Below are 112,885 nucleotides of genomic sequence, written 5' to 3'. Positions count from 1 at the left end.
CCGTCGGTCGGGCGCAGGCGCTGGGCGGTTTCGGGATCTTCCTGCCGCAGGATGCGGTGCAGCCGGTCGGGTCCGTCCTCGAGCAGGCGATAGCGCCACCGGTCGCGGATCGCCGGCGGGATTTCCGGCATCTCGGAAATGCCTTCCGCCAGCGCCCGAAAATAGAGCCCGGTGCCGCCGACGAAAATCGGCGTCCTGCCCTCGAACACTCCTTCGCCCATAAGTTTCATCACGTCGCGCAGCCAGGCGCCGGTGGAATAGGCGGTTCTCGGCGAAACGTGGCCGTAGAGATGATGCGGCGCGCGCGCCAGGTCTTCCGCGCCGGGCCGCGCCGTCAGCACGTTCAGCACGGCATAGCCTTGCATGGAATCCGTATTGACGATCACGCCGTTTTTCTTCTCGGCAAGGTCGAGCGCGAGCGCCGACTTGCCGCTGGCGGTCGGCCCGGCTATCAGGATCGCGTTCCTGATGCTTCCGCCACCCTCAGCCTCGCCGGATTTCTCCATGTCGCTTGTCGCCACGCTCATTTCCCATCCGGCCCAGGGCCGACTTTCGCAATCGCTGGCGAATATGGCCTCGCAGGCGGTCGGCGCAAGCTCTGTTCGTTGGCTTTCCGAGAAAATCGCCTGCGATATCGCCTTGCCGAATTCCATTTCGGTGGACGAGGCCCTGTCGGCATTGCGTGCAGCGCTTGATGGCGAGCCGATCGACGTCGTTGTCCAGGAAAGCGACACACGCCGGAAAAAAATCCTGATCGCCGACATGGATTCAACCATGATCGACCAGGAGTGCATCGACGAACTGGCCGACGAGATTGGCGTCAAGGCGCATGTCGCGGCCATCACCGCGCGCTCGATGAATGGCGAGATCGCCTTCGAACCGGCGCTGCGCGAACGCGTGGCACTCTTGAAAGGGCTCGACGCCGCCGTCATCGACCGCATCATCGCCAATCGCCTGACACTGGCTTCCGGCGGACTGCAGCTGGTCGCCACGATGCGCGCCAACGGCGCCTATTCGGCACTTGTGTCGGGCGGTTTTGACGTTTTCACCTCGCGCATTGCCGCGATGCTCGGCTTCGACGAGAACCGCGCCAACCGCCTTATCGAGAAGGACGGCCATCTCACCGGCGAGGTTGCCGAGCCGATCCTCGGCCGCGCCGCCAAGGCTGACGCGCTGAACGAAATCTCCGCACGCCTCGGGCTCTCGCCGGCGGACGCGATCGCCGTCGGCGACGGCGCCAACGATCTCGACATGATCCATCTTGCCGGCACTGGCGTCGCGCTCCACGCCAAGCCATCGGTCGCAGCCGAGGCAAAGGTGCGCATCGACCATGGTGATCTCACCGCCCTGCTCTACCTTCAGGGCTACAGCGAGAAGGAGTTTGTTGCATGAAGCCTATTCGCACAGAACGCCTTATCCTGCGCAACTGGGAAGAGCGCGACCGCGACCTGTTCTTCCGCATCAACTCCGACGAAACGGTGATGGAGTTTTTTCCTTTCCGCCGCGACCGCGCTCAGGCGGACGCCAAGATGGACGAGATACGCGCCGAAAACACCGAAAACGGCTATGGCTGGATGGCGGCAGAAATAGCCGCGACGGGTCAATGCATAGGCTTCATTGGCCTCCACGACGCCGAGATCGAGCCGGCTGCGCCCTCCGGCACGATCGAGATCGGCTGGCGCCTGGCACCGGAATTCTGGGGCAAGGGCTACGTTACGGAAGGTGCCGCAGCACTGCTCGATTTCGGTTTCGACACCCTCGGCAAGCTGGAAATCATCTCCTTCGCCGTCGAGAAGAATCACCGCTCGACAGCCGTCATGGAACGCCTCGGCATGCGCCGCGAGCCATCGGGGGATTTCGATCATCCCGAAGTGCCTGACACGCATCCGCAATTGAAGCGGCATGTGCTGTATCGGCTTTCGCGGGAAGACTGGCGGGCGAAGAAGTAAGTTCGGGCGCCGGCGCGCACTCGCCTTCCCTTCTCCCCCTGTGGGAGAAGGAGAGGCGCGCTTCATCATCGCCACGCCCGGTTTTCACCGTCTGGCCATTGTCAAAGAGCCGGGAAAGACGGACGGCCGAAATCTCGCTCATCTTTTGTATTTTCTGCGATCTCTCGACCGCCCGTCTCGGTATCTGTCCCGAAGTTGGCCGGTCACAACGCCCGCTCCATGTACATTCCATGGACAAGACGCCGCGGGTTCTCCGCATGGTTTTGGGCAGAGGCATTTGCGCCGTGCTCGTTCCACGCCGACCTGTGTCAGGCCCTCGGAGCCCTGGCTACCACACCAGGGCGGGAGGTCACCGCCACTCCCCCTTGATCCCGGTTCCAGACCCGGTCCCGCAGGAGCGATGGGGGGATTATGCCGGAGGTGTTTTGGGGTGGGGATAAATCGGGCGTGAAAAAATGTGCTGGGTGAATGGAAACAATGGGTTGAGTGGAAATTGGGTGAATCTATTTCCCCCAGTTTCCGCTGGTTTCAGCTTCGGCAGTTCTGCACCGCTGTAGCCGTCATAGATGTTCCGGCATGGATCCCCGGGTTCTTCGCATTCGCTTCGCTCATGCTGCGACCCGAGGATGACGAGCTTGTTATTCACGCGTCTGCTAATCGCCAACGCTTGGGACTCGCGGCAAGCCCAAATGCAGTTCGTCATTCTCGACCTCGTGAGCGAGGAACGAGCGGAGAGTGTCGGGAATCCATGCCGGAACGGAGAAGAGCCTCAGCGGTGCAGAAGGATCACCGTCAAGATCGGGCAGCCCTGCAAACAGATACCGCGTAGGCTGCGCCACCTTGAAGCCCGCAAAAGCCAACTTGCAGCCCATCAAAAAAGGGCGGTCACTCGACCGCCCTTCCCAAAAAAAATCAACAGTTTGCGTCCGTTTTCGGACTCAATCCATCCGCACGGTCACGAAGCGCAATTCGCCGCTTTTCGACGCCAGCATCAGCAGCGCGTTCTTGCGGCCCTGTTCCTTCAGCGCGCCGATACGGTCCATCACGTCCTTGGGTGACGACACCGATTCCTGGGCGATCTCGGTGATCACCTCGCCGGCAAGAATACCACGCTCGGAAGCAGCCGAGTTCGGTGCGACCTCGGTGACGACGACGCCAGAAACCTCGGCGCCGATCTCGAACTTCTTGCGCGTCTCGTCGTTCAGTTCGCCGATGGTCATGCCGAGAACGGAAGCGGTCGCGACTGCGCCGCTGTCGCCTTCCCCTTGTGCCGGCTTGTCTTCCTCGTCCTGGCTGAGCTTTTCGCCATCTTCCAGGCGGCCGAGCGTGACCTTGACGGTCTGCTCGACGCCCTTGCGCACGATCAGCACGTCGACGGCCTTGCCGACCGGGCTTTCAGCCACGACACGCGGCAGGTCGCGCATTTCATGAACGTCCTTGCCGTCGAACTTGGTAATCACATCGCCGGGCTGGATTGTTCCATTGTCGACCGGTCCACCCTTGATGACGCCGGCGACCAGCGCGCCCTTGGCGCCCTTCATGCCGAGGCTTTCGGCGATCTCGTCGGTGACCGGCTGGATGCGCACGCCGAGCCAGCCGCGGCGTGTCTCGCCGAACTCGGAAAGCTGGGCCACCACACCTGCTGCAAGCTCGGAGGGTATAGAGAAGCCAATGCCGATCGAGCCGCCCGAGGGCGAGATGATGGCGGTGTTGATGCCGACGACTTCGCCTTCCATGTTGAACAGCGGGCCGCCGGAATTGCCCCGGTTGATCGCCGCATCCGTCTGGATGAAGTCGTCATAGGGGCCGGAATTGATGTCGCGGTTGCGTGCCGAGATGATGCCGACGGTGACGGTGCCGCCGAGGCCGAACGGGTTGCCGACGGCCATGACCCAGTCGCCGATGCGCATCTTGTTGGAATCGCCGAAATTCACCGCCGTCAGCTTCTTGCCCTTGGGATCGACCTGCAGCACGGCGATGTCGGTCTTGGTGTCGGTGCCCTTGAGCGTCGCCTTGAGCTTGGAGCCGTCGGAGAAGTTCACTTCGATCTCGTCGGCATCGGCAATGACGTGGTTGTTGGTGACGATGATGCCCTTTTCGGCATCGACCACGAAACCTGAACCGAGCGACTGGACCTTCTGCGATCCGCCGCCACCACCGCCGCCGCCTTCACCATCCTTGTTGCCCTGGCGATTCTTGAAGAAATCGTCGAAGAAATCCTGGAATGGCGAGCCTTCCGGTAGCTGCGGCATCGGCACGGCACCGGGGCCTTCGCCGCCCTTCACCGTCTGCGAGGTCGAAATGTTGACGACAGCACCTAGCAACCCCTCAGCCAGATCGGCAACCGAGGCCGGGCCCTGCGGCGCGAGTCTTGGTTGCTGAGCCGGCACCTGGGCTTGCGGTGCAATCTTCGGCTTGTCCTGCGCCAGCGCCGGGGCGACGACATAGGGCGCAGCGACCGCGCCGGCCAGCAGCGCCATCGTCGCGGCCACGAAGGTTCTTCTTACCGCAGGCGGTACGAGTGTGAACGTCATAAGCAGGTGGCCTCCGGTTCAGATAAAGAAATAGCGTGGCAGCCCTAGGGGCGCATTACCATGTGGCAGGTAAAATACGGCGTGTTTGCGGCCTTGCATACTGCCCGGGGCAGGATGGCCGACAATCTTGTGTGAATTACCCGCGGGCAATCCAGACGATGGCGACACCAATGGCGATCGCCGCAAGCCCGGCAACACGCAGGGCGTTTTCAGGCACAAGAAGCACTTCGGAAGCCAGTTTCTTGGCGAGAGATGGAAAACCGCCATAGATCAGGCCCTCGATGACGAGGACCAGACCCATGGCGGCGATAAAGTCGGACACCGGCGATTACTGGCCGGTGGCTGGCTGCGCTGCCCCTGTCGCCGGGGCAGCAGGGGCTGCTTTCGATGCCGTTCCGCTCGGATTGCGGAAGAAGCGGAAGAACTCCGAATCCGGCGACAGAACCATCGTCGTGCCGGAATTATCCAGAGCCGAGCTGTAGGCGCTCATCGAGCGGTAGAACTCGAAGAACTCCGGATCGCGCTGGAACGCGCCGGCGAAGGCGGCGTTACGAGCGGCTTCACCCTCACCGCGCAGGATTTCCGATTCCTTGCGCGCTTCGGCAACCGTCTCGATGACCTCGCGGTCGGCACGGGCGCGGATGCGCTGTGCCGCTTCACGGCCGCGTGCCCTGAGCCTCTCGGCCTCGGCCAGACGCTCGGCCTTCATGCGCTCAAACGTCTGCGCCGAAACGTCCTGCGTCAGGTCGGTGCGGCGGATGCGGACATCCTCGATCTCCAGGCCGAGCGAGGTTGCGTCGGGACGGAGCTGGTCGCGCACCTCACGCATCATCGAGGCACGTTCCTCCGATAGCGCCGATTCGAAGCCACGCAGACCGTAGACCCGGCGTAGAGCCGCGTCGAAACGCGTCTTGAGACGCGCTTCGGCCAGCGAGATGTTACCCGAGACGGCCTGACGGAAACGACGCGGGTCCGAGATGCGATAGGCCATGAAAGCATCGACATCGTAGAACTTGCCGCCCGAAACCTGCACGCGGATGTCGTCGAGGTCGAAGCGCAGGACGCGGTTCTCGACCATCTGGACATTGTCTGCTTCGAAGATGCCGAACGGTGCCTTGAAGTAGATGCCGGGCTGCGTCTTGACGTCGACGATTTCACCGAAGCGCAGGATGATCGCCTGCTGCTTGGCGTTCACCACGAACACCGACGAATAGAGGATGAAGAGAAGGACGACGGCGATGAGGCCGATGATTGGAAGTCGGTTGCTCATCAGTTGCCTCCTTCGGCGGGAGCGGCAGGTGCGCGCTTCTGGAGTTCAGGCAACGGCAGATAGGGCACGACGCCCTGGCCGCTACCTTGTTCGACGATGACCTTGTTGGAGCCCTTGAGCACCTTTTCCATCGTTTCGATGAACAGGCGCTGGCGCGTCACGTCGGGTGCCTTGGCATATTCGTCGTAGACGGAGATGAAGCGCTGCGCCTCACCTTCGGCTTCCTGCACGACACGGTTCTTGTAACCGGCCGCTTCTTCGCGAACCTGAGCCGCCTCACCGCGAGCCTGACCGAGCTTCTGGTTGGAGTACTGGTTGGATTCCTCGACGAAACGGTCCTCGTCCTGCTCGGCGCGCTGCACCTCACTGAACGCATCCGCCACTTCGCGCGGCGGCGAAGCGTCCTCGATCGAGATGGCGTTGACCGCGAGGCCTGAGCCATATTCCTCGAGCGAGGTCTGGATGATGCCACGCACCGCATCAGCAATGCCCTGGCGATCGTCGCGGAAAATGTCCTGCGCCGGGCGGCGGCCGACGGCCTCGCGCATGGCGCTCTCGGCGACCTGCCGCAGCATGTCGTCCGGGTTGGACACGTTGAAGAGATAATCGCGCGGATTGTTGACCTGATAGGCAACCGAGAACTGCACGTTGACGATGTTCTGGTCGCCCGACAGCATCAGGCCCGAGCTGGCGCGGTCCGAACCGCCGCCGATATTGATCAGCTTTTCAGCCGTGTTGGCCTTCTCGACCGTTTCGATCGGCCACCAATGGAAATGCAGGCCCGGCTCCGAGAGCTGGTCCTTCGGCTTGCCGAAGCGCAGTTCAACCGCCACTTCGTCCGGCTGCACGGTGTAGACGGCCTGGAAGGCCCAGAACACCAGAAGCGCGATGGCGATGAGGCCGAAAAGGGCCGGGTTGCCGGCGCCGCCGCCGGGAAGAACATTCTTCAGCCTGTCCTGGCCGCGACGGATGATGTCTTCAAGATCGGGGGGTGAACCCTGCGGTCCACTCGGGCGAGGGCCCTGCCCCCATGGTCCGCCGCTATTGCCGCCGCCGCCGCCCCATGGGCCACCGCCGCCGCCTCCTCCACTCTGATTGTTCCAGGGCATGAATGTCCTTTCGCCTCAAAAACTTCCAGACCTGCTGCGACAGGCCCAAATTCCTTATCTTCCTTCTATAGGGACGCCATCACGCGCTTTCAACGCAACCGCCGTCTGCGCCGCACCTTTTCAGATGCGACACGTTCCCCAAGCACGCCTTCAATGCACGTCCGGGTGGCGTTCGTAAACCGTATAGCGTGTCGCATGGCTGTCCTTTTCGCCGGCAGGCAGCTCCTCCGCGCGGACAATACGCCAAATCTGAGGGTCAATCGCCGGAAAACGCGTGTCGCCGTCGATTTCGCCCAGCACATGCGTCACGTGAAGGCGATCTGCCATCGGCAACGCCTGCCGGTAGATCTCGCCGCCGCCGATGATGCAGATTTCGTCCGCACCCTCCATGCAGCGACCGCGCACGGTGGCAAGCGTGAGCGCATCCTCCAGCGAGCCGACGACCTCGGCACCCTCGGCTCGAAAACTTCGGTCACGCGTCACCACGATGTTCAGCCGCCCCGGCAGCGGGCGTTTGGGAAAACTCTCCCACGTCTTGCGGCCCATGACGATCGGCTTGCCCATCGTCCCGGCCTTGAAACGCTTGAGGTCGCTCGAAAGCCGCCATGGCAGACCGCCCTCGCGGCCGATCACGCCGTTTTCGGCTATGGCGACATAGATCGCGATATGCATCAGTTGCCGCTCCCGCTCTGGCTTGGGCTGAGGACCAGTATGTTGAGATCGCGCTCCGGATAAAAATCCTCCGCCGTCATGCGGAAGGTCGTCGGCCCGATTTTCTCGACACCTTTGCCGCAAAAGGAAACGAGGTTCTTCGGATCGCCCTTGTCGATGGTCAGCGTGAACTTACCGATGGTACCGGTGGCCCAGTTACCGCCGGTGGTCAGCACATAGGCGATGCGGCTCTCGCTGAGCGAGGGATAGCCGTCGGCATTTTCCTTCGCCGATTTGGCAACGGCGCGTTCGAAAGCGGCATCCATGCAATAGCGCTGCTTGTAGTCGGCATAGCCGTCGCCCTGGAATTTTCCGTCATTGAAGAAGTTCAGCCCCACCGAGGCGCCAACACTGGGCTGATAGCTGTGGGCGACGTTCACCGTCCTTCCCGCCGGAAATTTCGCACGCCACCAATAGGTCGAGCGCAACTGCCAATAGGGCGTGCGCACGCTCTTCATGCCCGAGCCATCATCAAACTCGTCGATGACGATGATGCCGCGATCAAGCCAGTCGTCGGCGACATCCTGCGGCAGCGCCTCCAACGCCTTCACCGCAGTGTCACCGAACGGGTAGAACGGCACATTGTGCGCCTTCAGATCGTCGGAAATGTCGATGCCGACCGCGAACGCCTTGTGTTCCAGTTCCGGCTTGATCGCCTGCCCGTCGACGGAAACCTCGAAGCCGAGAAAATTGTCGACATCGTTTTTGGGTATCGCCGGCATCTCATAAGGGCTGCCGGCAATGTCCGGCATCGGAAAGGCGACGATGGTATCGACATCCTTGTCCGTCTGGTTGCGGAAGACATAGTCGACCGTGACCTTCTCCTGCGAGATGAACAGATCCTCGCTTTCCATGGCGATCGCGTCGGTACGCGACAGAATCAGCCCGCCGGTGCCGAGTTCGGCCACAGAGTCATTGGCCAGCGCCGGCGCGGACACGGTGACGAGGCTGGCGAGCAGGATGTGTCGAAGCATGAAAAAATCCCCCGGCGTTGCGCTGATCGGCATGGTTTTTTGCCGAGTCAGTCAGGCATGGGCATCTAACCTGCCAAGGGAGGGTGATCAAAGCAAATCGGACAGGCCCAGCCGCCCCTCACCCTTACCCTCTCCCCGTGAAAAACGGGGAGAGGGAGGCGTCAGCGTTGGAGCTTCCTCCTTCTCCCCATTTACGAAAGGGCAATCACATCTGGCATGGCCTACCCCCACTCCGTCGCGCTTCGCGCGCCACCTCTCCCCCTCAAAAGGGGAGAGGAAGGGAGCCTAGCCTCGCGGCCGGCGTTTCCTCTCTCCCGTCGAGCGGGGGAGAGGTGGCTCGGCGAAGCCGAGACGGAGTGGGGGTCGAACTCCATATGCGATTGCCCTCGCCGAAGCTGCCCTTCCTCAGGTTGGATAAAACCTGCGTCAGATGGTCGTCAGTGCGGAATTGCCCGCGGTCTCAAGCCTTCAGCAGCCACTCATGCTCGCTGGCATTATGAAATCTCCACGTCCGCTTCGGCCCGGCCATGACATTGAGATACCATAGGTCATAACCATGACACGCCGCGCAGGGGTGATAACCCTTGGGCACCATCACCACGTCGCCGTCTTCCACCGCCATCGTTTCATCCAGCGAACGATCGTCGGTGTAGACGCGTTGGAAGGCAAAACCCTGCGGCGGGTTGAGGCGGTGGTAATAGGTTTCTTCGAGATAGGATTCGGCCGGCAGATTGTCCTGGTCGTGCTTGTGCGGCGGGTAGCTCGAGGTGTGGCCGCCGGGTGTGATCACTTCGACCACCAGCAGCGAATCCGCCGGCTCGCCTTCGGGCAATATGTTGGTGACGTAGCGGGTGTTGGTGCCCTTGCCGCGCAGTTCCTCGTGAAGGTCCTTCGGCGCAATCACCCGCACCGGTAGCCCGCCGCCGAGCCCCGGCGCAGAACAGACGGCGAGTTCGAGATCAGTCCCGGCTTCCACCGACCATTCGGTGTCCTGCGGCACATAGACCGACCATGGCTTGCCCTCGAAGGGCGACATGCGCTCGCCGAGAACGCCGAGATCCTGCCCGCCGGCATGGACCCTGCCCTTGCCCGAAACGAAAACGAGGCAGACCTCGCGCGAACCACTGCTCTCCGCCACCGTCTCGCCGGGCGTCAGGCGATGCAGGTCGAAACCGACGTAACCCCAGCCGGCACTTTGCGGCGTCACATGGGCGACGCGGCCGCCGCCATCCTTGGCCTTCACCAGAAGCTTCGACATGGCTTTAATCCTTCTTGTCGGCATCCACAGGCGGCGGCGCATAGCTGAAGAGATACTGCCACGCCGCATAGGCCGAAAAACCCAGCATGATCATTCCCCATGTCGGCGAATCCATCGCGAACTCGATGCCCGCCCAGACAAGGCAGAATGCTACCAACGCGATACGCCGCCACAGCGGGCGGAAGAAGGGATGTTCGGAATCCTTGGTCAAATGAAACGGCTCCAATCGGAAATCAGGTCAGCTCTTGCGCCCAAGCTTGGCACAGTCCGGCAGGGATGTGCCAGCACGATCAGACATTGGGAAAGCCCTGCGTCTCGACCGTGTAGCCGGCAACATTCATCACCCGCATCAATTCCTTGTGGCCAAGCTGAGCCATTTTCAGCGGCGGGTTCTTCTTCGGGTCCTGCTCGGCCTCGACCACGAACCAGCCTTCATAACCATGATCCGCGAAGCGCTGGACGATCGCGCCGAAATCGAGCGAGCCGTCTCCCGGCACAGTGAAGGCGCCCAGCGCCACCGCGTCGAGGAACGACTGCTTCTTCCAGTCCAGGCCGTCGATCACGCCACGGCGGATATCCTTCACGTGCACATGGCTGATGCGCTTGTGGTGATTGTCGATGGCGCGCAACACGTCACCGCCAGCGAAAGCGAGGTGACCGGCATCGAGCAGCAGCGGAATGCCCTCGCCGGAATGGTTCATGAAGGCATCCAGCTCATGCTCGAACTGCACGACGGCGGCCATGTGATGATGATAGGAAAGCGGCATGCCCTGCCCGGCGCACCATTCGCCGAATTCGGTGACCTTCCTCGCATAGGCCTTCATCTCATCGTCGGAGAGTTTCGGCTTGGTCGCCAGCGGCTTCGAGCGATCGCCCTGGATTGAGCGGCCGACCTCGCCATAGACGATGCAGGGCGCGTTGACCGCCTTGAACAGGTCGATCATCGGTTGGATGCGATCCTTGTTGGCCGACAGGTCCTCATCGACCAGCGTGCCGGAAAACCAGCCGCCGCAAAGGGTGACGTCGGCCGCCTTCAGGATCGGCAGCATGACCTCCGGATCGTCGGGAAAACGCCGGCCCTTCTCCATGCCGGTGAAACCCGCCGAGCGCGACTGGCGAAGACATTCCTCCAGCGAGACGTCATCGCTCAGTTCCACAAGATCGTCGTTCCACCACGCGATGGGTGACATGCCCAGTTTGGCTTTCAAGTCGTTGCTCCGGTTTCAGATCGTTATTGTCATAATCTTGGAGATTGGCGCTGCCCCTCACCCTTACCCTCTCCCCGTAAACGGGGAGAGGGGGCGCCAGCGTTGGAGCTTCCACCTCTCCCCGTCACTATACGGGGAGAGGTGCCGGCAGGCGGATGAGGGGCAGCGCCGACCTCAATCCCCTACCCGCTGCAATTTCACCGCTTCCTCATATTCCTTGCGCTTGGCGACGACCTCCTTGCGCGCACTCACCGCCGGCACTGCCACATCCCACCAATGCCCGCCGGCATCGGTCGAAATCAGCGGATCGGTATCAATGACCACCACGGTCGTGCGCGGATTCTGCTTGGCTTTGCCGAGCGCCGTTTCAAGTTCCGCCACCGACGACACCTTTTCCGAAATCGCGCCGAGGCTCGCCGCGTGGGCGGCGAAGTCGATATCCGGAAGGGTCTGGTGGCGCGAGTCCTTCAGCAGATTGTTGAAGTTGGCACCGCCGGTGCCCATCTGCAACCGGTTGATGCAGCCATAGCCGCGATTGTCGAGAAGCACGATGGTCAGCCGCAGCCCGAGCATCACCGAGGTTGCGATCTCCGAATTCAGCATCAGATAGGAGCCGTCGCCGACCATGACGACGACTTCCTCGTCGGGCTTCGCCATCTTGACGCCGAGCCCGCCGGCAATCTCGTAGCCCATGCAGGAATAGCCATATTCGGCATGGTAAGAGCCCGGCGCTCCGGCCTGCCACAGCTTGTGCAATTCGCCGGGCAAACCGCCCGCCGCATGCAAAACCGTCACGCCCGAGCCCATCGCCCGCTGCACTGCGCCGATCACCTGCGCATCCGAAGGCAGCGCGGCATTGGTCGAAGCTGTGACCTTGGCAGCCGCCGCCTGCCATTCGGCCTTGCCCGCCTTGGCGTTTTGCGTCCAGCTTGCCGGCGCCTTGTAGCCTTTCAACCCTGCGCCCAGCTCTGCCAGCCCTTCCGCCGCATCCGCCACCAGCGGCAGCGCACGATGTTTTCCCGCATCGAACGCCTGCACATTCAGTCCGACAAAGGTCTTTGCCGAATTGCGGAACAGCGCCCACGAGCCGGTGGTGAAGTCCTGCAAACGCGTGCCGACGGCAAGAATGACATCAGCCTCTTCCGCGAGACGGTTTGAAGCCGACGTTCCGGTGACGCCGACCGCCGCCATGTTGAGCGGATGATCGTCCGGCAGCGAGGATTTGCCGCCTTGCGTCTCGCAGACCGGAATGCCGGTCGCCTCGACCAGCCGCGCGAGATCAGCTGAAGCCTGCGAATAAAGCACGCCGCCGCCGGCGATGATCAGCGGCTTCTTCGCGTCTTTCAGCGCGGCCACCGCCGCCGCCAGTTCGGTGCGATCCGGGCGCAGCCGGCGCTGCGTCCATAGCCGTTCCTCGAAAAAACTCTCGGGATAATCGTAAGCCTCGGCCTGCACATCCTGGCACAGCGCGAGCGTCACCGGCCCGCATTCGGCCGGGTCGGTGAGCACTTGCATGGCCCGCGCCAGCGCCGGGATGATCTGCTCGGGCCGGGTGATGCGGTCGAAATAGCGCGATACCGGGCGGAAGCAGTCATTGGCCGAAACGGTGCCGTCGCCGAAATTCTCGACCTGCTGCAAAACCGGGTCGGGAATGCGGTTAGCGAAGACATCGCCCGGCAGAAGCAGCAGCGGCAGCCGGTTGACATGGGCCAGCGCGCAGGCCGTGACCAGATTGGTGGCACCGGGGCCGATCGAGGAGGTCACCGCCATGATGCGGCGGCGGAAATGCGCCTTGCCATAGGCGATCGCCGCGTGCGCCATCGCCTGCTCATTGTGCGCGCGGAAGGTCGGCAGGTCTTCCCTGATCTGATACAGCGCCTCGCCCATGCCGGCGACATTGCCGTGGCCGAAGATCGCCCATACGCCACCGAACAACGGCAGTTTTTCGCCGTCGATCTCGGTCATCTGGCGGGCGAGAAAGCGCGTAAGCGCCTGTGCCATGGTCAGGCGGATTGTCTTGCTCATGCTCTATTTTCCTCCCGGCCTTGTTATGCCGCCTTGCGTCCGCGCGCGGCAAGCCACGCTTCGGTGAGCTTTTCGAAACGCGACGCCATGTCGGCAATCGCTTCCTCGTCCGAGATTTTCCCGGCCAGCCATTTTTTTGCGGCATCGACGAATATTGTGCGGCCGACGGCAAAGCCCTTTACCACCGGCGCATCGGCGGTCGCGGCGAAAGCGGCCTCCAGTTCCGCCTGCGGCGCTTCCAGCCCGAGCAGCACGACGCCGCGGCACCACGGATCGTTCTTCGAAATCACCGCCTCGACCTTGCGCCACGCCTCCGCCGAGGCCTGCGGTTCCAGCTTCCACCAGTCCGGTTTGATGCCGAGATCGTAGAGCTCCTGCAGCGCGCGCGGGATCGTCTCGTCGTCGAGCTTGCCATGCTTGCCGGCGATGATCTCGATCAAAAGCTCGCGCCCCACTCGCCGCGACGCCTCGAACAGAGCGCGCAGCTTCTGCTGCTGTTCTTCCTTGAGAACTGCCGGATCGTCGGGATGATAAAAACTCAGGCATTTGATGCAGTGGTCGACCGGCCAGTCGACCAGCTGCGAGCCGATATCCTGTGAGAACTCGAAGCGCAGCGGCCGCGAGCCGGGAAGCTCCACCGGCCGCCCCAGCCACGCGAACGGGTGACGGGCGAATTCGAACATGGCGTCGCGGCCATGCTTTTCGTCCAGCAGCATGCCATAGCCTTCGCGGCCGGCGGCCACTCTCGCTGCAGCCTTCACCGCCAGCACCTTGAAATCGCCGATCCGCGCCAGATCGACGCCGAGCCTTGCCGCAACATCCTCGAGTTGCGAGCGATGGTCGATCGCCAACGCCATCAGCGAAGGGATTTCGCGCCGGCGGTTGGTCGCCCAATGGATGTGGTTGATCGCCTCGTCCTTGCGCAGCGCGTGCTGCTTGCTGCCGTTCTTCAGGAAGAACTGCAGCTCTTCCCAGGTCGGATATTCCGGCGCGCAGAGCAGGCGCGAGACGGCGAATGCGCCGCAGGCATTGGCCCAGGTGGCAGTGGTCTGCCAATCCTCAGCCCCGAGCCAGCCGCGCAGCAGGCCCGACATGAAGGCATCGCCTGCGCCGAGCACATTGTAGACCTCGATGGGGAAACCCTTGCCGACAATGCCGTCTTCGAGATCGTCGCTGATCTCGCCATCATAGACGATGCAGCCCATCGCGCCGCGCTTGAGCACGATCGTAGCGCTTGAGACCGCGCGGATCGCCTTGAGCGCGCCGAGCACGTCATCGGCGCCGGACGCGATCATGATCTCTTCCTCGGTACCGACGATCAGGTCGCAATCCGGCAGCACGGCCTTCAACTGCGCCGAGACGCGGTCGGATTTCACATAACGACCAAAGCCCTCGGCGTGGCCGGCAAGGCCCCAGAGGTTTGGGCGATAGTCGATGTCGAACGCGACCTTGCCGCCATTCTGCTTGGCAATGCGCATTGCCTTGCGCTGCGCGGCGGCGCTGTTTTCGCGCGAAAAATGCGTGCCGGTGACCACGATGGCGCTTGCCGAAGCGATGAAAGCTTCATCGATGTTTTCCTCAGAAAGCGCCATGTCGGCGCAGTCGGAGCGATAGAAGATCATCGGCGAAACGCCCTCTTCCTCCACCGCCAGCAGCACCAGCGCCGTCAGCCGCTCGGGATCGGTGGCGATGCCGTCTATGGCAACGCCCTCGCGCTGCAACTGTTCGCGAATGAAGCGGCCCATCTGCTCGTCGCCGACGCGGGTGACCAGCGCCGACTTCAGGCCAAGCCGCGCCGTGCCGACGGCGATGTTGGTCGGGCAGCCGCCCACCGATTTGGCCAAGGAGGCGATATCCTCCAGCCGCGAACCGATCTGCTGGCCATAGAGATCGACCGATGCGCGGCCGATGGTGATGACGTCGAGCAGCACTTTTTCGGCGCCACGAGACCCTGCCATGGCTTCCTCCCGAAACCGGAGCATCGGATAGAAAACCGGAATCCGGCTTTCGGACCATTTCGATGCTCATTCAAAAATGTCAGATCAACCTTTGCGCACGCAAGCGCGACGCATGGCGATCCAGGGATTGCTTGTTCAGCGCATTCTGGTCAACAGCCGCTGATAAAAATACGAAATATTAATTCCACACTCTAGTCAATATGGAATGTATATTCTTCTGCTGGAATAGCCATATCTGCCCGGGATGTATTGAGATTCAGGTCAGGGCGAGTCGAGAATGACGGTTTTCGAGAACCGGAACGCAGCGTACGTCTGGTACGCGAGTACCGGAAGCGCAGAAAACCGTTATTCGCAGGCCGCCATCACCTGAATATCGATACATCCCTAGTCGCGGCGCTTTTCGGCCACCGCCACCGTCAGCGTCATGGCCAGCGCCATGGTCGCAGACATGGAGCGGAAGCCGGCGCAATCCGATTCGGCGACCTCGAACCACTCAGCAGCCGACTGCGCCAGCGGCGAGAACGCGCTGTCGGTGATGGCCACCACCGGCACACCCTGCTCGAAAAGCAGCCTGGCCTGATCTACGGTCGCAGACGCGTAGGGCGAGAAACTGACCGCCAGAACGGCGTCCTTCGGGCCGGCAAAGGAAATGATTTCCGGATCGAGCCCGGCAGCGGATTCGATCAACTGGCTGCGGATTTTCAGCTTGCCGAAGGCATAGGCCATGTAGCTGGCGATCGGATAGGACCGTCGCCGCGCCAGCAGGTAGATTGTCTCGGCCCTCGCAAGAATGGTCACGGCTCGCTCAAGCACGCCATCGTCGAGCGAGCGCGATATCTGATCCAGCGAACTGCTGGCCGCAGCAACGAAACCGTCGAAAATCGCGCGATTGCGGGTGCCGTCGGGTCCAGTGCCGCGCAATGCCGTCAGCCGGTCTTCATAAGAGGTCGTACGCTCGCGCAGCCGCTCGCGAAATACCGATTGCAGGCTGGTGAAACCGTCGAAACCAAGATGCTGGGAAAAACGGATCAGCGTCGAGGGCTGCACGCCGGCGGAAGCCGCGATGCTGGCCGCAGTGCCGAAGGCAATTTCGTCGGGATTGTCGAGCGAATAGGCGGCAACCTGCGCGATGCGCTTGGGCAGCGATTGCCTCTGTTCGAGGATTTTTGCCCTCAGTGTTTCATAGTCGCGCGGCAGGTCTGGTTCGATGTTCATGCGTTTCACACTGCTTGGTCCCCGTCCCTCTCGCAAGAGCATAATGGAGCCGGCGAAGAAAGTCATAAAAAATGGATCATCCATTCCACTGCGGGAAAATTTAGATTAATCCATACGCCACAAGCACAAAGGGAGGAAAGCGCGATCATGACAGGCGTCGGTCTTATCGGAACGGGCTTCATGGGCAAATGCCACGCGATCGCCTGGAACGCGGTGCGCACTGTTTTCGGCGATGTCGCACCTGTGCGGCTCGTCCATCTCGGCGAAGCCAATGCCGAACTCGCTATACGCCGCGCCGATGAATTCGGTTTCGAAAAAGGCTCGGGCGATTGGCGCGCCGTTGTCGCCGACCCTGAGGTGGAGGTCGTCTCATTGACCACGCCCAACCAGTTCCACCCCGAAATGGCGATTGCCACGCTCGAAGCCGGCAAGCACCTGTGGTGCGAAAAGCCGATGGCGCCATCCTTCGCGGAAGCCGAAGCGATGCTTGCCGCCGCGCGCAAATCCGGCAAGGTTGCAGTGCTCGGCTACAACTACATCCAGAGCCCAGCGATACGCCAGATCCGCACGCTGCTCTCCGAAAACGCCATCGGCGATGTCAACCATCTGCGCATCGAGATGGACGAGGATTTCATGGCCGACGCCGACACGGCCTTCGGCTGGAAGCACGCCGCGACCTCCGGCTATGGCGCGCTCGACGATTTCGCCGTCCACCCGCTGTCGCTGATCCAGACCCTGTTCGGGCGCGTAAGCCGGGTCATGTGCGACATGGCAAAACCCTATGCCGACCGGCGCGTCGAAGGCGGTGGCCGGCGCGCGGTCGAGACCTACGACATCGCCAGCGTTCTGATGCATCTCGAAAACGGTGTGTCGGGCACGCTGCTGGTCAACCGCTCGGCCTGGGGCCGCAAGGGTCGCATCGCCGTGCAGATTTTCGGCTCGAAAGGCTCGATCCTGTTCGACCAGGAGCGGTTCAACGAATTCCAGCTCTATGTCACCTCGGATCGCCCAACCGAACAGGGCTACCGCACCATCCTCGCGGCGCCCGTTCACTCACCCTACGACCGCTTCGTGCCCGCCCCCGGCCATGGATTGGGCTTCAACGATCTGAAAACCATCGAATGCCATGAATTGCTCGCCCGCATTGGCGGCAAGCCGGCCAATGTCATCGAGTTCGATGAGGGGCTGGAGATCGAGCGCACCGTGCACGCCATGGCGCGGTCGTTTGAGGAGGGTCGATGGGTGGCTGTGCGGTAGTTAGGTAGTTGGGAGTAGAGCCCCTCTCCGTCTCGGCTTCGCCGAGCCACCTCTCCCCATTTCATGGGGAGAGGAACCTAAATCCTGAAATGCGGCAGCCTGGCAAAACTTGGGTTCCTCGCCCCCGCAAAGCGGGGGAGAGGTGGCGCGCCCCCGGGTCTTGCCGAAGGCAAGCCCGAGGACAGGCTCCGCGCGACGGAGAGGGGGAACCTCGCGTGTGCTCCCCTGCCCCGATCAAGCAGCTCCCGCCCGCTGCGCAACCATCTCGCCCCGAACCTGCCGACGCTGTTCAACCGCATCCGCCAGACCGCGCAGAACCGTTTCCGTCGTCTCCCAGTCGATGCAGCCGTCGGTGATGCTCTGCCCATAGACAAGCGGCTTGCCCGGCACGACATCCTGCCGTCCTGCCACCAGATTGCTCTCTATCATCAGCCCGATGATGCGCTCGTCGCCGGCGGCGACCTGGGCCGCCACGTCGGCTGCGACCTTCGGCTGGTTTTCCGGCTTCTTGCCGCTGTTGGCGTGGCTGACATCGATCATCAGCTTCGGCGCAATGCCGATGCGCGAGAGTTCCACGCTGGCAGCCTCGACGCTCGCCGCATCAAAGTTGGGCGCAAGCCCGCCGCGCAGGATGACGTGGCAGTCCTCGTTGCCGGTGGTCGCGGCGATGGCGCTGCGCCCGCCCTTGGTCACCGCCATGAAATGATGCGGCTGGGCTGCGGACTTCACCGCTTCGGCGGCGATCCGCAGATTGCCGTCGGTGCCGTTCTTGAAGCCGACGGGGCAGGACAGGCCGGACGCCAGTTCGCGATGGATCTGGCTCTCCGTCGTGCGCGCGCCGATCGCGCCCCAGGAGACGAGGTCGGCGATGTATTGCGGCGTCGTCATGTCGAGGAATTCGGTCGCCGCCGGAAGGCCGAGATTGTTAACCGCCGCCAGCACGTTGCGCGCCAGTCTCAGCCCCTTGTCGATCTTGAAACTGCCGTCGAGGTCGGGATCGTTGATCAGGCCCTTCCAGCCGACCGTCGTGCGCGGCTTCTCGAAATAGACGCGCATCACGATCTCGAGCCGGTCGGACAATTCCTCGCGCAGCTCCACTAGGCGGCTAGCATAATCGACCGCGGCAATCGGGTCGTGGATAGAGCATGGACCGACGACGACGACGAGCCGGTCGTCGGTGCCCGTCAGCGCGGCATGGATGGCATTGCGCGACGCGGTGACGGTCTTCGTCGCCGTCAGCGTGCGCGGTATCTCCTGCATCACCTCGTCTGGTGTGCTCAGTTCCTTGATTTCCTTGACCCGGAGGTCGTCTGTGGTGGTCAACACGGCTTTCTGCTCCTGATTTTAGGAGACCTGCCGGCAAAAACAAAAAAACCGCCAGGTCTGGCGGCTGTTCGGATTTTGGTGCTGCAATCTTAGATCGAGCGCAATCCTCCCGCCGCCAGCGAGCTGCAGTAGCTAAAGTACCAAAACGAGGCGGTCAGGTGGATCATGCGCGCTATTTAGCCGAAGCCGCGGGATTTGTCACGCACGATGATTACTCGCCGATAATGCCGGGCACGTTCTGGTCGTAGTCGACCAAAGCGCCGGTCATGACGCCCGATTGAGGCGACAGCATATAAGTGATCAGGCCTGCCATCTCATGCGTCTTGACGAGCTGGCCCATGGGAGCGGCTGCTTCGGCCTTCGCCAGCCAGTCCGGCGCCGCATCGTGAAACTTTGCCTGCGTTGCAGCCTCGCCCGGCGTGTCCATCCAGCCCGGCATCACCGCGTTGCAGCGGATGCGGTTGCGGCGATAGGCGTTGGCGACATTCTTGGTAAGCGTCGCCAACGCGCCCTTGCTGGCGGAGTAGGAAGATAAAAACGACTGGCCGCCATGCACATTGACGGACAGGACATTGACCATCGATCCAGGCTGCCCGGTTTCCAGGAGATGCCTGACCAGACCCTGCATCAGGAAGAACGGGCCGCGCACGTTGATGGCGAACATTTCGTCGAACATTGCCGGCGAGGTCTCGATCAGCGAGCCGCGCGCCGCCGATGCTGCTGCATTGACCATCGCATTGAGACTGCCGAAGCGCTTCACGCCGGTCTCGACAGCGGCCAGGCAGGCCGCCGGATCGGCAAGATCGGCGCTGACGAAGATCGCTTCCGCGCCGCGCTTTTCAAGTTCGGCTACGGCCACCCTGCCCTTGTCTTCGGAGCGGCCAAGCAGCACGAGCGCCTTGCAGCCCTCATCCACCAGTTGCCGCGCCACCGCCAGCCCAACGCCCTGCGCGCCGCCGGTGATCAAGGCGTTCGTGCTGGCATTGCGCGTTGTCAGGTCGGACATGATGGTTTCCTTCAATCCTTGCTTTTCAGGCGGATCGTCTTGCCTTCCTTGGCCGACTTAAGCGCCGCATCGGCCAGCGCCAGTGCGATCAGCCCGTCGCGGCCGCTGGGCGAGGCCTTCTTGCCCCTGCTCATCGCCTCGATGAACGCCGCGATCTCGTTGGCATAGGCTTCAGTGTAGCGGGTCATGAAGAAGTCATGCAGCGGCGGGCGCGTATAGCCCTTGCCATTGGCGATCTCGATGGAAACCGGCCGCTGGTTTTCCGCAGCCACCATGCCTTTTGAGCCATGCACCTCGATGCGCTGGTCGTAGCCATAGGTAGCGCGGCGCGAATTGGAGATCACCGCCTGCTTGCCCGATGCGGTTTCCAAGATGACGCTGACGCTGTCGAAATCGCCGGCCTCGCCGATCTTCTTGTCGACTAGCACCGAGGCGTGGGCGCTGACCGAGACTGGATCCTCGCCCAGCAGAAAACGCGCCATGTCGAAGTCATGAATGGTCATGTCGCGAAAGATGCCGCCGGAGCGCTTGATGTAGTCGACCGGCGGCGCGCCGGGATCGCGCGAGGTGATCGTCACCATCTCGACATCGCCGATGGCGCCATCGTCGATCGCCTTGCGCACGGCGGCGAAATGTGGATCGAAGCGGCGGTTGAAACCGACCATGAGGGTAGCACCGGTCTTTTCGACCACGGCCAGACATTTCTCCACGCGCTTGACGTCAAGATCGATCGGCTTTTCGCAGAAGATCGCCTTGCCGGCCTTGGCGAAGCGCTCGATCAGGTCGGCATGGGTGTCAGTCGGCGTGCAGATGATGACGGCGTCGATATCGCCGGATTTCTCGATCTCGTCGATCGTACGGATGGCGCAGCCATAGGCGCCGGCGAGTTCCTTCGCGGCCTTTTCGAAGGCATCGGCAACGGCGACCAGCTGCGCTTGCGGGTTGGAGGCCACGGCCTTGGCGTGAACCTTGCCGATACGGCCCGCACCGAGCAGGCCAAAGCGAACTGTCATGATAACGCCTCATCTTGAAGTGCGGCCCGGATCATCCGGGCCGTAGGAAATGGAAAGAGCCGCATGGTTCCTCACATGGCATCACGCGGTCAATGATCAGGATGGTCGCGCCCTATGCTTCTCCCTGGCGGCAAGCTTACGCTCCGAAACGCAAGGCGGAACGTAAAGACCATTCACGATCATCATTGAAATTTTTATTCCATGTTCGTCGGTTTCCGTCAAGCGGCTCCCGTTCGGCGGGCAAGCCCGGTTCGATCCTGCGGCTTCGCGACGTCCAAAGTGCAGTTGAAAGTATTTCCGGCGGCTTTGACGAAATAAAAGCGACATCCTTCAACATGATTTTGCAATCATATTTTCCTGAATTTACCGGTTCTTGCTGGATGGCTGCACTTGCACTACTCTGATCTTTTCGCGCGGCTCGCCAACCGACTGCGCGACGGAAGATCAGCAGAAAATCCTGGAATTCCTGGCATTTCCACTAGCCGAAAAATCACCTCAGTTCTTGAAGGAGTGACGGCATTGTTTCGTGTTCTTTTCGCAGTTCCTGTTTTGCTGGCATTGGCTTGTTCGGCCCGCGCCGAGATTCAGCCCTTCCCGGCCGGCTTCAAGATCGAGGAGATCGCAACGAACGGCACGACCATTCATGTGCGTGTCGGCGGAAGCGGCCCTGCGGTCGTGCTGCTGCATGGCTACGGCGAGACTGGCGACATGTGGGCTCCGCTGGCTGCCGTTCTCGCGCGCGACCACACTGTCGTCGTGCCCGACCTGAGGGGGCTCGGCCTGTCTTCGAAGCCCGCCGGAGGATATGACAAGAAGACCCAAGGCGGCGATGTAGCCGGCGTGCTCGATGCCCTGCACATCGACAAGGCCGATGTGGTCACGCACGACATCGGCAATATGGTCGGTTACGCCTTCGCCGCCGAGAACCCGCAGCGGGTGACGCGGTTCGTGCTGATCGACGCGCCCCTGCCCGGCATCGGCCCGTGGGAGGAGATTCTCAAGAACCCGCTGCTGTGGCATTTCCGCTTTGGCGGCCCGGACATGGAACGGCTCGTCGCCGGGCGCGAGCGCATCTATCTCGACCGGTTCTGGAACGAATTCTCCGCCGATCCCGCCAAGTTCGATGAGACGTCGCGCGTGCACTATGCCGAGCTTTACGCGCTGCCGGGTGCGATGCATGCCGGCTTCTCGCAATTCGCCGCCTTCGATCAGGACGCTATCGACGACAAGGCGTTTCTTGAAAAGGGCGGCAAGCTGACCATGCCCGTCCTGGCGATCGGCGGCGAGAAATCCTTCGGCCCGATGATGGCGACGATCATGCGTTTCGCCGCGAGCGACGTCACCGAGGGGATCATCCCGAACTCGGGGCACTGGATCATGGAAGAAAACCCGGACGCCACCGTGGCGATGGTGACGGCCTTCCTGTCGAAAAAATAGTGGCCCGAGGTCCCTCAGCTCACACCGCGATCGGCGCGCGAATGCTTGCGTCGGCGGCGTAATTCTCCAGCCGGAAATCCTCGAAGCGGAAAGCAAACAGGTCGGTCACGTCAGGATTGATCCACATCGTCGGCAGCGCCTTGGGCGTGCGCGCCAACTGCTCGCGCGCCTGCTCGAAATGGTTGGAATAGAGATGCGCGTCGCCCAGCGTGTGGACGAAATCACCCGGCTTCAGCCCGGTCACCTGTGCCACCATCAGCGTCAGCAGCGCGTACGAGGCGATGTTGAACGGCACGCCGAGGAAAATGTCGGCCGAGCGCTGGTAGAGCTGGCAGGAGAGCTTGCCGTCCGAGACGTAGAACTGGAACAGGCAGTGACACGGCGGCAGCGCCATGGCGTCCACCTCGGCCGGGTTCCAGGCCGAAACGATCAGCCGCCGCGAATTGGGATTCTTGCGTATCTGGGTCAGGAGATTGGCGATCTGGTCGATATGCTCGCCATTCGGCGCTGGCCATGACCGCCACTGCGCACCATAGACCGGACCAAGATCGCCGTTCTCATCGGCCCATTCGTCCCAGATCGAGACGCCGTTATCGGTCAGATACTTGGTGTTCGTGTCGCCGGCCAGGAACCACAGAAGCTCGTGGATGATCGACTTCAGATGCAGCTTCTTCGTCGTGGTGACGGGAAAGCCCTTCGCCAGGTCGAACCGCATCTGGTAGCCGAACACCGAACGCGTGCCGGTGCCGGTGCGGTCGCCACGGTCGACGCCGGTTTCGAGAACATGTTTCAGGAGATCGAGATACTGGCGCATCGCTTCCGCATCGATTCGGGAGTTTTGCCGATCATACCGCAAGCCCGGTTATGCGAAAACGCAAAAGCACTAGGCATTTTCGCTTATGCAGCAAAAACGCATCGAAAGAAAAAACAACGCCGTTTCGATGGGATATCGCGAGCTTCGCAACTAGGCGCTGCCCCTCATCTGCCTGCCGGCATCTTCTCCCCGTAAACGGGGAGAAGAAAGAAGCTTCGGCCTTAAAGAGAGCCGAGCTTTCCGAGATCCTTGGCGGCGAGGTAGTAAAAGGTCACGCGGCTCTTGGTGTTGTCCGCGGACATCGCCTTGCAGACCTTTTCCACGGCAGCGCTTGCCTTGGCATCGTCGGTTACACCGAGCTTCTTGGCGATCCAGTTCGCCTTGACGCGGTCCAGTTCCTTGGGGTCGGTGCACGACACCAGCGACGAATCGCGGTTGCGAAGTGCAATGCCCAGATGCTTCACGATCTTTTCGACCACGGCGGCATCGGCGCCGGCATCATACTTCTTCACGTCTGCAAGGTAATCGGCCATGAAATATTCCCCTCGTCGAACAACAGGACTTCGCTCGATGAGGCCGCAGAATCACAACCTTGCGTTTCCGGCACTTTCCTCACCGTTGAAAAGCTTCGGTTCAACACGCCGTCCTGTCAAGCACTTTGCCTCCCCTGTCATGCACTTTGAATGTAAGTGGATTCCGGCGAATGCGGCCTTCCCTTTGCCGCGATCCCTCCCTATATTCGGTCCGTCAGCTTGACTGACTATGGTGATAAACAGGCGATGCAATAAGCCGTTCGGACCCGGGGGCGGTACCCGGCGCCTCCACCAAAAGCCGCTGCTTCCAAAAGGAGCGGTTTTTGCTGGGGGCGAAATAGGATCGACGAAGGTGTAAAGATCGTACTTTTGCCCGGCATTGTACCACCGTTATCGGGCTAAACTTGTAGTTGCAAACGACAACTATGCGGAAGCACGTCTCGCTGCGTAAGCAGTGCGATAGCTTCAAATTAAGCCCTAGAGGTTCGCACTTCTAGGCGGGGTCCGGAGGCACCTGGCAACAGAAGCCTCCACTTCTCCCCCTTTTTCAAACATCCCTCGCCTGCCCGGCTCGTCGTCGCATGCGCTCGCGCTTTGCATCGCCACGCTGCGCGGGCATTCTCCTTTGCAAAAGAGAGTTTTCGACCATGCAGACAGACAGCGACCGCTTTTTCATCCTCACCGGCGGACCCGGCTCAGGCAAGACGACGCTCATCGAATCGCTGCGCGCAGCCGGTTATCGATCCTCCGTCGAGGCCGGCCGCGGCATAATTCAGGATCAGGTGGCGATTTCCGGTCCTGCGTTGCCGTGGAACGACCCGGCACTTTTCGCGGAACTGATGCTGTCGTGGGAAATGCGTTCCCACGACATCGCCATGCAGGAAACCGGCCCGGTCTTCTTCGACCGCGGCGTACCGGACGTCATCGGCTATCTCCGGCTCACCGGACTGCCGGTGCCGGCCCATATCGAAAAGGCGGCGGAAGCCTTCCGCTACAACCGCAAGGTTTTTGTTCTCCCGCCCTGGCCGGAGATTTTCCATCCGGATGCGGAGCGCAAGCAGGACCTGGATGAGGCGCGGCGCACCTATGAAGCGATGGTCGAGACCTATGCCGAGTACGGCTATGAACTGATCACCGTACCGCCGGCGCCGGTTCAGGAGCGGCTAAGCTTCGTGCTCGCTAAAGCTGGATTTTGACCAGCAACGGCTCGCCGGGCGATCGCAGGCCCAAAGCCTCAGCTCCTTTGCAGAGCGAGATGCGCGCCAAGTCCGACGAGCAATGCACCGCCTGCGCGCTGCATGAGGCGCTGCGCACGGCTCGAGCGCCTTAGCCGCGTTATCGCCGCGCCCGCCAGAAGCACGCACATGACATCCGCCGACGAAAACATCACATTGACGATCGTGCCGAGAAGAATGAACTGCACCCAGATGGGGAACGCGGCTGAAGCATCGATGAACTGCGGCAGGAACGCCAGGAAGAAGAGCGCTGTCTTGGGATTGAGAACCTCGACGGCAATGCTCTCCATAAAGGCGCGCCGCGCGGATTTCGGTCCGATGCCGGGCATAGTGGCCTCGTCTTGCGACTTGGCGCGGAACAGCGATATGCCGAGCCAGACCAGATAGGCGGCGCCGGCGAATTTGACCGCCAAATAAAGCACCGGGACGGCGTGGAAGAGAACGGACAGTCCGGCGGCGGCGGCAATGACATGAATGTAACCGCCAAGGTGGATGCCGAACGCCGCCATCAGGCCCGCCCATCGGCCGCGCGCCAAAGTCTGCGCCGCCGCATAAAGCATGGCCGGACCCGGTATGTAGGCGAAAATCGCCGTGGTCACAAAGAAGGCGATCAGCAGTTCGGTCGATGGCATTTTCCTGCTCCCGCTGCCAATTCATGACGGTTGGCGCTGACTATGAGCATGCGTTTGACGCATACTGCGGTAAAAGTCGATGGTCACGGACATCGGCTCTCGTCAGCGACATGAAAAAGGCCAGGAACAACCCGGCCTTTTTCTCGCTCGTATGCTATCGAATTATTCCGCCGGCGCTTCCGCCACCGCCCGGCCCCGGCCAAGCGTCAGCTGGGTCAGGCCGAGCGCTATCACCGCACAGATGGCGATGCCGAAAACCATCGGCAAAGGCGTGCCGTCGAAGAACAGGCCGGCCACGCCCATGGCGGCAGCACCAATGGCGAAATGAAGCGTGCCCATCAGCGCTGAGGCGGTGCCGGCGATCGTGCCATGCTCTTCCATGGCCAGCACCGAGGTACTCGGGATGACCAGGCCGACAAAACCGTAACCAATGAACAGCAGCGCTGCCATCACGTCGAGACGGTCGACACCGGTCGACATGATCGCCAGCAGCACGACCATGGTCGTGGCATAGCCGGTCACCGCGACACGCACCACGCGCCGCAGCCCGAACCGCTCGGACAGTATTCCCGTCAGCTGCGACATGCCGATGAAAGCGACCGCGTTGATCGAGAAGAACAGGCTGTAGACCGACGGCGACAGGCCGTAGTGGTCGATCAGGATGAAAGACGAGCTCGACAGATAGACGAAGAAGCTCGATATCGCGAAACCGGCAATCGCCGTCAGCCCGAGGAAATTGCGCTCACCCATCAGGAACCGATAGGCCGAAAGCGCCGTGCCGAAGGAACTGCCGGCGCGCTCTTCTGCCGGCCGGGTCTCCGTGAGCGAGGTTGCCAGAAGCACCATTGCCAGCACTGCGGCACCTGTCACCGTCCAGAACACGGCGCGCCAGCCAAGGCTTTCTATCACGAGGCTGCCGGTCAGCGGCGCCAGGATCGGCGACACCGAAAACACCAGCATCAACAGCGACATCAGCTTGGCGGCTTCGGTGCCGGTATACAGATCGCGCACGATGGCGCGTGGTACCGCCATGCCGGCGCTGGCGCCGAGGCCCTGGAGGAAACGGAAGGCGATCAGCCATTCGATGCTGGGCGCAAGCGCCGAGCCGACGCCGCCGATTATGAACAGCACGAGGCCGCCATAGAGCGGCAGCTTGCGGCCGACCATGTCGGATATCGGGCCGACGATGAGCTGGCCGAAGCCCATGGAGAGAAAGAAGATCAGCAGGCTCATCTGCACCGCACTGGTGCCGGCGTTCAGATCCGCGCCGATGGAGGGCAGAGCGGGAAGATACATGTCGATCGCGAAGGGGCCGATCGCTGACAAAAGTCCGAGCACGACCGCGAGGCGGAGGAATTTGGGTGTCATCTGCTTGCTGCTTTCGGAGTGTAGGCATCGGATGATCCGGCGCCGTCTCGTCCCGCCAATCACGCCGCCACTCCTCCCATGGAACGGCGTTGACGGTATCTGTCCAGAAATTTAGACACACTTGTCTAATTCGTCAACCACACCTATATTCTTTTTTCAATGAAAGAGAGCCCGTTTCCCCATTTCCCCGCCGCGCGCGGCCACTCCGCCAAGCGGACATCAATCCTGCAGGCCGCAGCCAACGTCTTTTGCCGAGAGGGTTTTACGGGTGCCAATATCGACCTGATCGCGGCGGAAGCCGGCGTATCGCGCCAGACGGTCTATAATCATCACGGCGACAAGGAAAATTTGCTGCTCGCCGTCATCAAGGACATCACCGACCGGTCCAATGCCGGGCTTTTCGCGACACTGGCAACCTTTCCCGACCAGCCCAAGGACCTCGAAGCCGAGCTGATCGCCTTTGCCGTGCGGCTGAACCAGAACTGCATCTGCAGCAAGGACGGAAAATTCCTGCGCAAGCTGATCGAGAGCGAGGGCGAGCGCAATCCCGAACTGTTCACCGGCTGGCGCGACGAAGGCCCGCTGAAAACCTGGTCGGCCCTTGCCGCCCGCTTTGCCCGGCTGGCTTACTCCGGCCATCTCGAGATCGACGATCCCGATGTCGCCGCCCGCCAGTTTCTCGCCCTCATCAACGCCGACCTGCAGCTGCAGGCCATGTTCGGCGAGATCGCAACCGACGAGCAGATACGCAGCGCAGCTACGAATGCGGTGCGGACTTTCCTGCGTGCCTATCGCCCACGGGTAGAAACGCCAGCGCCGATACACGCGTCCGTTTAGATTGCACAGGTGCAACATCCGCCGGTCCAGATAGATCATCGCGCTATATGCGGTTTACGACAGCCCCAAGCTTGATTACAGCTATGCAGTCGATTCACCGGAACTGCATTTGCACATGGCCGAAGACCACATCCGCTATGATATTCTCGCCCAGGAGGCATTGCGCGGCGTCATGCGCAAGGTTCTGGCGGAAGTCGCGCGCACCGGTCTGCCGGGCAGCCACCACTTTTTCATCACTTTCCTGACCGGCGCGCCGGGCGTTCGCATTTCGAGCCGCCTGCGCGAACGCTATCCCGAACAGATGACGATCGTGGTGCAGTTCCAGTATTGGGACCTTAAAGTCACCGACACCGGTTTTGAGATCGGCCTCTCCTTCTCCGACGTGCCGGAAAAGCTGGAGATTCCCTTCTCCGCCGTGCGCGGCTTCTATGACCCGTCCGTCAATTTCGAGCTTGAATTCGACGTCAAGACCGACGGCCTCGCCGAAATCGCCGAAGAAGAGCCTGCTCCGGTCGAGAAAAAGGCCCCTGCCCGGCTTCAGCCTGCCGCTTCCGCAAAAAGCGAAGGCAAGAAGAAGGATAAGGAAAAGGAAGTCACGGAGCCCGCCGACGCCGATTCCGCGCCCGGCAAGGGTGCCGAGGTCGTTTCGCTCGACGCCTTCCGCAAGAAGTAACGCCGCGGGTTTTAAATGGCGGAAATCGTTAATCTTCGCCAGGTCCGCAAGCAGAAGACGCGTACCGAGAAGGAACGCGTGGCTGAACAGAACCGCGTGCTGCATGGCCGCACCAAGGCCGAGAAGGCCGAGGCAAAGCAGTCGTCCGAAAAGGCGGTACGCTTCATTGATGGCCACAAGCGCCAGCGCCCCGACGGGAACAGCGGCAAGTGAGTCTTGTCGAGAAGCGCTCCGTGACCATACGCGGTCACCGCACCAGCTATTCGCTCGAAAAACCGTTCTACGACGACCTGCTGACGATCGCCACGGAGCGCGGCATCGCGCTTGCCGCCCTTGTTGCGGAAGTAGACGAAAGCCGTCCACGCGAAGCAAATTTGTCATCGGCGCTCAGGCTTCATGTGCTGGAATGGGCCAAGCAGCGGACGAAAAGCCGAGGAGGACAAGCCATGTACGGATTGATCGGCCGGATGACCGCGCAGCCCGGAAAACGCGACGAACTGCTATCCATCCTGACGGAAAGCAGCGATGCAATGCCCGGCTGCCTCAGCTACATCATCGCCCTCGACCCCGCCAATGACGATGCGATCTGGATCACCGAGGTGTGGGACAGCGAGGCCAGCCACAAGGCGTCGCTGTCCCTGCCCGCCGTCCAGGCCGCGATTGGCAAGGCACGCCCGCTCATCGCCGGCTTCGACAACCGGATGGAGACGAAGCCGGTTTCGGGATACGGCCTCGCCGGCAAGCGCTGATTGAAGGCGCACATGCGCGAACGCTCGCTTGGCCATTTCTATCCCTGATTGACAGATATCATCCCGGCAGGCACCCTTCTCCAGGGCAATCTGGGGGCTAAGCGTGTTTTCCGAGCAGCAAGAGCGGGCGATAGACGCGTGTTATGCCGCCGTCGCCACGCCTGAGCTTTGGCCTGAGGCGCTGGACGAGCTGGCCTCGTCGCTGGGTGCGACCGCCAGCATGTTTTATCCGAAGGACTTCGATCAGGATCCGGTCCGAATTCCATCGTCGACCCGGAACAACCGGCTACTCGAAGAATACATTGTCGGTCAGTGGTACGAAAATGACTACCGGGCCATGAGAGGCTGGCCGCTGCTGTCGAAACAAAAGGTAATTATCGAGCACGATCTTGCGACTGACGATGAGCGCAGGAAACTTCCAGACTATAACGACCTGTATCTTAAATGGGGTTTCCCGGGATATGCGGCGATCGGCTTCTCTGTCGATGGCGCCTCATGGTGTCTGCCGCTCCTGAGGGCCAAAAAGGAAGGGTTTTTCACGAGGGAGGAAGCCGTGTCCCTCTCCGCATTGAGCCCCCACCTGAGACGCATGGTGAAGCTATCGTCCCAGTTCGGCCTTTCGCGCGGCCGCTCCAGCCTGGAAGCTTTCGACCGAACCGGCCAGGCTGCCGTCCTCATCAGTCCCAACAGGCAGGTCGGCCAGATGAATGCGAAGGCGGAAGCGCTGCTGGAGCGAAACACCGAGGCTCTCTTCGTGCGAAAAGGCTATCTGTGCGCCCATCACCCGCGCAGCAACAACGCACTGCAGGTGCTGATCGCATCGGCGACCAGCCGCAGGCTTTCAAACGCCGAAAGCGTGGAAGCGTTGCCGGTCTATGTCGCAAGGCTGGATCGGCACCCGATCGTCGTTGAAGCAGCTTCCCTGCCCAGTCTCGTAAGAACGATGTCATCGACGGCGCAGGCCGTTCTTCTTCTCACCGACCCGGAAGACCGGGGCAAACCGAAACTCGACCATCTGGCCGCCGGCTTCGGCCTCACCCCGGCGGAAGTCAAACTCTGCAAGGAGCTTGAAAGCGGTGCTTCGCTCTTCGAGGCAGCCGATGCACTGGGCATCGTGCGCGAGACAGCCCGTCATCGCCTGAAGTCGATCTTCGCCAAGACCGACACGCATCGCCAAAGCGAATTGATGCTTCTGCTGTCCAGATTATCGTAGATTTTTAGCCATCCCGGATGGTTCGGGATGGCCTCGGTATTCCGTGCGTCACGATTAAATCGGGTCGCAACGTACCCTTGCGGGTCAGATTTTCTTCACCAGCGCCTCGAGCTGGTCGGCGCACTGCCCCCAGCCCTCGTGAAAACCCATCTTCTCGTGGGCGTCGCGGTCTTCCTTCGTCCAGTGGCGGGCGCGGGCCGTGTAGCGCGTCTTGCCGCCCTCGTCCTCGAAGGTCAGGACGCCGGTGAAAAACGGCTTTTCCGAAGGCAGCCAGGCCTCGGTGAAAGCGTCGGTGAACACCAGCTTCTCGTTCTCGACGACTTCGAGATAGACGCCCTTGTTCGGATAATCATTGCCGTCCGGGTCGCGCATGACGAACATGCTGGAGCCGCCCGGCCGGACATCGACCTCGACGACTGGCGTCGTCCAGGGCAGTGGCGCGAACCATTGCTTGAGCAGTTCGGCGTCGGTCCAGGCCTTGAACACCTTCTCGCGTGGCGCATCGATCAGGCGCGTCAGCACCAGTTCGCGGTCGTTGGCCGGGGTGGCGTCGGTTTTGGCGGTCATTGGTTCTCTCCGTTGATGTCAGGTTCAATCCAAGGACGAACGGACTTTTGCGATGCCGACATGGTCAGCAGCTTTTTTGATCGATGAGCGCGAAAACGAAACCTACTCGGGTTTATTATCCAGCGAGTTCAGGAAATCGCGGATCGACTGCTCGAAATTCTGGGTCGAACCCGTCGAGCCTTCAGATGGAGCCGGCGGCAGCGGCGCGCGCTGGATCTCCGGCGCCGGTGGCTGCGCCTTCTTCTCGGCCTCCTGCCGTGCCCTTTCAGCCTCGGCAGCCTGTTCAGCTTCGCGCGCCGATTGCCTTGCCGCTTCCTGCAATCTGAGTGCGGCTTCGTCGGCCGCCTGCTTGGCTTGCTCGTTGGCCTTGGCCTGCGCGGCGGCCTCTTCCAGCGCCTTTGCCGCGGCGGCCGCTTCCTCGCGCGCCTTGGCTTCCGCTGCCAGCCGTGCTTCTTCCTCGGCCTTGGCCCGCTCCTCTTCTTCCTGCTTGCGCCGAAGCTCCTCGGCGGCGCGCTCGCGCTCCTGCTGCAGGGCGGCGTAGTAGCGGACCTCGCGGCGCAGGCGCTGCTTTTCCAGCACCGCCGCCTGCATCGCCTCCACCCGAGCCTGCTCGCGCTCCAGCGCGCGCTGCGTCAGGAACTGCGCCAGCGGATCGCTGTCGAGCGTCCGCTCGGGTGCTGCAGGCGAGCCGGACAGGCTGAAGCGCAGGCTCGGCTCGGAGCCGACAAGCGCCTCGTCGCCCGGCGCGTAGGCGATCGTGCCGTCGGCGGCGATGGTATCGGCATTGAGGTCGGCGCGCAGGTCGCTTGTGACCGTCACGGCAGGCGTCGCAAAACTCACCGGTGGGGCGCGCAGCACGCCGCCGGCAACGGTGAAGGCGATATCGGCATTGCCGGCTGACAACACGCCGGCATTGACGATATCAGGTGCGAACTGGCCCGTCCGCGCCGCGTCGATGTCGCGCCCGACTGCATCGGCCTTGGCCAGAAGCGGCCCGAGCGCATCCGGATTGATCCCTGGGATGACGACGCCGTTCAGCGTCGCGGTACCGGACCCGGAAAGTGCTGCAACAAGGCCACCGACCGACTTGCCGCTGGCCGTAAGCGCGGTCGAAAAATCGCTTTTGCCGGTCAAGCCGGCCCCCGGAAGAGCGGTGGCGAGATCTGCTCCCTCAAGCTTTGCCTGGCCTGAGACCAAACCGCTTCCGCCGTCGTTCTTAAGCTCCAGCAGGCCGGAAAAGGCGCCGCCGTAAAGCTTTGCCTTGATGTCGGAAAGGCGCATTCCCTCCCCGTCGAGTTTGAGCGCCATCGTCGCATCATAGGCGCTGGTCGCCGAGCCGATCGAAACCGTCGCCGCCGAAATATCGAGATCGGCCGCAAAGGGTGCCGTCACCTTTGGCTGGAACGGCACCGACGACCAGCCGCTTTCCGCGGGTGCTGCGGCCTGTTCGCCGAGAACCATCGCAACCGCCGGATCGAGGCTCATCTCGTCGAGCGACAATGCGCCAGTCAGGTAAGGAAGGCCATCCTTGATCTCGACATTGATGCCGCCGGAAACCGCGCCTTCGTTGATCGTGCCGTCGAGATTGTCGAGCACAAGCAGGCCGTTTTCGTAGTCGCCATCGGCGGCAAGGGCCAGCGGCGTGCCCATGCCCAATCCGGGCAGGTGCACGGCTGTGGTCATCAGCCAGGGCTCGATATCCGCGGCCTCCAGGCTGATCTTGCCCTTTGCGGTCGGCCCCTGTTCGCCAAGACCCGTCGTGCCGTCGAACTTCGCCGCGAAACCCTCGCCGGTCAAAGCGAAAGCCGTCTCCAGCCCGCTGGCGACCGCGCCCTTGGCCGAAAGCGCCAGTTCTCCGCCTCCGGTGACGCCGAGCGGCAGCGCCGGCAAACCGGTTAGCGCCAAAAGTGTGGTGGCATCGTCGTTGCGTGCTGAAAACGACAGTTCCAGCGGGGCGTCACTCAGGGCGTCGAGCTTGCCCTTGCCCGAAAGGCTTGCCGAAACCGCCGATCCGCCGGCCTCCCCCTTCGCGCTCAACGAGAGGTCGGTCGTGCCGTCGTCATTGGCGGCGGCATTCGCCAGGAAGTCGATCTGCGCGTCCTGCAGCAGGTTCGGATAGTCCATCGCCCGCTCGTTCAGCCCTTTGAGGAAAGCGCTGTTCGGGTAGCGCGCGGCCGCGAGCTTCACCAGAGGCGCGAGATCGACGGCAACGACCGACGCATCGAGCTTGCCGGTCGGGCTCTGCGGAAAGTCCTTGATGGTGCCGGTCGCGCTCAGCGAAGCACCCTCCAGCCCGCCTATCGACAGCCTGTCGATCTCCAGCAGCCCATTGCGCAGGCGAAGTGCGGTGTCGATCGTCTCGGCAGTCAGACCGGCCGCCGAAACCGGCCCGGCCTTGATCTGGAAATCGAGATCGCGATCGGCGAAGCGATTGGCGCCCTTGTCGCTGACGAACAGCGAGGCAAAGGCCGCAAGCCCGTCGACATCCAGCGCTTCGCCGTTGAGCTTAAGCAACATCGACGGGCGAACATCAGCCGGTTGCTGGCTGTCGATTTCGCCCGAAAACTTCGCGTTGCCCAGTATGAGTTCGAGGTTCTTGAACGTCTGGCGCTGCTCGGTCATGTCGATGCTGGCTTTGAAGCCGGCCGCCGGCAACCGCCTGATCGCTTCGTCGACATCCGACGACACCCAGGCTGCAAAGCCGGAAGGTTGCGCCACTGCCAGCAACAACGATCCCGTAAACCCGAAATCATTGTCTGTGCGCAGGAACCCATCCGCTTCCAGCGTGGTGCGGCCGGGAAGCGTCGCGGCAAGCGATTTCACCGTCCAACCGCCTTCCGCCGGTTCGGCCGAAAGCCGCACGTCGCGCACCGTCGTGTCGCCAGCCACCACCGCCGGCAGGTCGACCTCGACGCTGCCAGGAATGGTCGGCTTGGGCAGGCCGGCAAGCGCCTTTTCCAGTGCCGAGATGCGGTTGGCGAGCGTCAGCCCGGTGCTCGTTTCGCTGCCGGCGATCGCCTCGTCGAACCGAACCTGCGCGCCCTTGGCCTCGATGGAAAACCGCGGCGCTTCGCCCAGTTCGATGAAGGCAGTGCCGTCTGCCGTATAAGGATTGTCCAGCGGCCCGGTCTCGAAGCGGAAATTGTCGATGGAAAGTTTTTTGTGGTTGAGGGAGAACTCGCCGTTCACGCGGTTGCCCGGTTCAGCTTTCTGCGCCTCGGCCTTGACCGTTTCACCATCGCCCCCGCGCAGTTTCTCGGCCGGCTTTTCATTGCCGATGATCTTGAACTGTCCGGCGTAAAGTGCGGCGCCATTTTCGATGCGGGCATTGCCGTCCGCCTCGATCATCAGCGGATAGGCTTCCGGGTCGACCCTCACCCTCAGCCGCATCTGGCCGTTTTCGTCGGCGGTGCCGGTTGATGCGCTAAGCGTCGTCTTGATGCCGTCGACACTCAGCGTGCCATTCGCCCGCCATGGCCCGGCCAGCGACTTGGCCGAAATTTCGGTGTTGATATCCGACAGCACATGGTCGCGACCGCCCGCCGCATGACGGATGGTGATCTGGCCATCGGTAACGGTAAGCTTCTCAAGCGCAATGCGACGCGGGTCGAAGGGCGACGATGGCCGCACTGCCCAGTCCACCGTGCCGTCTTCCGCCACGTCGATGGTCGCCTTCGGACGCACGATGCGCATGTCGTAGATCAGCACTTCACCGCTCATGAAGGGCGCAAGCTCGGCATCCATGGAGAAATTCTCCACCGTCATCGCCGGCTGGCCGCCATTGCCGCCACCTACGGCAACGTCGGAGAACGTCACGGAAGGGAACGGCAGCAGCCGCGCCGTCGCCGACCCCTGCACCGTGACCTTGCGTCCGAGGATTGCGCTTGCCTCGCGCTCGAAATCGGCGCGGTAGCCTGTCCAGTCGATAAAATAGGGAACCACCAGCGCCGCGGTCAGCGCCAGTACGATCATTCCACCGATGATTACAAAAAGCCGCGCCAGCATCTCACTTCAGCAAACCGCCCCAGACGAGACTCACTGTACCCGCATCGGCGTGTTGATAAAATGGCAATTGGAATTAACCGCCTGATTGCGCTTCGATAGATGCCGATCCCGGCCTGCTTGCACGCAGCCACCTCCATACGGACTAGGCCAACTCCTCTCATATGTAATTTTGAGGAGCGGCGCGTCGTGGTAGAATGCTTGATCCTGCCTGCTGCAGACTTTGCGGCACTCCGGACAATCCATGGAGGAAACTATGGCATTGGCTGATTGGAGACTGGAAGGCGAGTGGATCAAGAACTGCAGTTGCGCCTTCGGCTGCCCCTGCGACTTCAACGCAAGGCCGACCCAGGGCTACTGCGAAGGCCTCGTGGCGATGCACATCACCAAGGGTCACTACAAGGACGTGAAACTCGACGGCCTAAGTTTCTGCGTGACCGTTCATTTCCCCGGCGCGCTTCACGAGGGCAACGGACAGGCCCAGCCTATCCTCGACGAGCGGGCAAGCCCTGAGCAGCGCGACGCATTGGGAGCCATCCTGTCGGGCCAGGACTCGGCGGAGGGAACGCTGTTTCACATCGTGAGCCTGATCGTCACCACTTTCCACGACCCGATACTTGCGTCGTTCGAATTCAGCTTCGACCGCGACGCCCGCACCGCGCGGATGGTCATTCCAGGTGTACTGGAGACAGAGGTGGAGCCGATCAAAAACCCGGTGACCGGCGAGCCGCACCGGGTTCAAGTCGTCATGCCCGAAGGCTTCGAACACCGGATGGCAGAGATCGCCTCATCCAACATTCGCAGCCTGGCCGCGATAAAATTCGAAACGAAGGGCATGCACAGCTCACTTGCGCATGTGGTGCATACCCCCATGGGCGTCGCCGCCTGACGCCGACACGACGAACCGCGCGCCTGTGTGCGGTTCGGACCTGGCTGACCAAACCGGTGATGAACCATGACGCTGTTGGTGAATCTCCACCGGCATGACCGGGAAGCCGTCATAGCCATTGTCCTCGGGGTCGTCCTGATCTCCTGGGGCTACCTTCTGTTCGGCGTGGAAATGCCGATGCCGGCAATGGAAGGCATGGCGATGCCCATGGCGGCTCCCGACTGGACGGTCGGCTATGCCGCGCTCACCATCGCCATGTGGTCGGCCATGATGGCAGCGATGATGCTGCCCAGCGCAGTCCCCATGCTTCTCTTCTACGACTCGATCGCCAGGAAGCGCAGTTCCAGCAATGCGGCCGTTGGCTCGACGAACCTTTTCGGGCTCGGCTATCTGGTGGTCTGGGTCGGCTTCAGCGTTGCGGCAGTGGCGCTCCAGTTTGCGTTGGATCGGGCCAGCCTGCTGTCACCGATGCTGGAAACGACCAGCATCGCGCTCGCCGGCGCGCTTCTGGTCGCCGCCGGCATCTATCAATGGACACCGCTCAAACAGGCCTGCCTGCGCAATTGCCGCTCGCCCTTGTCCTTCGTGCTGGCCTATTGGCGCGATGGCAAGCGCGGCGCCTTCGCCATGGGGCTTCGCCACGGCGTCTTCTGCGTCGGCTGCTGCTGGATGCTGATGCTGCTCCTGTTCGTCGGCGGCGTGATGAATTTCGCCTGGATCGCAGCACTTGCCGTGTTCGTATTGGTCGAGAAACTGGCGCCCGCCGGTCATTGGGTTGGCAAGGTTGTCGGCATTGCCCTCATGGCATGGGGCGGCTTCGTGCTGACGTCGCTTGCTGCCGCTTCATAGCAGCGCCTTAGAGCTACCCGCGATAAGCGCGGGTGACCCTAAAAATCAGCGTGCGTCGCGTTTTGCCTGCGCCACCTTTGCCGCCTGCCGTTGCCGGCCAAGCTCCATCGGCCGCACCAGATTTTGCGCGCGCTGGTTTGCCACCGCGCGCATGCCCTTGTGGGCATGGCGTGTGTTGAAATCCGCGCCCTTGGCCTTGGCCGCCTGCTTCATCTCCAAAGCTCTGTGGGCATTCGCGACCTGCGACAGATCGACCGCCAGCCGCCGGCGGCGCTCGACCTCGCCATTGAGCCGCCGCATAGTCATTGCCAGCACGGCGAGTTTCAGTTGCGAGCCGGCATCGGCCTTTGAGGGCACCGCCCCTTTGGGCGCACCCTTGCCGCGAATTTCACGGCGACGGCGATGCGCCTCGGTCTGCGCCTTGTCGCGCCGTTCGCGCAAGAGTTTGACCAGACCGGCGAGCTCGGTGTCGGACAGCTCCTGCACGACAGGATGGTGAGACTTTTCCACCAGCTCATGCTCGTCAGCGCTGAGTGCGCGAGCTTCTTCCTTGCGCGAAATCGCCATGTTTTCTCTCCTCCGGCTGCGATAGATCGGAAGTGTCCGGGCAAAGGGTGGCAGGGTTAAGGCGGGAAGGATTACACGGCAATTCAATGCGCCGCGGGCAGCACCTTCCCCGGATTGAGGATGTTCTGCGGGTCGAGCGCAGTCTTGATCGTGCGCATGAAGTCCACCGCATCGCCCAGTTCGCGCTCGAGAAAACCCATCTTGCCCTGGCCGATGCCATGCTCGCCGGTACAGGTGCCGTCCATGCCGATTGCCCGCATGTTGAGACGGCCGACGAACTTTTCCGCTCGCTCGATTTCAGCTGGATCGTTCACGTCCATCAGCACCAGAACATGGAAATTGCCGTCGCCGACATGGCCGACGATGGGCGCGATCAGCCCGGATTGCGCGATATCGGCCTCGGTTTCGGCAATGCATTCGGCAAGCCGCGAGATCGGCACGCAGACATCGGTCGAAAGCGCCTTGGCGCCCGGCCGCAAGGTCAGCGAGGCCCAATAGGCGTCGTGCCGCGCCTTCCACAGCTTGGCGCGCTCTTCGGCGACGGCTGTCCATAGGAACGGCCCGCCGCCATATTCGGTGGCGATCTCGCCAAAAGTCTCGGCCTGCTCGGCCACTCCTGCATCGCTGCCGTGGAATTCAACAAACAGGCACGGGGTCTCGGCATAGTCGAGATTGGAATAGTTCTTCAGCGCCCGCATCTGCAGCGCGTTGACCAGTTCGATCCGCGCCACCGGAATGCCCATCTGGATCGTCGCGATCGTTGCCTGGCAGGCCGCTTCGACGCTCGGAAACGGGCATACGCCGCCCGAAATCGCCTGCGGAATGCCTTGCAGCTTCAGGGTCAGTGAGGTGATGATGCCGAGCGTCCCTTCCGAACCGATCAGAAGCCGCGTCAGGTCGTAGCCGGCAGAGCTTTTCTTGGCGCGCTTTGCCGTGGTGATCGCGCGGCCGTCGGCCATCACCGCCGTCAGCGCCAGAACATTTTCGCGCATCGTGCCGTAGCGCACGGCATTGGTGCCGGAAGCGCGCGTCGCCGCCATGCCACCAAGGCTGGCATTGGCGCCGGGATCGATCGGGAAGAACAGGCCGGTGTCGCGCAGATAGGCGTTCAGGTCTTCGCGCGTGATGCCGGGCTCGATGGTGACGTCGAGATCCTCGGCATTGACTGCAAGCACGCGGTTCATCCGCGACGTATCCAGCGAAATGCCGCCGCCCGGCGCATTGACATGACCTTCAAGCGACGTGCCCGTGCCAAAGGCGATGACCGGGACGCGATGCTCGGCGCATGCGCGCACGATTTCCTGCACTTCGGCCGTCGATTCGGGGAAGACGACGCCGTCCGGCGCCTGATTCGGGATGTAGGTGGTGGTGTGCCCATGCTGCTCGCGAAGCGACTGGCCGGTCTGGAACCGCTCGCCGAAACGCTGCTTCAGTATGCCCAGCACCGTCGCGATGCCCGTCTCGTTGCGTTCGACCTTTGCGACGTCGCTAAGAGCCATGAAATCCTCCGCAATTGGACCATGAGCGGCCCTCGTGTAGCATTTAAGAGTGGTACCCGTGCAAACCGCCAAATGAGGACGCTGTCAATGACCATTCCGGCCCCCTTCGTCTCGCGCATCATGGAGGTCGAGAAAGACTGGATCGACTACAACGGCCATCTCAACATGGCCTATTACAATGTCATCTTCGACCGCTGCTCCGACGAAGCCTTTGAAATCATGGGCATGGGGGCGGATTATGTGCGCGACCGGAAGCTGACGATCTATACGGCCGAGGTTCACCTCTGCTACGTCCGCGAGCTCCACCTTGCCGACAAGGTCAAAGTCACCTTCCAGCTCATCGATCATGACGATAAGCGCATCCGCGCCTATCAGGAAATCCACCATGTCGAAGGCTGGCTTGCCGCCACTTCGGAAACGCTGTCGCTGCATATCGACATGTCCGGGCCGAAGGTCTCAGCCTTCCCCGAGGATATCATGGCAAAGGTGGATGCCATGCGTGCCGCCCATGGCGGATTGCCGATGCCGGAGCGCGCCGGACGGTCTATCGGCATCAAACGAAAGGCCGTGTGACCTCTCCCGAAGGCCGAATTGAAACTTACCTCCCCCGGTCGAATGATGGGGGCGTGGTGAGACCCATGCTTATAAAGCGTCGCACGGCGATCGCCAGGCGAGGGTTTTGCGGAAGTCGTTAAAATTTTAATGGTGAATGAAGCATTAACCTTAAGGGTTTTTGCACAGTTTGATCTGTTGCGGCGGGTTGATCCAGCCCGCCACTGGGTGAAAATCGATGCTGGAGCGACTCACGATCGGAATGGTGACGGGCGGCGCCGTTCGGGAGACTGGCATGAAGATAGATGTTGCGCAGATGTCGAGCCGCCTCGCATCCGATAACACGATAAGTGATTATGACTTCTGGCGCGCGCTGAAGACAATAAACAACGAGCTTTACCGTATCGAACGTCTTCATTTACCTATCCCGATGAAGATGATCTACGCTCGCGAGATCCTGAAGACTGCAAGGCGAAAGCGACGACCCGGAAGAGCTTGATTTTTTACTTGGAGCATACACGCAGTAGCGGCCCTGAAAGGGCGCTTGACGCCGATCTTGACGGCTTGCGAACCCACTCTCGCACAAGTCTGAAACGGCTTCCGGAAGCCGGCGTAGATGCTTGAATTTTAACCGCTTTCGTTAACCAGCTTTAACCCGAAAATGCCACGGTGTGCTCAACGCTCACGCCTTCCCGGGCGCGGCCGGAGGCGTGAGAACACTCCGGCCGCGACTGATTCCCCGCAGGACGGGTTGCCGCTAGGACAGCTTCTGCTTGAAGAAGGCGATGGTCCTGCCCCAGGCAAGATCCGCCGCTTCCTTGTTGTAGCGGGCTTCGGACGTGTCGTTGTTGAAGGCGTGCTGGACGCCGTCATAGACATAGACGGTGTATTCCTTGCCGTCCGCCTTGAGCGCCTTTTCATAGGCTTCGATGCCGGCATTGATGCGCTCGTCCTGCCCCGCATATTGAAGCAGCAGCGGCGCCTTTATCTTGGCGACGTCTTCCGCCTTCGGCTGGCGCCCGTAATAGGCGACGCCGGCATCGAGGTCGGGCGCATTGACCGCCAGATCGTTGACCGCGCCACCGCCCCAGCAGAAGCCGACAGCACCGGTCTTGCCGTTGCTCTCTTCATGCTTTTTCAGGAACGCCACCGTCGCCACACCGTCGCTGATGGTCTGTTCGGGCGAAAGCTGTCCGAACATTTCTCGCGCCTTTTCCTCGTCGGTCGGCGTGCCGCCCAGCGGAGACAGGAAATCCGGCGCCAGCGCAACGAAGCCTTCGAGTGCAACGCGGCGTGCGACATCCTGGATATGCGCGTTGAGGCCACGGTTCTCATGGATGACGATGACCGTGCCAAGCTTGCCACTTTGAGCGGCCGGGCGAACGAGATAGCCCCTCATGTCGCCTTTCGAGCCGGGATAGGTGATGTCCTCGGCTTTCAGCCGCTCGTCGTTTTCGGGAATCACGGCGGCCTGCGCTGAGTTGGCGGCAAGCATGGGCGCTATTGCTGCCGCTGCCGCCCCCGAGCCGGCAAGTTTGGTCAGCTTCTCCATGAAGCTGCGCCGATCCAATGTCAGATGCGTGTATTCGTCATAGGCGTCGATCATCGCCTGCGTGATGGCCGGCTTGGTCATGACTCTCTCCCTGCATCGATTGAAGTGATGAAAAGCAAGATAGGCGGCAAGCGAAGCCGGTCCAGTAACGCATCGGTGAAGCGGGCGTGAACGGCGTAATGAGGGCCGACGGTCTGCGTCGCTTCCGTCGATCCGTCGAGGTCACGCCGCAGCTTGCATTAAACAGCATACCATGCAATATTACATAGCTTGCTATGTTAATGGAGAACTATCATGCCTCTTCACCGACTGCATGCCGCCGCAGGCGCCCTCGCCTTCGTCCTGATCGCCAGCTTCTGGCTGTCTACCGCAATCAGCGAACTTTTCGGCACGCCGGCCGCAATCGCTTCCGTCAAGCAGGCGATCGTCTGGGCCATGCTCGTGCTTGTACCGGCGCTCGCCGCAACCGGCACCACCGGCTTTCGCCTCGGCAAGGGCATGAAGCTGCCGATGGTTGCAGCCAAGAAGAAGCGCATGCCCTTCATTGCACTCAACGGCCTGCTGGTGCTCCTGCCCTCGGCGCTGTTCCTCAACGCCGAGGCAGCAGCCGGCGACTTCGGCACCGCCTTCATGACGGTACAGGCAATCGAACTCGCAGCGGGATTGATCAACCTTACCATGATGGGCTTCAACATCCGCGACGGTCTTGCCTTATCGGCAAGACGGCAAACGCTTCCTGCCGTCCAGTAAGCCGTTCGAACGCGCCGCCCAAATCAAGCGGTGCTCTGCGCTTCCATGAAGCGGATGCGGTTGTTGAACGGATCGATCACCTGCATCTCCAGGCCCCACTCCTCGTTCTCCAGCCCCGGCCGCAGATAACGGTAGTTCTTGGCGATCAGTTCCTTGTGAAAGGCTTCGATGCCCTTCGTGTAAACGACCATATTGCCGCCGGGCGTCGCATCACCCGCATGTTCCGAGAGATGCAGCCGCAAACCGGCCCGCGAGACCTGCTCGTAGAGCGGAGAGTTCTCGCCGAAGCGATGTTCCCAATCGACCTTGAAGCCAAGGAAATCGAGATAGAATTCGTGCGCCTTGGCTATGTCGAAGATACGCACGATCGGCACGGCCTGCTCGAAGGCGATGGCGTTTGCCGACGGCTCGCGGCCAGCTTCACCTGCCTCTATCTTTGCTGACAGGATATTCCAGTTGTCGAGGCCGAACTGGCGGGCAACGATCTCCAGCGCCTCGCTGTGGGAAATCGTCAGGCCCTTGGCAGCAAGGGTTTCGCGCATGGCTTTCGCCATCGCCTTTGCATCGTGAAAACTTCGCATGGTCTTCCGATCCTTCCAAAACGGTGAGGAAGCTCATCAGTGCCCGCATTGCTGACGCTCTCACCGTCCGTGGGATCAGGTGACAGATATCTCGGGATGCGTTCGCCATGCTCGTTGCGGAGCGCGGGCTGCCGGCCGCATCCGGCCGACAGGAAAGCTATTCAAGCCCTCGGCGCGCGTCAAGAACCGCTCGGCCCGGCAGGGTTACACAAAAAGCCCAGTGGCCACGTAGCAGAGCGCGGAAATCGCAGCCGTGATCGGGATCGTGATGATCCACGCGACAACGATATTGCCGGCAATGCCCCACCGCACCGCAGACACACGGCGCGCAGCCCCTACGCCGATGATCGCGCCGGTGATGGTATGCGTGGTCGAAACCGGAATGCCGAGCCAAGTCGCGGCGAACAGCGTGATCGCGCCGCCGGTTTCGGCACAGAAGCCCTGCATCGGGTTAAGCCGCGTGATCTTCGACCCCATCGTGTGCACGATGCGCCAGCCGCCGAACAGCGTGCCCAGCGCCAGCACGAGCTGACAGGAAATCACCACCCAGAACGGCACGTAAAAGTCCGGCCCGAGCATGCCCTGCGAATAAAGCAGCACCGCGATGATGCCCATCGTCTTTTGCGCATCGTTGCCGCCATGGCCGAGCGAATAAAGCGAGGCGGAAATGAACTGCATGATGCGGAACGTCTTGTCGACCGCGAACGGCGTGCTGCGAACGAAAATCCAGGACACCGCAAGAATGAGCATCAAGGCCAGGATGAAACCGGTAGCCGGCGAAAGAACGATTGCCGCCGATGTCTTGGCCAGGCCCGACCAGACGATCGCGCCGCCGCCGGCCTTCGCCACCCCTGCCCCGACCAGCCCGCCGACAAGCGCGTGCGAGCTGCTGGACGGGATGCCGAAGGCCCAGGTCAGCAGGTTCCAGGCGATCGCGCCCATCAGGGCCGAGAACACCACGCGCGGATCGACGACATCGGCGCTGATGATGCCGGTTCCCAGCGTCTCAGCGACATGCAGCCCGAAGAACAGGAAGGCGATGAAGTTGAAGAACGCTGCCCACAGCACCGCATATTGCGGGCGCAGCACGCGCGTCGAAACGATGGTCGCGATGGAGTTTGCGGCATCGTGAAGACCGTTGAGGAAGTCAAAAAACAGGGCGACGCCGATCAGACCGACCAGCAGCGGAAACGCGAGTGTGGCGTCCATCGATTTTCCTAGACGTTCTCGATGACGATGCCGCTGATCTCATTGGCGACATCCTCGAAGCGGTCGACCACCTTTTCCAGCTCGGAATAGATCTCGCTGCCGATCATGTAGGCCATCGGGTCGGTGCGGCCGTATCTCTTGAAAAGCTCCTTCAGCCCGCGATCGTGCAGCTCGTCCGACTGTTCCTCGACACGTACCACCTGTTCGGTCAGCTCGTTGAGACGGGCGGCGTTGGCGTTGACGCGGTCGAGCAGCGGAACGGCCTGCGCGATGAGATTTGCCGCTTCCACGCAGAGCGTGCCCATCTGCTGCATCAGCGGATCGAACTCGCGCTGTTCGAACAGCGTCACGGTCTTTACCGTCTTGCGCATCATGTCGATGGCGTCGTCCATGGACTGGATGAGATCCTTGATGTCGCCGCGGTCGAACGGCGTGATGAAGCTCTTCCGCACGGCCAGAAGCACCTCGCCGGTGATGGCGTCGGCGCGGTCTTCCAGCGCGATGATTTCCTTGCCACGCGCCTCGATGTCGTCGCCGGCCAAAAGCCGCTCAAGCGCCTTCGCGCCGAGAACCAGCGTTTCCGAATGCCTTGCGAACAGATCAAAGAAACGATCCTCGCGCGGGAGAAGCTTGCGGAACCATCCCATCATCGCGTGCCGTGCTCCGGTTTTCTTTCCGTGATTGCGCCAGGCCTTAAAATGCCGCGGCGCGGTACAGGCAGGAAACCCTGCCCTTCGAGAAGGCACCCTTATCAGCGGGAAAGCTGTGGCGCTACCCGTTTAGCCGGCTTGAAAATACGCTTTCCACTGCAACTGGACAGGCGCAGCTCCATGAAAGGCGGGATAAGGAGCCCGGCCGGCGCCTATGGCCTCCTCGCAGACTGTTCGCCTGGGAGGTCACGCTGATCATCCAGCATAATGCCGACGACATCGCCAAGCTGCCGGTATTTCCAAGGAGTGCCGCCTGAAGAAATAGATTATCTCGGAAGGGATGAGGGTTGCTGCCGGATGCGAGCAACCCTCGCATCCGCTATCCTAGTCGCCTGATCGCAAGACCTCGTGCCCCGACATCCGGTATTCCCGTGTATGGGAATCCAGAACGGCGTTGAAAACCGCTTCGGGGTTCTTTCTCCAGACCTTGATGGCTCGCTGATCAACGCGCACCCTGTGCCCGTCGATCATGACAAGCCTTGCCGTTTTCGTGCGCCTGACGTCGTCGTAAGAGACTTTCATCGTGCTGTCCCCTGTCTTTGAAGCGCTTGTTATTCCGCGCCTTGATTTCCGCAATTGACCGCGCCGAGTGCGGCTTTTTTGCGTGTAGGAAGGAACAATAGGACAGAAAGCCGACCGCGATTGCGAGGCCTCGGTATAGCTGAGAGCGGGAGAAGCTTTCCTCTCCCGCTCTCTTCAAGCTTTTCTGCGCTCTATTTCGGCAGCGTGTAGGCCATCACGTAATCGCCCGGCTTGGTACCGACCGAACCATGCCCGCCGGCGACGATCACCACGAACTGCCGTCCATCGGCAACCGTGTAGGTCATCGGCGTCGACTGGCCGCCTGCCGGGAGCCGCGTCTCCCAAAGCTGCCGGCCCGTCGTCACATCATAGGCGCGCAGATAGTCGTCGACCGCAGCACCCAGGAAGGCGACGCCGCCGGCAGTGATCATCGGCCCGCCGATGCCCGGCACGCCGACCTTGAAGGGCAGCGGCAGCGGCGTCATGTCGTAGACCGTGCCATTCCTGTGCTTGTAGGCGATCTTGCCGGTTCTGAGATCGGCGCCGGCAACATAACCCCAGGGCGGCGACTGGCAGGGAATGCCGAGCGGCGACAGGAACGGCCCCATCACCACCGCATAGGGCGCGCCCTCGTTGCGGTTCAGGCCCTGCTCGCTGCCCCTGCCGCCATCCGGCGGCGGCACCTGGTCGCGCGGCACCAGCGTCGACTTGAAGGCGAGATAGGTCGGCATGCCGAACATCACCTGCCGCACGGGGTCGACAGCGACACCGCCCCAGTTGAACGTGCCGAAGTTGCCCGGATAGATGAGCGATCCCTGCAGGGAAGGTGGCGTATAACGGCCCTCGTAGCGCAGGTTCTGGAACTCGATGCGGCAGGCAAGCTGGTCGAACATGGTGATGCCCCACATGCTCTTGCCGGTCAGAGGCGGCGGCATGAAGGTCAGCCCCGAGACCGGCTGAGTCGGCGATGTGTGATCACCTTCGATCGCCCCACCCGGAGCCGGAACCTCAGTGACCGGGATGATCGGCTCGCCGGTGCGGCGGTCGAGCACATAGATGTCGCCCTGCTTGGTCGGACCGACCAGTCCCGGCACCACGCCCTTATCGGTGGTTATGTCGACGAGGCTCGGCTGTGCCGGCACGTCCATGTCCCACAAATCGTGATGCACCGTCTGGCGCACCCAGCGCATCTGCCCGGTATTGAGGTCCAGCGCGGTTATCGACGACGAGAACTTTTCGACATTCTCGCTGCGGCCTGCGCCAAGCTGGTCGGGCGTCTGGTTGCCGAGCGGCACATAGACGAGTCCGAGCTTCTCGTCGGCACTGGCCGTCGACCACATGTTGGGTGAGTTGTGCGTGTATTCTTCACCCGGCCCGATCGGCGTCGTGGAATCGGGATTACCGGAATCCCAGTTCCAGACCAGCGCACCGGTGTCGGCATCATAGGCCCGGATGACGCCGGACGGCTCCTCGGTCGAGTAATTGTCGTTGACAGCGCCACCGACGATGATCTTGCCGCCGGCGATCAGGGGCGCCGAGGTCGAATAATAGTAGCCGGATTTCGGGTAAGGCATATTGGTCATCAGGTTCAGCGTGCCGCCTTCGGCAAAACCGGGGCAGACCTGACCATTGGCCGCGTCGAGCGCGATCAGCCGCGCATCGGACGTCGGCAGGTAGACGCGCTGCGCGCAGGGCTGCCCCGCCGTCACCTTGGTATCATTGTAGAAGGACACGCCGCGGCAGGTCTGGTGCTGGCGGTTGTTGTCTTCCGCGATCTTGGGATCGAAGCGCCACTTTTCCTTGCCGGTCGCCGCGTCGATGGCGATCGCCCAATTGTGCGGCGTGCAGATGTAAAGCGTGTCGCCAATCTTCAGCGGCGTCACCTGATAGGTCGTCTCCGGCACGTCCGCCGATGTGCGCACGTCGCCGGTCTGGAAGGTCCATGCCGGTGTGAGCTTCGCGACATTCTCAGGCGTTATCTGGTCAAGCGGCGAATAGCGCTGGCCATATTGCGTGCGGCCATAGAAATGCCATTCGCCCGCCGGCACGTCGCCGCCGCCGAGATCCGGTGTAGCGGCAACCTTGTCGGTGGGCAGCTCGCCGGCGATGTCCAGCGGATCGATCGTCATCGACGCGCCCGCCGCAATCAGCGCCGCAAGAACACCGGCTGCCAGTGGAATCACGCCGCCCGAAGCGCTCAGGCGCCGCCGCACCCAAGGCGTCAGCAGCCACAGCGCCAAGAGCACGACAACACCACCGCGCGGGCCGAGCTGCCACCAGTCGAGCCCGACCTCCCAGATCGCCCAGGCCAGCGTTCCGATCAGAACCAGCGCGAAAACCCAGAGTGCTGCGCCTGAGCGCCTGAACAGCAGCCATGCAGTCAGCAGGAAGCCGAGGCCTACAATGACGTAGTAGAAACTGCCGCCGATCGCCGCGAGCCATATGCCGCCGCCAGCGAGGAAAAGTCCGAGAATGAGAAAGACGAGCGCCGTGAGAACCGTTGCCAAGATCGTTGCCCCTGTGATTTCGGGGACCGTTCGAGGCGAACTGAGCCTCGACAGCCGAGCGTTGAGTCGTCAGGCGCCAAGTTTTCCGCCGAACCGCAAACACTGTCAAATGACGGATATGGGAGCATCGCAGATCGCAAGGACTTCCGGTCCACAACCGCCGCAAGCTGCCGAAACACACGCCTTACGCGCCGAATGCAGGGGATAAGGGCTGTTCGCGCTTTGTTTTAGCGCTTCTTCTGGCCTTTCTGGTCCGAATCACTACATTCGGTGCAAATGTCAGACTTTCCAGACGACATGCCCTTCTTCGACGAGGCCCCCTCGCCTCGCGCCACCCCTGCGCGCGCGCCGGCGCAAGGCGGCGGCATTGCCGCGCGCGCCATGGCGGCCCGCCAGGGTTCGGCCCCGGATTACCTGAAGGGCCTCAACGAAGAGCAGCGGCTGGCGGTGGAAACCATCGACGGCCCGGTGCTTGTGCTGGCCGGCGCCGGCACCGGCAAGACGCGCGTGCTGACCACCCGCATCGCCCACATTCTCAGCCTCGGCCGCGCCTTCCCCTCGCAGATTCTCGCCGTGACCTTCACCAACAAGGCCGCGCGCGAAATGAAGCAGCGCGTCGGCCTGCTGGTCGGCGAAGCCGTCGAAGGCATGCCGTGGCTCGGCACCTTCCACTCCATCGGCGTAAAAATGCTGCGCCGCCATGCCGAGCTTGCCGGCCTGCGCTCCGACTTCACCATTTTGGACACCGACGACGTCATCCGCCTGATCAAGCAGCTCATCCAGGCCGAGGGGCTGGACGACAAGCGCTGGCCGGCGCGCCAGTTCGCCATGATGATCGACGGCTGGAAGAACAAGGGCCTCGGCCCCTCCGAAATTCCCGAAGGCGACGCCCGCGCCTTTGCCAACGGCAAGGGCCGCCAGCTCTATCAGGCCTATCAGGACCGGCTGAAGACGCTGAACGCCTGCGACTTCGGCGACCTGCTCTGCCATCCGATCCGCATTTTTCGCGGCAACCCGGATGTGCTGAAGGAATACCACAAGCGCTTCAAATACATCCTCGTCGACGAGTATCAGGACACCAACACCGCCCAATATATGTGGCTGCGGCTGCTGGCACAGGAAACCGGCGCGCCCGGCCAGAAGAATGTCTGCTGCGTCGGCGACGACGACCAGTCGATCTATGGCTGGCGCGGCGCCGAGGTCGACAACATCCTGCGCTTCGACAAGGATTTTCCCGGCGCCGTAGTGATACGGCTGGAGCGCAACTACCGCTCGACCGCCCATATCCTCGGTGCTGCCTCCCATCTCATCGCCCACAATGAGGGACGGCTGGGCAAGACGCTGTTCACCGAAAAGGTCGAGGATGACGACTCCAGGGTCAATGTCCACGCCGCCTGGGATTCGGAAGAAGAAGCCCGCGCCGTTGGCGAAGAGATCGAGACAGCCCAGCGCAAAGGCCACAAACTCAACGACATGGCGATCCTCGTGCGCGCCTCCTTCCAAATGCGCGAATTCGAAGACCGCTTCGTCACGCTTGGCCTGAACTACCGCGTCATCGGCGGCCCGCGCTTTTATGAGCGCCAGGAAATCCGCGACGCCATGGCCTATTTCCGCGTCGTTGCCCAGCCCGCCGACGACCTCGCCTTCGAGCGCATCGTCAACGTGCCCAAGCGCGGGCTTGGCGAAGCGGCCGTAAGGCAGGTCCACGACACGGCGCGCGCGCTGCGCATCCCGATGCTGGAAGCCGCTGGCAATCTTGCCGAAAGCGACGAGCTGAAGCCCAAGCCGCGCGCCGCCCTGCGCGAGGTCGCGGCCAATTTCGAGCGCTGGCAGAAGGCGCTCGACAACACGCCCCACACCGAGCTTGCCGAGACGATCCTCGAAGAATCCGGCTACACCGACATGTGGAAGAACGACCGCTCGGCCGAAGCGCCGGGCCGGCTCGAAAACCTCAAGGAGCTCATCCGCTCCATGGAGGAATACGAGTCGCTGCGCTCCTTCCTCGAACATGTCGCACTGGTCATGGACAGCGAGAAGAACGAAGACCTCGACGCCGTCAACATCATGACGCTGCATTCGGCCAAGGGGCTGGAATTCGAAACTGTTTTTCTCCCCGGTTGGGAGGAAGGCCTTTTCCCGCACCAGCGCTCGCTCGACGAAGGCGGCCGCTCCGGGCTCGAGGAAGAGCGCCGGCTTGCCTATGTCGGCGTCACCCGCGCCAAGAAGAACCTGCACATCTGGTTCGTTTCCAACCGGCGCATCCACGGCCTGTGGCAATCGACCATCCCGTCGCGCTTTCTCGATGAACTGCCCGAGGCCCATGTCGAAGTGGCCGAGGCCGGCAACAGCTATGGCGGCTATGGCGGCGGCTCCTTCGCCGGCGGCCGTGGCGGGCGGCAGAACCCCTATGGCGCATCGCGCTTCGACAATGTCGGCCAGGACTCCGGCTCGTTCTCCAACACCTATGCGACGCCGGGCTGGCAGCGCGCGCAGGCGAACCGCAACGAGGCAACCGACCGCAACTGGGGCTCGCGCAGCGGCCACGCGGTAGAACGCATCGGCTATGGCGAGACCGATTCAGGCTATGGCGCCGGCCGCGGCTCGGTCAAAAGCCGCACGATAGAAGGCGAACTCGTCGCCAAATCCGTCTCCGACACCCCCTCGCCCTTCAAGGTCGGCGACCGCGTGTTCCACCAGAAATTCGGCAACGGCAATGTCTCGGTCGTCGATGGCAACAAGCTGACGATCGATTTCGACAAGGCCGGGCAGAAGCGGGTGCTGGACGGGTTTGTGACGGGGATTTGAGGAGCGCCATTCCTTCTCCCCTTGTGGGAGAAGGTGGATTGGCGCGCAGCGCCAAGACGGATGAGGGGTGCTGGAAGAAACTCCAGCGTCTGCATCCCGTCCAACACCCCTCATCCGACCTCCCCTTCGGGTCGGCCACCTTCTCCCACAAGGGGAGAAGGAAAAGGTGCACTACCCCCGCATCGCCCTCAGCTTCTCCGCCGCTTCGGCGGCGAGGTCGACGTAGCGCTCCTCCAGCGTTTCGGCGGCTTTGATGATATCGAAATCGTAGCCGTATTTTTCGAGGATCTTGGTCAGTTTCTCGACGAACTGGGCCTGCTCCTCCAGCGCATGGAACAGTGAACCGACCTGTTCGGCGCTGATTTCGGGGTCGGAGAGCATTTTCGGCACTTCCTTGCCCATACGGGCGCCCGCCTCGGTCTGCTCTTTCAGGATCTCAAGCCAGTCAGTCAAATCATCTCTCCGTTCGCGCGCACCATGCCCGCCCGCTTCCCGCGCCGTCAACTCGCAAGGGCGGTCGGGCAAACCACAACCCGCCACAACCACAGGATACATACAACCATAACGCGAAGTTTGCCGAATGCATGCAAATGTTTCGGGGCGGGCAAGAGCCCGTACCCTCCGCTTCCCGGCGGGGTACTCCAGCCCCTTCCGCCTCGACACCCCCGCAGGCGGAAGGGGTTTTTCGAAGCCGAACCCGGAGCGCGCCGTGCGGGTCAAACGTGCCTCTCTCATGCTGGCCCTTCTGGCAACGCCATCGGCGGCAGCCGATCTCGTGCCTGATCCAGCCGCCCCGCCAGCACCAAATATCGTCACCAGCGTAGAGCGCCACTGGACCAGCAATGCGCTCGACAGCGAATTCGCCATACCAGACTGGTATTCGCTGATCCGCGGCTCGCTGCAGCACGAATGGCAGATCGACAATGGGACGGTGAAATTCGGTGCCGAAATCCAGGCGACCCGCCATGATACGGTGAAGATAGAGGACGACCGCGCCGGCGCGCTATTGCTTGACGTGACGAAGCGCGTAAGCCCGGCGCTGGAACTGCGCGGCACCCTCACCTACCGGCTTTCGACGGAAGGCGACGATTTTACCATTGGCCCCTTCATCATAGGCACGCGCGCGCCCAAGCAGGTGTTCGGCGCACAGGGCCAGGCCGGCATCGATCTCGGCGGCGGCACAGCACTTATCCTCGAACTGGCCAACGCTTATGAACTGCTCGGCGAATCCCGCTTCCAGGACGACGTGCTGCCGCGCACCAAACTCGACCCCGACAAGAACCGCACGCAGGTCGGCGCAAAACTCATGCGCACTGTCGGTCAGGCAGCCTATGGCGTTTCGTCCTCGGCGCAATTCGTCTCCGTGGAAAAGCTGGGCTCGCCACCCGTCGGCCTGTCGCTCGCCGAGTATACGCTGCAGGCGGAGGCCGGCTACAAGCGCCAGACGGGAGCCAGCATCACCGGCGCGCTCGGCGTCCAGATGCTGCGCGGCGCACAGGACATCTATCAGAGCGTGCGCCCGACATGGCGGGTGGCCGTCGCGCAGCCCCTGCCGCATGGCTTCGAATTGCGCGGCGCCTATTTCGGCCGCTTCGAGACCATCGACAGCGACGACCCGCTGGCCTCATGGCTGCAGCGCGGCGAGATCGAGGCACGGTTCCTGCTCAACGAACGCCTGGCGCTCGCCTCGGGCGCTTTCGCAGAGCTGAAGAAAAACCTGCTCTATGAAAACAGGGAGCGCGCCCATGGCCTCTATGGCGAAGCCAGCTTCCAGGCGACCAAGGCTGTCTCGCTGGTCGTCCGCGTTGATTACACGCAGCGTTTCCTGACGGTGATCGATGTCGAGAAGAAGACCGTCGGTGCCTTCATCGGCATCCGGACGAAGATCTGAAGCTGCCGGTCCAAAACCTGTTCAGAAACTCGCTCCGGCGAGTCAGATGGTGGCGGTTTCGAGAACCGGAACGGAGCGTACGTTTGGGTACGTGAGTACCGGAAGCGCAGAAAACGCCGGCAGATGGCCGCCGGAGTAGAGTTTATGAATAGGTTTTCAGGCAGGAGGGACGCAACTCCCTCCTGCCCTGCATGCATGCTCATGATTGCTGGCCGGGAATTACTTCTTCAGCTTGTAGCTGTTGCCGCCCAGGAGGTTGATGCCAACGCCATTAAGGACGCCGTTCAGCACGCCGACGGTGTTCCCGTTCAGGATGCCGGTGCTGTTGCCGCTGAGGATGTTGTTGCCGCTGAGGATCGGCGAGCCGTTCAGCAGGTTGACGCCAAGGCCGATATTGCCGAGGCCGATCGACGGCGACACATTGATGAGGCCGCTCGACTGGCTGAAGTTGCCAGTGTTGGAGCCCCAACCGCCGGCATGTGCCGAAACAGCCGAGAAGGAAACAACAGTAGCAGTAAGTGCATAGATGATCGTCTTCATGATGTACTCTCCTTTGTTGCTTACAGTGTTTCCCTCTGCTTCCCGTCTTGTTCTCCGAGTTTGATTATTCACACGCAATCAAATCATGCAATCTTGAATTGCAGTATTTAATTAATACAACCTGTTTTCCATTTTTTAACTTTAATCTTTTACCTTAAGGAAAATGGTTACCGTCGCAGCCTGAAAGCCGCATCAGATCATCTTGGAGCGGATGATAACCCTGGAAAACTCAGGGTTTGCGCGCTTCCCAGCGATCGAGAAACGCCTCGATCGGCATCGCCTGCATGTCGGGGATGGCGTCGGCCAGATGGCCGATCGGCCAGTCCCACCAGGCTAGCGCTTCGATGCGGGCGGCAATCTCGGGCGAGAAACGGCGACGCAACAGCTTTGCCGGCACGCCGGTGACGATCTCATAGGCACCGACATCGCGCGTCACCACCGCGTTGGCGCCGACGACCGCGCCATTGCCGATGCTGACGCCCGGCATGATGACAGCGCCATGGCCGATCCAGACATCATGGCCGATGGTGACCGCCTTGCTTTGACGCCGCGCCTTGAAGTCGCCATCGACGCCGAGATAGCGGAAGTATTCGTTCGGCCGGTAGCTCACCTTATGCGTGGTGAGGCGCTCGATGGGATGTTCAAGCGCATTGATGCGGGTGTTGGCAGCGATGGAGCAGAACTTTCCGATCGTCGTGTAGATCGCCTCGGCGTGGCGCTCGAAATAGGAAAAATCGCCGACCGTCACCTCGCGCAGGATCACGCGCTCGCCGATTATCGCATAGCGGCCGAGCTTGCAGCTCTTCAACTCGGCTGTCGGGTGGATGCGCGGCTCGGCATCCTTGAAGCGAAGGGCGGGGTTCGGGTCCATGCTGGCGCTTTACGCCGCCTCGCTTTGCCCCGCAAGCCGGTCGGATAGAGCTTACTGCGGCTTGCCTTCGGACCAGACGACATTCTGGCCGTAGAGCGGGACCGTTGTCACCGCCATCTTCGCCGAACCGTCCTGCACCTGGCGGGAATGGGAGAGATAGATCAGCGTATCGTTCTTCTTGTCGTAGATGCGGTTCACCACCTGCTTCTTCCAGATCAGGCTGATGCCCTGCTTGAACACCTCTTCGCCTTCCTCGCTCATGTCGATCTTGCCGATGGTGATCGGCCCGGTCTGGCGGCAGGAGATGGAGGAATCGGACGGGTTTTCGAACCAGTTGCCCTTTTGCAGCCGGTCGACCACGCCACGGTCGAAATAGGAGATGTGGCAGGTCACGCCCCCGACTGCGGGATCCGTCACCGCCTCGACGATGATGTCGTTGCCGAGCCAGTCGACGCCGACCCTGCCGACCTCCTGCGCGGACGCTGGCGCGACCGCGCCAACGAGAAGAGCAACAGCACCGTACAAAGCCAGACGCATGAAAACCTCCTGCAAGGAAAAATTCCGTTCGCAACAATTGGGGCAGCAAAAGCCAGCTTGCAAGCCCAAGGCCGAAAGTGCCGGCCTCTGCCCCCACCGCCAGCGGCATCATGGCCTCTTTTTCGAGATCGCCACAAAGACTATGTTACCGGCAATGAGACAGCGCCTTTCGGCTCCGGTCGCAACGACCGCAAAGATCATTCTGGGCACGGCGGCTTTCGCCGCCCTGGCCGGCGTGGCCTTTGCTGCGTGGATGGAGAACGGGGCAGCGATCTTCATGGCCACGGTGGAAGCCGGGCTTGCCTGGTGTTTCTAGATCGCGCCCCGGGAAAGATCGCAGTCGAACAAAAAAACGATAGATTCAGGTTTACGGGCGGAAATTCCATATCATGATGCGTGCAATCCTCGTTGGCATACTGGTTCTCATGGCTGCCGGCATCGGCTGGCTCACCTTCGACTGGTACCAGACCCGCCACGGCGGCGAGCCCTATGGCGCGCCGTTTGCGCTTACCGACCAGAAGGGCCAGCCGATTACCGAGGCGGCGTTCCGCGGCCAGCCGACGGCGCTGTTCTTCGGCTTCACGCATTGCCCGGAGGTCTGCCCGACGACACTGTTCGAAATGGACGGCTGGCTGAAGAAGATCGGTGACGAAGGCAGGGACATCAAGGTCTACTTCATCTCCATCGATCCCGAGCGCGATACGCCCGAAATCATGAATTCCTATGTCAGCAACGTCTCCGACCGCGTCACCGGCATCACCGGCGAGCCGGACAAGGTTGCGGCAATGGCCAAGGCGTTCGGCATCTACTCGAAAAAAGTGCCGCTTGAAGGCAGCGACTACACGATGGATCACACCGCTTCCGTGCTGCTGCTCGACGGCAAGGGCGACTTCTTCGGCACCATTGCCTATGGCGAAAGCGGCGACACTGCTGTGGCCAAGCTGAAACGGCTTGCGGGCAAGGGCTGAAACGTTCAAAAGCGGGCGACGCTTCCTCTCTTCCGATCGCGAAATTCCATGACCCAGACACGCCTCCATCTGACGGCCGGGCGCGCCGAAGCCAACCGCATCTTCGTTGCTTTCGAAACCGAGTTCGAGGAGGACGGCTTCCCGATCGCCGTGCTGGAACAGGACGAGGAGCGCGACATTCAGGAAGTGTCGATCTACGCCGATGGCGATATCGATGATGCCGAGCGCCGCATGCGCCAGGTGCTCGAGGGCCTGTCGCTGCAAAAGACGATCGAGCGCGAAATCCTGCCCGATACGGACTGGGTTGCGCTGTCACTCGAAGGCTTGAAACCGGTTCGCGCCGGACGCTTTTTCGTCCACGGCGCGCATGACCGAGACAAGCAGCGGCCCGGCGAACTGTCGATTGAAATCGAGGCCGGGCTTGCCTTCGGCACCGGACATCACGGCACCACGTCGGGCTGCCTGAACGTGCTGGAGACAGTGGCGCGACGCGAGCGGCCGCGCAATGCGCTCGACCTCGGCACCGGCAGCGCGGTGCTGGCGATCGCTCTGGCGAAGTTCGCCCATATTCCGGTGCTGGCCACCGATATCGATCCGATCGCAACAAAAGTCGCGGCGGACAATGCGCGGCTGAATGGTGTCTCGTCCTATGTCGAAGCCTACACCGCACCGGGCTTTCACCACCCGATATTCGCCGCGCGCGGTCCCTTCGACCTGATCGTCGCCAATATCCTGGCGCGCCCGCTGATGAAGCTCGCGCCGCAGATGGCGCATCACCTCGTGCCGGGCGGTTCGATCGTGCTTTCAGGCATTCTGGAGCGGCAGCGCAACGCAGTTCTGGCCGCCTATATCGGCCAGAACTTTCGCCATGCGCGCACCCTCGCCCGCGAAGGCTGGGTGACGCTTCACCTCAAGCGGTGAGTTACACGAACGAGTAGGAGCTGCCGCGCTTCTTCAGGTCTTCGCGGGTAAAGCCATTAGCCTTCAGCGTATCGTCGTCAAGCGACAGAAGCGCGCCGTTGACATAGCGCGCAGCTTCGCGCTGGCGCGCTTCCATCAAGGCGTTGATTGCAGCTTTGAAAAATCCGGACATCTTATTCCCCTGGTTGAAACATCAACCTCCCGACAACCAAGGTAGGACTGGTCGCGGCTGACTTACAGACACGATTTTGCATTGCACCCATACATTTTTGCATGTGCGAACAGAATTGTGCATCGCACCATTCCGGCAAGCCCCGGATCAAACCGGACGCGTTGCAAGCATCAACCCACCCGGATAGGTTTGCGCGACGCGAAGCACCGAGCACCGGAAGGCATGAAAGTCATGTTCCAGACGTTTGAGACCGCCGGAGATCCGACCAGCGCGCCCACGCGCGTGGCGAAATTGCGCGAATGGCTCGCGAGCCACGATCTCGACGGCTTTCTGGTGCCCCGCGCCGACGAACATCAGGGCGAATATGTTGCCGCTCGCTCGGAGAGGCTGCGCTGGCTGACGGGCTTCAGCGGTTCCGCCGGAGTAGCGCTGATTCTTAAGGATCGCGCCTTCATCTTCGTCGATGGACGCTATCAGTTGCAGGTGCGCGAACAGGCCGATCTCGGCATCTTCGCCATCGAGAGCCTGATCGACAATCCACCCGCCGCATGGATCAGGGACAATCTCGGCAAGGGCGCGCGGCTGGGCTTCGACCCATGGCTGCATACGATCGGCGAGGTACAAGCGCTCAAGAAAGCCGCCGAGAAAAACGGCGCAACGCTGGTGGCGCTCGACGTCAATCCAATCGACGAGATCTGGGCGGACCAGCCCGAGCCGCCCTCCGCACCGGTCGACATTCACCCCATCGAATTCGCCGGAGAACTGGCCAAGGAAAAGCTCGCCCGTCTCGCCGAAGCGCTCGCCAAGCATGGCGCCACACACTGTGTGTTGACCGACCCGTCGTCGATTGCCTGGGCCTTCAACATTCGCGGCAATGACGTACCGCACACCCCGCTGGCGCTGGGCTTCGCCATTCTGGCGGCGGATGGCAAGCACCGCCTGTTCATAGACAAGCGCAAGCTGCCGCGGAAGGTGCAGGCTTACCTGACCCAGTTTTGCGACCTTCGCGCGCCCGACGCACTCACGGGCGACCTCGTAAAACTTGCGAAATCCGGCGCGAAAGTAGCACTGGACCCTGCCCTTGCCGCCGAAAAGCTGCGGGCGATCATCGAGGAGAATGGCGGCACGGTCGTCTCCGAGGCCGACCCCGCCCGCCTGCCCCGCGCCACCAAAAACCAGGCCGAACTGCAGGGCGCGCGCGCAGCGCACCGCCGCGACGGGGCCGCTGTGGCAAAACTGCTCTGCTGGCTCGATGCGCAAAAGCCCGGCACGATGGATGAGATCAAACTGGTCACCCAGCTTGAGGAGACAAGGCGCGCCGTCGGCGAGGAAACGCAGATGCCGCTGCGCGATGTGTCCTTCGACACGATCTCAGGGGCCGGTCCGAACGGCGCGATCATGCATTACCGCGTTTCGAAAGCGACCAACCGCAAGCTGGGCGACGGCGAACTATTCCTGCTCGATTCAGGTGCGCAATATCAGGACGGCACCACCGACATCACCCGCACCGTGGCCATCGGCCAACCGACCGACGAGATGCGCGAACGCTTCACCCTCGTCCTGAAGGGTATGATCGGCATTTCGACATTGCGCTTTCCGGTTGGTACACGCGGCTCAGAGATCGATGCGGTCGCCAGAATGGCGCTATGGAAGCGCGGCCTGGATTTCGCGCACGGCACCGGCCACGGCGTCGGCTCTTACCTGGCCGTCCATGAAGGGCCGCAACGCATTTCGCGAACCGGCACTGAAAAGTTCCTCGAAGGCATGATCCTGTCCAACGAGCCCGGCTACTACAAGGAAGGCCACTACGGCATCCGGATCGAGAATCTTATTCTCGTGACCGCCGCCAAACCGGTCGAAGGTGGTGACCTGCCTGTACACGAATTCGAGACGCTGACGCTTGCGCCGATCGACCGCCGGCTGGTCAGGTCCGACCTTCTGACGCACGAGGAGCTTGTCTGGCTGAACGCCTATCACGCCCGCGTGCTGGCCGAGATCGGGCCGATGGTGGATGGCGAAACGCTGAAATGGCTGGAACAGGCGACCGCGTCGATTTCATAGGCGCGATCATCAAAAACAAATAGCGCTTCAGCCCATGAAATGGCGCAGCGCGATCAGAACCACAGCGCCCGCCAGGAACATCGGCATCAGCCCGCTTCGCAGCGAAACGATGCCTGCGACCAGAAGTGCTGCCAGTTCCGTCGGCCCTGCCGAAATGGCGGCAGGCGCCACCAGCGTCGTCAACACGGCAGCGGGCACGGCATCCAGCCCGGCCTCGATGCGCGGATGGACGCGTTCGAAGCGCGACAGGACGAGGTGGCCGCCGATACGCGTGAGATAGGTCATCGCAGCACCGGCAAGGATGATCCAGACTGTCGTGCTCACAGGACTTCACTCCGCTCGGAGGTTTCGGACTGATCGGATTTCTTGATCGGCATCACTGCTGCAAGCAGGATGCCGGCAACCGCGCCGATAGACACATGCCAGGGCGACCCGACCGTCTTGTAGGCAATGATCGAAACGATCGCGCTGGTAATGACGATCGGCAGCCACAAGGGCCGCTTGCGAAAGCCCATGACGAGGCCGAGGAAATAGATCGGCAGCAGGAAATCGAGCCCGAAGGCGTGCGTGTCGGGTATCAGCTTGCCGAACTGCGCGCCGAGCGCTGCTTCCGCAACCCAGCAAACATAGACCGGCAATGCCATACCCATATACCAGGCGAAGGAAACGTCTTCGCCACGTTCGCCCTTCGCTTCCGCGCCGGCATATTGCGGATCGGTGAGAAAGAAAAAGCCGATCGCCTTCTGGGCGAGTGGCCAATGGCGAATACGCCGCCCGAGTGCTGCCGAATAAAGCACATGACGGAAGTTCACCGCAAAGATCGAAAACACGATGAGAGCGGGCGACAGATTCTGGCCGAACAGTTCGATGCCGACCATCTGGCTCGCGCCGGCATAGACGGTCGCACTCATCAAGACAGCTTCGAAGACGCTGAAACCCTGCTCGGCCGCAAGCGCCCCGAAAAGAAGGCCGAACGGCCCGGAAGCCACCACAATGGGAACGCCCATTTGAAAACCGCGCCAAAACCCGCTCGCACGAGCGCCCTCGGAAATGGCTTCGCTGGACATGGCTACTCCCTAAAGCATCGGACCGAAAAGTGGGTACCGGTTTTCGGAATATTCGGATGCTCATTCAAAGTGTCAGATCGACCTTTGTGCATCCGAATGGACGCACGGCGATCTAGGAAAGAAAGTCTATTTAGGTCGGCAGGACTCGCAAGTCATATGAATTCGCTTGAGCCAGCGATCAGGGAAAATGATGCTCCTGCCGGCTGGGATCAATCGACTCGGCGGGGCTTAAGGCCGCTGCCCTACCCTTTCGAACCATGCATCCTCGTCGATAACCTCAATGCCGAATTCGGTCGCCTGCTTCAGTTTTGACCCCGCGCCCGGCCCGGCAACGACCAGATCGGTCTTCTTCGAAACGGAGCCCGAGACCTTCGCGCCGAGCCTCTCGGCCATCGCCTTGGCCTCGTCGCGCGACATCTTTTCGAGCGAGCCGGTGAAGACGACCGTCTTGCCGGCGACGGGACTGGAACTCGCCACCGGCGCTTCCATGGCTTGCGGCGTCACCTCCTTCAGGAGCTTGTCGATCACCTCGACATTGCGCGGCTCCTTGAAGAATTCGACGAGCGCGCGCGCCACGACCTCGCCGATACCCTCGATGTTATTGAGGTCTTCCCAGGCATCCCCCGAGAGTGCAGCGGCCTGCTTCATCGCCGCCTCGAAGGCTTCGTAGGTGCCATAGGCGCGGGCAAGCAGCTTCGCGTTAGTTTCGCCGATGTGGCGGATGCCGAGCGCATAGATGAAGCGGTTGAGAGCAATGCTTCGGCGCTCGTCGATGGCGTCGAACAGCTTTTTGACGCTCACCTTGCCGAAACCATCGATGTTCTCGAGCTTGGTGAGCTGCGACGTTTCCTGCCGCTGCTTCAGCGTGAAAATGTCGGGCGCAGTGCGCACCTTCAGCGCCTCGTCCTCGCTTTCGAAAAAGAAGTCGATCTGCTTCGCGCCAAGCCCCTCGATATCGTAGGCCGCGCGCGAGACGAAATGCTTCAGATGCTCGACCGCCTGCGCGCGGCAGACGAAACCGCCGGTGCAGCGGGTGACGGAGTCCAGCTTGCCGGTTTTCTCGTTCTTCTCGCGCACCGCATGGCTGCCGCAGATCGGGCATTTCTTCGGGAATTCATAGGGCACGGCATCCGCCGGGCGCTTCTCCATGATGACGTCGAGCACCTGCGGAATGACGTCGCCGGCCCGCTGGACGATCACCGTGTCGCCGATGCGGATATCGTGCTCCTCCTCGCGGATGCGCTCGCCCGAATTGCCGATACCCCTGATGTAGTCCTCGTTGTGCAGCGTCGCATTGGTAACGACGACGCCGCCGACCGTGACCGGCGTCAGCCGCGCCACCGGCGTCAACGCGCCGGTGCGACCGACCTGGATGTCGATCTTCTCGACATGGGTGAACGCCTGTTCGGCCGGGAATTTATGCGCCGTCGCCCAGCGTGGCGAACGCGAGCGAAAGCCGAGACGCTCCTGCAGGTCCAGCCTGTCGACCTTGTAGACGACGCCGTCGATCTCATAGTCGAGATCCGGGCGCAGGAGCCCGATCTCGTTATAGTGGGCAATGATGTCCTCGACCGAGGTAAGCCGCTTCATCAACGGATTGACCGGGAAACCCCATTCCCTGAACTTTCCCACCATGCCCATCTGGGTGTCGGCGGGCATCTCGGACATCTCCCCCCAGGCATAGGCGAAGAATTTCAGGTTGCGGCTCGCCGTCACCTTGGCGTCGAGCTGGCGCAGCGATCCCGCTGCCGTGTTGCGCGGGTTCACATAGGTCTGCTTGCCTTCCGCTTCCATCTGCGCGTTGAGCGCGAGAAAATCGCTCTTGCGCATATAGACCTCGCCGCGCACCTCGACGACATCGGGGGCATCGGCCGGAAGCCGGTTCGGGATTTCCTTGATGGTCTTGATATTCTCGGTGACGTTTTCGCCGGTCGTCCCGTCGCCACGGGTCGCGGCATTCACCAACCGGCCCCGTTCATAGCGGATCGACATGGAAAGGCCGTCGATTTTCGGTTCGGCGGTGAAGGCGATCGACCCGTCCGGCAACTGGCCGAGGAAACGGTAGACGGAGCCGACGAAATCACGCACGTCTTCGTCGGAAAAGGCGTTGTCGAGAGACAGCATCGGCCGCGAATGGGTAATCGACGCAAAGGTCGGAAGCGGTGCCGCACCCACGCGAATCGAGGGACTGTCGGCGCGGATGAACTGGGGAAACAGCTTCTCGATCGCGTCGTTGCGCCGCTTCAGAGCATCATAGGCGGCATCGGAGATTTCCGGCTCGTCGTGACCGTGATAGCGCTCGTCATGATAGGCGACCTCCGCCGCAAGCCGGGCAAGTTCGGCTTCGGCTTCGGCTTCGGTCAAATCCTCGACGGGCTTGGCGGTCACTGACATGGCTTGAGAATCCGGCTGCTATTGCGGCGGCTACACTAGCCGAAGAGACAAAGGGACGGCAGTCTTTTTAGCAAAAGATCGTGCCGAAACAGCAACCTGCTGACATCGCCGGAATCAGTTCGTTAAGGGACTCAGGATGCAGCGGCAGTATTTTCCCGCAGCAGGCGCTCGGCCGCGGCCCGCGCTTCGTCGGTGATTGTTGCGCCGGCCAGCATGCGGGCGATCTCTTCCTGCCGCGAGCCGCGATCCATCTCGGCGATGCTGGTCGAGACCTGCTCTTTGCCGCCGGACTTGGCGATAAGGAAATGCGTGCCGGCGCGCGCGGCAACCTGCGGCGCATGGGTGACCGACAGAACCTGGACCCGATTGGCCAGCCGCGACAGGCGTTGCCCGATCGCATCGGCCACGGCACCGCCCACGCCCGTGTCGATTTCGTCGAACACCAGCGTCGGTGCAGAGCCGCGATCGGCAAGCGCCACCTTCAGCGCCAGCAGGAAGCGGGAAAGCTCGCCGCCCGACGCTATCTTCATCATCGGGCCGGGCTTGGTGCCGGGGTTGGTGCGCACCCAGAACTCGATCAGGTCGATGCCCTCCTCCAGCCGATTGCCGGCCTCCGTGCTCATCTCGACGATGAACTCGGCACGCTCCAGCTTCAGCGCCGGCAATTCGGCCATCACCGCGTTGCGCAATCCGACAGCTGCACCTTTGCGCAGTTCCGAAAGATTTGCCGCCACAGCGTCGTAGGCGTCGCGCGCGGCGACAGCCTGCTTTTGGAGGAGATGCAGGCGCTCTTCGCCAGCGTCGAGATCGGCGAGATCGGCCACCATTGTATCGCGCAGCCGCGCCAGATCGTCGACCGGCACATTGTGCTTGCGCGACGCGGCGCGCAGCGCAAACAGTCGCTCTTCCGCCTTCTCCAGACGCTTCGGATCATATTCCGTGGCGCGCAACGCGGTATCGACGCCCGACTGCGCAGCGTCCAGCGACAGCATGGCTTCGTCCAGAGATTTCACGACATCATCGAGCAGGCCGGGGACTTCCGATGCCTTGCGCTGCAAGCGCCTGAGCAAACTTGCCAATTGCGGCAACGGCGAGTTCTGGCCGGAAAGCACATCCTGCGCGTCCTGGATCTCTCCGGCGATCTTTTCAGCCCGCATCATCGTCGTGCGGATTTCCGCCAGCTCCGTTTCCTCGCCCGGCTGAGGGTCGAGCTGGGAAAGTTCGGCAACGGCGGCACGTAAATAATCGGCCTCGCGCGCGGCAGCCTCGACGCGCGCGCGATGCCGCGCCAGTTCCTGTTCGCAGTCACGCCAGCGCCGCCACGCCTCGCCGCAGGCACGCGCCTCGCCGATATGCCCGCCGAAGGAATCCAGCAATTCGCGGTGGGCGCTTGCGTCGACCAACGCGCGTTCGTCATGCTGGCCGTGGATCTCGACCAGCGCGCGGCCGATATCGCGCATCAGGGTGACGCTGGACGGCTGGTCGTTGACGAAGACGCGCGTGCGCCCGTCTGCGGTCTGGACGCGGCGCAGGATGATGTCGCCGTCGTCATCAAGCGCATTGTCGATCAGAATCTGGCGTGCGGGATGATTGCGCGGCACGTCGAACACAGCCGACACCTGCCCCTGCGCCGCACCGTGGCGGACGAGCGATGCGTCGCCGCGGGCACCCAGTGCCAGCGACAGCGCGTCGAGAAGAATGGATTTGCCTGCACCCGTCTCGCCGGTGAGAACGGAGAGCCCCGGCGAGAAATCAATGTCCAGCCGCTCGATCAGGACGATATCGCGGATAGACAGTCTGGAAAGCATCTACGCCCGCTATCAGGCGCCGGTGATAAGTTTTCCGGCCTTGGATATCCACGAGCCGGCGTTCTCACGTGGCTCCAGACCATTGGTCTGCAGCAGCTTGTAGGAATCGCGATACCACGGGCTGTCCGGATAGTTCTGGCCGAGCACGGCGGCTGCCGTCTGCGCTTCCGAGGTCAGGCCCATCGCGTAATAGGCTTCGGTCAGACGCGCGAGCGCTTCTTCGGCCTGGCGGGTATTGGAGTAATTCTCGACCACGTAGCGGAAGCGCTTCACAGCGGCGATATATTCGCGGCGCTCGAGATAATAGCGGCCGACCTGCATTTCCTTGCCGGCGAGTTGGTCGCGCGCAAAGCGCACCTTTTCCTTGGCGTCGTCGACATATTCCGAATCAGGCCAGCGGGTAACCACTTCCTGCATCGCCTCGATGGCGCGGCGCGATTCCTTCTGGTCCTGCGTCACGTCCTTGATCTGGCGGAAATAGCACAGGCCGATGATATACTGGGCATAGGCCGCGTCGGGCGTCGACGGATAGAGCGCGAGGTAGCGCTTCGCCGAGGTGATCGAGTCGTCGTAGTTGCCCTGGCGGTAATTGGCGAAGGCGCCCATCACCATCGATTTACGGGCATATTCCGAATAGGGATGTTGGCGGTCGACCGCATCGAACTTGCGGCTTGCTTCTTTCAGGCGGCCGGAATTCAGATTGGCCAGGCCCTGATTGTAGAGAACATCGGCTGGTTCGGTCTGCTCGACATAGGTCGACAGATCGAGGTCCTTTTCGGAAGACATGCAGGCCGAAAGGAGAAGCGGCGCGGAAAGCACCGAAAGCGCCAGGAAGGCAGCGCGCGCCGGCTGATTCGACTGTGCAGCTCGCTGGAAAAACATGATCGGATTCGGCCCTCTCGCCATGATTATACTCATCGCCCCGCAGTCATAGACCACAACTGCCCTTGAACGGCAACGCTATCGTCCGGCAATGGTGCATTTTTGTGGCAGGCTCAGGCTTTCGCCATAATCAGCCTGTGGACGATGCGTTATCGTCACACAAGCCCTGCTTTTCAAGGCCCCAGGTCAGCCCCCGGGCGTGCCTCAAAGCACCCAGGGTGCGTAGACCGGCGCGTTGACGGCGATCATTTCGGCCGACCGCCCACGTTCGCGGCGAGTCGTCTCGACGATCTCGAAGGCCGAACGATCCGACAGCAGGCGGCGAAGGGCAGCGGCATTCATCCGGTGACCACCGCGATAGGAGCGGAAGCAGCCGATGAAGCGTGCGCCGGCAAGCGACAGGTCGCCCATCGCGTCCAGCGTCTTGTGTCGTACGAATTCGTTGGGATAGCGCAGGCCTTCGATGTTGATGATGCGGCTGTCGTCGCCGATCACCACGGAATTTTCCAGCGAAGAGCCGAGCGCATAGCCGGCAGCCCACAGGCGCTCGACATCCTTCATGAAACCGAAGGTGCGCGCGCGTGCGATCTCGGTGCGGAACATGTCCGGATTGACGTCTGCGGCGAAGGACTGGCGGCCGATGGCCGGGTTTTCGAAATCGATCTCGACCTCGAAGCGCGTTCCGGCATAGGGGCGGAATTCGGCCCAGGAGGCCCCCGCCTCGATGCGAACAGGCTTCAGGATGCGAACGTAGCGGCGCTTGGCAGAAAGCGTCTCGATGCCGGCCTGATCGATGGCTTCGACGAAACGGATGGCGCTGCCGTCGAGGATCGGCACTTCATTGCCGTCGATCTCGATGATGAGATTGTCGATGCCCAGACCGAACAGCGCGCCCATGACGTGCTCGACGGTGGCGACATGATAGCCGGCAGGATCGCCGAGCATGGTGCAGAGATCGGTGCTGCCGACTTCGGAAACGAGCGCGCGCAGGTCGCGCGTGGCTTCGCCCTCACCGACATGGTGGAACACTATACCGGTGTCCGCATCGGCAGGCAGGAAGTGCAGAGTGACTGGTTTACCGCTGTGGACGCCAACCCCGGAAAGCGTCGCGCGCGATTTCAATGTCGTCTGATAGTCGTGCAAGTGAATCCCCATGTGCCCGTTTAGCGCGTGTCTGTCACGCCAGTCCAGAGGGGCGTTGCTCTCGTGTCTGTCGGCATACGGGAACAGTTCCCCGCAGATTCGCGCACACCGATTCCAATCAAGCGGAAGATAGTGACGCGCAGGGAAGACTCCAAATCACGGTTTTTTACCCCGTGTTACGGCGAATTAAGAGACGCTTAACACACCAAGCATTTGTTTTCATTCAATTTAAAAAGTTAACGGGCAGGCGCTCACGCGCCTGCCCGTTAATATCTGTTACATTCCGTTAACGGTTCAGTTGGCTTGCCGGCGCAGGAATGCCGGAATCTCCAACTGATCGTCTTCCTGCACGGCCCGCTGCTGCGGAGCGAGACGGCCATGTTCATCGAGCTGGCCGCGGCGCGGCGCGTAGAGCGACGGGTCCTGGCTGGCCGCGCGGCGCAACTCCGGAGCCTGCTGGCGCAGCTTCGGTTCGCGCGGCTGTGCCGGTTGCAGGCGTGCAGGCTCTTCCTCGCGGCGGGTCAGGCCGTTGGTCAGGCGCTTCAGCAAGCTCATCGGACCGCTTTCGTGATGCTGCTCGGGAGCGCGGGCCTTGGCTTCCACTTCGGCTTTCACCAGCGGCGGAAAGTCTTCGACACGCGGCATCCGCGGCTGAGCGGCGGCCACCGGCTGCTGAGGCAGTTCACGCAGCTGCACAGGAGCTGCCATCGGCTGCTGCTGGACCGGCTGCGGCTGGGGAGCGGCAGGCGGCGGAGCCTGGAACAGCTTGCTCTGCGGGCGGAAATCGTCCTGAACGGCGACCGGGCGGGGTGCTGCCATTGCGGCTGCATTCGCTTCGGCCATGCGGATCGCATCGGCCACCGGATCGGCAGCACGCGGCGCTTCCTGGACGATCTGCTGCACAGGTGCGGCGGGACGCTGCTCGACAATTGCCGCCGGACGCGGAGCCGGCTTCATGGGCGGGCGGATGGCGATCGGGGCGGCTGCGATTTCGGCAGCCGTCTTGTCGATGCCGGTCGCCACGACCGAGACGCGGATGACGCCTTCGAGTTCCTCGTCGAAGGTAGCACCCAGGATGATGTTGGCATCCTGGTCAACCTCCTCGCGGATACGGGTCGCCGCTTCGTCGACTTCGAACAGGGTGAGGTCGCGACCGCCGGTGATGGAGATCAGCAGGCCTTTCGCCCCCTTCATCGAGGTTTCGTCGAGCAGCGGGTTGGCAATTGCAGCCTCGGCGGCGGCCATCGCACGGCCCTCGCCCGAAGCTTCGCCGGTGCCCATCATCGCCTTGCCCATCTCGCGCATCACCGAACGGACGTCGGCAAAGTCGAGATTGATAAGACCTTCCTTGACCATCAGGTCGGTGATGCAGGCAACACCCGAATAAAGCACCTGGTCGGCCATGGCGAAGGCATCGGCAAAGGTCGTCTTGTCATTGGCGAGCCGGAACAGGTTCTGGTTCGGAATGACGATCAGGGTATCGACGCATTTCTGCAGTTCCTCGATGCCCATGTCCGCTGTCTTCATGCGGCGCTGGCCTTCGAAGTGGAACGGCTTGGTGACGACGCCGACGGTGAGGATGCCCTTTTCGCGCGCTGCGCGGGCAACGACAGGAGCAGCACCCGTACCAGTGCCACCGCCCATGCCGGCGGTGACGAAGCACATATGGGTGTTCGTCAGATGATCGATGATCTCGTCGATGCACTCTTCGGCGGCGGCGCGACCGACCTCAGGCTGGGAACCCGCGCCGAGACCCTCGGTGACATGGGCGCCAAGCTGGATCAGGCGATCGGCCTTCGACATCGTAAGCGCCTGGGCATCGGTGTTGGCCACGACGAATTCGACGCCGCGAAGACCCGCGGTGATCATGTTGTTGACTGCGTTGCCGCCGCCACCGCCGACACCGAAAACGGTGATGCGCGGCTTCAGCTCGGTTATGTCCGGCTTTTGCAGATTGATCGTCATTGTCCTTGTCCTTTTCGCCTTTCCCGCCGCTTCGCCGCCGCGGCCGTTATGGGGCAATCCCCGTCAAACTCTAGAAACTGTCTCTCAACCACTGACTCATGCGATGCAGTTTTCCGCCCGTCCCGGTCATGCGTAGTCCAGAAATCCCACTCGTCTTATTGATCTCGAAGCCCGCCACCTGCGGGTAGATCAGAAGGCCCACCGCCGTTGCGAACGCCGGTCCTTTTGCCGCCTCCGGCAACCCGGCCACGCCGAGCGGCCGGCCGATTCGTACGTTGCGGCCCAGAATGCGGCGCGCAGCTTCCGGCAGGCCCGCAAGCTGGCTTGCGCCGCCCGTCAGCACGACTCGCTTGCCGGCGGCATTGCCGTAACCTGATTTGTTCAGACGGTCGCGCAGTATTTCCAGCGTCTCTTCGATGCGGGCGCGGATGATGCGCGTCATCACCGAACGCGGCACCTGAAGCGGCACTTCGGTGTCGTCGGCGCCGATCGGCTGAACGGTGACCAGATCGCGGTCGTCAGCGCTACCGGGCAGCGCCGAACCATGCATCACCTTCAGCCGCTCGGCATCGTCAAGCCGCGTCGAAAGGCCCTTCGCCATATCCATGGTGACATGGCTGCCACCGACCGGAATGGCGTCGGCGTAGACGAACTTGCCGTCGGCGAAGAGCGAAATGGTGGTCGTGCCGCCGCCCATGTCGATGCAGGCCGCACCCATTTCGAGCTCGTCATCGACCAGCGCTGCGAGCCCGCTCGCATAGGGCGTGGCGACCATGCGCTCGACCGAAAGGTGCGAGCGGTTGATGCAAAGCTCCAGATTGCGCAAGGGCGCGGAATCGCCAGTCAACACATGCATGTCGACGCCGAGCGTGTCGCCGACCATGCCGCGCGGATCGCGTACGCCGCGTTCGGCATCGAGCGAAAACGCGACCGGCAGCGAATGAACGACTTCGCGTTCGGCCTTCAGCGCCTGCTTGGCGCCGGCTGCGAGAACGCGCTTGATGTCGCCGGCCGAAGCCTCGTGACCGCCGAGATTGATCGTCGCCGAAAAGGTTTCGCTCTTCAGACGGCCGGCGGTGAGGTTGACGATGAGCGAGTCGACCGTCAGCCCGGCCATGCGCTCGGCAGCGTCGACCGCCAGCCGCACAGCATGCTCGGCACGATCCAGATCGACGACCACGCCGGACTTCACGCCCTGCGACTTCTGATGGCCGATGCCGATGACCTTGGCCTGGTGCGTGCGGCCGCGCAGCAACTGGCTCTCAGGCGCCGGCTTGAGCTTGGCGACCACGCAGCAAACCTTGCTGGAGCCGACATCGAGCACGGTGACGATGCCGGAGCGGTGGGCAGAGCCGTCTTTTGGACCGCCGAGCAAGCTCATATTCTTTTCTCCAGCTTGCTCTTGGGTGATTTCAGAAGCTCTTTGAGCGCAGCTTCGCGCCGCTCGACCGCCTCGGGCGTGAGCTGCACGACCAGCCGGTCGGAGAGGCGCATGTCGACGCCGGCTATGTCGCGGGACAGCAGGCCGGTGTCGCGATCCATCTTGACGAGATCGGCGAGTGCGGTGTCTTCGCCATATTCCGGCAGCTTGACCGTGATGCCGTTTTCAAGCCGCAGATCCCAGCGGCGTTCGGAAACCCGGACATACCCCTTCACCCGCGAAGCCAGTTCGGGGAACTGCTTGATCTTGGCGATGAAGCCGGAAGCGCGCTCGGCCGCGCCATAGCCGACGACCAGCGGCAACGCGACATGGCGGCCGCCCGAGAACGGCGCGATCACATTGCCGTTCTCCTCGACGATCGAAAGCTGGCTGCCATGCTGCCAGATGGCAAAGGCCCTGCGCTCCTCGATCTTCACTTCGAGCGTGTTGGGATAGATCTTGCGAACGGAAGCAACCTCGACCCAGGGCAGCTTGGCGATGCGTTCGCGTGCCTGGTCGGCATCGAAACCGATCAGCGACGTCCAGCCGTCAAGCTCCAGCTTGTCGAGGACGTCGATCTCCGAAGTCTCGCGGTGGCCGACAACCTTGATCTGATCGACGGCAAAGCCGCTGCGGGCGGTGATGCCCTGCACGAGAGCCGGCATATGGCCGCCGACATAGGCGCCGTAGAGACCGCTCGCGGAGAGAAAGATCGCCGAGGCGATGGTCGCGGAAAACGGCGGCGGCGTGAAGTCGCCTTTGCCCAGCCGTGCAAGCATCCGCACTGGACGGCGCAGCAAGCGCGGCAGCACGAAGCCGTCGACGGAAAAGGACATGCCAAACAGGCCCGGCCTTGCCGAACCCATCCTTCTCACCTGCCCCGACCTCAACGCGAACACGAAGCGTCCTCCACCATCCAACTCAACAACTCGCCGAACGAATGCCCGGCCTGGGCAGCAATTTCCGGCACCAGCGACGTCGGCGTCATACCCGGCTGGGTATTCACTTCGAGCCAGATAAGCTCGCCATTTTCGGAATGGCGATCGTCATAGCGGAAGTCTGACCGGGAGACGCCCCGGCACCCGATTGCTTGGTGAGCCTTGAGTGCCAGTGTCTGTATTTTTTGGTAAATATTTAGTGAAATTTTAGCAGGCACCTCGTGTTTTGACCCGCCAGCAACGTATTTTGAATCATAATCGTAGAAGGAATGGCCCGTCGGGATGATCTCGCAGACCCCAAGAGCCACATCACCCATCACAGCGCAGGTCAGCTCGCGCCCATGCACATAGCGCTCGACCATGACCGTGCCGCCGAATTTCCACTCCGGAGAGCTGATGATCTGCGGCGGATGCGACTGATCCTCCTTCACGATCACGACGCCGAAGCTCGATCCTTCGCTGACCGGCTTGACCACATAGGGCGGCTTCATCGGGTGCTTGTTGCCGATCGAAAATCGATCGATCGTCTTCGATTCCGCGACAGGAATGCCGGCAGCCTTAGCCACCAGCTTGGCCTGTTCCTTGTTCATGGCAAGCGCGGAAGCAAGCACGCCGGAATGCGTGTAGGGAATGGCGAGATATTCCAGAATGCCCTGGATCGTGCCGTCTTCACCGAACGGGCCATGCAGCGCATTGAAGACGACATCCGGCTTGAGCTCGGCAAGGACGGAGCCGACATCGCGACCTACATCGACCCGCGTGACGCGATAGCCGACAGCCTCAAGTTCATCCGCACATGAATTTCCGGAAGACAAGGAAACGGGCCGTTCGGACGAGAACCCTCCCAACAATACGGCCACGTGTTTAGGCGTCATAGTTTCTGCAATCCCCTCACCGAACCCGACTTCGGCTTAAGCCTTTTCCGAATTGAATCCGCCCACTCCGGCAGGTTACCCCCCAGACGGAAACGCGCCGAACGCGCGGGAACGACTCAAATCAGGAAACGCTTTTGTCCAAAGAATCAGAGAGTTGACTCTGTGGCAAGCCCCAAGGATTCGAGTTGATTCAATTTATGTAAATTTAGGTCGATTGTGATCACGCTGCACGTTTTTGGAGCAGGCAAATCACGCCTTGCTAAAGTAGCTGCCCCAGGAATTCCTGCACCTCGTGATCGGGCTTGAAATTGCCGATGCGCTTGATCTCCCAGTGCAGGCGAATGCCGGAGTTCTCAAGCACGCGCGCCCGAACCGTCTCGCCGAGATATTCGAGATCGTAACCGGTGGCATGGCCGGTGTTGATCATGAAGTTGCAATGCATCGGCGACATCTGCGCACCGCCGATCATCAAGCCACGGCAGCCGGCCTTGTCGATCTCCTTCCAGGCCGATGTGCCTTCCGGATTCTTGAAGGTCGATCCACCGGTCTTCTCGCGGATCGGCTGGACGGTCTCGCGATGATGCTGGACGGCATCCATCGCAGCGCGGATAGTTTCGCGATCCTCCTTGTAGCCCTCGAAAAGCGCCGAGGTGAAAATCAGGCCCGCGGCTGCCGAGGAGTGCCGGTAGGCGTAGCCCATCTCCTCGTTCGACAGCGTGTGAAGATTGCCTTGCCGGTCGAGCGCGCGAACCTCGACGACACGCTCACGTGTCTCGACGCCGTTGGCGCCGGCATTCATGCGCAACGCCCCACCGATCGCCCCGGGGATGCCGTGGTAGAAATGGAAGCCGCCAATGCCGGCCTCCAGCGCCACGGCCGCCACGCGCTTGTCAGGCGTGGACGCGCCCGCTTTTATGCGTGTTTCAGAAATGACCTCGGCCTCGCCGAACCCCTTTGCCGAAAGCCGCACGACAAAACCCGTTATGCCGCCTTCTCGCACAAGAAGGTTCGAGCCGATGCCGACGATCGTCAGCGGGATATCTTCAGGCACCGCCTTCAGGAAAGCCGCGAGATCGTCTTCGTCGGCGGGCTGGAACAGGGCGTCCGCAGGTCCACCGGCGCGGAACCAGGTGATCTTGTCCATTTCAGCGTCAGGCGTGATGCGGCCGCGCAAACCGGCAAGCCGGTCGCCAAGCCTGGCAAGAAGCGCTGCGCCTTTCGTCATGCCGTATCCCCGCCGAGTTCCTTCGGCAACGCATAAGCCCATTGCGTGATATTGCCGGCACCCAGAAAGATGACAAAATCACCCGGCTTTGCAAGTTCGCGCACGATGGGAGCGATGGCTGCAGGACCTTCGATGTGGCGTGCGTCGCGGTGGCCGCCGGCGCGAATGCGCGAAACCAGCGTTTCCGAATTGGCGCCTTCGATGGGGTCTTCGCCCGCAGCATAGACCGGGGCGACCATCACCGTGTCGGCATCGTTAAAGCAGGCGGAGAAATCGTCGAACAGGTCGTGCAGGCGTGTAAAGCGATGCGGCTGAGCGATCGCAATCACTCGGCCGCTCGTTGCGTCCCGCGCTGCCCTCAGCACTGCCTTGATCTCGACCGGATGGTGGCCGTAATCGTCGAATATCTGCACGCCGTTCCAGCTTCCCGTCGGCGTGAAGCGGCGCTTGACGCCGCCGAAGGACGACAGGCCCTTCTTGATGTCTTCAGGCGTCAGGCCGAGCTCGTGGGCAACGGCGATGGCTGCGGTGGCATTGGAAACATTGTGCCGGCCTGGCATCGGCAGGCGCAGGTCGGAGATGATTGTTTGTTCGGCGGTCTTGCGGTCGCGGATGACCACGTCGAACAGGGAGGCCGCACCGTCCATGCGATGGCGCGTGAAGCGGACATCGGCCTGCGTGTTCTCGCCATAGGTGATGACACGGCGATCCTCGATGCGCGACACCAGCGCCTGTACCTCGGGATGGTCGGTGCACATCACCCCGAAGCCATAGAACGGGACGTTCTCAACGAACTGCCGGAACGCCTCGCGCACCTTGTCGAAGGAGCCGTAGTGGTCGAGATGCTCCGGATCGATATTGGTGACCACGGCAATGTCGGCCGGCAGCTTCAGGAAGGTGCCGTCGCTTTCGTCGGCCTCCACCACCATCCATTCGCCCTCGCCCATGCGGGCATTGGTGCCATAGGCGTTGATGATGCCGCCATTGATGACCGTCGGATCGAGCCCGCCTGCGTCGAGCAGCGTGGCGACCATCGAGGTCGTCGTCGTCTTGCCGTGCGTGCCGCCGATGGCGACCGATTGCCGGAAGCGCATCAGTTCGGCCAGCATCTCGGCGCGGCGAACGATCGGCAGCAGCTTTTCGCGCGCCGCGACCAGTTCCGGATTGGTTTTCTTGATCGCCGTCGAAACGACGACCACTTCGGCATCGCCAAGGTTTTCTGCCTTGTGGCCGACAAAACACTCGATGCCCTTGTCGCGCAGCCGTTGTACGTTGGCGCTCTCGGACTGGTCCGAGCCCTGCACCTTGTAGCCGAGATTGTGCAGCACCTCGGCAATACCGCTCATGCCGATGCCGCCAATGCCGATGAAATGCACAAGGCCGATCGTCTGCCGCATCTTCATGGCCGCATCCCTTCTTTTATGTCTTCAATCGGTTTCCTCGCCGCAATAGCCTCTGTGAGGTCGGCAAGCAACCGCACCGCGTCGGGTTTGCCGGCTGACTTCGCAGCCGTGGCCATCGCCACCAGGCGGTCAGGCTCCGTCATCAGCCCGGCGATCAGACCGGAGAGGACTTCGGTCGTCAGCGTCGCCTGCTGGTGCACCTCCGCCCCGCCCAAGGCAGAGAGCGTCGCGGCATTCGCAGCCTGATCGTGGTCGAGCGCATAGGGAAACGGCACCAGCAAGGACGGGCGGCCGATGACAGCGATCTCGGAAACCGTCGAAGCGCCGGAACGGGCAATCACCAGATGCGACGACGCCATTCGCGCCGCCATGTCGGTGAAGAACGGCAGCACATTCGCTTCGATGCCGAGCTCGGCATAAGCAGCGGTAACGCGAGCGACATCCTCGGCACGGGCCTGTTGCGTGATGACCAGCCGCTTGCGCAAAGCCTCGGGAAGAGCCGCGATCGCCGGTGGAACCGCATCGGAAAAGAACAGCGCGCCCTGGCTGCCGCCGAAAACCAGCAGGCGGAAAGGCTCGCCCTCAAGCGGAGTCGCATAAGCGGTGCGCGCAGCTTCCAGCACGGCCGGGCGGACGGGATTGCCGGTAATGACGGTCTTGTCGCCGAAACTGCTGGCAGCCTCATCCAGGAAGCCGCCGGCTATTGCCGTCGCATTTGCCGCCAGCGCGCGATTGGCGCGCCCCATCACCGCGTTCTGCTCGTGGATTATCGTCCTCACGCGACGGCGCGTCGCGGCATAGACCGGCGGCAAGGTCGGATAGCCGCCGAAGCCTATAACCACTTCCGGTTTCAGCCTTCGGATCAGTGCCGATGATTGCCTGAAGCCACGCCAGATCGTCCAGAAAGACGCCAGCACCTTGAACGGGTTGCGCGAACCGATCGTTGCCGACGCAATGGGATGAACAGCCTTGGCCGGAAAATTGCCGGCATAGCGTCCCGCGCGGTCGTCGGTGGCAAGATGCACATCCCAGCCCCGCGCCTTCAGTTCATGCGACAAGGCCTCAGCCGGAAAGAGATGGCCGCCGGTACCACCGGCGGCAAGAAGTATTGTCCCCCTCGCCATGTCATTCCGCCGGCATGGCGTGCTGGGAAAGCCCGGAGAAGCCGACCTGCTTGCGCTTTTCCGGTCGTTTTCGCGTCAGGGCCAGCACCATGCCCATGGAGATGGCAATCGCGATCAGCGAGGAACCGCCATAGGAGATGAAGGGCAAGGTCATGCCCTTGGCCGGCATGAGCTGCAGGTTGACGCCCATATTGATGACCGACTGGAAACCGAATACCACGACCAGGCCGGCAACGGCATAGCGGGTGAAATCGTCCTGCTCCTTCAGCGCCGTGTTCAGCCCGCGCAGCACGATGAAGGCGAACAGGAACATGATGGCGAAGCAGAGCACGATGCCGAATTCTTCACCGGCAACCGCAAAGACGAAGTCGGCGTGGCTGTCCGGGATGATCCGCTTGACGGTGCCCTCGCCCGGCCCGACGCCGAACCAGCCGCCATTGATGACAGCCTCGCGGCCCATGTCGACCTGAAACGTATCGCCCTCGCCGGTCACGAAGCGGTCGATACGGCCGGCGACGTGCGGGAAGATCGTATAGGCTGCGACCGCCCCGCCGGCACCGAGTGCGCCGAGCACGACGATCCACAGCCATGGCATGCCGGCCATGAAGAACATGACGCCCCAGGTGCCGAGCGCCAGCATGGTCTGACCAAGGTCCGGCTGCGCCACCAAAAGGGTCACGACGACGCCGAGCAGGATCATGGCGAAGAGATTGCCCGGAATGTCAGGCTGGCGCGCGTGCTCGGCGAAAAGCCAGGCACAGACGATGACGAAGGCCGGTTTCAGGAACTCCGAAGGCTGGATCGAGACGCCGGCAAAAGACACCCAGCGCCGCGCGCCCTTAACCTCAACGCCGATGTAGAGAACCGCCACCATCAGCACCAGCGAGATGCACAGCATGATCAGCGCCATGCGCCGCACCTCGCGCGCTTCCAGGAAAGACACCGCGAGCATCACCGCCAGTGCCGGCAGCGTGAAGAAAATCTGCCTTGTGGCGAAGTGAAAACTGCCGAGCCCGATGCGCTCGGCCACCGCCGGGCTAGCCGCAAACGACAGGATGATGCCCAGCCCCATCAAGGACAGGAAGGCAGCGAGAAACCAGCGATCGATCGTTCGCCACCAGATTGCGACCGGGCTTTTGTCCAGACGGCTTGCCATCAGCGTGTCCCTCCAATGGGCTTTATTCTCTCAAGCGCGCCGACGGCCTCCTTGAAGGCTGCGCCGCGTATTTCGAAATTCTTGAACTGGTCGAAGCTCGCACAGGCCGGCGACAACAGGACGACCGCCTCGCTGGCATCGTCGAGTGCTGCATCGCGTGCAGCATGCTCCACCGCCGAAGCAAGCGTCCCGGCAATCTCATAAGGCACCGCCTCGCCCAGCGTCGCGGAAAAGGCGGGGGCCGCCTCGCCGATCAGATAGGCCTTGGCGATGCGCGGAAAGAAGCTGCGCAGCGGCTCGATGCCGCCTTCCTTCTGCAGGCCGCCGGCAATCCAGTAGATGCGTGAAAAGCTCGACAGCGCAGGCGCTGCCGCATCGGCATTGGTCGCCTTGGAATCGTTGATGAACAGAACATGGTCGCGGCGAGCCACCTGCTCCATGCGATGGGCAAGGCCCGGAAAGCTTTCAAGGCCGGATTGTATCTCGCCAAGATCGAGGCCGATCTTCATGCAGGCGACGACCGCCGCCAGCGCGTTCTGCGCATTGTGCTGCCCACGCAGCGAGCCGATGCCTTCAAGGAAACCAATGCGGCTGAAACGACCGTGTTTGGCTTCCATCAGATTGGTGCCATCGGCGAAATAGCCGTCGGTCAGCGGCAAGCGCTTGGAGATGCGCACGACGTCCTTGCCGGCCTTTTCGAGGCGGTCGGCGATCTGGGCGCAATATATGTCATCGACGCCGATTATGGCGGTCTCGCTACCGGCGACCAGCCGCTCCTTGATCGAAGCATAATGCTGCATCGTGCCGTGACGATCGAGATGATCGGGCGTCAGATTGAGCAGGATGCCCGCAGTCGGGTTGATCGAAGGCGCCAGATCGATCTGATAGGACGAGCACTCGACCACGTAGTTGCGGTCGCTCTTCGGCGGGTCGAGCGTCATGACGGCGCGGCCGATATTGCCGCCCATCTGCGTATCGCGGCCGGACGCCTGGATGATATGGGCGGTCAGTGCCGTAGTCGTCGATTTCCCATTGGTGCCGGTGATCGCGATGAAGGGCGAATCGGGCGCGCGCGCCATGCGCTCGCGTGCGAACAGTTCGATGTCGCCTATCACCTCGACGCCGGCGCCACGCGCCAGTTCCACGGTCCAGTGCGGTTTCGGATGCGTCAGCGGAACGCCGGGTGACAGGACGAAGGAGGAAAAGCCGGCCCACCCGGCCTGACGCAGGTCGCCGGTGTTGATTCCGCTGGCGGCAGCGTTGGCGACACTTTCGGGGTTGTCGTCCCAGGCAAGCACATCCGCTCCACCTTCGATAAGCGCGCGCGCCGTCGCGATCCCCGAGCCGCCAAGCCCGAAGAGCGCTACACGCTTGCCGCCGAACGAGCGCGCTGGAATCATGAAACCCTCTACCGCAACTTTAGGGTCGACAGGCCGACCAGTGCAAGAATGACGGCGATGATCCAGAAACGGATCACGACCTGGCTTTCCGTCCAGCCAAGCTTCTCGAAATGATGGTGGATCGGCGCCATCAGGAACACGCGCTTTCCGGTCATCTTGAAGAAGCCGACCTGGATGATCACCGACAGCGCCTCCATGACGAACAGGCCGCCGATGATGGCCAGCACGATCTCGTGCTTGGTCGCCACCGCAATCGTGCCGATGAGCCCGCCCATTGCCAGTGAGCCGGTGTCGCCCATGAAAATTGCGGCCGGCGGTGCGTTGAACCAGAGGAAGCCGAGACCCGCGCCAATGACTGCGCCGAGGATCACCGCGAGTTCGCCGGTACCGGGCACGAAATGGATCTGCAGGTATTCGGCGAATACCGCGTTACCGGAGAGATAGGCGATGACGCCGAAGGAAGCCGCCGCAATCATGATCGGCACGATGGCCAGCCCGTCCAGCCCGTCAGTGAGATTGACCGCGTTACCCGCCCCCACAATCACGATGCAGGCGAAAGGAATGAAGAACCAGCCGAGATTGATCAGCAAATCCTTGATGAAGGGGAATGTCAGCGAGGACGAGAATGGCTCCTGCCCCGCATGCATGATCGCCCAGCCGGCGATTGCCGCGATGACGAATTCGATTGCCAGCCGCGCCTTGCCGGAAAAGCCTAGATGCGATTGCTTCGTCACCTTCAGATAGTCGTCGTAGAAGCCGATCGCGCCGAAGCCCAGCGTCACCAGAAGCACGATCCAGACATAGGCGCTGGTGATGTTGGCCCATAGCAGCGACGAACCGACGATGCCCGAGATGATCATCAGGCCGCCCATGGTCGGCGTGCCGGCCTTCTTGAAATGGGTCTGCGGCCCGTCGGCGCGGATCGGCTGGCCCTTGCCCTGCCTGACCCTCAGAGAATTGATGATCATCGGCCCGAAGATGAAGACGATCAGCGCCGAGGTGATCAGCGCGCCGCCGGTACGGAACGTGATATAGCGAAAGACGTTGAAGGCCGAAAAATGGTCCGCAAAATCAACCAGTAAAGTAAGCATCTAAGGCCTTTCCCCGGACCGCGATCAGCTGTTTGCAGTGCTTCCGGCCTGCGCCGGGAACTTTTCGAGAAGCGCATCGACCAGTTTCGAAAACCCGATGCCCTTCGATGACTTGATCATGATGACGTCGCCCGGACGGATCGCCTTGATCAGGACCGGCTTGAGGTCCTGCGCGCTTGCCCGGTACTCCGTGTGAAAATCGCTCGGCAGGACTTCCGCCAGCGCCTTGATCTCCGGCCCGGCGAGAAAGACGCGATTGGTCTTGCCTTCGGTGACAAGTTCGGCCAACGCCGCGTGCAGCTTCGCCGAATGCTGACCAAGCTCCAGCATATCGCCCAGAACCGCGACGCGCCGTCCCTCTCCCGAAACCGGCGTCGCCTCCAGCAGAGCCATCGCCGCCTTCATGGATGCCGGATTGGCGTTGTAGCTCTCGTCTATCAGCGTGAACGGCCCCTCGCGATGACGCAGCACATGGCGTTGTCCGCGGCCGCGCTCCGGAACCAGATCTTCGAGCGCCAGCGCTACCTTGGTAACATCGGCGCCCGCCAGCTGTGCCGCGCCGAGAACCGCTAGAATGTTCTGAACGATGTGACGGCCCGGCGCGCCGATCTTGGCAGCGACCTCCTGGCCTAGCACCTTCGCCGTCATGATCGAATGGTCGGCATGGAGGACGAAATTGGTGAGTTTTACCTGTGCTCGCGCATGCTCGCCGAAACCGACGACATTTTCGACGCCGGCTGCATGCGCCAGCTTTTCAAGCAGCTTGAAGCGGGCATCGTCGCGGTTGATGAGTGCGGTGCCATGCGGCTCGATGCCTTCGAAAATCTCCGCCTTGGCCTTGGCGATATCGTCGAGGCTCTTGAAATGACCGAGATGCGCCGCAGCGATGGCGGTGACGATCGCGATATGCGGCCGCACCATCTTCACCAGCGGGCGAATTTCGTTTTCATGGTTCATGCCGATTTCGAAGATGGCGTAATCGCAATCTTCCGGCATACGGGCGAGCGTCAGCGGCACGCCCCAATGATTGTTGAAGGACGCGGCGGAGGCATGCACCGTGCCCACCGCCGAAAGCGCGTGGCGAAGAGCTTCCTTCGTGCTCGTCTTGCCGACCGAACCGGTGACGGCAATGATCTTTGCCTTTGCCCGGGCGCGCGCTGCGATACCGGCCTTTTCGAGCGCAACCAGCACGTCCTGCACGACGATCATCGGAGCGGTCAGACGGCCGAGTGCCGGCAGCTTGCCTTCCGCAACAATCAGCAGGCCGGCACCGGCCTTGACGGCAGCAGTTGCGAAATCATGACCGTCCATGGCCTCGCCCTTGATGGCAAAGAACGCCTCTCCCGGCTGCAGGCTGCGGCTGTCGATGGAAATGCCGGTTATGCCGTCAGGCATATGCCCGAGCGGGCGACCGTCCATTGCCGCGATCAGCGCATCGGAGGTCCAGAGCAAGCTCATACCGCATGCTCCCGAAGAGCCTGCCGCACTTCTTCATGATCCGAGAACGGGAAGGTTTCAGAACCGATGGTCTGGCCTTCCTCATGGCCTTTTCCGGCGACGATCAACGTATCGCCGGCATGAAGCATCGATATCGCCTCGCGAATGGCGGCGCGGCGGTCTCCGATTTCGATGGCCTTGGGAGCTGCTGCAAGAATCGCGGCGCGGATCGTCTCGGGCACTTCCGAACGTGGATTGTCGTCGGTGACGATGGTGACATCGGCGAGACGTGTCGCGATCTCGCCCATGATCGGACGCTTGCCGCGATCGCGGTCGCCACCGCAACCAAACACCACGACGACACGGCCGGTGGTGAAGGGTCGCACCGACGCCAGCACGTTTTCCAGCGCGTCGGGCTTATGCGCGTAATCGACATAGATCGGCGCGCCTTCGACGGTGGTGCCGACGAGGTCCAGCCTGCCCGGAGCGCCTTTCAGCTTTTCGAGCGCACCGAGCGCAGTTGCGGCGTCAGTGCCGGTAGCAATGGCGAGACCGGCAGCGACCAGCGCGTTGTATATCTGGAAATCGCCGGCCAGCGGCAGGTCGATTTCGTGAATAATGCCGCCGGCTTCGATCTCCGCACGCTGGCGATAGCGCTCATGCTCGACCCGCTTCAGCTTCAAGAAGTCGCCATGGCGGCCGACGGTCAGCACTTCGAGCCCTGCCGCCCCGGCGGCATCGATGGTCGGCTGCGACCACGGATCGTCGGCAAAGACCACCGCCGGCGCGCCTTTCGGCAGCAACGTGTCGAACAGGCGAAGCTTTGCCTGATGATATTCCTCGACCGTCGGATGGTAATCCATATGGTCGCGGCCGAGATTGGTGAAGCCGCCGGCGGCAAGCTTGACGCCATCAAGCCGGCGCTGGTCCAGGCCATGGCTGGAAGCTTCCATCGAGGCATGGGTCACGCCGGCCTTGGCCAATTCCGACAGTAGGCGATGCAGTTCGACCGGATCGGGCGTCGTCAGCGAGCCATATTCGTTGCGGCCAGGAGCGACGACGCCGGTGGTGCCGATGCTGGCGGCGGCGAACCCCGCCCGCTCCCAGATCTGCCGGGTGAATGCCGCCACGGAAGTCTTGCCGCTGGTGCCGGTAACCGCGACCATGGTTTCCGGCTGGCCGCTGAACAGACGCGCTGCAAGCAGCGCCAGCGCGCGCCGAGGATCGTCAACCAAGAGCACCGGGATCGACGGCGAACCCAACTGCGCGCCCTTGGCGGCGACAATCACTGCCGCGCCGCGTTTTTCGGCATCCGCCGCATAAACCGCGCCGTCGGCCTTGGTACCGGCTACCGCCACGAAGATGTCGCCAGGTTTTATGGTGCGGGAGTCCGAAGAAACGCCGCCCGTCTCCAGATCGCCTGGAAATGTCCCTTCGACAGGCAGGATACCGGCGAGATCTTTCAGCTTCATCGAAGTCCGTTCGTCATAAACAAATGGCGCGCTTTGCCGGCGCGCCTCGAGAATCATTGGTACGAAACCAGCTTAGCTTCAGTTTCATGGCCGAAATCTGGCTGTACGCCAAGAAAGGAAGCAGAACGCCTGATGATATTCGACACGATAGGTGCCGCATTGAAGCCTGCCGTCGCGCCTGCGCCAGGCTTTTCGGGCTTCGGTTCATCGATAATGCTGAGCACGATGTATTGCGGGTCTTCCATCGGAAAGGCCGCGACGAAAGCGTTGAACCGGACAGTCGAAGAGTAACGGCCGTTCACGACCTTTTCGGCGGTGCCGGTCTTGCCGCCGACGCGATAGCCGGGGACTGCAGCGCGCTTGCCGGAGCCGCCGGGCGCGGTCGCGTTCAAACGGTAGAGATAGCGCATATCCTCGCCGGTCTTCTCCTTTATCACCCGCGTGGCCACGGCGTCGGCCTGCGCCTGCGTGCGTGGCAGGAATGTCGGCTCGAACAGCAGGCCGCCATTCATTAGTGCAGCGGCGCCGACAGCCGTCTGCAACGGGGTCGTCGACATGCCGTGGCCGAAGGCGATGGTGATCGAATGCACCTTCTTCCAGACTTTCGGCTCGGACGGGCGCGCCACTTCCGGAAGTTCGGTTTTCATGCGGTCGAGAAGGCCGATGCGCTTCAGGAACTCACGGTGTCCCTCGATGCCGACCACGTCAGCCTCGCGGGCCGAGCCGATGTTCGACGAATAGATGAACACTTCCGGCACGGTCAGAATGCGGCCCTTGCCATGAAAATCGCGGATCGTCTGGCGGCCGATGGTGATCGGCCGGCGCGCGTCGAAGGTGCTGTTGAGCGTCACCTTGCCCGAATCCAGCGCCATCGCGGTAGTGAAGCTCTTGATGGTCGAGCCCATCTCATAGGTGCCTGCCGACATGCGGTTCAGGTGATCCTTGTCGAGCGCGTTGTAGGGATTGTTCGGGTCGAAGTCCGGCACGGAAGCCATGGCCAGAACTTCGCCGGTCTTGGCGTTGAGCACGACCGCACCCGCCGCTATGGCGTGAAATTTTTCCATCGCGCGGGAGACCTCGTCGCGCACGATATGCTGCACACGAAGATCGATCGAAAGCCGCACCGGCTTCAGGTCTTTCGCGGTCGCCAGGCCCGAGGCCTGCAAATCCGCAAGCCCCTGATCATCAATGTATTTCTCCATTCCGGCGATGCCCTGATTGTCGATATTGGTCAGGCCAAGAATGTGCGAAGCCGTCGGGCCGCCCGGATAGAAACGCCGCTTTTCCGTGCGGAAGCCGATGCCCGGCAGGCCGAGCTGCATGATGTCGTTCTGCTGCTTGGGCGAAAGCTGGCGCTTCAGCCAGACGAAGCCGGTGCCGCTTTTCAGCTTGTTGTAGGTCTGCTCGACCTCGATGTCTGGCAAAACGGTCTGGAGCTTCTCGATCACCTCGTCGGCATCGACGATGCGGCGCGGTTCGGCAAACAGTGAAGCAGTTTTGATGTCCGTGGCCAGCACTTCGCCGTTGCGGTCGACAATGTCCGGACGCGACGCGGTGACGCGCGAGACGGGGCCACCCGAAGCTTCCGGATCCTGGAAGCCAAGATAGACCAGCCGCCCGGCGATGGTTGCATATATGCCCAGGAACACCGCCATGGTCATGACCACGCGATTTTTCGAGCGTCCGCCTGTCGCCTTGCGCGCGCCGTCGACGACGATCGACGCTGTCGAGGATTCAGCCTTCGAGATGCGCTTGCGCCAAAACTTCATCATTGAGTCACCGCCCCCGTCACGGTCTTGTCGGTTCCGCTGTCGGCCATGCCGCCGAGCCGCTGCGTCGAGAAATCCGGTATGTCGACGGGACGCGCCGGCAGATCGTCCAGGCTGACGATCTGACGACCTTCCACCGGCTGAAGCTGAAGCTGGGACTGGTACAATTCCGACAGCTTCTGCAGGCGGGCGGGCTGGGTCAGCAGGCTCCAGTCGGCTTTCAGCAGGTCGATGGAGTCTTCCTCGAAGCGTATCTGCTGCTCGATCTTGCGCGCGGCGTCGAGCTGGCTTTCCGCATCATGCTTGGTCTTGTAGGTGAAGGCTGCCGCCGAAACCATGACCGCGATGAGAACGATGTCGCTTGTGCGGAACATTTGCTTCTTACCTTTCGGACCGGATTTCTGGGAGTTTGGGCAGGCCGAAGATCGAAAGATCGTCGGAACGCGCCGGCGCTTCCGTGCGGATCGCGGCGCGCAGCTTTGCAGAACGTGCGCGCGGATTTGCTTCGGTCTCGGCCTCGGATGGACCTACGGCGCCACCCGATTTTTCAAACGTTGCGACCTTGACCTGCGTTTCAGGCATGTAACGCGAGCCGGCAGCGCTGCCGGAACGATTGACGATGAAGCGCTTGACGATGCGATCCTCGAGCGAGTGAAAGGTCACGACGACAAGCCTTCCGCCCGGCTTCAATGCCCGCTCGGCGGCAAACAACGCCCGCGCCAACTCGCCTAGCTCGTCATTGACGTAAATGCGCAGCGCTTGAAAAACGCGCGTAGCCGGATGGATCTTGTCCTTCGGATTGCGCCCGACATGATCGGCGATCGCCTCGGCCAGATCGCGCGTGCGTTCAAAGAAGCGCACTGTGCGGCGCTTCTCGATCATGCGCGCGATGCGGCCGGCGTGACGCTCCTCGCCAAGAAATCCGAAGATGCGGGCGAGATCGCCCGACTTGAAGCGATTGACGACATCCGCAGCGCTGAGGCCTGCCTGCGCCATGCGCATATCGAGCGGGCCGTCGAAGCGGAAGGAAAAGCCGCGCTCCGCCTGGTCCAGTTGCATCGAGGAAACGCCGATATCGAGCACGACGCCGTCGACATCGTGCGCATAATCGTCGAGCTGCGAAAACGGCCCATGTACCAGCTGCAGACGGCCGCCCGATTGCGCTTCCAGCTCCCGCCCGGCGGCAATCGCATCGGGATCGCGATCCACCGCGACGACATTCGCACCCTGCGCCAGAATTGCCTTTGTATAGCCGCCGGCGCCGAAAGTGCCATCGACGACCCTGTCGCCGGCCTTCAGAGCCAGTGCCGCGATGACTTCATCGAGCAGAACCGGAATGTGGGGAGCCGATCCGCCAACGGCATGATCATCATCTCCATCGCTCGTCATCATTCCGCTTCCTCCACCGGCTTTGCACCCGCCCCCTGCCGAAGCCTCAAGAGCCGCGCCCGCACTTCCGCGCCATAGGCGCGCAGGCGTTCCGGTTCCCACATCTGGAAGAAATTGCCACGACCCACGAACACCACCTCCGAGGAGATGCCGGTGTGCTCGCGCATGAAATCCGAGACCGTTATGCGGCCGTCCTGATCCAGTTTCAGGAACATCCCGTCGCCATGACAGAAGAAGGACATGTCGTCCGCAGTTTGAAGGAATGGGTCTTCCTGCGCGATGCGCTGCTCGTAGCGATCCAGAAGATCGAGCCCGCCGACATCCAGCGCCGGAATATCCAGTGCACGCAGGGCATAGAGTTCCGAGTAACCGCGTTTCTGCACGACCGAACGGAAATGCGCAGGAACCGAGACCCGGCCCTTGGCATCGATCCTGTTCACCGCATTGGACAGAAACCGGTCCATCAATTGATACAGCCGCCCCCGTCGCGTCGCTTGCCATCTTGTCCCCCGCGCTGTCGCAACGCGGCGCCTTCGCACCCGGATCCCTGCTTTCGAATGCTAAAAGATCGCCCCGCGCGACCGCCGCGACTACTCGCTTGGGGAACGCTTCACTCGGGACTGGAACGAAGTCTTGATTGTCCGAATGGGATAGCATGGGCCAATATGGGCGTCAACGGGAACGGGCTACACAACGACTGCCACGCCACCGCTTTCGGCGGCTTTGACGGCATTGCCACCTTTATCGTCCATTAAGCCTAACGAACCGTTTAGAAGTGTCTGGCCCAGCACCACTCACCTTGCCCGCGCCAAGCGATCGACATAGCGTTGCGACGAACCGTAAACTCTGGAAAGCGCAGCAAAAACATGTCCGAAAACAGCAAGTCGCGCGCCGCAAGCCTGGCCCACCTGCGCGGCGGAAAGCTCGAACGCGGCGAACCTATCCCCCTGCCGCTGACCATGGCGGCGACGTTTCACGCTCCCGGTGATTCGAGCGGCTTTCATCAATATGGCCGCTTTTCCAATCCGACCTGGGATGCAGTCGAGGAGTTGCTCACGCATCTGGAAGACGCACCCAGCGTCGCCTTCCCCTCCGGCATGGCAGCGATCGCGGCGGTATTCTTTGCATTGCTCAAATCCGGCGACCGCATTCTCCTGCCAGCCGACGGCTATCACACGACCCGCATTCTTGCTGACCGGTTTCTGGGCAAGCTCGGCGTCGAACTGGACGTCCGGCCCACCGCGACCTTCCTCGACGGCGGGTTTTCCGGCTATCGGCTGGTCTTCATCGAAACACCGTCCAACCCGACGCTCGATATCTGCGACATCACCGCGGTCGCCGATGCCGTCCACGCAGCCGGCGCGATCCTCGTTGCTGACAACACCACCATGACGCCCTACGGCCAGCGCCCGCTCGATCTCGGCGCGGATATCGTCGTGGCCGCCGACACCAAGGCGCCGAACGGCCATTCCGATGCCCTGTTCGGCCATGTCGCCAGCCGCGATGCCGACATCATCGCGGCCATCAAGGACTGGCGCCAGACCGCCGGCAGCATCCCGAGCCCCTTCGATGCCTGGCTGGTGCATCGCGGCCTTGAAACGCTTGAAGTGCGGTTCGACCGCATGTGCTCGTCCGCAGAAGTGATAGCGCGACGCCTGAAGGAACATCCGGCGGTGAAACTCGTGCGCTTTCCGGGGCTTGAGGGCGACGCTTCCCACAATCTCGCCAGCGCGCAGATGGAGCGCTTCGGCTTTCTGATCAGCATCGTGCTTGATTCGGAGGATCAGGCCGAAGACTTCATCAACGGCTGCACCCTGATGCAGGCGGCCACATCCTTCGGCAGCGTCCACACCTCCGCCGAACGCCGCAACAAGCGCGGCGATGCCGTGCCGCCGGGTTTCGTCCGCGTTGCAATAGGTTGCGAGCCGGTGGAGGAGCTTTGGATGGCGATCAAGGCTTCGCTGGATAAAGTGAGCGGCTGAAACCGATCAAGCTTCGAGATCGTCGGCGGTGATATCGCGCTTGCCGTGGAGAACGCGGAGGATCAACACATGACCGTCCTGGACGCGATAAAACGCTATGTACTCATCCATGACCAAATGCCGGATGCCCGGCAGGACGTCTTCGCGACCCGCGCCTGAGTAAGGCTGCGTTGCAAGAAGTTCCCATTGATCTACGAAACGCCGGAGTAGCTTGACTGCAGCCGTGGGGTTCCGCTCGCCGATATAGGCGCTGATCGCCTCAACATCTGCCATAGCTTCCGGCGCGAGGCGGTAGCTCATCAGGACTTCACACCGCCTGCCATCTTCTCATATTTGGAAATGAGATTGTTCATGAAGGACGGTCCGTCAGCCCCCGGCCCGCTATCGATCCCCTCCTGGATCAGCGCCCGCAACTCCTCGATCGAATAACCGAACAGGTCGCGGCGCTCCTTCCACTGGCGCAGTGCATCGCGGATGACTTCGCTGGCTGACGCGTATTCGCCCGCCGCAACGGCGTCATCGACACTCGCCGCGAGTTCCGGCGAGAGCGTGATGCTGCGCTTGTCGACATGTCCCATGGCGCATCTCCTTTGACCAATATGGTACGATTAAATCGCACCATATTCAAGAAGCGCCATCGAACAGGCCAAACCGATTCATCGCGCGAACTCGATGAATCGACGCACCTAAAAAATCTCGCAAGCCGCTGAAACGGAAGAGTTTAAGTTAAAATGCCAGCCGGCCTATAAGCCGGGTTTTGTATGGCCCTTGTGCCTTGCGGCGCAAAAACGTGGCGACCATTCGTCTTGGACGCATGTTGCCATGCGCCTCATGCAACCTACCCGGATGGCGGGGCCGGAAACAGCCCTGAGAGGTTTCCCCCTCATACCATCCCTATTCGGTTTTGCTCCCGGTGGGGTTTACCTTGCCGCTCCTGTTGCCAGTCGCGCGGTGGGCTCTTACCCCACCCTTTCACCCTTACCGCGCAAGCGCGGCGGTTTGCTTTCTGTGGCACTTTCCCTGGGGTCGCCCCCGCCGGTCGTTATCCGGCACCGTGTTTCCATGGAGCCCGGACTTTCCTCACCCGCAGCCTTTCGGCTCTCGCTGGTGCGGCCGCCCGGCCGGCTGGCAATGCGTATAAAGGGGTTCGCGCCCGAAAAGGCAAATGAAAAAGCCTGCTTTTTCAAGCAGGCTTCATGCATTCCACCGCAAGGGTGCTCAGAGGTCGTTTGATAACTCGCCCTGCCGCGTCAGATGACCGTCAGGGTAGAGTTAGCAGGCGGCCTCTCAGTTCATCGCAAGCTGCTGCTTCACCTTGCTGCAATAGGCCGACGAAACCGGGTTCATGCGGGTGGCGGCATGGCCGGCATTGTATTTCAGAACCGTGCCGCAGGTCGTGCCGCCGCCCAGCGAATGAGCCATGGCCAGATACTTCATACCGAACTTGATGTTGGTCTCGGGATTGAACAATCCAGCAGTGCCGCCGCTGTAGCCCATCATGCGGGCCGTCGAGGGCTTGATCTGCATCAGCCCGATTTCGCCGGCGCTGCCGCGCGCATTCGGGTTGTAATTGCTTTCGACGCGGATGACGGCGTGGGCGAGCGACACCGGCACGCCATAGGTTGCGGCGTAACGGGCAACGATGCTGCTATACTGCGTGCCGGCGTATTTCTGGGTGCTCGCGCCCTTCTTGCCGATCGAAGCGGTCTGCGTCATGTCGATCTCGGTCTTCTTGCCGCTCTTGCGGCTCTTCATGGCCACCTGCCTGACCTTCGAACCACTCTTGTGAGCCTTGGCCTTCTTCACGCCAGTCGTCTTCTTAACGCTCGTAGTCTTCTTCACGTCGGGCTTCGAGACTTTCGCGTCCGCGACCTTGACGTTCGCCTTTCCCTTGACCGAAGGCACGACGACGACATTTTCATCTTTTCTTGTGGAAGCGGCCTCCGCATTTGCGGCAAAGCCTATCAAGCCGGCAGCAAAAGCTGCCGTGAGAACGGTCAGTTTCTTCATGATTACCTAATCTGTTTATTGGCCGCGTGAAGAAACCACGCAGCAAACCCTTACTCAACGGCAAGCTATCTTGGGGACATCTTCACCATCTGCACGGCGATGGGTTTGCCGGTCGATTTGGCGGCAATGAAGGCCGGCAAAGTAACTTTAGGTTACACTTTGTAACGCCAGCTCTATCGCCGGTATACTTCAGGTGGAACTGGCCGGCAGTTTGGACAGCAGGCGGCGCAGTGTTTCAACGGTGGCCGGGTCGGCAACGCCATCTACCCTGCTGACGCGAAAGTGGCGCTGGAACGCAGCGACCACTATTTCCGTCGAAAGGTCGAAAATTCCAGTGATTTCAATCCCATAGCCAAATAGCGCGAGCATCGATTGCAGCTGCTCGACAGCAACACCCTCATCCCCGGACTTCAGGCTCAAGCCCTTGCGCGTGCGGGCGGGCTCTACGAAATGACCAACGCCTGACTGTGCCAGAATTCGCCACGGAAATTTTTCGCCGGGGTCCACCTTGCGACCCGGTGCCACATCAGAATGCGCTAAAATTCTTTCCGGCACGATGCCGTGACGCCCGAAAATTCCACCACAAAGCCCGATAACCGCCTCAATCTGCCTCTTCGGAAACGCTTTGTAGCCGAGCGTGTGGCCAGGATTGACGATCTCGATTCCGACCGACCAGGAGTTGATATCGGTCTCGCCGCGCCAGGAACTCTTGCCGGCGTGCCAGGCGCGATCGCTTTCGCGCACCATCTGAACGATGCGACCATCCTCGTGCACCAGATAATGCGACGACACCTCGCTGGCTGGATCGCACAGCCAGGCCTCGGCCGCCTCGCCCGTCGCCATCCCGGTGTAGTGGAGAATGATCATGTCCGGCCGGTCGGTGCCACGGCGCGGCGTGAAATTCGGTGATACGCGGATCTCGGCGCCGGGATGATCGGGCGGAAATCCGCTCATGCGGCGCGCGCTCCACGCTCGATCATATCGTAGGCGGCGTTTATCGCAGCGACGCGCGTCGTGGCGATCTTGATAAACTCCTCGGGCAAACCACGGCCGATCAGCTTGTCCGGATGGTTGTTGGCGACCAGCGTGAGATAATGCTTGCGCACATCCTTGAAAGGCTTTCCGCGCTCGATGCCGAGGACGACGTAAGGGTCGGCATCAACGAGATCAAGATGCCGCGACAGGATGGTTTGATAATGCGCCTCCTCGATTCGGAAAATCTCCGAAACGCGCTTCAGAAACAGGCTCTCGCGCTCATGCAGCAGGCCGTCCGACTTGGCGATGTGGAACAATCCATCGAGGATATCTTCCAGCATTGCGCAGTTCTGATGGCCCGAGCCACAAAGCCCGGCCATGCGCTGGGCATAGACCTCAAAACCTGCGACATCCTGCTTGGCGAGATCGTAAAGCCGCGCGACATTGTGCGCTTCCTTCGGCGGAATCTCGAAAATCTCGCGAAAGGCGCGGATTTCGTCCTGCGTCACCACGCCGTCGGCTTTCGCCATCTTGGCCGATAGCGCGATCATCGCCACCGAAAAAGATACGCGGCGGCGCAGTTCGGCATCGCCCTCGAACACCGTACGCACCGCCTCGACCACATCGGCGATGCCGGATGCTGCGGAAGCGGAAACGCGGTTGATGAAGTCGCCTATGCTGGCCCAAATCGACATAAGCCGCTTCTTAAGGTGAAACGGCTTTCTTGGCGAGGCAGAATCCGAAGGTTGCGACAAAAGGAAAGGCCGGGTTTCCCCGGCCTTTCACAGCAGCCTGAGCCGCCCTACTCTGATTTACGCGTACTCAGTTGGTTACTGCGCAGGCGCGGCAGGCGGAGTGGTCGTACCGCTCGTACCCGTGCCCGCATCAGGTGCGGGAGCCGCTGCCGGCGGCGTTGCCGGTTCGGTCGTGGCGGGCGGTGTGGTGCTCTGCGTCGTCGTGCTGTCGGAGCTGTCGCTGCACGCGGCAATACCGAAAAGCGCGACGGCGGAAACTGACGCAAGAATAAGCTTCTTCATAATATCTCTCCTTCACAAACAACGCCTGATTTATCAGACGGTCGTGTTCAAAATGTGCAAACTATTGTTTGGGTTGCGTCACTTACGCTGACACGACGAAACATTTCGTCAAATGGCGGAACACTTCAGCACTTCGTCAAATAGACTTTCCGTGCCTAGAGACTCGCCGCCCCACGCGCCGCCTGATCGTATTGCCCGGATAATGCGCGCATGAGTGCCGCGATGCCGCTTACCTCGGCCTCATCGAATTTCAGGCCTTTGACGCTGGAAACCAGCAGCGCCTCGCGCACTTCGCGATAGCGCTGACATGCGGCAGCGCCCTCCTCCGTCACCTTGACGGTCTTTTCCTTGCCGCGCCGCCCGGTCTCAATCAGCCCGAGCCCTTCCAGCTTCTTCAGCGCATAGGCCACCACATGGGTGTCTTCGATGTTGTACATCATGCAGATGTCGGCCAGCGTCTTCTCGCGGCCCCGGTGATTGGTGGCATGCAGGATCAGCACATCAAGCGGCGCAAGGCCGGGAAGTCCGGCAGCACCCATGCAACGCGCCATCCAGCGCTGGAAGGCGTTGCCCAGGATGGTCAGCGCGAATTCCATCTCCGAAAGCGCGGGCATTGCGCCGTCGGCAAGATGAGCGGCAGCAACGACGGGGCCGACGAGGGGTTTCGTTTCAGTCATCAGCGCAGAGCCTCAATTACATTTTATCGACAAAACATTGACGAAATGGCCTCGTTTTGCTGTATAGCAGTCTTGGCCCTGATATCCAAGATCGATTGCCGGGAGACGCTCCAATGAACGCCAAGACGTGGGATTTCTGGATCGATCGCGGCGGCACATTCACCGATGTCATCGGCCGCGACCCGGAAGGCGGGCTGCATCCGCGCAAGCTCCTCTCCGAAAATCCCGAAGCCTATAGCGACGCCGCCATCCAGGGCATTCGCGATCTTCTTGACGTCAAGTCCGGCGAGCCGGTTCCGTCGGATCGCATCGGCGACATCAAGATGGGCACGACGGTCGCCACCAATGCGCTGCTGGAACGCAAGGGCGACCGCGTCCTGCTGCTCATCACCAAGGGTTTTCGCGATGCGCTGCGCATTGCCTATCAGGCCCGCCCCGACATCTTCGCCAAGGAGATTATTCTCCCCGAACAACTCTATGAGCGCGTCATCGAAGTCGAGGAGCGTGTCCGCGCCGACGGCACAGTGGAGCGGCTGCTCGACATTGCGGAGGTCAAACCCTTGATCGAGCAGGCGAAGGCCGACGGCATCGACGCCGTCGCCATCGTTTTCATGCATGCTTGGAAATTCCCCGAGCACGAGCAGGTCGTGGCAAAGGTCTGCCGCAAGATCGGCTTCAGCCAGGTCTCCGTCAGCCACGAGGTTTCGCCACTGGTGAAGCTGGTTGGGCGGGGTGATACGACAGTGGTGGACGCTTATCTGTCGCCGATCCTGTCACGTTATGTCAGCCGGGTGGCGGGGGAGTTGGGGATCAGCACCGCGCCAATCTCCCCCCTTGAGGGGGAGATGTCGCCAAAGGCGACAGAGGGGGTTGGTCAAGGCAGCGCTCGGCTCAAAGTAACGTCGAGCACTGCCGCGACGACCCCACCCGGCGACTTCGTCGCCACCCTCCCCTCGAGGGGGAGGGAAACGCCCCGCCTGATGTTCATGATGTCCTCCGGCGGGCTCACCGCCGCAGACATGTTCCAGGGCAAGGACGCGCTTCTGTCCGGTCCGGCCGGCGGCGTGGTCGGCATGGTCGAGACGGCAAAAATCGCCGGCTTCGAAAAAGTCATCGGCTTCGACATGGGCGGCACCTCGACCGATGTCGCACATTACGACGGCGAGTATGAGCGCGCTTTCGACACCGAGGTTGCCGGCGTGCGCGTGCGCGCGCCGATGATGCGCATTCACACAGTTGCTGCCGGCGGCGGATCGATCCTGCATTTCGAGGCAGGCCGCTTCCGTGCCGGTCCGGATTCGGCTGGCGCCAATCCCGGGCCTGCCTGTTATCGCCGTGGCGGGCCGCTCGCCGTCACCGACGCCAATGTCATGCTCGGCAAGCTGCAGCCCGATTTTTTCCCGGCGATCTTCGGGCGCGATCAGGACCAGCCGCTGGATACCGACGTGGTCCGCCAGAAATTCGGGGCGCTTGCCGCCGAGATCGGCGACGGCCGCAGCCCGGAAGCGGTTGCCGAAGGCTTCGTCACCATCGCCGTCGAGAACATGGCCAACGCCATCAAGAAGATTTCCGTCCAGCGCGGCTACGACGTGACCGAATATCTGCTCAACTGCTTCGGCGGCGCCGGTGGCCAGCACGCCTGCCTGGTGGCCGATGCGCTCGGCATGGAGGCAGTGCTTATCCACCCCTTCTCCGGCCTGCTCTCGGCCTATGGCATCGGCCTGTCCTCGGTCTTCGCCTCGCGTCAGCAGGCGCTGTTGAAGCCGTTGACCGACGACTCGCTCGGCGCGATCAACGAGATGATCGCGACCCTGCGCAACGACACGCTTGCCGAACTGGCCAACCAGGGCATCGCCGAGGAAAACGTAGCGTGGCGGCCCGTGCTGCATATCCGCTACGACGGCACCGACACCGCTTTGCCGGTCAATTTCGAGGCGGGGTCTGTAGCGCAGGCCGTCAGCGATTTCGAGGCCGCGCATAAGGCGCAGTTCGGCTTCGTCTACGACAACAAGCCGATGATCGTCGAGGCCGTCGGCGTTGAAGGCACCGACAGCAGCGGGCAAGACAAGGCGGAAGCCTACGCGCCAGCAGGGCCGGCAAAGATCGAGGCCAAGCCATCGGAGAGCCGCCGCCTCTACACCGAAGGCCAGTGGCACGAGGCCGGCACCTATCGCCGCGAAGATTTGCGCCCATCCTACCTGATTGCCGGCCCCGCTCTTATCATCGAAAGCCACCAGACAATCGTCGTCGAACCAGGCTGGCGGGCCGAAATCACCAACCAGAATCACGTCGTGATACGCCGCGTCGAAAAAAAGCGCCGGCTGGCGGCCCTCGGCACCGAGGCCGATCCCGTCATGCTGGAGGTGTTCAACAACCTCTTCATGTCGATAGCCGAGCAGATGGGCGTCACGCTGCAGAACACCGCCTATTCCGTCAACATCAAGGAGCGACTGGATTTCTCCTGCGCCGTCTTCGACCGCACCGGCGCGCTGGTCGCCAACGCGCCGCATATGCCGGTCCATCTCGGCTCGATGGACCGCTCGGTCGAGACCATCATCCGCCTCAACGAGGGCGACATCCACCCCGGCGACGTATTCGCGCTGAACGCGCCTTATAATGGCGGCACGCATCTGCCGGATATCACAGTGGTGACGCCGGTGTTTTCCCTCCCCCTTGAGGGGAGGGTGGCCGCGGAGCGGCCGGGTGGGGTCGCAGCGGCAGTGCTCGACGTTCTGGCGGTGCCTTCTGAAAGTACCCCCTCCGGCGGCTTCGCCGCCACCTCCCCCTCGAGTGGGGAGGAAATCCTCTTCTACGTCGCCTCGCGCGGCCATCATGCCGATGTCGGCGGCACCGCGCCCGGCTCGATGACGCCGCTGGCGACGACGGTCGACGAAGAAGGCATCCTGATCGACAATTTCCGGCTCGTCGAACGCGGCAAGTTCCGCGAGGCGGAATTGGAGCAGCTGCTGACCGACCACCCCTACCCGGCCCGCAATCCGCACCAGAACATCGCCGACCTGAAGGCGCAGATCGCCGCCAACGAGAAGGGCGTGGCCGAACTGCGCAAGATGGTGTCGCATTTCGGGCTCGACGTGGTCGAGGCTTATATGGGCCATGTCCAGGACAACGCGGCCGAAAGCGTGCGCCGCGTGCTGGAGCGGCTGCCGGACAGTTCCGAATATGAATACCCGACCGACACCGGCCAGGTCATCAAGGTGAAAATCACCGTCGATCGAGACAAGCGCGAAGCGACCGTCGATTTCACCGGCACATCGCCGGTGATGAAGAACAATTTCAATGCGCCCGAACCTGTGGCACGCGCAGCCGTGCTTTATGCCTTCCGCGTCATGGTCGAGGACATGATCCCGATGAATGCGGGCTGCCTGCGGCCCATCAACATCATCATTCCCGATGGCTGCATGCTGCGGCCGAGCTACCCGGCTGCCGTCGTTGCCGGCAATGTCGAGACCTCGCAGCATGTCACCAACGCGATCTTCGGCGCCATGGGCGCGCTGGCCAACGCGCAAGGCACGATGAACAACCTGACCTACGGCAACAAGAAGTATCAATATTACGAGACCATCTGCTCCGGCTCCCCGGCCGGCCAGATGAACAGCGGCCGCGGTTTTGCCGGCACCTCAGGCGTCCACACCCACATGACGAATTCGCGGCTGACCGACCCGGAAATCCTCGAACTGCGCTTCCCGGTTCTGCTCGAGGACTTTCATATCCGCGAAGGCACCGGCGGCAAGGGCAAGTGGAACGCCGGCGACGGCACCAAGCGCACCATCCGTTTCCTCGAAAAGATGGAATGCGCCATCCTGTCGAGCCATCGCGCCGCACCACCGCGCGGCGTGAATGGCGGCGGCGATGGCGAAGTCGGCTCGACCAAGGTTCGCCGCAACGACGGTACTGTCCAGACGCTGAAGGCCTGCGACCAGACGGTGCTGCAGCCCGGCGAAGCCGTCATCGTGACCACGCCGACGCCGGGAGGGTTTGGGACGGTGTGAGGCGGGCGCGACGTCCACCTCCCCCTTGAGGGGAGGTCGCCGCGTAGCGGCGGGTGGGGTCGCTGCGGCAGTGCTCGACGTTCCTGTGCGCCGCACTCGGCATGAACCGCCCCCACCCGCCTCGCTACGCTCGCCGACCTCCCCTCAAGGGGGAGGTGAGCGCCGGCGCCATCCCTCCTTAACCGTCAAACTGTCACCGCCCTGTCATGACGCTGCGCTACCCGCTTGCAGCAACGCAAACGGGGAATCGCCTTGCCATGACCGACGTCTCTTCGGAAATCGGTTTCGCCCGCAACAAGCGCCTTGGAAAAGCCGTCTACCAGAACCGCGCTTTGTCGAAGGAAGGGCTTTCCGAGCGCCTGTTCACTCTGCTCTTTTCCGGCCTCGTCTACCCGCAGATCTGGGAAGACCCGGATGTCGACATGGAGGCGATGGAACTGGGGCAAGGCCACAGCATCGTCACCATCGCTTCGGGCGGCTGCAATGTGCTGGCCTACCTCACACGCTCACCGGCCAGGATCGATGCCGTCGATCTCAACACCGCCCATATCTCGCTGAACCGCATGAAGCATGCGGCGGTGCGCCATCTGCCTTCGCACGCCGACCTGTTCCGCTTCTTCGGCAGCGCCGGCAATGCCCACAATTCGGCTGCCTACGACCAGTTCGTCGCGCCCAATCTCGACCGCGCCAGCCGGACCTATTGGGAAAAGCGCAACTGGCGCGGCAAACGCCGCATCGCCGCCTTCGACGGCAATTTCTATCAGAAGGGCTTGCTCGGCCTGTTCATCGCTGCCGGCCATCGCGTCGGCCGCCTCTATGGCGTCGATGTGAGCGGGCTGATGTCGGCAAAGACCATCGAGGAACAGCGCCGCTTCTTTGACGAGAAGATCGCTCCGGTCTTTCAGAAGCGCATGCTGCGCTGGGCGACCGCGCGAAAGTCCTCGCTGTTCGGCTTAGGCATCCCGCCGGCACAATATAATTCGCTGATCACCTCCGGCGACGGCACCATGGCCAGCGTGCTGCATGAGCGGCTGGAAAAGCTGGCCTGCCATTTCCCGCTCAAGGACAATTATTTCGCCTGGCAGGCCTTTGCCCGCCGCTACCCAGAGCCGGGCGAGGCCGCCCTGCCCGCTTATCTGGAAGCGGAAAATTACGACACGATCCGCGCCAATCTCGATCGCGTGTCGATCCACCACGCCAATTTCACTGAGCTTCTGGCGGAAAAATCGGCTGCTTCCGTCGATCGCTTCGTGCTTCTCGACGCGCAGGACTGGATGAGCGACGACCAGCTCAACGCGCTGTGGACCGAAATCACCCGCACCGCCGCTCCCGGCGCGCGCGTCATCTTCCGTACCGCCGCCGAGCCGAGCCTGCTGCCGGGCCGCGTTTCATCCGCTTTGCTAGACCAATGGCGTTACGACGAAACCCGCTCGCAGGATTTCTCGACCCGTGACCGCTCTGCGATCTATGGCGGCTTCCATCTCTATGTGAAGAACTGATGAGCGCAACCGACACCGCCAGCCATTCGAGCCTGATGGACGGCGTCTACCGCCATCAGCGCCATATCTACGACCTGACGCGCAAATACTATCTGCTGGGCCGCGACCGGCTTATCGATGGTCTGGATGTGCCGGCTGGCGGCACGGTACTGGAACTCGGCTGCGGCACCGGCCGCAACATCGTTCTGGCCGCCCGGCGCTACCGCGATGCTAAATTCTTCGGCCTCGATATTTCCAGCGAAATGCTGGAGACGGCAAAAATCTCGGTCGCCCGTGAAGGCATTGCCGGCCGCGTCACGCTTGCACAAGGCGATGCCACAGCCTTCAACACCAAGATGCTGTTCGGAGAAACCGGCTTCGACCGCGTCTTCATTTCCTATTCGCTGTCAATGATCCCCGGCTGGGAAAAGGCCGTGGGTGCAGCCCTTGCAGGCCTCAAACCCGGCGGCTCGCTGCACATCGTCGATTTCGGCCAGCAAGAGCATCTGCCGCAGTGGTTCCGCACCGCACTGCATGCGTGGCTGGCCAAATTCCACGTCGAACCGCGTGCGACGTTCCGGCAGGTGCTGGAATCAGAATGCGAGAAGCAGGCCGCAAGCCTTTCTTTCGAAACGCTTTATCGGGGATACGCGGTGAAGGCGGTCATCAAGTCGTAAGCGTTACTCCAGCGCCTTCGCCAGCGCTGCAACCATCGCCTGCGGCTTGTAGCCGAGCTTGGCCGGCGTCAGTCCCAGCCGCACCACGACGAGCTTCTGCGACGGGATGATTGCCACTGATTGCCCGTCATGGCCCTGCATCCAGAAGGCGTCAGCCGGCAGTTCGATGCCGGCATCGGGGTCGTCCTCGACCGAGCCGGAACCTTCCGGCCCCTGCAGCCAGAGCTGGCCGCGGCCATATTCGCCCTCCGAAGCCGGCGCCTCCTCACGCATCCATGAGACGAAGCCGGCGGGCAGTATCTGTGCGCCGTTCCAGACGCCGTCGTCCGCGAGGAATTGGCCGAAGCGGGCCCAGTCATGCGCCGTGGCGTAGAGATAGGACGAGCCGACGAAGGTGCCGCGCGCGTCGGTTTCCAGCACGGCGGTGTTCATGCCGAGCGGGTCGAACAGCGCCTTGCGCGGCCAGGCCAGCGCCTGCGCTTTGTCGCCAACCGCATTCTGCCAGAGTTTCGACAGCATCACCGTCGTGCCGGACGAATAACTCCACACCTTGCCGACCTCGCCCACCAGCGGCTTGGCCGAGGCGAAGGCCGACATGTCAGGTTCGAGGTAGAGCATCTTCGTGACGTCGGTGACATCGCCGTAATCCTCGTTGAATTCGAGGCCCGACGACATCGCCATCATGTCGGCAAGGCTGATTCTGGCGCGCCCGTCGGCCTTCCACGGTTCGAACAGGCCGGTGGCGTCGGTCGTCATCTTGCCGTCCTTGACCAGCGTGCCGATGATCGCGGCGGTCACCGTCTTTGTCATCGACCAGCCGAGCAGCGGCGTCGAAGCCGAAAAGCCTTCGCCATAGCGTTCGCCGACGACGCGGCCGTTCTTGACCACCACCACCGCGCGCATGCCGGGACCGGTCGCGCCGGCATCGTCGAGGATCGCGGTAACGGCGGGATTCTGCGACGGCTCGACACGCTCGCCTAGCGGCCACAGCGCGTCGGTCTGCGCAACCTCCGCCGGCGGCTCCAGCGCGAAAGCCTTGGCCGCGGCGACATCGCCGTCGGGAACCGCAGCGCAGCCGCCATTGTCACGCGCGACCGAAAGCGACTTGCCGAATATGCCGAACAGCCCGGCCGAAACGGTTCCCTTCTCCGTATCGACGCTGACCGACATCAGCCGCAGAAGCGGGTGTCCAGGCGCCTGCACGTCCGCCTTCAGCACCTCATTGGCGTCGCGGCCAGCGACGAAAACGTTGGAGCAGACCATTTTTGCGGCATAGCCCGAGCCGACGCGGATGAGCTCCGGCGGTGCGAAATAGAGCCAGCCCGCCAGCGCCACGACCGCCAGCACGATGAGGCTGAGCAGCCACTTCACGATTCTCAGGAAAATCCGCATTGCCGTCGCCTCCTCGCAACGGCCACAAGGTCATGGATTTGCCGCCATTCGTCACGCAAATTTTATGAGACACCAAGCGCCGTCAACCGAAAATCAACCATGATGGCGCAAGACGGAGCTTGGAGACTGCCGCGTGGGGCGGCAGGATCAGGCAATATCGTTTGCGTGGGTCACGGGGCACACGCTCAACTGAAATGTTCGGCCGGCACGCTTCGGCCAGGGAGACGCGATGCGCCGTCTTGCGGCTATCATCCTGCTTGCAGCACTCGCCGGCTGCACGACGGTCGACGATCTGGCCCCGGTCAGTTCGCGCACTGTCGGCGGTGGTTCGGGCGGCATGCAGGCCGAGGTCATGGTGCGCTACCCGCGCTTCGGCGACAACGATCCGCATGACTGGACCGGCCGCAACCCGTGGCAGCACGCCGTGCACGGCACCGACGTGTCGAAATACCAGACCTCCATCGATTGGCAGAAGGCGCGCAGCAGCGGCATTTCCTTCGCCTTCATCAAGGCGACCGAGGGCGGCGACCGCGTCGACGATTATTTCGAAGAGCATTGGCGCAACACCAGAGCCGCGGGCATGCCGCGCAGCGCCTATCATTTCTACTATTTCTGCCGGCCCGCCGCCGAGCAGGCGGCCTGGTTCATCCGCAACGTGCCGCGCGACCGCTCGGCGCTGCCGCCAGTGCTCGACATGGAATGGAACCCGCAGTCGCCGACCTGCAAGCTGCGTCCGCCCGCAGCGACTGTACGCAGTGAAATGAAGACGTTCCTGGAGATCATCGAGAAGCACTACGGCAAGAAGCCGATCATCTACACGTCGATCGATTTCTTCGACGACAACCAGCTTGCCGGCTTTCTGGGCTACCCCTACTGGCTGCGCTCGGTGGCCGGGCATCCGGCAGAGCGCTACGGCAGCCACCCCTTCACCTTCTGGCAATATACCGGCACCGGCGTCGTGCCCGGCATCAAGGGCAATGCCGACATCAATGTCTTCAACGGCAGCGAAGCCCAGTGGAAGAAGTGGCTGAAGGAAAATACCCGGTAAGAGGGTGATGCAGCCCGTCGACAAGTGAATATCAGCCGTTCTCACGCGAGCGTGAGAAAATCCGGCTTCCCTCCGGCCGGATATGCGGCTAATTCGCGCCGTTGCCCGTTTTTTGCCATGTCCATTAGGCAAAGGTGATATCGAGGGCATCAAGGCTTGGAGTTTTATTGATGGTAGCACGCTTTACGGCGCTGGCGGCGCTTTTCGTGTCGTTTGTGGCAACACCTGTGATGGCACAGGAATGCGGCGGTGATTTTGCTGCCTGGAAGAAAGCGTTGCATGCCGAAGCGCAGGCCGCCGGTGTCGGCGAAAAAGGCCTGACTGCCCTCGACAATTCCGATATCGACCCGAAAGTGCTGCAGCGCGACCGTGCCCAGGGCGTGTTCAGCCAGACCTTCGCCGAATTTTCCGGCCGCATGATTTCCGACTACCGCCTCAAGCAGGGCGCGGCCAATCTCAAGAAATATGCCGATGTGTTTGCCCGCGCCGAAAAGGAATTCGGCGTACCGGGGCCGGTGATCGCAGCCTTCTGGGCGCTGGAGACCGATTTTGGCGCCGTTCAGGGCGATTTCCACACGCTGAGCGCACTCGTGACGCTGTCGCATGATTGCCGCCGGCCCCAGCTCTTCCGCCCGCAGATCATACCGCTGCTGACGCTGATCGACCGCGGCATCCTGCCCGCCGACGTGACCGGCGCATGGGCCGGCGAAATCGGCCAGACGCAGATCCTGCCCTCCGACTATCTGCTGCGCGGCGTCGACGGCGACGGCGACGGCATCGTCGACCTGCGCAACAGCGCGCCCGACGTCATCATGACCACCGGCAACAAGATCCTGTCGCGCGGCTGGAAGCGCGGCGAACCCTGGCTGATCGAAGTGCGCGTTCCCGACACCATGCCGTGGGAGCAGACGGGCCGCACCAACAAGCTGCCAATGTCGCAGCTCATCGCCTGGGGCATTACCGACCGCAACGGCAATCCGCTGAAGGACAATGGCCTCAAGGCCGGCGTCGTCCTGCCGATGGGCCACAAGGGTCCGGCCTTCCTGAGCTTCGATAACTACGACGTCTATCTCGAATGGAACCAGTCGATCACCTACACGCTGACCGCCGCGCATCTGGCGACACGGCTGGCCGGCGAGCCGCCCTTCGAGCGCCGCACGCCGGAAGCCGGCCTGACCGGCGACGCCATGAAGAGCCTGCAGCAGAAGCTGCATGACAAGGGCTACGATGTCGGCGGCATCGACGGTATCCTCGGCACCAACACCCGCGAAGCGATCCGCCAGGAACAGATCAGGCTCGGCCTGCCTGTAGACGGCTGGCCGACGCCGGCGCTGCTGGCGAATTTGTAGGTTTAGGGGAGTAAGGGAATAGGGCAGTAGGGGAATATGTGGTCTGGGATCGGTTCGCCGAGCTAGTACCTATCCACTCCCCTCCTCAATCCGCCATTGTCTCCAAACTCGCAAAGCCCTGCGGCGCGTCGCCCTCGTCGAAGGGCGTCGTCACCTCGACGAAGGTGTCGGGATAAAAGCCGTTGAAGCGGGTGCGCAGCGACAGCGAATAGGCACCGATATGGCCGATCTCGATCCAGTCGCCGGTGTCGATGGTTTCCGGCAGCCAGAACGGCCGCGACAGGATATCGACGGAATCGCAGGTCGCGCCGCAGACCTTGAACGGCACGATCTTGCCTTCGTCGCCATTGCGCGAGCGGATCGCCGGATCGGGTATGAAACGCGCCGGCAGCGTGATCTTTCCGGTCCATGAATCGGACAGCGACGCCCAGATGCCGTCATTGATGTAGAGCCGCCTGCCCTTGCGCAGCAGCACGCGCACGATGAGCGAAAAGGCGCGCGCGACGATGACGCGGCCGGGCTCGGCCACCAGCGGTACGCCGTCGAACTGGTATTCCTTTATATCGCCGCGCAGCCGCGACATGATCTGCCCGAGCGAAGGCATCTCCTGTTTCTTGCGGTTGGGGTCGTGACCGTATTCGGCCGGGAAACCACCGCCGACATCCAGCCCGGCAATGTCGAAACTCAGCCGGTTGCGTATCCAGTCGGCCGACGCCAGCGCGCGCTCATACGTGTCCGGGTCTTCGATCTGGCTGCCGACATGGAAGCAGATGCCGACCTTGTAGCCGGTCTTGTTCAGCCGCTCGGCCAGTTCGACCGCGTAGGCCGGCCCGGCGCCGAATTTCTTCGACAATTCGTAGGCCGCCGACCCCTTGGTCTGGATGCGCACGAAAACGGTGATCGCGCCCGGATCAATGTCGAGCGCCCGCACCACTCGCGTCACCTTGGTGATCTCATCCTCATGGTCGATGGAAATGACGCGAATGCCGTATTTTTCCAACGCCAGCCTGATGTCGGATTGAGCCTTGACCGGATGCATGTAGAGCATCTCGGCATCGGTCGACACTGCGCGGACGGCGGCGAACTCGCCGGGCGACGCGACATCGAAGGCGGTGACGCCGGCCTCGACGAGCGTTTTCAGAACCAGATTTTCACCGTTGGTTTTCACGGCATAAGCAGTCTTGCCGGGAAACATCTCCATGAACTGCCTGGTGTCCTTCTTCAGAACCTCCGGCCTGAAACAATAGACCGGATCGTCTGGACGAAGGGCAAGGGCTGCTGCTTTCGCATTGTCGAATCGCTGCATGCATCCTCCTCGAGGCAGTGAGCGCGAACTTAGAGCAAGCGGAAGACAAAGGGAATCCATTAGACCGCGAGGGCTAATTTCCATCATTCGCTTTTATCGATTAGTTTCTACGATATAATGCGTTGGATCGATTGATCGGAATGAGCGAGACCATGGCAATAGCAGATCGGACTTTTCGCCATGAATGCCCATTCCCCATTCGCCGCAACCACTTCCGTGGCGATTTCCTCCTCGCCCGTCGACATTGCACCGGTTCGGCAAAAGCGGACCATCTGGGTGCAAGTCATGGCGGTGGTGCCGGGGCTTGCCTTGACCGCGATCATCGCGGCGACGGGGTTCGTGCTGCGCGAAATCCCTGGCGTCTCGGTCTTCAGCCCGATGATCCTCGCCATCGTCATCGGCATCGCCTTCCACAATCTCGTCGGAACGCCGGCAAAGACGAAAGCCGGTGTCGTCTTCTCGCTGCGCCGGGTGCTGCGCCTCGCCATCATCCTGCTCGGCCTGCAATTGACCGCCGCGCAGATCGCCGAGGTGGGTGCGAGCGGCATAGCCATCATCGCAACGACGCTCATCGCCACCTTCGTCTTCACCGTCCGGCTTGGCCGAATGCTCGGCGTGGAGCGCAGGCTGGCCGAACTGATTGCTGCGGGCACCTCGATCTGCGGCGCTTCCGCGGTGATCGCCACCAACACGGTCACCCGCGCACCGGACGAGGACGTCGCCTATGCGGTGGCCTGCGTCACCATGTTCGGCTCGATCGCCATGTTCACCTACCCGCTCTTGCCCGGCCTCCTCGGCCTCGACGCGCATGCCTATGGCCTTTGGGCCGGAGCCTCGATCCACGAGATAGCTCAAGTTGTGGCGGCAGCCTTTCAGGAGGGGCAGTCGGCCGGCGAGTTCGGTACGGTTGCAAAACTCAGCCGCGTCATGCTGCTGGCGCCCGTGGTCCTTTCGCTTGGGCTGATGGCGACGCGCCGCGCAAGGCGCAACGGCAACAGCCAGATGACGGCAAAGGCGCCGGTTCCATGGTTCGTGCTCGGCTTCATCGCGATGGTCGCCTTCAACAGCGCGGTGACGATCCCTGCCGAGGCAAAGAGCGTGATCGTGATGGCGACGACCTTCATGCTCAGCATGGCGCTGGCAGCCATGGGCCTGGAAACCGACATCGCCAAGCTGCGCGCCAAGGGCTTTCGGCCGTTGGTTCTTGGGTTGACTGCGTTTTTGTTCATCGCGACGTTCAGTTTGGTGATGATCAAGCTGATGGGGTAGCTACCGCGCCAGTGACGGCGGGTCGCCACCCATGACCCTCGAACAACTCCGCATCTTCATCGCGGTCGCCGAGCGCGAACACGTAACCCGCGCCGCCCGCGACCTCAACCTGACGCAATCGGCCACCAGTGCCGCCGTCGCTGCCCTCGAGGAACGGCACGCGACAAAACTTTTCGACCGCGTCGGCCGCCGCATCGAACTGACCGAGGCCGGGCGGCTGTTTCTGGTCGAGGCGCGCGCCGTGCTGGCACGCGCGGCATCGGCCGAGGCCGTGCTGGCCGATCTAGCCGGACTGAAGCGTGGTGCGCTGCATATCGCCGCCAGCCAGACCGTTTCCAACTATTGGCTGCCGCCGCTGATGCATCGCTATCAGGCACATTTTCCCGGCATCGCCATGCGGCTCACCATCGGCAACACCGAGCAGGTCGCAGCCGCTGTGCACGAGGGACTTGCCGATCTCGGTTTCGTCGAGGGCGAGATCGACGATCCGGCGCTTGAGATCACCCCGGCAGCTGACGACGAACTGGTGCTCGTCGTCGGCACCTCGCACGCCTGGGCCGGACGAAAGTCGATCGCGCCAAGCGACCTGCGAAGCTCGCGCTGGGTGCTGCGCGAGCCGGGTTCCGGCACCCGCGCCATGTTCGAGGAAGCGCTGGTGGCGCTCGGCATCCGGCCTGCCGAACTCGACGTCGCGCTCGAGCTATCGTCCAACGAAGCTGTGCGCACGGCGGTCGAGGCCGGCGCCGGCGCGACCGTCATGTCCAGCCTCGTCACCAGCGCGGCAGTGGCGGCCGGCACGCTCGTCCAGATGCCGGTCACACTGCCGAAGCGGCGCTTTCTAGCCATCCGCCACAAGGAACGCCATGTGACGCGCGCGGCGCGCGAGTTTCTGGCGCTTGCCGCGGGAAACGGGCAAGCTGGCTGAAATCGGGTGGCTTGAGTCGGGGGAGCCTCGTAAGGCTTGCGAGCCGCAGCCCGATCCGGGCTGACGGGTTGGGAGCTTCCATGGCCGTTACATCGACAGCAGGCGCAGTACAGAAAACCATGAGCGCCAAGGATTGGGGCCAGTTGCTGTTGCTCGGCGCCATCTGGGGCGGCTCATTCTTCTTTGCGCGCATCGCCGTCAGTGAGATCCAGCCGCTGGTGCTGGTGCTGTTTCGCGTGGCGATCGCGGCGATTGCGCTGCATGTCTATCTCGGAGTGCGCGGGCCTTCCTTCCAGCTTGCCCTGCCCTATGCCGGCAGCTTCTTCGTGCTGGCGCTCCTCAACAATGTCATTCCGTTTTCGCTGATCTTCCTTGGCCAGACGGAACTCGGCGCCGGCCTTGCCTCCGTCCTGAACGCCACGACGCCGTTCTGGACGGTGATGCTGGCAAATTCGATGACGACGGACGAAAAACTGTCCTGGAACAAGATCGCCGGCGTGCTGCTCGGCATTGCCGGTACGGCGGTCATGATCGGACCGGGCGTCATCGCCGGTCTTGGCGGGCCTGTCTGGGCGAAATTCGCGCTGGTCGGCGCTTCGGTTTCCTATGCCTTCGCGCTGATCTTCGCCCGCCGCTTCAAGGCGCTGCCGCCGCCGGTGGTGGCGACCGGCCAATTGACTGCCTCTACCCTCATCATGATCCCCATCGTGCTCGCGCTCTACGGAGCAGGTGGACTGTTCGGCGCCAGCCTGCCGGTGTGGAGCGCGGTTCTGGCGCTGGCGCTTCTTTCGACCGCCTTCGCCTATATCCTCTATTTCAACCTGGTCGCTTCGTCCGGCGCGACCAATGCTTCGCTCGTCACGCTGATCGTGCCGGTGAGCGCCACGCTGCTCGGCATCGCCTTCCTGGGCGAGCACATGGACCTTATCGAAGCCATCGGCATGGCGCTGATCGCACTTGGCCTCGTGACCATCGACGGCAGGCTCTTTCGCCGCCGATGACGCAAAATTGCCGACTTGTCGCCATAATTTATTCACAGGCGTAACTACGACTTTCGGCTAATGATTTCAAAAACTAAGCCCTACAAAAGGGTCGGTTTTTTCACAATCCTGTCGCAATGCAGCACGTTTTCTGCTTGCCTGTTGCCCAAAGTCCCCTAGACTCCGGCCCATAGCTCAATATTGGAGGCTACATATGGGACTTACTCGGCCAATCAATGCATTGATGATTTGTGCTGCGTTCGCTGTAATCGGCGCCCTGATCGTAGGGGTTCTTCCTTAAAGCCGCTGAGCTTGAAGACCAGCACTGACTGGTAGATAAATGAAAAGGCCGGGCCAAACGCCCGGCCTTTTCCGTTTCAGGCAGCTATGTCAGGCAGCAGCCGAACCGGCCACATCAACGACGGTCTCTGCCGGCGCGCGGATGCCGATCATGTGGCAGATCGCGACCACGAGGTCCGAGCGGTTCATCGTGTAGAAATGGAAGTCGCCGACGCCGCGCTCGACAAGGTCGAGCACTTGCTCGGCAGCCACAGCGGCGGCAACCAGCGCATGGGTCTGCGGATCGCGGTCGAGGCCTTCGAAGCGCTCGGCCAGCCAGGCCGGCACATGCGCGCCGGCGCGCGAGGCGAAATTCGCCACCTGCTTGAAGCTGTGGACCGGCTGGATGCCCGGAACGATCGGGATATAGATGCCAGCCCGCCGCACGCGCTCGACGTAACGCTCATAGAGATCATTGTCGAAGAAGAACTGGGTGATGGCTCGCGTCGCGCCATTGTCGACCTTGCGCTTCAGCATTTCGATATCGGTGGCGAAATCCGGGCTTTCCGGGTGCTTTTCCGGATAGGCAGCAACCGAAATGTCGAAATCACCGAAGGATTTCAGCCCTGCGACCAGATCGGCACCGTTCTGGTAACCCTCGGAGTGAGGACGATAGGTGCCGCCAACGCCCGACGCCGGATCGCCGCGCAGCGCCACGAAACGCTTGATGCCGTAGGAGACGAATTCAGCGATGACCGCATTCACCTCGTCCTTGGACGCGCCGACGCAGGTCAGATGCGCGGCAGCCTGAATGTTGGTCTCGCCCTGAATGCGCTTGATGGTGCGGCCGGTGCGCTCGCGCGTCGAACCGCCCGCGCCATAGGTAACCGAGACAAAATTCGGCTGCAGCGGCTCAAGCCGCTTCACCGTATCCCAAAGCCGCACTTCCATCTCGTCGGTCTTGGGCGGAAAGAATTCGAACGACACACGGATCTTGTCGCCGATGTCGGACCGTCGGGAAAAACCGTAATTGCTCATCAGACAGTTTCCCTCGAGATGGCTGCGTTGGGTATGGGGTCGGCAATCAGCAGGCGACGGTCGCGGCCGAGCCAGAGTTTGACGGTGAGCTTGGCCTCCGAGCCGCCGCGCGGCTCGAAGTCCTGCGTTTCTTCGAGATCAAGGCCTGCTTCCGCGAACCATTCCTCGATCTGCCGGTCGGAGAAGCCGAGACGCATATGCGCATGCTCCTCGCGCAGGAATTCCAGCGTATGCGGCGCGAAATCGACGATCACCAGCCGACCGGCCGGACGCAGCAGCCGTGCCGCCTCGCGAATGGCCGATGCGGGATCGTCGAGATAATGCAGAACCTGATGCATGGTGACGAGGTCGAAGGAATCGCGCTCGACCGGCGGCGCAAAAATATCGCCCTGCCGCACCTGCGCGTTGGAAACGCCGGCCTTGTCGAGATTGGCTCGCGCCACCGTCAGCATCTCGCGCGACATGTCGATGCCGATGCCACGGCGATAGAGCGGCGCAAATATCTCCAGCAGCCTGCCCGTGCCGGTGCCGAGATCAAGCATCGACTGGAAGGGGCGCTTGCCAACGAGCTTCAGCAGTGCGGTCTCGACGGCACGGTCGGGCACGTGCAGCGAACGGATTTCATCCCAGCTCGCGGCGTTTTCGCTGAAATATTCGGTCGCACGCTCTTGCCGCTTGCGCTTCACCGACACCAGCCGCTCAAGATCGCGCTCGATCTGCGGGTCGCCGTCATGGACGCGCGCCACCAGACCATGCACGAAATCGCGCGCGACATCCGAATCCGAAACGCGGAAGAAGGCCCACGACCCTTCCTGATAACGGCCGATCAGCCCCGCTTCGAGCAACAGCTTCAAATGACGCGAAACGCGCGGCTGCGACTGGTTGAGGATTTCGGTGAGGTCCGACACGGTGAGGTCGCCGCGCGAAAGCAGCGCAAGAATGCGCAGCCGGCTGGATTCGGCAGCGGCCTTCAATGTATCTACCAGGGAATCTAAAGTTACCCGCATGGGTGACATCTCTCAAAAAAAGACATAAACATATCTTTATGTGACGACAGCGAGTTTTGCAATCACTAATGTCGCTGGCAGGCAAGAAAATGACGTTTCTCTCTTGGGCCGAATGAACATGTTCGAAAAGCGTGACGGCGAGCAGGTCCTGACCGACGATCCTGCAGCCATGCCGGCAGACGGCAGCGTCGTCTTCATCGGCCGCATCCGCTCGCCCTGGACGACACGCGAAACCTGCCCGAAGAACATGGGCGCCGCGCGCGAGACAGGCGAAGGCGCAACAATCGAGATTGACGCGTCCTACAGGCAAGGCCTGCAAGGGCTCGCCAACGCCAGTCACGCCATCGTCCTGACCTGGCTGCATCACGCGCCGCGGAATCTGATTGTGCAGAAACCACGCCATGCCACTGACGCCAAAGGCGTTTTCGCCTTGCGCTCCCCTGCCCGCCCCAACCCGGTCGGGCTGCATATCGCCAGGCTGCTTTCGCTCGACATAGAGACCGGCACGCTGACACTCGACGCCATCGACGTGCTCGACGGCACGCCGGTAATCGACCTGAAGCCCTATATTCCAACTGTCGACCTCATTGCCGATGCGGTCTTTGCCAGCAGCAAGGATGCGAAATGAAGGGTTCGACCGGCCGCCGCCGCGCCATCGCCAAGGCGCTGACAGCCCTCCTGCCGATGGCGCCTTACGCCGACACCGAGCAGATTCGCGCCGATGCCGGGGCCGTGCATATGAAAACGCTGCCGCCGGCAATTGCCGTCTGGCTGGCAACCGTCGCCCATGTCCGCCACCAGCATACCGACTACGAGAATCTGCTCGATGAAGGCTACGACCGGGATTCGGCGCGCTTCTTCGTGGTCGACCAGACCAACAAGGTGCTCACAGGCTGGCGCGCGACACGTCTTCTCGACCCGGATGATGAGGATGCTTAAAGAGCGACGTTGACGACCCCCTCTCCCCGTTCTTCACGGGGAGAGGGTAAGGGTGAGGGGCTGTTTTATCTAAGCCCCGTAAATCCACTGCTCCGGCACGCGCACCGATACTTCCTCGTCCTTCTCGATCCGACCCGGCTTTTCGACCCAGGCAACCAGCCCGCGGAACCGCTTGGCCACCTTCGGAAACAGCAGCGACCCGGCATCGTGGTCGGCCATGCCGGCGCGTTCGGCCACCCGTCTTCCGGCAATGCGGCACGGGCTGTTCTGCGCACCGATCTTCAGCGTCACGCCGCCCTTGAAGAATAGCATCGTGCCGGACGGCAGCATGGAAAGATGCGGCACGCCCTCAAGCAGCAGATTGGCGCCGATCCATTCAGGCCTGATTTCGGCAATGCCCATGCGCTCGGCGACCAGCGCCAGTTCGTCGGGTGCTACGATCGACACCTGACGTTCGTTGCGCATTTCGGTGCCGCGCGGATACCACGGCTCGCGCCCGCCGGAGCGGCGCGTGTAGCCGCCGTGGAAATCCCTCGGAATACCCTGGAACTCGAGTTGCAGGCTGTCGGTTGCCTGTGTCTCGAAATCTTCCCCCGGCGCGACATAGATGCCTGCGACGCGGGCCGTGAGTTTCCACCCCGGCAGGATCGGGGTTTCGCTTTCCAATGGGCTCAGCAGATCGGCCATGTCATTTCCCTTGGGCTTTGCGCGGGAAAATGCCGGTCAAGCGCCATCGCGTCCAGCCAAAAAGCCTGATCGATCGATGATCGGCGTGAATGGCTACATCATCCTGAGCAGCGCCCCGCCGATCGAGTACCCCGCACCGAATGCACAAAGCAGGCCGTATTCGCCCGCCTTCATGTCGGCATGGTTCTGCTGAAGCGCAATGACGGCGCCGGCGCCGGCGGTGTTGCCGAGACGCTCCAGCACCATCGGCGCGCGATCGTGCCCGACCTCGTGGCCGAAGGAGAGTTTTAGGATCATCGCGTTCATGCGCGCATTGGCTTGATGCAGCCAGAAGCGGCGGATATCGTCCGGCGTCTGCCCATGCTCGGCCAGGAAATTGACGATGAAGCGGTGGCCGGCCACGGTGACTTCCTTGAACACCTTGTTGCCCACCTGCTTGATCATGTTGCCCTCCATGTTGATCATGTAGGGGTCCTCCTGCGCGGTGCGGGTAAGATAGCCGAGATTGGTGCGGATGTTGCTCGAAAGCTGCGTCCAGGTGCGGGTATCGAGCACTTCGAAGCGGCCGGGCCGCGTCTCGCCCTCGCCGATCGCCTCGACGATCATCGAGGCCGAGGCGTCGCCGAAGATGAAATGCGTCTGCCGGTCGCGGAAATTGAGATGCCCGGTGATGATCTCCGGCGTCGTCACCAGAACGCGCTTCTGCGCGCCAGACCGCACCAGATTGACGGCGACATGCAGGCCGGCGGCAGCCGAAGAGCAGCCGAGCCCCATGTCGAAGCCTGCTCCCTGCGTGCCCATGGCGTGCTGCATCTCGATGGCAATCGCCGGATAGGGCCGCTGGTGATGCGAGGCCGAGCAGATGACCATGTCGATGTCGGCGGCCTGCAAGCCCGCATGCTCCAGCGCGCGCTCGGCCGAAGCGATGCCGAATTCGGCTTCCAGCGACAGCGCATCGTCCGGCCGGGCCGGTATGCGCGGCGCCATGCGGGTCGGGTCGAGAATGCCCTCGCGTTCGATGACATGGCGGTTCTTCACGCCCGAGGCATAGACGATGAAATCGGAATCGGACTTCTGCAGCGGTTCCAGCCCCTGCGCGGCGCGGCGCGGATTCTCGGTATCGATCCAGGTGTTGAAGCTTGCGACAAGTTCTTCATTGGAGATCGAGGCTTCGGGGATTTTGATGCCGATGCCGCTGATGATGACGCGATGCATGCTATGCCTGTCCGGTGCGCTCACTTCTCACGATCTGCTCGCGCACGCTTTGCAGAAACGCGGTCTCCCCGGGGATAGTGTCGCAGGACGGCAGTTTACGTCAGCTTAACCTGCGTGGCAAAGGCAGGCGCTTTACACCCGTTGCGCCATGATGAAAAGCCGCGGAAAGCGAAGAAGCACCTTGCCGTCCAACGCCGGCGGATAGGCAGACGCGATGCGCGCCGTGTATTCCTTCAGGAACAGCGCCCTCTCCCCGTCTTCAAGCGGATCGATGAAAGGCTTCAGGCCGGTCGATTTCACCCATTCGACGATCGCCTCGGCACTCGCCAGCGGATGGTTGTAGATCGTATGCCAGATGTCGAGCCTGGCCGACTGCGGCGTCAGAAGATCGTAATAGGACGCCACCGGCGGCAACGGCGCACGCGCGGCGCGAGCGATCTTTGCCGCGAACGGCATCGCAGCTGCCGTCTCGCGCATCTGCACATGCGACTGCTCGCCGAGATTGTCCGGCATCTGCACGGCAAGCACGCCGCCCGGCGCAAGCAGGCCGAGCAGCCTGGCCAACACCGCCTGATGGTTGGGCAGCCACTGGAACACGGCATTGGCGAAGATCACGTCCACCGGCCCGTCCGGCGTCCAGCTATCGGCATCGGCGAGCGTAAATTCCAGCGCCGGCAGGCGACGCCTCGCCTCCTCGATCATCGCCGGCGAAGAGTCGACGCCGCTGACTTTCGCGGTCGGCCAGCGCGCCGCCAGCAGTTCCGTCGAATTGCCCGGACCGCAACCGATATCGACGACATGGCGCGGGTTTTCGAGCGGTATTTGAGCCAGCAAGTCGCGCGACGGACGGGTCCGCTCATCCTCGAATTTGAGATATTGGGATGCGGACCAGTCTGCCATCGCTCATGCTCGTTCTGGAGATCGAATGCAAAAGCGCCCCGCTGTGACACGGGGCGCTGGTAGAAATCTGTTATCGCGTCAGCCGCTTGTAGGTCATGCGGTGCGGGTTGACGGCATCGGGGCCGAGGCGGCGGATCTTGTCCTTCTCGTAGTCCTCGAAGTTGCCCTCGAACCATTCGACATGGCTGTCACCCTCGAAGGCCAGCATATGCGTCGCCATGCGGTCGAGGAACATGCGATCGTGGGAGATGATGACGGCGCAGCCGGCGTAATTTTCCAGTGCGTCTTCCAGTGCCGCCAGCGTTTCCGTATCGAGATCGTTGGTCGGCTCGTCGAGGAGGAGAACGTTGCCGCCGGTCTTCAGCATCTTGGCGAGGTGCACGCGGTTGCGCTGGCCGCCGGAGAGATTACCGACCTTCTGCTGCTGGTCGCCGCCACGGAAGTTGAACGACGAACAGTAAGCTCGGGTGTTGGCCTCGAACTTGCCGAGCTTGACCACTTCGGCACCGCCGGAAATCTCTTCCCAGACCGTTTTGTTGGCATCGAGCGCGTCACGGCTCTGGTCGACATAGCCGAGCTTGACGGTTTCGCCGATGCGGACCGAGCCGGAATCGGGCGTCTCCTGGCCGGTGATCATCTTGAACAGCGTGGTTTTGCCGGCGCCGTTCGGGCCGATGACGCCGACGATGCCGCCGGGCGGCAGCTTGAAGGTCAGGTTCTCGATCAGCAGCTCTTCGCCAAAACCCTTGTTCAGGTCGGCAACCTCGATGACGACATTGCCGAGGCGCTCGCCATGCGGAATGACGATCTGCGTGTCGCTGGGACGGCGCTTGTCGGCAGCCTCCAGAAGATTTTCGAAGGCCTGGATACGCGCCTTGGACTTGGTCTGGCGCGCCTTGGGGCTGGAAGAAATCCACTCGCGCTCGCGGTTGATGGCGCGCTGGCGCGCATCGTCCTCACGGCCTTCCTGCTTGAGGCGCTTGGCCTTGGCTTCGAGATAGGCGGTGTAGTTGCCCTCATAGGGAATGCCGCGGCCGCGGTCGAGCTCGAGAATCCAGCCGGTGACGTTGTCGAGGAAGTAGCGATCGTGGGTGATGAGCAGCACCGCACCCTTATAGGCTCGCAGATGCTTTTCCAGCCAGGCCGTGGTCTCGGCGTCGAGATGGTTGGTCGGTTCGTCGAGCAGCAGAAGGTCGGGCTCTGAAAGCAGCAGCTTGCACAGAGCGACGCGGCGGCGCTCGCCGCCCGAAAGCTTGGTCACTTCCGAGTCCTTGGGCGGGCAGGCCAGCGCTTCCATGGCCATCTCGACCTGCTGTTCGAGGTCCCAGAGGTTCAGCCGGTCCATATCGTCCTGAAGACGCGCCGACTCGTCGGCAGTCTCGTCGGAATAGTTCATCATCAGCTCGTTGTAGCGCTCGATGATGGCCGTCTTCTTGGCGACGCCTTCCATGATGTTTTCGAAGACCGTCTTGGTGGCGTCGAGCTGCGGCTCCTGCGCCAGATAGCCGACGGTCGCACCCTCGGCGAGCCAGGCTTCGCCATTCCACTCCTTGTCGAGACCGGCCATGATCTTGAGCACAGTCGACTTACCGGCGCCGTTCGGCCCGAGAATGCCGATCTTGGCGTCCGGGTAGAAGGAGAGATGGAGGTTTTCGAGGACTTTCTTGGTGCCGTAGGCCTTGTTGAGCCCGGCCATGTGATAGATGAACTGGCGTGCCACGCTTGGCTAATCCCTGATCTGTTTGCGGAGGTTGCGCGCTATGTAGGCGATGCCGGCCGAAACGGCAAATGCTTTTGGGGGAGCCGAAGCCATCTACAGCGCGCTTCCCCCTCAAACCTTGATCCGCCACCCCGTCTTGAAGATCCACCACACGGCAACCAGACACGCTGCAAGAAACGCCAGCGTCATGGCGAGGCTGAT

Annotated in this window: 105 protein-coding genes, 2 other RNA genes and 1 pseudogene (2 of these 108 cut by a window edge); 35 read left to right on the top strand and 73 right to left on the bottom strand. The window is 62.1% G+C overall.

What is annotated here, in order from left to right; genetic code table 11:
* Positions 1-527: the 5' portion of a tRNA (adenosine(37)-N6)-dimethylallyltransferase MiaA gene (gene miaA, locus WBQ96_RS06965; protein WP_336548664.1), read on the bottom strand. Its footprint begins 430 nt before the window's first position; only the first 527 of its 957 coding nucleotides appear in the window; the start codon lies at positions 525-527; the stop codon falls past the left edge of the window.
* Between miaA and serB the strand changes: the two genes are divergently transcribed.
* Both serB and WBQ96_RS06955 read left to right on the top strand, forming a co-directional pair.
* Entirely contained in the window at positions 505-1,392 is an 888-nt protein-coding gene (gene serB / locus WBQ96_RS06960; protein ID WP_336548663.1) for a phosphoserine phosphatase SerB, read from the top strand. The genes miaA and serB overlap by 23 nt on opposite strands.
* Positions 1,389-1,949, top strand: coding sequence for a GNAT family N-acetyltransferase (locus tag WBQ96_RS06955; RefSeq protein ID WP_336548661.1), 561 nt, complete (start codon positions 1,389-1,391; stop codon positions 1,947-1,949). The genes serB and WBQ96_RS06955 overlap by 4 nt, the downstream gene beginning before the upstream one ends.
* Positions 1,950-2,887: 938 nt before the next feature.
* On the opposite strand, the gene WBQ96_RS06950 is transcribed toward WBQ96_RS06955, so the two are convergent.
* The 12 genes from WBQ96_RS06950 to WBQ96_RS06895 all read right to left on the bottom strand — a co-directional run bounded on the left by WBQ96_RS06950 (position 2,888) and on the right by WBQ96_RS06895 (position 16,211).
* The gene (locus WBQ96_RS06950) at positions 2,888-4,483 is read right to left on the bottom strand and encodes a DegQ family serine endoprotease (RefSeq protein ID WP_336548660.1); all 1,596 of its coding nucleotides are present in this window, start codon (positions 4,481-4,483) and stop codon (positions 2,888-2,890) included.
* Between the two features lie 136 nt (positions 4,484-4,619).
* The gene (locus tag WBQ96_RS06945; RefSeq protein WP_336548658.1) at positions 4,620-4,805 is read right to left on the bottom strand and encodes a DUF2065 domain-containing protein; all 186 of its coding nucleotides are present in this window, start codon (positions 4,803-4,805) and stop codon (positions 4,620-4,622) included.
* 6 nt (positions 4,806-4,811) lie between these two features.
* On the bottom strand, positions 4,812-5,753 hold the full coding sequence (gene hflC, locus WBQ96_RS06940; RefSeq protein WP_336548656.1) for a protease modulator HflC: 942 nt from the start codon (positions 5,751-5,753) through the stop codon (positions 4,812-4,814).
* A complete protein-coding gene (hflK, locus tag WBQ96_RS06935; protein WP_165115999.1) occupies positions 5,753-6,862 on the bottom strand; it encodes an FtsH protease activity modulator HflK in 1,110 nt (369 codons plus the stop codon). Before hflK ends, hflC begins: the two co-directional genes overlap by 1 nt.
* 150 nt (positions 6,863-7,012) lie before the next feature.
* Complete coding sequence (locus tag WBQ96_RS06930) at positions 7,013-7,534, bottom strand: dihydrofolate reductase (protein WP_336548652.1); 522 nt, start codon at positions 7,532-7,534, stop codon at positions 7,013-7,015.
* Complete coding sequence (locus WBQ96_RS06925; RefSeq protein WP_336548650.1) at positions 7,534-8,547, bottom strand: DUF4424 domain-containing protein; 1,014 nt, start codon at positions 8,545-8,547, stop codon at positions 7,534-7,536. Before WBQ96_RS06925 ends, WBQ96_RS06930 begins: the two co-directional genes overlap by 1 nt.
* A 460-nt stretch (positions 8,548-9,007) precedes the next feature.
* Entirely contained in the window at positions 9,008-9,805 is a 798-nt protein-coding gene (gene iolB, locus WBQ96_RS06920) for a 5-deoxy-glucuronate isomerase (protein WP_336548648.1), read from the bottom strand.
* A gap of 4 nt (positions 9,806-9,809) precedes the next feature.
* Positions 9,810-10,016, bottom strand: coding sequence for a DUF3329 domain-containing protein (locus WBQ96_RS06915; protein WP_336548647.1), 207 nt, complete (start codon positions 10,014-10,016; stop codon positions 9,810-9,812).
* Between the two features lie 79 nt (positions 10,017-10,095).
* The gene (gene iolE, locus WBQ96_RS06910; protein WP_336548646.1) at positions 10,096-11,013 is read right to left on the bottom strand and encodes a myo-inosose-2 dehydratase; all 918 of its coding nucleotides are present in this window, start codon (positions 11,011-11,013) and stop codon (positions 10,096-10,098) included.
* Between the two features lie 174 nt (positions 11,014-11,187).
* Positions 11,188-13,038 carry a 3D-(3,5/4)-trihydroxycyclohexane-1,2-dione acylhydrolase (decyclizing) gene (gene iolD, locus WBQ96_RS06905; RefSeq protein WP_336548645.1) on the bottom strand — a complete coding sequence of 617 codons (1,851 nt, stop codon included), beginning with the start codon at positions 13,036-13,038 and terminating at the stop codon, positions 11,188-11,190.
* A 23-nt stretch (positions 13,039-13,061) separates the two neighbouring features.
* Entirely contained in the window at positions 13,062-14,996 is a 1,935-nt protein-coding gene (locus tag WBQ96_RS06900) for a bifunctional 5-dehydro-2-deoxygluconokinase/5-dehydro-2-deoxyphosphogluconate aldolase (protein WP_336548643.1), read from the bottom strand.
* 384 nt (positions 14,997-15,380) lie between these two features.
* The gene (locus WBQ96_RS06895) at positions 15,381-16,211 is read right to left on the bottom strand and encodes a MurR/RpiR family transcriptional regulator (RefSeq protein ID WP_336548641.1); all 831 of its coding nucleotides are present in this window, start codon (positions 16,209-16,211) and stop codon (positions 15,381-15,383) included.
* Positions 16,212-16,358: 147 nt separating this feature from the next.
* On the opposite strand from WBQ96_RS06895, the gene WBQ96_RS06890 reads away from it, so the two are divergent.
* Positions 16,359-17,468 carry a Gfo/Idh/MocA family protein gene (locus WBQ96_RS06890; RefSeq protein WP_336548640.1) on the top strand — a complete coding sequence of 370 codons (1,110 nt, stop codon included), beginning with the start codon at positions 16,359-16,361 and terminating at the stop codon, positions 17,466-17,468.
* 234 nt (positions 17,469-17,702) lie between these two features.
* Here the strand turns inward: WBQ96_RS06890 and WBQ96_RS06885 are convergent, their stop codons facing one another.
* The 3 genes from WBQ96_RS06885 to iolG all read right to left on the bottom strand — a co-directional run bounded on the left by WBQ96_RS06885 (position 17,703) and on the right by iolG (position 20,813).
* Positions 17,703-18,794: a 3-deoxy-7-phosphoheptulonate synthase gene (locus WBQ96_RS06885; RefSeq protein ID WP_336548638.1), complete on the bottom strand. Its 1,092-nt coding sequence runs from the start codon at positions 18,792-18,794 to the stop codon at positions 17,703-17,705.
* A 211-nt stretch (positions 18,795-19,005) separates the two neighbouring features.
* The gene (locus tag WBQ96_RS06880; protein WP_336548635.1) at positions 19,006-19,800 is read right to left on the bottom strand and encodes an SDR family oxidoreductase; all 795 of its coding nucleotides are present in this window, start codon (positions 19,798-19,800) and stop codon (positions 19,006-19,008) included.
* An 11-nt stretch (positions 19,801-19,811) separates the two neighbouring features.
* Positions 19,812-20,813, bottom strand: coding sequence for an inositol 2-dehydrogenase (gene iolG, locus WBQ96_RS06875; protein ID WP_336548633.1), 1,002 nt, complete (start codon positions 20,811-20,813; stop codon positions 19,812-19,814).
* A gap of 101 nt (positions 20,814-20,914) precedes the next feature.
* On the opposite strand from iolG, the gene WBQ96_RS06870 reads away from it, so the two are divergent.
* Positions 20,915-21,217, top strand: coding sequence for a hypothetical protein (locus WBQ96_RS06870; RefSeq protein WP_337035873.1), 303 nt, complete (start codon positions 20,915-20,917; stop codon positions 21,215-21,217).
* 115 nt (positions 21,218-21,332) lie between these two features.
* Positions 21,333-22,250: an alpha/beta fold hydrolase gene (locus tag WBQ96_RS06865; protein ID WP_442920801.1), complete on the top strand. Its 918-nt coding sequence runs from the start codon at positions 21,333-21,335 to the stop codon at positions 22,248-22,250.
* A gap of 19 nt (positions 22,251-22,269) precedes the next feature.
* On the opposite strand, the gene WBQ96_RS06860 is transcribed toward WBQ96_RS06865, so the two are convergent.
* Together WBQ96_RS06860 and WBQ96_RS06855 are read right to left on the bottom strand one after the other, a co-directional pair.
* Positions 22,270-23,064, bottom strand: coding sequence for a thymidylate synthase (locus WBQ96_RS06860; RefSeq protein WP_336548629.1), 795 nt, complete (start codon positions 23,062-23,064; stop codon positions 22,270-22,272).
* Positions 23,065-23,285: 221 nt separating this feature from the next.
* Positions 23,286-23,597 (bottom strand): DUF2853 family protein, encoded by a 312-nt coding sequence (locus WBQ96_RS06855; protein WP_165116027.1) that lies wholly within the window; start codon positions 23,595-23,597, stop codon positions 23,286-23,288.
* A gap of 174 nt (positions 23,598-23,771) precedes the next feature.
* On the opposite strand from WBQ96_RS06855, the gene ssrA reads away from it, so the two are divergent.
* Positions 23,772-24,132, top strand: a transfer-messenger RNA (tmRNA) gene (gene ssrA, locus WBQ96_RS06850).
* Between the two features lie 112 nt (positions 24,133-24,244).
* Positions 24,245-24,793 carry an AAA family ATPase gene (locus WBQ96_RS06845; protein WP_336548626.1) on the top strand — a complete coding sequence of 183 codons (549 nt, stop codon included), beginning with the start codon at positions 24,245-24,247 and terminating at the stop codon, positions 24,791-24,793.
* A 38-nt stretch (positions 24,794-24,831) separates the two neighbouring features.
* Here WBQ96_RS06845 and WBQ96_RS06840 read toward each other — a convergent pair whose 3' ends face one another.
* Together WBQ96_RS06840 and WBQ96_RS06835 are read right to left on the bottom strand one after the other, a co-directional pair.
* A complete protein-coding gene (locus WBQ96_RS06840) occupies positions 24,832-25,464 on the bottom strand; it encodes a LysE family translocator (protein ID WP_336548625.1) in 633 nt (210 codons plus the stop codon).
* A 162-nt stretch (positions 25,465-25,626) separates the two neighbouring features.
* The gene (locus tag WBQ96_RS06835; protein WP_336548623.1) at positions 25,627-26,832 is read right to left on the bottom strand and encodes a multidrug effflux MFS transporter; all 1,206 of its coding nucleotides are present in this window, start codon (positions 26,830-26,832) and stop codon (positions 25,627-25,629) included.
* 159 nt (positions 26,833-26,991) lie between these two features.
* Between WBQ96_RS06835 and WBQ96_RS06830 the strand changes: the two genes are divergently transcribed.
* The 6 genes and pseudogenes from WBQ96_RS06830 (at position 26,992) to WBQ96_RS06805 (ending at position 30,304) form a co-directional block, all read left to right on the top strand.
* Entirely contained in the window at positions 26,992-27,669 is a 678-nt protein-coding gene (locus WBQ96_RS06830; protein WP_336548621.1) for a TetR/AcrR family transcriptional regulator, read from the top strand.
* Between the two features lie 115 nt (positions 27,670-27,784).
* Positions 27,785-28,342, top strand: coding sequence for an SspB family protein (locus WBQ96_RS06825; protein ID WP_165116037.1), 558 nt, complete (start codon positions 27,785-27,787; stop codon positions 28,340-28,342).
* A 15-nt stretch (positions 28,343-28,357) separates the two neighbouring features.
* A complete protein-coding gene (locus WBQ96_RS06820) occupies positions 28,358-28,555 on the top strand; it encodes a DUF4169 family protein (RefSeq protein ID WP_336548618.1) in 198 nt (65 codons plus the stop codon).
* A pseudogene (locus WBQ96_RS06815) lies at positions 28,552-28,761 on the top strand (ribbon-helix-helix domain-containing protein); the annotation flags it as partial. The gene WBQ96_RS06820 and the pseudogene WBQ96_RS06815, both read left to right, overlap by 4 nt.
* A gap of 27 nt (positions 28,762-28,788) precedes the next feature.
* The gene (locus WBQ96_RS06810) at positions 28,789-29,091 is read left to right on the top strand and encodes a putative quinol monooxygenase (RefSeq protein ID WP_336548937.1); all 303 of its coding nucleotides are present in this window, start codon (positions 28,789-28,791) and stop codon (positions 29,089-29,091) included.
* 103 nt (positions 29,092-29,194) lie between these two features.
* Positions 29,195-30,304, top strand: coding sequence for a helix-turn-helix transcriptional regulator (locus WBQ96_RS06805; RefSeq protein ID WP_336548616.1), 1,110 nt, complete (start codon positions 29,195-29,197; stop codon positions 30,302-30,304).
* An 84-nt stretch (positions 30,305-30,388) separates the two neighbouring features.
* On the opposite strand, the gene WBQ96_RS06800 is transcribed toward WBQ96_RS06805, so the two are convergent.
* Together WBQ96_RS06800 and WBQ96_RS06795 are read right to left on the bottom strand one after the other, a co-directional pair.
* Positions 30,389-30,871, bottom strand: coding sequence for an SRPBCC family protein (locus WBQ96_RS06800; RefSeq protein ID WP_336548615.1), 483 nt, complete (start codon positions 30,869-30,871; stop codon positions 30,389-30,391).
* 102 nt (positions 30,872-30,973) lie between these two features.
* Positions 30,974-34,876, bottom strand: a complete 3,903-nt coding sequence (locus WBQ96_RS06795; RefSeq protein WP_336548613.1) for an AsmA family protein — start codon at positions 34,874-34,876, stop codon at positions 30,974-30,976.
* Between the two features lie 253 nt (positions 34,877-35,129).
* Here WBQ96_RS06795 and WBQ96_RS06790 point away from each other — a divergent pair, with 253 nt between their 5' ends.
* Together WBQ96_RS06790 and WBQ96_RS06785 are read left to right on the top strand one after the other, a co-directional pair.
* Positions 35,130-35,762, top strand: a complete 633-nt coding sequence (locus tag WBQ96_RS06790) for a DUF1326 domain-containing protein (RefSeq protein WP_165116047.1) — start codon at positions 35,130-35,132, stop codon at positions 35,760-35,762.
* Positions 35,763-35,828: 66 nt separating this feature from the next.
* Positions 35,829-36,611 carry a DUF2182 domain-containing protein gene (locus WBQ96_RS06785; RefSeq protein ID WP_336548610.1) on the top strand — a complete coding sequence of 261 codons (783 nt, stop codon included), beginning with the start codon at positions 35,829-35,831 and terminating at the stop codon, positions 36,609-36,611.
* A 45-nt stretch (positions 36,612-36,656) separates the two neighbouring features.
* Here the strand turns inward: WBQ96_RS06785 and WBQ96_RS06780 are convergent, their stop codons facing one another.
* The gene (locus WBQ96_RS06780) at positions 36,657-37,178 is read right to left on the bottom strand and encodes a hypothetical protein (protein WP_336548608.1); all 522 of its coding nucleotides are present in this window, start codon (positions 37,176-37,178) and stop codon (positions 36,657-36,659) included.
* A gap of 83 nt (positions 37,179-37,261) precedes the next feature.
* Positions 37,262-38,677, bottom strand: a complete 1,416-nt coding sequence (locus WBQ96_RS06775; RefSeq protein WP_336548606.1) for an FAD-binding oxidoreductase — start codon at positions 38,675-38,677, stop codon at positions 37,262-37,264.
* 87 nt (positions 38,678-38,764) lie between these two features.
* Between WBQ96_RS06775 and WBQ96_RS06770 the strand changes: the two genes are divergently transcribed.
* Together WBQ96_RS06770 and WBQ96_RS06765 are read left to right on the top strand one after the other, a co-directional pair.
* Positions 38,765-39,250 (top strand): thioesterase family protein, encoded by a 486-nt coding sequence (locus tag WBQ96_RS06770; protein ID WP_165116055.1) that lies wholly within the window; start codon positions 38,765-38,767, stop codon positions 39,248-39,250.
* A 217-nt stretch (positions 39,251-39,467) separates the two neighbouring features.
* Positions 39,468-39,728, top strand: a complete 261-nt coding sequence (locus tag WBQ96_RS06765) for a hypothetical protein (protein WP_246245678.1) — start codon at positions 39,468-39,470, stop codon at positions 39,726-39,728.
* A gap of 258 nt (positions 39,729-39,986) precedes the next feature.
* Here WBQ96_RS06765 and WBQ96_RS06760 read toward each other — a convergent pair whose 3' ends face one another.
* Complete coding sequence (locus WBQ96_RS06760) at positions 39,987-40,862, bottom strand: dienelactone hydrolase family protein (RefSeq protein WP_336548603.1); 876 nt, start codon at positions 40,860-40,862, stop codon at positions 39,987-39,989.
* Positions 40,863-41,075: 213 nt separating this feature from the next.
* Here WBQ96_RS06760 and WBQ96_RS06755 point away from each other — a divergent pair, with 213 nt between their 5' ends.
* Positions 41,076-41,531 (top strand): hypothetical protein, encoded by a 456-nt coding sequence (locus WBQ96_RS06755; RefSeq protein WP_336548600.1) that lies wholly within the window; start codon positions 41,076-41,078, stop codon positions 41,529-41,531.
* 23 nt (positions 41,532-41,554) lie between these two features.
* On the opposite strand, the gene WBQ96_RS06750 is transcribed toward WBQ96_RS06755, so the two are convergent.
* The 4 genes from WBQ96_RS06750 to WBQ96_RS06735 form a co-directional block, all read right to left on the bottom strand.
* Complete coding sequence (locus WBQ96_RS06750) at positions 41,555-42,112, bottom strand: glyoxalase superfamily protein (RefSeq protein ID WP_336548598.1); 558 nt, start codon at positions 42,110-42,112, stop codon at positions 41,555-41,557.
* Between the two features lie 204 nt (positions 42,113-42,316).
* Positions 42,317-43,321 carry an inorganic phosphate transporter gene (locus tag WBQ96_RS06745; RefSeq protein WP_336548596.1) on the bottom strand — a complete coding sequence of 335 codons (1,005 nt, stop codon included), beginning with the start codon at positions 43,319-43,321 and terminating at the stop codon, positions 42,317-42,319.
* A gap of 8 nt (positions 43,322-43,329) precedes the next feature.
* Positions 43,330-43,971 carry a DUF47 domain-containing protein gene (locus WBQ96_RS06740; protein WP_336548593.1) on the bottom strand — a complete coding sequence of 214 codons (642 nt, stop codon included), beginning with the start codon at positions 43,969-43,971 and terminating at the stop codon, positions 43,330-43,332.
* Positions 43,972-44,744: 773 nt separating this feature from the next.
* Complete coding sequence (locus WBQ96_RS06735) at positions 44,745-47,060, bottom strand: glucose/quinate/shikimate family membrane-bound PQQ-dependent dehydrogenase (protein WP_336548591.1); 2,316 nt, start codon at positions 47,058-47,060, stop codon at positions 44,745-44,747.
* Between the two features lie 276 nt (positions 47,061-47,336).
* Here WBQ96_RS06735 and WBQ96_RS06730 point away from each other — a divergent pair, with 276 nt between their 5' ends.
* Entirely contained in the window at positions 47,337-49,865 is a 2,529-nt protein-coding gene (locus WBQ96_RS06730) for an ATP-dependent helicase (RefSeq protein ID WP_336548589.1), read from the top strand.
* Positions 49,866-50,036: 171 nt separating this feature from the next.
* Here the strand turns inward: WBQ96_RS06730 and WBQ96_RS06725 are convergent, their stop codons facing one another.
* Positions 50,037-50,318, bottom strand: a complete 282-nt coding sequence (locus WBQ96_RS06725) for a hypothetical protein (RefSeq protein WP_165116065.1) — start codon at positions 50,316-50,318, stop codon at positions 50,037-50,039.
* 256 nt (positions 50,319-50,574) lie between these two features.
* Here WBQ96_RS06725 and WBQ96_RS06720 point away from each other — a divergent pair, with 256 nt between their 5' ends.
* On the top strand, positions 50,575-51,756 hold the full coding sequence (locus tag WBQ96_RS06720; protein WP_336548586.1) for a hypothetical protein: 1,182 nt from the start codon (positions 50,575-50,577) through the stop codon (positions 51,754-51,756).
* Positions 51,757-51,975: 219 nt separating this feature from the next.
* On the opposite strand, the gene WBQ96_RS06715 is transcribed toward WBQ96_RS06720, so the two are convergent.
* The 3 genes from WBQ96_RS06715 to WBQ96_RS06705 all read right to left on the bottom strand — a co-directional run bounded on the left by WBQ96_RS06715 (position 51,976) and on the right by WBQ96_RS06705 (position 53,704).
* On the bottom strand, positions 51,976-52,296 hold the full coding sequence (locus WBQ96_RS06715) for a hypothetical protein (protein WP_336548584.1): 321 nt from the start codon (positions 52,294-52,296) through the stop codon (positions 51,976-51,978).
* Between the two features lie 229 nt (positions 52,297-52,525).
* Positions 52,526-53,167 carry a DapH/DapD/GlmU-related protein gene (locus tag WBQ96_RS06710; protein ID WP_336548582.1) on the bottom strand — a complete coding sequence of 214 codons (642 nt, stop codon included), beginning with the start codon at positions 53,165-53,167 and terminating at the stop codon, positions 52,526-52,528.
* 51 nt (positions 53,168-53,218) lie between these two features.
* On the bottom strand, positions 53,219-53,704 hold the full coding sequence (locus WBQ96_RS06705; RefSeq protein ID WP_336548580.1) for a CreA family protein: 486 nt from the start codon (positions 53,702-53,704) through the stop codon (positions 53,219-53,221).
* 154 nt (positions 53,705-53,858) lie between these two features.
* Here WBQ96_RS06705 and WBQ96_RS06700 point away from each other — a divergent pair, with 154 nt between their 5' ends.
* From WBQ96_RS06700 to WBQ96_RS06690, 3 genes are all read left to right on the top strand, one after another.
* Positions 53,859-54,020: a hypothetical protein gene (locus tag WBQ96_RS06700; RefSeq protein ID WP_165116073.1), complete on the top strand. Its 162-nt coding sequence runs from the start codon at positions 53,859-53,861 to the stop codon at positions 54,018-54,020.
* Between the two features lie 73 nt (positions 54,021-54,093).
* Positions 54,094-54,672, top strand: a complete 579-nt coding sequence (locus WBQ96_RS06695) for an SCO family protein (protein WP_336548578.1) — start codon at positions 54,094-54,096, stop codon at positions 54,670-54,672.
* A 48-nt stretch (positions 54,673-54,720) separates the two neighbouring features.
* The gene (locus tag WBQ96_RS06690; RefSeq protein WP_336548576.1) at positions 54,721-55,593 is read left to right on the top strand and encodes a 50S ribosomal protein L11 methyltransferase; all 873 of its coding nucleotides are present in this window, start codon (positions 54,721-54,723) and stop codon (positions 55,591-55,593) included.
* Position 55,594: 1 nt separating this feature from the next.
* On the opposite strand, the gene WBQ96_RS06685 is transcribed toward WBQ96_RS06690, so the two are convergent.
* Positions 55,595-55,765: a hypothetical protein gene (locus tag WBQ96_RS06685; protein ID WP_165116079.1), complete on the bottom strand. Its 171-nt coding sequence runs from the start codon at positions 55,763-55,765 to the stop codon at positions 55,595-55,597.
* 231 nt (positions 55,766-55,996) lie between these two features.
* Between WBQ96_RS06685 and WBQ96_RS06680 the strand changes: the two genes are divergently transcribed.
* Entirely contained in the window at positions 55,997-57,826 is a 1,830-nt protein-coding gene (locus WBQ96_RS06680) for an aminopeptidase P family protein (protein ID WP_336548572.1), read from the top strand.
* Between the two features lie 27 nt (positions 57,827-57,853).
* Here the strand turns inward: WBQ96_RS06680 and WBQ96_RS06675 are convergent, their stop codons facing one another.
* The 22 genes from WBQ96_RS06675 to mraZ all read right to left on the bottom strand — a co-directional run bounded on the left by WBQ96_RS06675 (position 57,854) and on the right by mraZ (position 84,248).
* Positions 57,854-58,150 (bottom strand): AzlD family protein, encoded by a 297-nt coding sequence (locus WBQ96_RS06675; RefSeq protein ID WP_336548570.1) that lies wholly within the window; start codon positions 58,148-58,150, stop codon positions 57,854-57,856.
* Positions 58,147-58,893, bottom strand: coding sequence for an AzlC family ABC transporter permease (locus tag WBQ96_RS06670; protein ID WP_336548568.1), 747 nt, complete (start codon positions 58,891-58,893; stop codon positions 58,147-58,149). Before WBQ96_RS06670 ends, WBQ96_RS06675 begins: the two co-directional genes overlap by 4 nt.
* Positions 58,894-59,121: 228 nt before the next feature.
* A complete protein-coding gene (gene ligA, locus WBQ96_RS06665; RefSeq protein WP_336548566.1) occupies positions 59,122-61,287 on the bottom strand; it encodes an NAD-dependent DNA ligase LigA in 2,166 nt (721 codons plus the stop codon).
* A gap of 131 nt (positions 61,288-61,418) precedes the next feature.
* Positions 61,419-63,095 carry a DNA repair protein RecN gene (gene recN / locus WBQ96_RS06660; RefSeq protein WP_336548564.1) on the bottom strand — a complete coding sequence of 559 codons (1,677 nt, stop codon included), beginning with the start codon at positions 63,093-63,095 and terminating at the stop codon, positions 61,419-61,421.
* Positions 63,096-63,107: 12 nt separating this feature from the next.
* On the bottom strand, positions 63,108-63,977 hold the full coding sequence (locus tag WBQ96_RS06655; protein WP_336548935.1) for an outer membrane protein assembly factor BamD: 870 nt from the start codon (positions 63,975-63,977) through the stop codon (positions 63,108-63,110).
* Positions 63,978-64,181: 204 nt separating this feature from the next.
* On the bottom strand, positions 64,182-65,132 hold the full coding sequence (gene lpxC, locus WBQ96_RS06650) for a UDP-3-O-acyl-N-acetylglucosamine deacetylase (RefSeq protein ID WP_336548562.1): 951 nt from the start codon (positions 65,130-65,132) through the stop codon (positions 64,182-64,184).
* Positions 65,133-65,414: 282 nt separating this feature from the next.
* Complete coding sequence (ftsZ, locus tag WBQ96_RS06645; RefSeq protein ID WP_336548560.1) at positions 65,415-67,085, bottom strand: cell division protein FtsZ; 1,671 nt, start codon at positions 67,083-67,085, stop codon at positions 65,415-65,417.
* Between the two features lie 70 nt (positions 67,086-67,155).
* The gene (gene ftsA / locus WBQ96_RS06640; protein ID WP_165116096.1) at positions 67,156-68,466 is read right to left on the bottom strand and encodes a cell division protein FtsA; all 1,311 of its coding nucleotides are present in this window, start codon (positions 68,464-68,466) and stop codon (positions 67,156-67,158) included.
* Positions 68,463-69,404 (bottom strand): cell division protein FtsQ/DivIB, encoded by a 942-nt coding sequence (locus WBQ96_RS06635; RefSeq protein ID WP_336548557.1) that lies wholly within the window; start codon positions 69,402-69,404, stop codon positions 68,463-68,465. Before WBQ96_RS06635 ends, ftsA begins: the two co-directional genes overlap by 4 nt.
* Positions 69,392-70,318 carry a D-alanine--D-alanine ligase gene (locus tag WBQ96_RS06630; RefSeq protein ID WP_336548555.1) on the bottom strand — a complete coding sequence of 309 codons (927 nt, stop codon included), beginning with the start codon at positions 70,316-70,318 and terminating at the stop codon, positions 69,392-69,394. Before WBQ96_RS06630 ends, WBQ96_RS06635 begins: the two co-directional genes overlap by 13 nt.
* A gap of 259 nt (positions 70,319-70,577) precedes the next feature.
* Positions 70,578-71,543 carry a UDP-N-acetylmuramate dehydrogenase gene (murB, locus tag WBQ96_RS06625; RefSeq protein ID WP_165116102.1) on the bottom strand — a complete coding sequence of 322 codons (966 nt, stop codon included), beginning with the start codon at positions 71,541-71,543 and terminating at the stop codon, positions 70,578-70,580.
* Positions 71,540-72,946 carry a UDP-N-acetylmuramate--L-alanine ligase gene (gene murC, locus WBQ96_RS06620; RefSeq protein WP_336548552.1) on the bottom strand — a complete coding sequence of 469 codons (1,407 nt, stop codon included), beginning with the start codon at positions 72,944-72,946 and terminating at the stop codon, positions 71,540-71,542. Before murC ends, murB begins: the two co-directional genes overlap by 4 nt.
* A complete protein-coding gene (gene murG, locus WBQ96_RS06615) occupies positions 72,943-74,070 on the bottom strand; it encodes an undecaprenyldiphospho-muramoylpentapeptide beta-N-acetylglucosaminyltransferase (RefSeq protein ID WP_336548550.1) in 1,128 nt (375 codons plus the stop codon). Before murG ends, murC begins: the two co-directional genes overlap by 4 nt.
* A 1-nt stretch (position 74,071) precedes the next feature.
* Complete coding sequence (ftsW, locus tag WBQ96_RS06610; protein WP_165116108.1) at positions 74,072-75,226, bottom strand: putative lipid II flippase FtsW; 1,155 nt, start codon at positions 75,224-75,226, stop codon at positions 74,072-74,074.
* Complete coding sequence (gene murD / locus WBQ96_RS06605; RefSeq protein ID WP_336548547.1) at positions 75,226-76,626, bottom strand: UDP-N-acetylmuramoyl-L-alanine--D-glutamate ligase; 1,401 nt, start codon at positions 76,624-76,626, stop codon at positions 75,226-75,228. Before murD ends, ftsW begins: the two co-directional genes overlap by 1 nt.
* Before the next feature lie 8 nt (positions 76,627-76,634).
* Positions 76,635-77,717 (bottom strand): phospho-N-acetylmuramoyl-pentapeptide-transferase, encoded by a 1,083-nt coding sequence (mraY, locus tag WBQ96_RS06600; RefSeq protein ID WP_165116112.1) that lies wholly within the window; start codon positions 77,715-77,717, stop codon positions 76,635-76,637.
* Between the two features lie 24 nt (positions 77,718-77,741).
* Complete coding sequence (locus WBQ96_RS06595; protein ID WP_336548543.1) at positions 77,742-79,175, bottom strand: UDP-N-acetylmuramoylalanyl-D-glutamyl-2,6-diaminopimelate--D-alanyl-D-alanine ligase; 1,434 nt, start codon at positions 79,173-79,175, stop codon at positions 77,742-77,744.
* Complete coding sequence (locus WBQ96_RS06590; protein ID WP_336548541.1) at positions 79,172-80,626, bottom strand: UDP-N-acetylmuramoyl-L-alanyl-D-glutamate--2,6-diaminopimelate ligase; 1,455 nt, start codon at positions 80,624-80,626, stop codon at positions 79,172-79,174. The genes WBQ96_RS06595 and WBQ96_RS06590 overlap by 4 nt, the downstream gene beginning before the upstream one ends.
* Positions 80,627-80,679: 53 nt before the next feature.
* On the bottom strand, positions 80,680-82,398 hold the full coding sequence (locus tag WBQ96_RS06585; protein ID WP_336548539.1) for a peptidoglycan D,D-transpeptidase FtsI family protein: 1,719 nt from the start codon (positions 82,396-82,398) through the stop codon (positions 80,680-80,682).
* Positions 82,395-82,769 carry a cell division protein FtsL gene (gene ftsL / locus WBQ96_RS06580; RefSeq protein WP_336548537.1) on the bottom strand — a complete coding sequence of 125 codons (375 nt, stop codon included), beginning with the start codon at positions 82,767-82,769 and terminating at the stop codon, positions 82,395-82,397. The genes WBQ96_RS06585 and ftsL overlap by 4 nt, the downstream gene beginning before the upstream one ends.
* Before the next feature lie 7 nt (positions 82,770-82,776).
* Positions 82,777-83,787 (bottom strand): 16S rRNA (cytosine(1402)-N(4))-methyltransferase RsmH, encoded by a 1,011-nt coding sequence (rsmH, locus tag WBQ96_RS06575; RefSeq protein WP_336548535.1) that lies wholly within the window; start codon positions 83,785-83,787, stop codon positions 82,777-82,779.
* Positions 83,784-84,248: a division/cell wall cluster transcriptional repressor MraZ gene (mraZ, locus tag WBQ96_RS06570; RefSeq protein ID WP_336548533.1), complete on the bottom strand. Its 465-nt coding sequence runs from the start codon at positions 84,246-84,248 to the stop codon at positions 83,784-83,786. Before mraZ ends, rsmH begins: the two co-directional genes overlap by 4 nt.
* 402 nt (positions 84,249-84,650) lie before the next feature.
* Here mraZ and WBQ96_RS06565 point away from each other — a divergent pair, with 402 nt between their 5' ends.
* On the top strand, positions 84,651-85,766 hold the full coding sequence (locus tag WBQ96_RS06565) for a cystathionine gamma-lyase (protein WP_336548531.1): 1,116 nt from the start codon (positions 84,651-84,653) through the stop codon (positions 85,764-85,766).
* 6 nt (positions 85,767-85,772) lie between these two features.
* Here the strand turns inward: WBQ96_RS06565 and WBQ96_RS06560 are convergent, their stop codons facing one another.
* From WBQ96_RS06560 to WBQ96_RS06525, 8 genes are all read right to left on the bottom strand, one after another.
* A complete protein-coding gene (locus tag WBQ96_RS06560; RefSeq protein WP_336548530.1) occupies positions 85,773-86,066 on the bottom strand; it encodes a type II toxin-antitoxin system RelE/ParE family toxin in 294 nt (97 codons plus the stop codon).
* Positions 86,066-86,344, bottom strand: coding sequence for a type II toxin-antitoxin system ParD family antitoxin (locus WBQ96_RS06555; protein ID WP_336548528.1), 279 nt, complete (start codon positions 86,342-86,344; stop codon positions 86,066-86,068). The genes WBQ96_RS06560 and WBQ96_RS06555 overlap by 1 nt, the downstream gene beginning before the upstream one ends.
* A gap of 152 nt (positions 86,345-86,496) precedes the next feature.
* Positions 86,497-86,895, bottom strand: an RNA gene (gene rnpB / locus WBQ96_RS06550) — RNase P RNA component class A.
* A gap of 158 nt (positions 86,896-87,053) precedes the next feature.
* A complete protein-coding gene (locus tag WBQ96_RS06545; RefSeq protein ID WP_336548526.1) occupies positions 87,054-87,776 on the bottom strand; it encodes a transglycosylase SLT domain-containing protein in 723 nt (240 codons plus the stop codon).
* A gap of 189 nt (positions 87,777-87,965) precedes the next feature.
* Positions 87,966-88,730 (bottom strand): N-acetylmuramoyl-L-alanine amidase, encoded by a 765-nt coding sequence (locus WBQ96_RS06540; RefSeq protein ID WP_336548524.1) that lies wholly within the window; start codon positions 88,728-88,730, stop codon positions 87,966-87,968.
* Positions 88,727-89,446 carry a DnaJ family molecular chaperone gene (locus tag WBQ96_RS06535; protein WP_336548522.1) on the bottom strand — a complete coding sequence of 240 codons (720 nt, stop codon included), beginning with the start codon at positions 89,444-89,446 and terminating at the stop codon, positions 88,727-88,729. Before WBQ96_RS06535 ends, WBQ96_RS06540 begins: the two co-directional genes overlap by 4 nt.
* A gap of 135 nt (positions 89,447-89,581) precedes the next feature.
* Complete coding sequence (locus WBQ96_RS06530; protein WP_165116138.1) at positions 89,582-89,788, bottom strand: hypothetical protein; 207 nt, start codon at positions 89,786-89,788, stop codon at positions 89,582-89,584.
* Positions 89,789-89,943: 155 nt separating this feature from the next.
* Entirely contained in the window at positions 89,944-90,465 is a 522-nt protein-coding gene (locus WBQ96_RS06525) for a winged helix DNA-binding protein (protein WP_336548520.1), read from the bottom strand.
* Positions 90,466-90,578: 113 nt separating this feature from the next.
* Between WBQ96_RS06525 and WBQ96_RS06520 the strand changes: the two genes are divergently transcribed.
* From WBQ96_RS06520 to WBQ96_RS06510, 3 genes are all read left to right on the top strand, one after another.
* Positions 90,579-94,475: a hydantoinase B/oxoprolinase family protein gene (locus WBQ96_RS06520; RefSeq protein WP_336548518.1), complete on the top strand. Its 3,897-nt coding sequence runs from the start codon at positions 90,579-90,581 to the stop codon at positions 94,473-94,475.
* Between the two features lie 206 nt (positions 94,476-94,681).
* Positions 94,682-95,974 carry a DUF3419 family protein gene (locus WBQ96_RS06515; protein ID WP_336548517.1) on the top strand — a complete coding sequence of 431 codons (1,293 nt, stop codon included), beginning with the start codon at positions 94,682-94,684 and terminating at the stop codon, positions 95,972-95,974.
* Complete coding sequence (locus WBQ96_RS06510; RefSeq protein WP_336548515.1) at positions 95,974-96,630, top strand: class I SAM-dependent methyltransferase; 657 nt, start codon at positions 95,974-95,976, stop codon at positions 96,628-96,630. Before WBQ96_RS06515 ends, WBQ96_RS06510 begins: the two co-directional genes overlap by 1 nt.
* Positions 96,631-96,633: 3 nt before the next feature.
* On the opposite strand, the gene WBQ96_RS06505 is transcribed toward WBQ96_RS06510, so the two are convergent.
* Positions 96,634-98,022 (bottom strand): serine hydrolase domain-containing protein, encoded by a 1,389-nt coding sequence (locus WBQ96_RS06505; protein ID WP_336548513.1) that lies wholly within the window; start codon positions 98,020-98,022, stop codon positions 96,634-96,636.
* A gap of 229 nt (positions 98,023-98,251) precedes the next feature.
* Between WBQ96_RS06505 and WBQ96_RS06500 the strand changes: the two genes are divergently transcribed.
* Positions 98,252-99,070, top strand: coding sequence for a glycoside hydrolase family 25 protein (locus tag WBQ96_RS06500; RefSeq protein ID WP_336548511.1), 819 nt, complete (start codon positions 98,252-98,254; stop codon positions 99,068-99,070).
* Between the two features lie 170 nt (positions 99,071-99,240).
* Positions 99,241-100,419 (top strand): lytic murein transglycosylase, encoded by a 1,179-nt coding sequence (locus WBQ96_RS06495; protein ID WP_336548509.1) that lies wholly within the window; start codon positions 99,241-99,243, stop codon positions 100,417-100,419.
* A gap of 85 nt (positions 100,420-100,504) precedes the next feature.
* On the opposite strand, the gene WBQ96_RS06490 is transcribed toward WBQ96_RS06495, so the two are convergent.
* Entirely contained in the window at positions 100,505-101,725 is a 1,221-nt protein-coding gene (locus WBQ96_RS06490) for an alanine racemase (protein WP_336548506.1), read from the bottom strand.
* Between the two features lie 294 nt (positions 101,726-102,019).
* Here WBQ96_RS06490 and WBQ96_RS06485 point away from each other — a divergent pair, with 294 nt between their 5' ends.
* The 3 genes from WBQ96_RS06485 (at position 102,020) to WBQ96_RS06475 (ending at position 104,920) form a co-directional block, all read left to right on the top strand.
* Positions 102,020-102,994, top strand: coding sequence for a YeiH family protein (locus WBQ96_RS06485; protein ID WP_336548932.1), 975 nt, complete (start codon positions 102,020-102,022; stop codon positions 102,992-102,994).
* A 31-nt stretch (positions 102,995-103,025) separates the two neighbouring features.
* Positions 103,026-103,919 (top strand): LysR family transcriptional regulator, encoded by an 894-nt coding sequence (locus WBQ96_RS06480; protein ID WP_336548504.1) that lies wholly within the window; start codon positions 103,026-103,028, stop codon positions 103,917-103,919.
* A gap of 80 nt (positions 103,920-103,999) precedes the next feature.
* Positions 104,000-104,920, top strand: coding sequence for a DMT family transporter (locus tag WBQ96_RS06475; protein WP_336548502.1), 921 nt, complete (start codon positions 104,000-104,002; stop codon positions 104,918-104,920).
* Between the two features lie 369 nt (positions 104,921-105,289).
* Here WBQ96_RS06475 and metF read toward each other — a convergent pair whose 3' ends face one another.
* Entirely contained in the window at positions 105,290-106,216 is a 927-nt protein-coding gene (gene metF / locus WBQ96_RS06470) for a methylenetetrahydrofolate reductase [NAD(P)H] (protein ID WP_165116160.1), read from the bottom strand.
* A complete protein-coding gene (locus WBQ96_RS06465) occupies positions 106,216-107,223 on the bottom strand; it encodes an ArsR/SmtB family transcription factor (protein WP_091914635.1) in 1,008 nt (335 codons plus the stop codon). Before WBQ96_RS06465 ends, metF begins: the two co-directional genes overlap by 1 nt.
* Positions 107,224-107,341: 118 nt before the next feature.
* Here WBQ96_RS06465 and tsaA point away from each other — a divergent pair, with 118 nt between their 5' ends.
* The gene (gene tsaA / locus WBQ96_RS06460; RefSeq protein ID WP_336548498.1) at positions 107,342-107,851 is read left to right on the top strand and encodes a tRNA (N6-threonylcarbamoyladenosine(37)-N6)-methyltransferase TrmO; all 510 of its coding nucleotides are present in this window, start codon (positions 107,342-107,344) and stop codon (positions 107,849-107,851) included.
* Entirely contained in the window at positions 107,848-108,162 is a 315-nt protein-coding gene (locus tag WBQ96_RS06455) for a DUF2293 domain-containing protein (RefSeq protein WP_165116164.1), read from the top strand. Before tsaA ends, WBQ96_RS06455 begins: the two co-directional genes overlap by 4 nt.
* 69 nt (positions 108,163-108,231) lie before the next feature.
* Here WBQ96_RS06455 and WBQ96_RS06450 read toward each other — a convergent pair whose 3' ends face one another.
* The 5 genes from WBQ96_RS06450 to WBQ96_RS06430 all read right to left on the bottom strand — a co-directional run.
* Positions 108,232-108,849 carry an MOSC domain-containing protein gene (locus WBQ96_RS06450; protein ID WP_336548496.1) on the bottom strand — a complete coding sequence of 206 codons (618 nt, stop codon included), beginning with the start codon at positions 108,847-108,849 and terminating at the stop codon, positions 108,232-108,234.
* A 93-nt stretch (positions 108,850-108,942) separates the two neighbouring features.
* Entirely contained in the window at positions 108,943-110,064 is a 1,122-nt protein-coding gene (locus WBQ96_RS06445) for a beta-ketoacyl-ACP synthase III (protein ID WP_336548494.1), read from the bottom strand.
* Positions 110,065-110,196: 132 nt separating this feature from the next.
* Positions 110,197-110,964, bottom strand: a complete 768-nt coding sequence (gene tam, locus WBQ96_RS06440) for a trans-aconitate 2-methyltransferase (RefSeq protein ID WP_336548492.1) — start codon at positions 110,962-110,964, stop codon at positions 110,197-110,199.
* Between the two features lie 70 nt (positions 110,965-111,034).
* Entirely contained in the window at positions 111,035-112,684 is a 1,650-nt protein-coding gene (gene ettA / locus WBQ96_RS06435) for an energy-dependent translational throttle protein EttA (protein ID WP_336548490.1), read from the bottom strand.
* A 111-nt stretch (positions 112,685-112,795) separates the two neighbouring features.
* Positions 112,796-112,885 carry the 3' end of an ABC transporter permease gene (locus WBQ96_RS06430; protein ID WP_336548488.1) on the bottom strand. 672 nt of this gene lie beyond the right edge of the window, so 90 of the gene's 762 nt are visible here — the last part of the coding sequence; the start codon falls outside the window, past its right edge — the gene reads right to left on this strand; its stop codon occupies positions 112,796-112,798.

The sequence above is a fragment of the Mesorhizobium sp. CCNWLY176 genome, from assembly GCF_037153935.1.
GTDB lineage: Bacteria > Pseudomonadota > Alphaproteobacteria > Rhizobiales > Rhizobiaceae > Mesorhizobium_M > Mesorhizobium_M zhangyense.
Note: the sequence above shows the minus strand (reverse complement) of the source record. Positions and strands in the feature narration are given on the sequence as shown.

Excerpts from the sequence above, each read along its gene's own strand:
- serB (WP_336548663.1), top strand. The coding sequence starts at position 505 with ATGTCGCTTGTCGCCACGCTCATTTCCCATCCGGCCCAGGGCCGACTT.
- WBQ96_RS06955 (WP_336548661.1), top strand. The coding sequence starts at position 1,389 with ATGAAGCCTATTCGCACAGAACGCCTTATCCTGCGCAACTGGGAAGAG.
- WBQ96_RS06950 (WP_336548660.1), bottom strand. The coding sequence starts at position 4,483 with ATGACGTTCACACTCGTACCGCCTGCGGTAAGAAGAACCTTCGTGGCC.
- hflC (WP_336548656.1), bottom strand. The coding sequence starts at position 5,753 with ATGAGCAACCGACTTCCAATCATCGGCCTCATCGCCGTCGTCCTTCTC.
- hflK (WP_165115999.1), bottom strand. The coding sequence starts at position 6,862 with ATGCCCTGGAACAATCAGAGTGGAGGAGGCGGCGGCGGTGGCCCATGG.
- WBQ96_RS06930 (WP_336548652.1), bottom strand. The coding sequence starts at position 7,534 with ATGCATATCGCGATCTATGTCGCCATAGCCGAAAACGGCGTGATCGGC.
- WBQ96_RS06925 (WP_336548650.1), bottom strand. The coding sequence starts at position 8,547 with ATGCTTCGACACATCCTGCTCGCCAGCCTCGTCACCGTGTCCGCGCCG.
- iolB (WP_336548648.1), bottom strand. The coding sequence starts at position 9,805 with ATGTCGAAGCTTCTGGTGAAGGCCAAGGATGGCGGCGGCCGCGTCGCC.
- iolD (WP_336548645.1), bottom strand. The coding sequence starts at position 13,038 with ATGAGCAAGACAATCCGCCTGACCATGGCACAGGCGCTTACGCGCTTT.
- WBQ96_RS06900 (WP_336548643.1), bottom strand. The coding sequence starts at position 14,996 with ATGGCAGGGTCTCGTGGCGCCGAAAAAGTGCTGCTCGACGTCATCACC.
- WBQ96_RS06895 (WP_336548641.1), bottom strand. The coding sequence starts at position 16,211 with ATGAACATCGAACCAGACCTGCCGCGCGACTATGAAACACTGAGGGCA.
- WBQ96_RS06890 (WP_336548640.1), top strand. The coding sequence starts at position 16,359 with ATGACAGGCGTCGGTCTTATCGGAACGGGCTTCATGGGCAAATGCCAC.
- WBQ96_RS06880 (WP_336548635.1), bottom strand. The coding sequence starts at position 19,800 with ATGTCCGACCTGACAACGCGCAATGCCAGCACGAACGCCTTGATCACC.
- iolG (WP_336548633.1), bottom strand. The coding sequence starts at position 20,813 with ATGACAGTTCGCTTTGGCCTGCTCGGTGCGGGCCGTATCGGCAAGGTT.
- WBQ96_RS06870 (WP_337035873.1), top strand. The coding sequence starts at position 20,915 with ATGGTCGCGCCCTATGCTTCTCCCTGGCGGCAAGCTTACGCTCCGAAA.
- WBQ96_RS06860 (WP_336548629.1), bottom strand. The coding sequence starts at position 23,064 with ATGCGCCAGTATCTCGATCTCCTGAAACATGTTCTCGAAACCGGCGTC.
- WBQ96_RS06855 (WP_165116027.1), bottom strand. The coding sequence starts at position 23,597 with ATGGCCGATTACCTTGCAGACGTGAAGAAGTATGATGCCGGCGCCGAT.
- WBQ96_RS06845 (WP_336548626.1), top strand. The coding sequence starts at position 24,245 with ATGCAGACAGACAGCGACCGCTTTTTCATCCTCACCGGCGGACCCGGC.
- WBQ96_RS06840 (WP_336548625.1), bottom strand. The coding sequence starts at position 25,464 with ATGCCATCGACCGAACTGCTGATCGCCTTCTTTGTGACCACGGCGATT.
- WBQ96_RS06835 (WP_336548623.1), bottom strand. The coding sequence starts at position 26,832 with ATGACACCCAAATTCCTCCGCCTCGCGGTCGTGCTCGGACTTTTGTCA.
- WBQ96_RS06830 (WP_336548621.1), top strand. The coding sequence starts at position 26,992 with ATGAAAGAGAGCCCGTTTCCCCATTTCCCCGCCGCGCGCGGCCACTCC.
- WBQ96_RS06825 (WP_165116037.1), top strand. The coding sequence starts at position 27,785 with ATGGCCGAAGACCACATCCGCTATGATATTCTCGCCCAGGAGGCATTG.
- WBQ96_RS06820 (WP_336548618.1), top strand. The coding sequence starts at position 28,358 with ATGGCGGAAATCGTTAATCTTCGCCAGGTCCGCAAGCAGAAGACGCGT.
- WBQ96_RS06810 (WP_336548937.1), top strand. The coding sequence starts at position 28,789 with ATGTACGGATTGATCGGCCGGATGACCGCGCAGCCCGGAAAACGCGAC.
- WBQ96_RS06800 (WP_336548615.1), bottom strand. The coding sequence starts at position 30,871 with ATGACCGCCAAAACCGACGCCACCCCGGCCAACGACCGCGAACTGGTG.
- WBQ96_RS06795 (WP_336548613.1), bottom strand. The coding sequence starts at position 34,876 with ATGCTGGCGCGGCTTTTTGTAATCATCGGTGGAATGATCGTACTGGCG.
- WBQ96_RS06790 (WP_165116047.1), top strand. The coding sequence starts at position 35,130 with ATGGCATTGGCTGATTGGAGACTGGAAGGCGAGTGGATCAAGAACTGC.
- WBQ96_RS06785 (WP_336548610.1), top strand. The coding sequence starts at position 35,829 with ATGACGCTGTTGGTGAATCTCCACCGGCATGACCGGGAAGCCGTCATA.
- WBQ96_RS06780 (WP_336548608.1), bottom strand. The coding sequence starts at position 37,178 with ATGGCGATTTCGCGCAAGGAAGAAGCTCGCGCACTCAGCGCTGACGAG.
- WBQ96_RS06775 (WP_336548606.1), bottom strand. The coding sequence starts at position 38,677 with ATGGCTCTTAGCGACGTCGCAAAGGTCGAACGCAACGAGACGGGCATC.
- WBQ96_RS06770 (WP_165116055.1), top strand. The coding sequence starts at position 38,765 with ATGACCATTCCGGCCCCCTTCGTCTCGCGCATCATGGAGGTCGAGAAA.
- WBQ96_RS06765 (WP_246245678.1), top strand. The coding sequence starts at position 39,468 with ATGCTGGAGCGACTCACGATCGGAATGGTGACGGGCGGCGCCGTTCGG.
- WBQ96_RS06760 (WP_336548603.1), bottom strand. The coding sequence starts at position 40,862 with ATGACCAAGCCGGCCATCACGCAGGCGATGATCGACGCCTATGACGAA.
- WBQ96_RS06755 (WP_336548600.1), top strand. The coding sequence starts at position 41,076 with ATGCCTCTTCACCGACTGCATGCCGCCGCAGGCGCCCTCGCCTTCGTC.
- WBQ96_RS06750 (WP_336548598.1), bottom strand. The coding sequence starts at position 42,112 with ATGCGAAGTTTTCACGATGCAAAGGCGATGGCGAAAGCCATGCGCGAA.
- WBQ96_RS06745 (WP_336548596.1), bottom strand. The coding sequence starts at position 43,321 with ATGGACGCCACACTCGCGTTTCCGCTGCTGGTCGGTCTGATCGGCGTC.
- WBQ96_RS06740 (WP_336548593.1), bottom strand. The coding sequence starts at position 43,971 with ATGATGGGATGGTTCCGCAAGCTTCTCCCGCGCGAGGATCGTTTCTTT.
- WBQ96_RS06730 (WP_336548589.1), top strand. The coding sequence starts at position 47,337 with ATGTCAGACTTTCCAGACGACATGCCCTTCTTCGACGAGGCCCCCTCG.
- WBQ96_RS06715 (WP_336548584.1), bottom strand. The coding sequence starts at position 52,296 with ATGAAGACGATCATCTATGCACTTACTGCTACTGTTGTTTCCTTCTCG.
- WBQ96_RS06710 (WP_336548582.1), bottom strand. The coding sequence starts at position 53,167 with ATGGACCCGAACCCCGCCCTTCGCTTCAAGGATGCCGAGCCGCGCATC.
- WBQ96_RS06705 (WP_336548580.1), bottom strand. The coding sequence starts at position 53,704 with ATGCGTCTGGCTTTGTACGGTGCTGTTGCTCTTCTCGTTGGCGCGGTC.
- WBQ96_RS06700 (WP_165116073.1), top strand. The coding sequence starts at position 53,859 with ATGAGACAGCGCCTTTCGGCTCCGGTCGCAACGACCGCAAAGATCATT.
- WBQ96_RS06695 (WP_336548578.1), top strand. The coding sequence starts at position 54,094 with ATGATGCGTGCAATCCTCGTTGGCATACTGGTTCTCATGGCTGCCGGC.
- WBQ96_RS06690 (WP_336548576.1), top strand. The coding sequence starts at position 54,721 with ATGACCCAGACACGCCTCCATCTGACGGCCGGGCGCGCCGAAGCCAAC.
- WBQ96_RS06685 (WP_165116079.1), bottom strand. The coding sequence starts at position 55,765 with ATGTCCGGATTTTTCAAAGCTGCAATCAACGCCTTGATGGAAGCGCGC.
- WBQ96_RS06680 (WP_336548572.1), top strand. The coding sequence starts at position 55,997 with ATGTTCCAGACGTTTGAGACCGCCGGAGATCCGACCAGCGCGCCCACG.
- WBQ96_RS06670 (WP_336548568.1), bottom strand. The coding sequence starts at position 58,893 with ATGTCCAGCGAAGCCATTTCCGAGGGCGCTCGTGCGAGCGGGTTTTGG.
- ligA (WP_336548566.1), bottom strand. The coding sequence starts at position 61,287 with ATGTCAGTGACCGCCAAGCCCGTCGAGGATTTGACCGAAGCCGAAGCC.
- recN (WP_336548564.1), bottom strand. The coding sequence starts at position 63,095 with ATGCTTTCCAGACTGTCTATCCGCGATATCGTCCTGATCGAGCGGCTG.
- WBQ96_RS06655 (WP_336548935.1), bottom strand. The coding sequence starts at position 63,977 with ATGTTTTTCCAGCGAGCTGCACAGTCGAATCAGCCGGCGCGCGCTGCC.
- lpxC (WP_336548562.1), bottom strand. The coding sequence starts at position 65,132 with ATGGGGATTCACTTGCACGACTATCAGACGACATTGAAATCGCGCGCG.
- ftsZ (WP_336548560.1), bottom strand. The coding sequence starts at position 67,085 with ATGACGATCAATCTGCAAAAGCCGGACATAACCGAGCTGAAGCCGCGC.
- ftsA (WP_165116096.1), bottom strand. The coding sequence starts at position 68,466 with ATGAGCTTGCTCGGCGGTCCAAAAGACGGCTCTGCCCACCGCTCCGGC.
- WBQ96_RS06630 (WP_336548555.1), bottom strand. The coding sequence starts at position 70,318 with ATGACGCCTAAACACGTGGCCGTATTGTTGGGAGGGTTCTCGTCCGAA.
- murB (WP_165116102.1), bottom strand. The coding sequence starts at position 71,543 with ATGACGAAAGGCGCAGCGCTTCTTGCCAGGCTTGGCGACCGGCTTGCC.
- murC (WP_336548552.1), bottom strand. The coding sequence starts at position 72,946 with ATGAAGATGCGGCAGACGATCGGCCTTGTGCATTTCATCGGCATTGGC.
- murG (WP_336548550.1), bottom strand. The coding sequence starts at position 74,070 with ATGGCGAGGGGGACAATACTTCTTGCCGCCGGTGGTACCGGCGGCCAT.
- ftsW (WP_165116108.1), bottom strand. The coding sequence starts at position 75,226 with ATGGCAAGCCGTCTGGACAAAAGCCCGGTCGCAATCTGGTGGCGAACG.
- murD (WP_336548547.1), bottom strand. The coding sequence starts at position 76,626 with ATGATTCCAGCGCGCTCGTTCGGCGGCAAGCGTGTAGCGCTCTTCGGG.
- mraY (WP_165116112.1), bottom strand. The coding sequence starts at position 77,717 with ATGCTTACTTTACTGGTTGATTTTGCGGACCATTTTTCGGCCTTCAAC.
- WBQ96_RS06595 (WP_336548543.1), bottom strand. The coding sequence starts at position 79,175 with ATGAGCTTGCTCTGGACCTCCGATGCGCTGATCGCGGCAATGGACGGT.
- WBQ96_RS06590 (WP_336548541.1), bottom strand. The coding sequence starts at position 80,626 with ATGAAGCTGAAAGATCTCGCCGGTATCCTGCCTGTCGAAGGGACATTT.
- WBQ96_RS06585 (WP_336548539.1), bottom strand. The coding sequence starts at position 82,398 with ATGATGAAGTTTTGGCGCAAGCGCATCTCGAAGGCTGAATCCTCGACA.
- ftsL (WP_336548537.1), bottom strand. The coding sequence starts at position 82,769 with ATGTTCCGCACAAGCGACATCGTTCTCATCGCGGTCATGGTTTCGGCG.
- rsmH (WP_336548535.1), bottom strand. The coding sequence starts at position 83,787 with ATGATGACGAGCGATGGAGATGATGATCATGCCGTTGGCGGATCGGCT.
- mraZ (WP_336548533.1), bottom strand. The coding sequence starts at position 84,248 with ATGGACCGGTTTCTGTCCAATGCGGTGAACAGGATCGATGCCAAGGGC.
- WBQ96_RS06565 (WP_336548531.1), top strand. The coding sequence starts at position 84,651 with ATGTCCGAAAACAGCAAGTCGCGCGCCGCAAGCCTGGCCCACCTGCGC.
- WBQ96_RS06560 (WP_336548530.1), bottom strand. The coding sequence starts at position 86,066 with ATGAGCTACCGCCTCGCGCCGGAAGCTATGGCAGATGTTGAGGCGATC.
- WBQ96_RS06555 (WP_336548528.1), bottom strand. The coding sequence starts at position 86,344 with ATGGGACATGTCGACAAGCGCAGCATCACGCTCTCGCCGGAACTCGCG.
- WBQ96_RS06545 (WP_336548526.1), bottom strand. The coding sequence starts at position 87,776 with ATGAAGAAACTGACCGTTCTCACGGCAGCTTTTGCTGCCGGCTTGATA.
- WBQ96_RS06540 (WP_336548524.1), bottom strand. The coding sequence starts at position 88,730 with ATGAGCGGATTTCCGCCCGATCATCCCGGCGCCGAGATCCGCGTATCA.
- WBQ96_RS06535 (WP_336548522.1), bottom strand. The coding sequence starts at position 89,446 with ATGTCGATTTGGGCCAGCATAGGCGACTTCATCAACCGCGTTTCCGCT.
- WBQ96_RS06530 (WP_165116138.1), bottom strand. The coding sequence starts at position 89,788 with ATGAAGAAGCTTATTCTTGCGTCAGTTTCCGCCGTCGCGCTTTTCGGT.
- WBQ96_RS06525 (WP_336548520.1), bottom strand. The coding sequence starts at position 90,465 with ATGACTGAAACGAAACCCCTCGTCGGCCCCGTCGTTGCTGCCGCTCAT.
- WBQ96_RS06520 (WP_336548518.1), top strand. The coding sequence starts at position 90,579 with ATGAACGCCAAGACGTGGGATTTCTGGATCGATCGCGGCGGCACATTC.
- WBQ96_RS06515 (WP_336548517.1), top strand. The coding sequence starts at position 94,682 with ATGACGCTGCGCTACCCGCTTGCAGCAACGCAAACGGGGAATCGCCTT.
- WBQ96_RS06510 (WP_336548515.1), top strand. The coding sequence starts at position 95,974 with ATGAGCGCAACCGACACCGCCAGCCATTCGAGCCTGATGGACGGCGTC.
- WBQ96_RS06505 (WP_336548513.1), bottom strand. The coding sequence starts at position 98,022 with ATGCGGATTTTCCTGAGAATCGTGAAGTGGCTGCTCAGCCTCATCGTG.
- WBQ96_RS06500 (WP_336548511.1), top strand. The coding sequence starts at position 98,252 with ATGCGCCGTCTTGCGGCTATCATCCTGCTTGCAGCACTCGCCGGCTGC.
- WBQ96_RS06495 (WP_336548509.1), top strand. The coding sequence starts at position 99,241 with ATGGTAGCACGCTTTACGGCGCTGGCGGCGCTTTTCGTGTCGTTTGTG.
- WBQ96_RS06490 (WP_336548506.1), bottom strand. The coding sequence starts at position 101,725 with ATGCAGCGATTCGACAATGCGAAAGCAGCAGCCCTTGCCCTTCGTCCA.
- WBQ96_RS06480 (WP_336548504.1), top strand. The coding sequence starts at position 103,026 with ATGACCCTCGAACAACTCCGCATCTTCATCGCGGTCGCCGAGCGCGAA.
- WBQ96_RS06475 (WP_336548502.1), top strand. The coding sequence starts at position 104,000 with ATGGCCGTTACATCGACAGCAGGCGCAGTACAGAAAACCATGAGCGCC.
- metF (WP_165116160.1), bottom strand. The coding sequence starts at position 106,216 with ATGAGCAATTACGGTTTTTCCCGACGGTCCGACATCGGCGACAAGATC.
- WBQ96_RS06465 (WP_091914635.1), bottom strand. The coding sequence starts at position 107,223 with ATGCGGGTAACTTTAGATTCCCTGGTAGATACATTGAAGGCCGCTGCC.
- tsaA (WP_336548498.1), top strand. The coding sequence starts at position 107,342 with ATGTTCGAAAAGCGTGACGGCGAGCAGGTCCTGACCGACGATCCTGCA.
- WBQ96_RS06455 (WP_165116164.1), top strand. The coding sequence starts at position 107,848 with ATGAAGGGTTCGACCGGCCGCCGCCGCGCCATCGCCAAGGCGCTGACA.
- WBQ96_RS06450 (WP_336548496.1), bottom strand. The coding sequence starts at position 108,849 with ATGGCCGATCTGCTGAGCCCATTGGAAAGCGAAACCCCGATCCTGCCG.
- WBQ96_RS06445 (WP_336548494.1), bottom strand. The coding sequence starts at position 110,064 with ATGCATCGCGTCATCATCAGCGGCATCGGCATCAAAATCCCCGAAGCC.
- tam (WP_336548492.1), bottom strand. The coding sequence starts at position 110,964 with ATGGCAGACTGGTCCGCATCCCAATATCTCAAATTCGAGGATGAGCGG.